At 70.8% G+C, this 109,811-nt stretch carries 99 protein-coding genes, 1 tRNA gene and 5 pseudogenes (1 of these 105 only partly in view); 38 read left to right on the top strand and 67 right to left on the bottom strand.

All coding sequences use genetic code 11. The features are described 5' to 3' along the window. Positions 1-101: 101 nt before the first annotated feature. From aroA to ggt, 14 genes are all read right to left on the bottom strand, one after another. Positions 102-1,394, bottom strand: a complete 1,293-nt coding sequence (gene aroA / locus AC07DI_RS17245) for a 3-phosphoshikimate 1-carboxyvinyltransferase (RefSeq protein WP_478905088.1) — start codon at positions 1,392-1,394, stop codon at positions 102-104. Between the two features lie 106 nt (positions 1,395-1,500). Beyond that, positions 1,501-2,487 carry a 3-oxoacyl-ACP synthase III family protein gene (locus tag AC07DI_RS17240; protein ID WP_478905087.1) on the bottom strand — a complete coding sequence of 329 codons (987 nt, stop codon included), beginning with the start codon at positions 2,485-2,487 and terminating at the stop codon, positions 1,501-1,503. Between the two features lie 137 nt (positions 2,488-2,624). Then, on the bottom strand, positions 2,625-3,800 hold the full coding sequence (locus AC07DI_RS17235) for a hydroxymethylglutaryl-CoA synthase (protein WP_384248052.1): 1,176 nt from the start codon (positions 3,798-3,800) through the stop codon (positions 2,625-2,627). A 3-nt stretch (positions 3,801-3,803) separates the two neighbouring features. Then, the gene (locus AC07DI_RS17230) at positions 3,804-4,865 is read right to left on the bottom strand and encodes a hydroxymethylglutaryl-CoA reductase (RefSeq protein WP_384248053.1); all 1,062 of its coding nucleotides are present in this window, start codon (positions 4,863-4,865) and stop codon (positions 3,804-3,806) included. Then, a complete protein-coding gene (fni, locus tag AC07DI_RS17225; RefSeq protein ID WP_384248055.1) occupies positions 4,862-5,953 on the bottom strand; it encodes a type 2 isopentenyl-diphosphate Delta-isomerase in 1,092 nt (363 codons plus the stop codon). The genes AC07DI_RS17230 and fni overlap by 4 nt, the downstream gene beginning before the upstream one ends. Then, entirely contained in the window at positions 5,950-7,065 is a 1,116-nt protein-coding gene (locus AC07DI_RS17220) for a phosphomevalonate kinase (RefSeq protein WP_478905086.1), read from the bottom strand. Before AC07DI_RS17220 ends, fni begins: the two co-directional genes overlap by 4 nt. Beyond that, a complete protein-coding gene (gene mvaD, locus AC07DI_RS17215) occupies positions 7,062-8,117 on the bottom strand; it encodes a diphosphomevalonate decarboxylase (RefSeq protein ID WP_384248058.1) in 1,056 nt (351 codons plus the stop codon). Before mvaD ends, AC07DI_RS17220 begins: the two co-directional genes overlap by 4 nt. After that, entirely contained in the window at positions 8,107-9,087 is a 981-nt protein-coding gene (gene mvk, locus AC07DI_RS17210) for a mevalonate kinase (RefSeq protein ID WP_478905085.1), read from the bottom strand. The genes mvaD and mvk overlap by 11 nt, the downstream gene beginning before the upstream one ends. A 193-nt stretch (positions 9,088-9,280) precedes the next feature. Beyond that, on the bottom strand, positions 9,281-10,189 hold the full coding sequence (locus AC07DI_RS17205) for an aromatic prenyltransferase (RefSeq protein WP_478905084.1): 909 nt from the start codon (positions 10,187-10,189) through the stop codon (positions 9,281-9,283). 518 nt (positions 10,190-10,707) lie between these two features. Next, positions 10,708-12,099 (bottom strand): dihydropyrimidinase, encoded by a 1,392-nt coding sequence (gene hydA, locus AC07DI_RS17200; RefSeq protein ID WP_478905083.1) that lies wholly within the window; start codon positions 12,097-12,099, stop codon positions 10,708-10,710. 64 nt (positions 12,100-12,163) lie between these two features. Further along, positions 12,164-13,447: an aspartate aminotransferase family protein gene (locus AC07DI_RS17195; RefSeq protein WP_478905082.1), complete on the bottom strand. Its 1,284-nt coding sequence runs from the start codon at positions 13,445-13,447 to the stop codon at positions 12,164-12,166. Beyond that, positions 13,444-14,286, bottom strand: coding sequence for a nitrilase-related carbon-nitrogen hydrolase (locus AC07DI_RS17190; protein WP_384248065.1), 843 nt, complete (start codon positions 14,284-14,286; stop codon positions 13,444-13,446). Before AC07DI_RS17190 ends, AC07DI_RS17195 begins: the two co-directional genes overlap by 4 nt. 183 nt (positions 14,287-14,469) lie before the next feature. Beyond that, positions 14,470-15,972 (bottom strand): hypothetical protein, encoded by a 1,503-nt coding sequence (locus tag AC07DI_RS17185; protein ID WP_478905081.1) that lies wholly within the window; start codon positions 15,970-15,972, stop codon positions 14,470-14,472. 160 nt (positions 15,973-16,132) lie between these two features. Further along, positions 16,133-17,977, bottom strand: a complete 1,845-nt coding sequence (gene ggt, locus AC07DI_RS17180) for a gamma-glutamyltransferase (RefSeq protein ID WP_478905080.1) — start codon at positions 17,975-17,977, stop codon at positions 16,133-16,135. Positions 17,978-18,081: 104 nt separating this feature from the next. On the opposite strand from ggt, the gene AC07DI_RS17175 reads away from it, so the two are divergent. The 3 genes from AC07DI_RS17175 (at position 18,082) to AC07DI_RS17165 (ending at position 21,879) form a co-directional block, all read left to right on the top strand. After that, positions 18,082-18,834 (top strand): hypothetical protein, encoded by a 753-nt coding sequence (locus tag AC07DI_RS17175; RefSeq protein WP_478905079.1) that lies wholly within the window; start codon positions 18,082-18,084, stop codon positions 18,832-18,834. 134 nt (positions 18,835-18,968) lie between these two features. Then, positions 18,969-20,162: a L,D-transpeptidase gene (locus AC07DI_RS17170; protein ID WP_478905078.1), complete on the top strand. Its 1,194-nt coding sequence runs from the start codon at positions 18,969-18,971 to the stop codon at positions 20,160-20,162. 115 nt (positions 20,163-20,277) lie between these two features. Continuing rightward, complete coding sequence (locus AC07DI_RS17165) at positions 20,278-21,879, top strand: CocE/NonD family hydrolase (RefSeq protein WP_478905077.1); 1,602 nt, start codon at positions 20,278-20,280, stop codon at positions 21,877-21,879. A 51-nt stretch (positions 21,880-21,930) separates the two neighbouring features. On the opposite strand, the gene AC07DI_RS17160 is transcribed toward AC07DI_RS17165, so the two are convergent. The 5 genes from AC07DI_RS17160 to AC07DI_RS17140 all read right to left on the bottom strand — a co-directional run bounded on the left by AC07DI_RS17160 (position 21,931) and on the right by AC07DI_RS17140 (position 25,730). Next, entirely contained in the window at positions 21,931-22,818 is an 888-nt protein-coding gene (locus AC07DI_RS17160) for an amino acid ABC transporter permease (protein ID WP_384248073.1), read from the bottom strand. Further along, positions 22,815-23,459 (bottom strand): amino acid ABC transporter permease, encoded by a 645-nt coding sequence (locus tag AC07DI_RS17155; protein ID WP_478905076.1) that lies wholly within the window; start codon positions 23,457-23,459, stop codon positions 22,815-22,817. Before AC07DI_RS17155 ends, AC07DI_RS17160 begins: the two co-directional genes overlap by 4 nt. A 9-nt stretch (positions 23,460-23,468) precedes the next feature. Next, complete coding sequence (locus tag AC07DI_RS17150) at positions 23,469-24,413, bottom strand: glutamate ABC transporter substrate-binding protein (protein ID WP_478905075.1); 945 nt, start codon at positions 24,411-24,413, stop codon at positions 23,469-23,471. Between the two features lie 15 nt (positions 24,414-24,428). Then, positions 24,429-25,172 (bottom strand): amino acid ABC transporter ATP-binding protein, encoded by a 744-nt coding sequence (locus AC07DI_RS17145; protein ID WP_384248077.1) that lies wholly within the window; start codon positions 25,170-25,172, stop codon positions 24,429-24,431. A 114-nt stretch (positions 25,173-25,286) separates the two neighbouring features. Next, complete coding sequence (locus AC07DI_RS17140) at positions 25,287-25,730, bottom strand: DUF6278 family protein (RefSeq protein WP_384248079.1); 444 nt, start codon at positions 25,728-25,730, stop codon at positions 25,287-25,289. Positions 25,731-26,259: 529 nt separating this feature from the next. Between AC07DI_RS17140 and AC07DI_RS17135 the strand changes: the two genes are divergently transcribed. Genes AC07DI_RS17135 through AC07DI_RS17125 form a run of 3 tightly spaced genes read left to right on the top strand, consistent with a single transcriptional unit; the run spans position 26,260 to position 27,508 of the window. Beyond that, positions 26,260-26,406, top strand: a complete 147-nt coding sequence (locus AC07DI_RS17135; RefSeq protein WP_384248080.1) for a hypothetical protein — start codon at positions 26,260-26,262, stop codon at positions 26,404-26,406. Next, positions 26,403-27,059 carry a PRC-barrel domain-containing protein gene (locus tag AC07DI_RS17130; protein ID WP_478905074.1) on the top strand — a complete coding sequence of 219 codons (657 nt, stop codon included), beginning with the start codon at positions 26,403-26,405 and terminating at the stop codon, positions 27,057-27,059. The genes AC07DI_RS17135 and AC07DI_RS17130 overlap by 4 nt, the downstream gene beginning before the upstream one ends. Then, positions 27,056-27,508: a hypothetical protein gene (locus AC07DI_RS17125; protein WP_384248084.1), complete on the top strand. Its 453-nt coding sequence runs from the start codon at positions 27,056-27,058 to the stop codon at positions 27,506-27,508. The genes AC07DI_RS17130 and AC07DI_RS17125 overlap by 4 nt, the downstream gene beginning before the upstream one ends. A 92-nt stretch (positions 27,509-27,600) precedes the next feature. Here the strand turns inward: AC07DI_RS17125 and AC07DI_RS17120 are convergent, their stop codons facing one another. Together AC07DI_RS17120 and AC07DI_RS17115 are read right to left on the bottom strand one after the other, a co-directional pair. Then, complete coding sequence (locus tag AC07DI_RS17120; protein WP_478905073.1) at positions 27,601-28,428, bottom strand: ABC transporter permease; 828 nt, start codon at positions 28,426-28,428, stop codon at positions 27,601-27,603. Next, positions 28,425-29,336, bottom strand: coding sequence for an ABC transporter ATP-binding protein (locus tag AC07DI_RS17115; protein WP_478905072.1), 912 nt, complete (start codon positions 29,334-29,336; stop codon positions 28,425-28,427). Before AC07DI_RS17115 ends, AC07DI_RS17120 begins: the two co-directional genes overlap by 4 nt. A gap of 133 nt (positions 29,337-29,469) precedes the next feature. Between AC07DI_RS17115 and AC07DI_RS17110 the strand changes: the two genes are divergently transcribed. The 3 genes from AC07DI_RS17110 (at position 29,470) to AC07DI_RS17100 (ending at position 33,417) form a co-directional block, all read left to right on the top strand. Continuing rightward, the gene (locus AC07DI_RS17110) at positions 29,470-30,786 is read left to right on the top strand and encodes a sensor histidine kinase (protein WP_478905071.1); all 1,317 of its coding nucleotides are present in this window, start codon (positions 29,470-29,472) and stop codon (positions 30,784-30,786) included. Then, positions 30,783-31,445 (top strand): response regulator, encoded by a 663-nt coding sequence (locus AC07DI_RS17105; RefSeq protein ID WP_384248092.1) that lies wholly within the window; start codon positions 30,783-30,785, stop codon positions 31,443-31,445. The genes AC07DI_RS17110 and AC07DI_RS17105 overlap by 4 nt, the downstream gene beginning before the upstream one ends. 259 nt (positions 31,446-31,704) lie before the next feature. Next, positions 31,705-33,417 (top strand): SGNH/GDSL hydrolase family protein, encoded by a 1,713-nt coding sequence (locus AC07DI_RS17100; protein WP_478905105.1) that lies wholly within the window; start codon positions 31,705-31,707, stop codon positions 33,415-33,417. Between the two features lie 41 nt (positions 33,418-33,458). Here the strand turns inward: AC07DI_RS17100 and AC07DI_RS17095 are convergent, their stop codons facing one another. Genes AC07DI_RS17095 through AC07DI_RS17080 form a run of 4 tightly spaced genes read right to left on the bottom strand, consistent with a single transcriptional unit; the run spans position 33,459 to position 37,325 of the window. Further along, on the bottom strand, positions 33,459-34,238 hold the full coding sequence (locus tag AC07DI_RS17095; RefSeq protein WP_478905070.1) for an exodeoxyribonuclease III: 780 nt from the start codon (positions 34,236-34,238) through the stop codon (positions 33,459-33,461). Between the two features lie 30 nt (positions 34,239-34,268). Continuing rightward, a complete protein-coding gene (locus AC07DI_RS17090) occupies positions 34,269-34,901 on the bottom strand; it encodes an MBL fold metallo-hydrolase (protein ID WP_384248659.1) in 633 nt (210 codons plus the stop codon). A gap of 55 nt (positions 34,902-34,956) precedes the next feature. Further along, positions 34,957-36,258 carry a bifunctional 3-oxoadipate enol-lactonase/4-carboxymuconolactone decarboxylase PcaDC gene (gene pcaDC, locus AC07DI_RS17085; RefSeq protein ID WP_384248661.1) on the bottom strand — a complete coding sequence of 434 codons (1,302 nt, stop codon included), beginning with the start codon at positions 36,256-36,258 and terminating at the stop codon, positions 34,957-34,959. Positions 36,259-36,290: 32 nt separating this feature from the next. Next, on the bottom strand, positions 36,291-37,325 hold the full coding sequence (locus AC07DI_RS17080; protein WP_478905069.1) for an IS110 family RNA-guided transposase: 1,035 nt from the start codon (positions 37,323-37,325) through the stop codon (positions 36,291-36,293). A 586-nt stretch (positions 37,326-37,911) separates the two neighbouring features. Between AC07DI_RS17080 and AC07DI_RS17075 the strand changes: the two are divergent. Next, positions 37,912-38,028, top strand: a pseudogene (locus AC07DI_RS17075) (IS5/IS1182 family transposase); the annotation flags it as partial. A gap of 149 nt (positions 38,029-38,177) precedes the next feature. On the opposite strand, the gene AC07DI_RS17070 reads toward AC07DI_RS17075, so the two are convergent. Beyond that, positions 38,178-39,077 carry a lipase family protein gene (locus tag AC07DI_RS17070; protein ID WP_478905068.1) on the bottom strand — a complete coding sequence of 300 codons (900 nt, stop codon included), beginning with the start codon at positions 39,075-39,077 and terminating at the stop codon, positions 38,178-38,180. A gap of 83 nt (positions 39,078-39,160) precedes the next feature. Between AC07DI_RS17070 and AC07DI_RS17065 the strand changes: the two genes are divergently transcribed. Next, positions 39,161-43,561 (top strand): AAA family ATPase, encoded by a 4,401-nt coding sequence (locus AC07DI_RS17065; RefSeq protein ID WP_478905067.1) that lies wholly within the window; start codon positions 39,161-39,163, stop codon positions 43,559-43,561. Positions 43,562-43,975: 414 nt separating this feature from the next. Here AC07DI_RS17065 and AC07DI_RS17060 read toward each other — a convergent pair whose 3' ends face one another. The 6 genes from AC07DI_RS17060 to AC07DI_RS17035 all read right to left on the bottom strand — a co-directional run bounded on the left by AC07DI_RS17060 (position 43,976) and on the right by AC07DI_RS17035 (position 51,941). Beyond that, entirely contained in the window at positions 43,976-44,605 is a 630-nt protein-coding gene (locus AC07DI_RS17060; protein WP_478905066.1) for a hypothetical protein, read from the bottom strand. Positions 44,606-44,618: 13 nt separating this feature from the next. Further along, a complete protein-coding gene (locus AC07DI_RS17055) occupies positions 44,619-49,085 on the bottom strand; it encodes a DUF6531 domain-containing protein (protein ID WP_478905065.1) in 4,467 nt (1,488 codons plus the stop codon). Positions 49,086-49,092: 7 nt separating this feature from the next. After that, positions 49,093-49,404 carry a hypothetical protein gene (locus AC07DI_RS17050; RefSeq protein ID WP_478905064.1) on the bottom strand — a complete coding sequence of 104 codons (312 nt, stop codon included), beginning with the start codon at positions 49,402-49,404 and terminating at the stop codon, positions 49,093-49,095. Positions 49,405-49,483: 79 nt separating this feature from the next. Then, entirely contained in the window at positions 49,484-50,584 is a 1,101-nt protein-coding gene (locus tag AC07DI_RS17045) for a hypothetical protein (RefSeq protein WP_478905063.1), read from the bottom strand. Continuing rightward, positions 50,581-51,222, bottom strand: coding sequence for a hypothetical protein (locus tag AC07DI_RS17040; RefSeq protein ID WP_478905062.1), 642 nt, complete (start codon positions 51,220-51,222; stop codon positions 50,581-50,583). The genes AC07DI_RS17045 and AC07DI_RS17040 overlap by 4 nt, the downstream gene beginning before the upstream one ends. 143 nt (positions 51,223-51,365) lie before the next feature. Beyond that, complete coding sequence (locus AC07DI_RS17035) at positions 51,366-51,941, bottom strand: DUF3558 domain-containing protein (RefSeq protein WP_478905061.1); 576 nt, start codon at positions 51,939-51,941, stop codon at positions 51,366-51,368. Here AC07DI_RS17035 and AC07DI_RS17030 point away from each other — a divergent pair. After that, positions 51,935-52,075, top strand: coding sequence for a hypothetical protein (locus AC07DI_RS17030; RefSeq protein ID WP_384248730.1), 141 nt, complete (start codon positions 51,935-51,937; stop codon positions 52,073-52,075). The genes AC07DI_RS17035 and AC07DI_RS17030 overlap by 7 nt on opposite strands. Here AC07DI_RS17030 and AC07DI_RS17025 read toward each other — a convergent pair. Next, a pseudogene (locus AC07DI_RS17025) lies at positions 52,033-52,194 on the bottom strand (IS5/IS1182 family transposase); the annotation flags it as partial. The gene AC07DI_RS17030 and the pseudogene AC07DI_RS17025 overlap by 43 nt on opposite strands. A 655-nt stretch (positions 52,195-52,849) precedes the next feature. Between AC07DI_RS17025 and AC07DI_RS17020 the strand changes: the two are divergent. Beyond that, positions 52,850-53,266: a low molecular weight protein-tyrosine-phosphatase gene (locus AC07DI_RS17020; RefSeq protein WP_478905060.1), complete on the top strand. Its 417-nt coding sequence runs from the start codon at positions 52,850-52,852 to the stop codon at positions 53,264-53,266. 136 nt (positions 53,267-53,402) lie between these two features. Next, the gene (locus tag AC07DI_RS17015) at positions 53,403-54,428 is read left to right on the top strand and encodes an HAD-IIA family hydrolase (RefSeq protein ID WP_478905104.1); all 1,026 of its coding nucleotides are present in this window, start codon (positions 53,403-53,405) and stop codon (positions 54,426-54,428) included. A gap of 52 nt (positions 54,429-54,480) precedes the next feature. Here AC07DI_RS17015 and AC07DI_RS17010 read toward each other — a convergent pair whose 3' ends face one another. Then, positions 54,481-55,422, bottom strand: coding sequence for a polysaccharide deacetylase family protein (locus AC07DI_RS17010; protein ID WP_478905059.1), 942 nt, complete (start codon positions 55,420-55,422; stop codon positions 54,481-54,483). 216 nt (positions 55,423-55,638) lie between these two features. Between AC07DI_RS17010 and AC07DI_RS17005 the strand changes: the two genes are divergently transcribed. Both AC07DI_RS17005 and AC07DI_RS17000 read left to right on the top strand, forming a co-directional pair. Continuing rightward, complete coding sequence (locus AC07DI_RS17005) at positions 55,639-56,865, top strand: M20 metallopeptidase family protein (RefSeq protein ID WP_478905058.1); 1,227 nt, start codon at positions 55,639-55,641, stop codon at positions 56,863-56,865. Beyond that, the gene (locus AC07DI_RS17000; protein WP_478905057.1) at positions 56,862-57,386 is read left to right on the top strand and encodes a GNAT family N-acetyltransferase; all 525 of its coding nucleotides are present in this window, start codon (positions 56,862-56,864) and stop codon (positions 57,384-57,386) included. Before AC07DI_RS17005 ends, AC07DI_RS17000 begins: the two co-directional genes overlap by 4 nt. 226 nt (positions 57,387-57,612) lie before the next feature. Here the strand turns inward: AC07DI_RS17000 and AC07DI_RS16995 are convergent, their stop codons facing one another. Next, positions 57,613-58,674 carry an NHL repeat-containing protein gene (locus AC07DI_RS16995; protein WP_478905056.1) on the bottom strand — a complete coding sequence of 354 codons (1,062 nt, stop codon included), beginning with the start codon at positions 58,672-58,674 and terminating at the stop codon, positions 57,613-57,615. A gap of 389 nt (positions 58,675-59,063) precedes the next feature. Between AC07DI_RS16995 and AC07DI_RS16990 the strand changes: the two are divergent. The 7 genes and pseudogenes from AC07DI_RS16990 to AC07DI_RS16960 all read left to right on the top strand — a co-directional run. After that, a pseudogene (locus tag AC07DI_RS16990) lies at positions 59,064-60,305 on the top strand (MFS transporter); the annotation flags it as partial. Positions 60,306-60,959: 654 nt separating this feature from the next. Next, on the top strand, positions 60,960-61,937 hold the full coding sequence (locus AC07DI_RS16985) for a pyridoxal-phosphate dependent enzyme (protein WP_478905055.1): 978 nt from the start codon (positions 60,960-60,962) through the stop codon (positions 61,935-61,937). Next, on the top strand, positions 61,934-62,863 hold the full coding sequence (locus tag AC07DI_RS16980) for a diiron oxygenase (protein ID WP_478905054.1): 930 nt from the start codon (positions 61,934-61,936) through the stop codon (positions 62,861-62,863). The genes AC07DI_RS16985 and AC07DI_RS16980 overlap by 4 nt, the downstream gene beginning before the upstream one ends. Before the next feature lie 26 nt (positions 62,864-62,889). Next, positions 62,890-63,939: an ornithine cyclodeaminase family protein gene (locus tag AC07DI_RS16975; RefSeq protein ID WP_478905053.1), complete on the top strand. Its 1,050-nt coding sequence runs from the start codon at positions 62,890-62,892 to the stop codon at positions 63,937-63,939. A 20-nt stretch (positions 63,940-63,959) separates the two neighbouring features. After that, the gene (locus AC07DI_RS16970; protein ID WP_478905052.1) at positions 63,960-64,931 is read left to right on the top strand and encodes an ornithine carbamoyltransferase; all 972 of its coding nucleotides are present in this window, start codon (positions 63,960-63,962) and stop codon (positions 64,929-64,931) included. Between the two features lie 89 nt (positions 64,932-65,020). Beyond that, positions 65,021-65,983, top strand: coding sequence for a methyltransferase domain-containing protein (locus AC07DI_RS16965; RefSeq protein ID WP_478905051.1), 963 nt, complete (start codon positions 65,021-65,023; stop codon positions 65,981-65,983). A 60-nt stretch (positions 65,984-66,043) separates the two neighbouring features. After that, positions 66,044-67,225, top strand: a complete 1,182-nt coding sequence (locus tag AC07DI_RS16960; protein ID WP_478905050.1) for a hypothetical protein — start codon at positions 66,044-66,046, stop codon at positions 67,223-67,225. Here AC07DI_RS16960 and thpD read toward each other — a convergent pair. From thpD to AC07DI_RS16920, 8 genes and pseudogenes are all read right to left on the bottom strand, one after another. Beyond that, positions 67,185-68,114, bottom strand: a complete 930-nt coding sequence (thpD, locus tag AC07DI_RS16955) for an ectoine hydroxylase (RefSeq protein WP_478905049.1) — start codon at positions 68,112-68,114, stop codon at positions 67,185-67,187. The two genes, AC07DI_RS16960 and thpD, sit on opposite strands and share 41 nt — an antisense overlap. A 68-nt stretch (positions 68,115-68,182) precedes the next feature. Next, positions 68,183-69,166 (bottom strand): amino acid ABC transporter permease, encoded by a 984-nt coding sequence (locus AC07DI_RS16950; RefSeq protein ID WP_478905048.1) that lies wholly within the window; start codon positions 69,164-69,166, stop codon positions 68,183-68,185. Continuing rightward, positions 69,163-69,810, bottom strand: a complete 648-nt coding sequence (locus tag AC07DI_RS16945) for an amino acid ABC transporter permease (RefSeq protein ID WP_478905047.1) — start codon at positions 69,808-69,810, stop codon at positions 69,163-69,165. The genes AC07DI_RS16950 and AC07DI_RS16945 overlap by 4 nt, the downstream gene beginning before the upstream one ends. A gap of 55 nt (positions 69,811-69,865) precedes the next feature. Beyond that, positions 69,866-70,777: a glutamate ABC transporter substrate-binding protein gene (locus AC07DI_RS16940; RefSeq protein WP_384248133.1), complete on the bottom strand. Its 912-nt coding sequence runs from the start codon at positions 70,775-70,777 to the stop codon at positions 69,866-69,868. Positions 70,778-70,969: 192 nt separating this feature from the next. Continuing rightward, a complete protein-coding gene (locus AC07DI_RS16935; RefSeq protein ID WP_478905046.1) occupies positions 70,970-72,091 on the bottom strand; it encodes a hypothetical protein in 1,122 nt (373 codons plus the stop codon). A 56-nt stretch (positions 72,092-72,147) separates the two neighbouring features. Beyond that, positions 72,148-72,987: a hypothetical protein gene (locus AC07DI_RS16930; protein WP_478905045.1), complete on the bottom strand. Its 840-nt coding sequence runs from the start codon at positions 72,985-72,987 to the stop codon at positions 72,148-72,150. A 63-nt stretch (positions 72,988-73,050) separates the two neighbouring features. Further along, a pseudogene (locus tag AC07DI_RS16925) lies at positions 73,051-74,130 on the bottom strand (ketoreductase domain-containing protein); the annotation flags it as partial. Positions 74,131-74,148: 18 nt separating this feature from the next. Then, entirely contained in the window at positions 74,149-74,874 is a 726-nt protein-coding gene (locus AC07DI_RS16920) for a zinc-binding dehydrogenase (protein WP_478905044.1), read from the bottom strand. A gap of 121 nt (positions 74,875-74,995) precedes the next feature. Here AC07DI_RS16920 and AC07DI_RS16915 point away from each other — a divergent pair, with 121 nt between their 5' ends. Beyond that, positions 74,996-75,310, top strand: a complete 315-nt coding sequence (locus AC07DI_RS16915) for a nitroreductase/quinone reductase family protein (protein ID WP_478905043.1) — start codon at positions 74,996-74,998, stop codon at positions 75,308-75,310. 120 nt (positions 75,311-75,430) lie between these two features. On the opposite strand, the gene AC07DI_RS16910 is transcribed toward AC07DI_RS16915, so the two are convergent. Both AC07DI_RS16910 and AC07DI_RS16905 read right to left on the bottom strand, forming a co-directional pair. Next, the gene (locus AC07DI_RS16910; RefSeq protein WP_384248143.1) at positions 75,431-76,294 is read right to left on the bottom strand and encodes a calcium-binding protein; all 864 of its coding nucleotides are present in this window, start codon (positions 76,292-76,294) and stop codon (positions 75,431-75,433) included. A gap of 304 nt (positions 76,295-76,598) precedes the next feature. Beyond that, a complete protein-coding gene (locus AC07DI_RS16905) occupies positions 76,599-77,282 on the bottom strand; it encodes a GntR family transcriptional regulator (RefSeq protein ID WP_384248145.1) in 684 nt (227 codons plus the stop codon). Between the two features lie 116 nt (positions 77,283-77,398). Here AC07DI_RS16905 and AC07DI_RS16900 point away from each other — a divergent pair, with 116 nt between their 5' ends. From AC07DI_RS16900 to AC07DI_RS16870, 7 genes are all read left to right on the top strand, one after another. Further along, positions 77,399-78,403 (top strand): phosphoglycerate dehydrogenase, encoded by a 1,005-nt coding sequence (locus tag AC07DI_RS16900; RefSeq protein ID WP_478905042.1) that lies wholly within the window; start codon positions 77,399-77,401, stop codon positions 78,401-78,403. Between the two features lie 17 nt (positions 78,404-78,420). Next, positions 78,421-79,272: a hydroxypyruvate isomerase family protein gene (locus AC07DI_RS16895; RefSeq protein WP_478905041.1), complete on the top strand. Its 852-nt coding sequence runs from the start codon at positions 78,421-78,423 to the stop codon at positions 79,270-79,272. Further along, positions 79,269-79,946, top strand: coding sequence for a hypothetical protein (locus tag AC07DI_RS16890; protein ID WP_478905040.1), 678 nt, complete (start codon positions 79,269-79,271; stop codon positions 79,944-79,946). Before AC07DI_RS16895 ends, AC07DI_RS16890 begins: the two co-directional genes overlap by 4 nt. Continuing rightward, positions 79,934-81,244 (top strand): 3-oxo-tetronate kinase, encoded by a 1,311-nt coding sequence (gene otnK / locus AC07DI_RS16885; RefSeq protein WP_478905039.1) that lies wholly within the window; start codon positions 79,934-79,936, stop codon positions 81,242-81,244. The genes AC07DI_RS16890 and otnK overlap by 13 nt, the downstream gene beginning before the upstream one ends. After that, positions 81,241-82,602, top strand: coding sequence for a class II aldolase/adducin family protein (locus AC07DI_RS16880; protein WP_478905038.1), 1,362 nt, complete (start codon positions 81,241-81,243; stop codon positions 82,600-82,602). Before otnK ends, AC07DI_RS16880 begins: the two co-directional genes overlap by 4 nt. After that, a complete protein-coding gene (locus AC07DI_RS16875; RefSeq protein WP_478905037.1) occupies positions 82,599-83,948 on the top strand; it encodes a TRAP transporter large permease subunit in 1,350 nt (449 codons plus the stop codon). Before AC07DI_RS16880 ends, AC07DI_RS16875 begins: the two co-directional genes overlap by 4 nt. Positions 83,949-84,043: 95 nt before the next feature. Then, positions 84,044-84,289, top strand: a complete 246-nt coding sequence (locus AC07DI_RS16870) for a hypothetical protein (protein WP_478905036.1) — start codon at positions 84,044-84,046, stop codon at positions 84,287-84,289. A 9-nt stretch (positions 84,290-84,298) separates the two neighbouring features. On the opposite strand, the gene AC07DI_RS16865 is transcribed toward AC07DI_RS16870, so the two are convergent. After that, positions 84,299-84,766, bottom strand: a complete 468-nt coding sequence (locus AC07DI_RS16865) for a MarR family winged helix-turn-helix transcriptional regulator (protein ID WP_384248158.1) — start codon at positions 84,764-84,766, stop codon at positions 84,299-84,301. A gap of 97 nt (positions 84,767-84,863) precedes the next feature. Here AC07DI_RS16865 and AC07DI_RS16860 point away from each other — a divergent pair, with 97 nt between their 5' ends. Next, positions 84,864-86,078, top strand: coding sequence for a metal-dependent hydrolase family protein (locus AC07DI_RS16860; protein WP_478905035.1), 1,215 nt, complete (start codon positions 84,864-84,866; stop codon positions 86,076-86,078). 34 nt (positions 86,079-86,112) lie between these two features. Further along, entirely contained in the window at positions 86,113-86,313 is a 201-nt protein-coding gene (locus AC07DI_RS16855) for a GNAT family N-acetyltransferase (RefSeq protein ID WP_478905103.1), read from the top strand. Positions 86,314-86,338: 25 nt separating this feature from the next. On the opposite strand, the gene AC07DI_RS16850 is transcribed toward AC07DI_RS16855, so the two are convergent. Together AC07DI_RS16850 and AC07DI_RS16845 are read right to left on the bottom strand one after the other, a co-directional pair. Further along, on the bottom strand, positions 86,339-86,548 hold the full coding sequence (locus AC07DI_RS16850; protein ID WP_478905034.1) for a DUF6243 family protein: 210 nt from the start codon (positions 86,546-86,548) through the stop codon (positions 86,339-86,341). Positions 86,549-86,812: 264 nt separating this feature from the next. Next, the gene (locus AC07DI_RS16845; protein WP_478905102.1) at positions 86,813-87,151 is read right to left on the bottom strand and encodes a 3-oxoacyl-[acyl-carrier-protein] synthase III C-terminal domain-containing protein; all 339 of its coding nucleotides are present in this window, start codon (positions 87,149-87,151) and stop codon (positions 86,813-86,815) included. Here AC07DI_RS16845 and AC07DI_RS16840 point away from each other — a divergent pair. From AC07DI_RS16840 to AC07DI_RS16825, 4 genes and pseudogenes are all read left to right on the top strand, one after another. Continuing rightward, positions 87,035-88,396: pseudogene (locus tag AC07DI_RS16840) on the top strand (SDR family NAD(P)-dependent oxidoreductase); the annotation flags it as partial. The gene AC07DI_RS16845 and the pseudogene AC07DI_RS16840 overlap by 117 nt on opposite strands. Before the next feature lie 304 nt (positions 88,397-88,700). After that, positions 88,701-88,791, top strand: a tRNA-Thr gene (locus tag AC07DI_RS16835). A gap of 52 nt (positions 88,792-88,843) precedes the next feature. Next, complete coding sequence (locus AC07DI_RS16830) at positions 88,844-89,776, top strand: diacylglycerol/lipid kinase family protein (RefSeq protein WP_478905033.1); 933 nt, start codon at positions 88,844-88,846, stop codon at positions 89,774-89,776. 65 nt (positions 89,777-89,841) lie between these two features. Continuing rightward, entirely contained in the window at positions 89,842-90,966 is a 1,125-nt protein-coding gene (locus tag AC07DI_RS16825) for a ferritin-like domain-containing protein (protein ID WP_478905032.1), read from the top strand. Between the two features lie 88 nt (positions 90,967-91,054). Here AC07DI_RS16825 and AC07DI_RS16820 read toward each other — a convergent pair whose 3' ends face one another. From AC07DI_RS16820 to AC07DI_RS16770, 11 genes are read right to left on the bottom strand one after another with little or no spacing between them, the layout of a single operon-like run. Next, positions 91,055-92,296, bottom strand: coding sequence for a beta-ketoacyl-[acyl-carrier-protein] synthase family protein (locus AC07DI_RS16820; protein WP_478905031.1), 1,242 nt, complete (start codon positions 92,294-92,296; stop codon positions 91,055-91,057). After that, positions 92,296-92,535 carry an acyl carrier protein gene (locus tag AC07DI_RS16815; RefSeq protein WP_384248165.1) on the bottom strand — a complete coding sequence of 80 codons (240 nt, stop codon included), beginning with the start codon at positions 92,533-92,535 and terminating at the stop codon, positions 92,296-92,298. Before AC07DI_RS16815 ends, AC07DI_RS16820 begins: the two co-directional genes overlap by 1 nt. Positions 92,536-92,564: 29 nt before the next feature. Continuing rightward, the gene (locus tag AC07DI_RS16810; protein WP_478905030.1) at positions 92,565-93,569 is read right to left on the bottom strand and encodes a beta-ketoacyl-ACP synthase III; all 1,005 of its coding nucleotides are present in this window, start codon (positions 93,567-93,569) and stop codon (positions 92,565-92,567) included. Then, the gene (locus AC07DI_RS16805; protein ID WP_478905029.1) at positions 93,566-94,648 is read right to left on the bottom strand and encodes a fatty acid desaturase family protein; all 1,083 of its coding nucleotides are present in this window, start codon (positions 94,646-94,648) and stop codon (positions 93,566-93,568) included. Before AC07DI_RS16805 ends, AC07DI_RS16810 begins: the two co-directional genes overlap by 4 nt. Continuing rightward, positions 94,645-95,619, bottom strand: coding sequence for a VlmB-like protein (locus AC07DI_RS16800; protein ID WP_478905028.1), 975 nt, complete (start codon positions 95,617-95,619; stop codon positions 94,645-94,647). Before AC07DI_RS16800 ends, AC07DI_RS16805 begins: the two co-directional genes overlap by 4 nt. Continuing rightward, positions 95,616-96,185 (bottom strand): flavin reductase family protein, encoded by a 570-nt coding sequence (locus AC07DI_RS16795; protein ID WP_478905027.1) that lies wholly within the window; start codon positions 96,183-96,185, stop codon positions 95,616-95,618. Before AC07DI_RS16795 ends, AC07DI_RS16800 begins: the two co-directional genes overlap by 4 nt. Then, complete coding sequence (locus AC07DI_RS16790) at positions 96,176-96,667, bottom strand: hypothetical protein (protein ID WP_478905026.1); 492 nt, start codon at positions 96,665-96,667, stop codon at positions 96,176-96,178. The genes AC07DI_RS16795 and AC07DI_RS16790 overlap by 10 nt, the downstream gene beginning before the upstream one ends. After that, the gene (locus AC07DI_RS16785) at positions 96,667-97,176 is read right to left on the bottom strand and encodes a type II toxin-antitoxin system RatA family toxin (RefSeq protein ID WP_478905025.1); all 510 of its coding nucleotides are present in this window, start codon (positions 97,174-97,176) and stop codon (positions 96,667-96,669) included. Before AC07DI_RS16785 ends, AC07DI_RS16790 begins: the two co-directional genes overlap by 1 nt. Continuing rightward, positions 97,163-98,461 carry an aspartate aminotransferase family protein gene (locus tag AC07DI_RS16780; protein ID WP_384248172.1) on the bottom strand — a complete coding sequence of 433 codons (1,299 nt, stop codon included), beginning with the start codon at positions 98,459-98,461 and terminating at the stop codon, positions 97,163-97,165. Before AC07DI_RS16780 ends, AC07DI_RS16785 begins: the two co-directional genes overlap by 14 nt. An 8-nt stretch (positions 98,462-98,469) precedes the next feature. After that, positions 98,470-99,606, bottom strand: a complete 1,137-nt coding sequence (locus AC07DI_RS16775; RefSeq protein ID WP_478905024.1) for an acyl-CoA dehydrogenase — start codon at positions 99,604-99,606, stop codon at positions 98,470-98,472. Between the two features lie 48 nt (positions 99,607-99,654). Next, on the bottom strand, positions 99,655-101,268 hold the full coding sequence (locus AC07DI_RS16770; RefSeq protein WP_384248175.1) for an aldehyde dehydrogenase family protein: 1,614 nt from the start codon (positions 101,266-101,268) through the stop codon (positions 99,655-99,657). A gap of 260 nt (positions 101,269-101,528) precedes the next feature. Between AC07DI_RS16770 and AC07DI_RS16765 the strand changes: the two genes are divergently transcribed. Continuing rightward, positions 101,529-102,521 (top strand): bifunctional lysylphosphatidylglycerol flippase/synthetase MprF, encoded by a 993-nt coding sequence (locus AC07DI_RS16765; protein WP_478905023.1) that lies wholly within the window; start codon positions 101,529-101,531, stop codon positions 102,519-102,521. Between the two features lie 46 nt (positions 102,522-102,567). Here the strand turns inward: AC07DI_RS16765 and AC07DI_RS16760 are convergent, their stop codons facing one another. The 8 genes from AC07DI_RS16760 to AC07DI_RS16725 all read right to left on the bottom strand — a co-directional run. Continuing rightward, complete coding sequence (locus AC07DI_RS16760) at positions 102,568-103,308, bottom strand: AfsR/SARP family transcriptional regulator (RefSeq protein WP_478905022.1); 741 nt, start codon at positions 103,306-103,308, stop codon at positions 102,568-102,570. A 497-nt stretch (positions 103,309-103,805) separates the two neighbouring features. Continuing rightward, positions 103,806-104,555 carry a thiolase family protein gene (locus tag AC07DI_RS16755; protein ID WP_478905021.1) on the bottom strand — a complete coding sequence of 250 codons (750 nt, stop codon included), beginning with the start codon at positions 104,553-104,555 and terminating at the stop codon, positions 103,806-103,808. Between the two features lie 69 nt (positions 104,556-104,624). Further along, the gene (locus tag AC07DI_RS16750; protein ID WP_478905020.1) at positions 104,625-105,287 is read right to left on the bottom strand and encodes a GDSL-type esterase/lipase family protein; all 663 of its coding nucleotides are present in this window, start codon (positions 105,285-105,287) and stop codon (positions 104,625-104,627) included. A gap of 50 nt (positions 105,288-105,337) precedes the next feature. Continuing rightward, the gene (locus tag AC07DI_RS16745; RefSeq protein ID WP_478905019.1) at positions 105,338-105,853 is read right to left on the bottom strand and encodes an SRPBCC family protein; all 516 of its coding nucleotides are present in this window, start codon (positions 105,851-105,853) and stop codon (positions 105,338-105,340) included. Further along, the gene (locus tag AC07DI_RS16740) at positions 105,850-107,256 is read right to left on the bottom strand and encodes an MFS transporter (protein WP_478905018.1); all 1,407 of its coding nucleotides are present in this window, start codon (positions 107,254-107,256) and stop codon (positions 105,850-105,852) included. Before AC07DI_RS16740 ends, AC07DI_RS16745 begins: the two co-directional genes overlap by 4 nt. Before the next feature lie 184 nt (positions 107,257-107,440). After that, entirely contained in the window at positions 107,441-108,112 is a 672-nt protein-coding gene (locus tag AC07DI_RS16735; protein ID WP_478905017.1) for an HAD family hydrolase, read from the bottom strand. Between the two features lie 7 nt (positions 108,113-108,119). After that, positions 108,120-109,319 (bottom strand): cytochrome P450, encoded by a 1,200-nt coding sequence (locus AC07DI_RS16730; protein WP_478905016.1) that lies wholly within the window; start codon positions 109,317-109,319, stop codon positions 108,120-108,122. A 63-nt stretch (positions 109,320-109,382) separates the two neighbouring features. Beyond that, a protein-coding gene (locus tag AC07DI_RS16725) for an MmgE/PrpD family protein (protein ID WP_478905015.1) crosses the window boundary here: on the bottom strand, positions 109,383-109,811 show its 3' portion. The gene runs 1,155 nt beyond the window's last position; only the last 429 of its 1,584 coding nucleotides appear in the window; its start codon lies off the right edge, out of view — the gene reads right to left on this strand; its stop codon occupies positions 109,383-109,385.

Here is a 109,811-nt window from a genome sequence, read left to right as displayed (position 1 = left end):
CACGCCGGCGGGAAGCCCCTCCAACGTCGCGACAAGCGCGGGTCCGTGCGACTCCCCCGCGGTCAGCCAACGCAACCTGCTCAACGGATGCTCCTTCTGCCTCAGCTGTTCGTGCCCACCGGGAGCGCGTAGCCGGTGAACAGGCGTCGCATCTCGTCGTGGAACTCCGGGAAGGTCTTCGCCACGCAGGCCGGGTCGTCCAGTGTGATCGTGTCCGGCACGGCGAGTCCGAGTACGGAGAACGCCATCGCGATCCGGTGGTCGCGTCGGCACTCGACGCGGGTGGGACGCGGCACTCCGGGCCGGACGGTGATCCAGTCCTCGCCTTCGGCGGTCTCGATGCCGCAGGCCCGCAGGTTGGCCGCCACGGCGGCGACGCGGTCGGACTCCTTCAGCCGCGCGTGCGCGACGCCGCGAATGGTGATGGGCGCGTCGGCCAGCGGCGCGATGGCCGCGAGGGTCATGAACGTGTCCGAGATCTCGCCCATGTCGACGGTGAAGCCGCCGCGCAGCGGGCCGGTGCCCGTCACCGTGGTGGCCGCCCGGCCCACGTGCACGTCGGCGCCCGCCTGCCGGAGGACCTCGACGAAGCGGAGGTCGCCCTGGAGGCTGTCGGTGCCGAGGCCGGGCACGGTGACGGTGCGTCCGGTGACGGCCGCGGCGGCGAAGACGTACGAGGCGGACGACGCGTCGGGCTCGACCACGACGTCGGTGGCGCCGTACGGGCGGGGCGCCACGCGCAGGGTACCGTCCCCGTCCTCGTCGACCTGGGCCCCGAAGCGCCGCATCAGGGCCACCGTCATGTCGACGTACGGCCTGCTGACCAGGTTTCCTCCGGTGCGCACGCACAGGCCGCGGCGCATCAGTGGCGCGGCCATCAGCAGGCCGCTCAGGTACTGGCTGCTCAGGGACGAGTCGACCGTGAGCTCGCCGCCTTCCAGGCCGCCCGCCCGGATCAGCAGCGGAAGTCCGTTGCCCGGCCCCGGCTCCAGGTCGGCGCCCAGCGCCCGGAGCGCTTCGAGCAGGGGGCGCTGGGGGCGGGCGCGCAGCTGGGAGGAGCCGTCGAAGAGGAAGGTGCCGTGTCCGGTGGCGGCGAACGGCGGCAGGAAGCGGGCCGCCGTGCCGGCGTCGGCGCACCAGGGGCGTGCGGGTCCCTGCGGCCCGCGGCCCGCACCCGTCACCTCCCAGAACTCGTTCTCCGGGCTGCTTCGGACCGGGTGGCCGCAGACGCTCAGCGCCTCGCGGAACGCGACGGTGTCCTCGCTCACCAGTGGGGCGTGCACTCTGCTCGTGCCGTCGGCGGCGGCGGCCAGCAGGAGCAGTCGGTTGGTCAGGCTCTTGGATCCCGGTATACGGGCGGCCAGGCCGGTGCCCGGCGCGTTCTCCGTGATCACGCGGGTGTCTCCCTGCGACGAGGCGGGCGGATGAGGATACGAAGCGGTGCGCCGGGCCGGGGCCGTCAGGTTCCCGGCCCGGCGCACCGTGTGCGCGGTGGTGACGTCACCATTCGAGCAGGGCGAGCCCCGCGGCCATGCCGCCGCCGAAGCCGGCCAGCAGGACCAGGTCGCCCGGGGCGAAGGCCCCCTTGCGAGCGGCGGCGTCCAGTGTGATCGGGATGGAGGCGGCGCCCGTGTTCCCGTACTCCTCAAGCGTGAGGTGCGTGGTGGCGCGGGACAGCGACAGGTCCTCGATCACGGTGTCGAGCATGACGCCGTTGGCCTGGTGCGGCACGAAGTGGGCGATGTCGTCCGGCACCACACCGGCCTCGTGCAGGAACTGCTTGGTGAGCTGCGGCAGTTGCTCCACCACGAAGCGGCGCACCTCGCGCCCGTCCATCGCGAAGTACTGCAGCTCGGCGTCGATCGCGGCCCGGTCCGGGGGGATCCTGCTGCCGCCCGCCGGTACCTGGATCAGGTCCGACAGCTCGCCGTAGGTGTGCAGGGCGACTTGGCGCACCTTCGGGCCCCTGCCGGGTCCGAGGACCATCGCGCCCGCTCCATCGCCGAAGAGCACGACCGTCTTGCGGTCGGCCGGGTTGAGGATGCGCGAGTACACGTCCGCGCCGATGACCAGCGCGTGGCCGCCCGTCTTCGACAGCATGCCCTCGACCACCGACAGCGCGAACACGCTGCCCGAGCAGACGGCGTTGACGTCGAAGGCAGCCGCGCCCAGGGCGCCGAGGCGCTGCTGCACGTAGACGGCGGTGGGCGGCTGCGGCCGGTCCGGCGTGGAGGTGGCCACCACGATCAGGGACAGCTGTCCCGCGGTGATGCCCGCCGATTCCAGCGCGGCGCGTCCCGCCGCCGCCGCCAGGTCCGACGTGGCCTCTTCGGGCGCGGCCCAGCGCCGTTCCCTGATCGCGGTCTTACGGACGATCCACTCGCCGTCGACCCCGGCCGGGGCCCCGACCTCGTCATTGGAGACGATACGGTCCGGCACATGGGCGCCCGTACCGAGAACTGCGATATCGGTTGCGATACCGGTCATTCGCCTGCCCCACCCTCAACGCGACGTGAATGGATTCTGCACATGGCCGGTGCCTGTACGGCCCCGCCGTTCCCGTGCGCGGCACGCGTGGGCGGCCGCCATGGACCGCCCACGCACTCACGGACCCGCACGATGCCCTACCGCCGCTCGTAGATCCGCTTGTGGCCGCGGAGAGCCGCGAGGCGGAACTGGCCGCCGCTCTGCACCGGCGTCGGGTAGTCCCCGCCGTCCGTGGGGAAGGACCGCTCGTGCAGCTCGCGGTAGCCCGCGTAGTCCAGCGGCTTGCGCCGCTCGATGGCGGCGCGGTGCTCCGCCGTGCGCAGCTGGTCGCGGTAGCCGGGCACCACCTGTCCCGCGAAGAACTCCGCGACGCTGCCTGAGCCGTAGCTCAGGAAGCCGATCGACCGGCCGGTCAGGTCGTCCGCCTGGTCGAGCAGCGCGGCGAGGCCCAGGTAGACGGAGGCCGTGTAGCTGTTGCCGATCACCCTGTTGTACGCGGTGGTCAGCCCGAGCGCCTGGTCGATGGCGTCCTTGTCGGTGTCGTAGCCGCAGTAGTTCAGCAGGTGGCGGTGGGCCTTGTAGGCCATCTTCGTGAACGGCTGGTGGTAGCAGAACGCGGCGAAGTCCTCCAGGGCGTGTCCGCCCTGCTCCGTGTAGTCCTTCCAGCAGCCCTCGACGGCCTGGAGGTAGGCGGAGATCGACTCCTGCCCGTCCACCAGCGCCGCGTCGCGGTAGTTGGGCCGCCAGAAGTCCATCACGTCCGCGGTGAACAGCCCCGAGGGGCCGTCGAGGCGGATCAGCGACGGGTCGGCGCTCACGAGCATCGCCACGGCGGCGGCGCCCTGGGTCGCCTCGCCGGGGCTGTCTAGCTCGTACTTGGACACATCGCTGGCGATCACGAGGACCTGCTGCGAAGGGTCGCGGGCGACCAGGCCGAGCGCGAACTGGAGCCCCGCGGTCGCCCCGTAGCAGGCCTGCTTCAGCTCCACCACACGCGCCGCCGAGGGCAGCCCGAGCAGCGAATGGACGTACACACCACCGGACTTGGCCTGGTCGATCGAGGACTCCGTCGCGAAGACAACGGTGCGGATCCGCTCGCTGCCGTGCCGCTCGACGATCGGGGCGGCCGCCGCGGCGGCGAGCGTCACGATGTCCTCGTCGGCCGCGGGGACGCTCATCGACTCCTGGCCGATGCCGATGTGGTACTTGCCGATCTCCGTGCCGTTGTACTCGGCGAGCGCCGTGTGCGGCAGCACGAACTCGGTCGTCGCGAACGACAGATCATGAATACCTATGCCTGAACCACTGGCCATGCCTTACACACCGACCTTTTCCGTCTTGGTGTCGCGCTCCAACTGGACATGTGCACGCATCAGTTCGCCGGGATTCGTCTGCGCGGCGAGGAGCGAGAGCTCCCCGCACAGCACGGTCGCCGCCGCGATGACGGCGAGCCTGCGCGCGTTCTCCCCGGGCTCGCGCTCGGCCCGGCAGCCGAGCCGGGCGAGGTTGGTCTCGACGAACTCGATGCCCTTGCCGTTGCCGACCGTGCCGACGATCAGGTTCGGCAGCGTGCAGGCGAAGTAGAGGTCGCCGTCGCGGTCCTCGGCCATCGTGACGCCCTGGGAGCCCTCGACGATGTTGGCCGCGTCCTGGCCGGTCGCCAGGTAGAAGCCGAGCAGCATGTTGGCGTAGTGGGCGTTCGCCGAGCGGATGCCGCCGGCGAGCAGGGTGCCGAGCATGTTCTTGCGGATGTTCAGCTGGACCACCTTGGCGGCGGTCGTGTGCAGCACGTCGGTGACGACGTCGCGCGGGATGAGCAGCTCCGTGACCACGTTCTTGCCGCGGCCGAGGATGCCGTTGATCGCGGTGGCCTTCTTGTCCGTGCAGTAGTTGCCCGAGATCGACCCGTAGGCGATGCCGGGGATCGTGTCGAGGAGGTGCTTGAGGAGTGCGTCGGACGCGAGGGTCGCCATGTTGTGGCCCGACGCGTCACCGGTGGTGAACTCGAACCGGATGAACAGCAGGTTGGCGTTGATCTCGTGCCGGATGTTGATGAGCTCGGCGAACCTGCTGCAGCCGCGGACCACTTCGCGCAGCTCGTCGATGCGGGCGTCGATGGCCCGCGCCGCCACGTACGCGGTCTGCGCGTCCGTCGCCTCCACGAGCACCGAGCGGGTCATCCGCTCGTCGACGAGGGTGGCGACGATGCCGTGCTCGGCCAGCATGGAGACCTTCGCGCCACGACCCACGGAGGGCCACAGCGGTGTCTCGTAGGTGGCGAGCGGGACCTGGGTCTCGGTGGTGGCGACGTTGCCCGAAATGCGCAGGGGACCGACCCAGCGCATCGGGACGCCTGCTATCGCGTGTGTCTCGGTCATCGGGTGCTTCCCGTCAGCTCGGTGGCGGCCTCGACGGAGCGCGAGCGCTGGGCGAAGGGCCCGGTCTCGATACCGCGGTCGGCGCAGAAGTTTCGGAGTTCGCCATGGATCAGCAGGTCACAGCGCTGGAGTTCGGCGGGGGTGCGGGCGCCGAGCATGGTCTGCAGGGCCGCCAGCTGGTCGAGCCAGGTGGAGATCTGCGCGATCAGCGCGGAGACGCCCTCGTCCTTCAGGGTGCGCAGGAATCCGCCGGAGACGCCGACGCCGGACGCGCCGAGCGCCAGGGCGCGGGCCACGTCGAGCGCGTTGCGGACGCCGCCGGAGGCGAGGACGGGGATGCCGACGTCCTGGTTGTCCAGGAGGCAGGCGGCGGTGGACTGGCCCCAGCCGTGCAAGAACGCGTACTCGCGCAGTTCCCTGCGGCCGTTCTCGATGCGGGCGAAGTCGGTGCCGCCCCGGCCGCCGAGGTCGGCCACCTTGACGCCCAGGCTCTCGATGAGGAGGACGGTCTCGCGGCTCAGGCCGTTGCCGACCTCCTTGACGATCACGGGCACGTCGACGGCCGCCGCGATCTTCTCGATCTGCGGGACCCAGGACGAGAACGACCGGTCGCCCTCGGGCATCGGTGTTTCCTGGGCCGTGTTGATGTGGATCTGCAGGGCGTTGGCCTGCACCAGGTCGATGGCGCGCTGCGCCTTGTCGACCGAGGCCGTCGCGTTGACGTTCGCCAGGACGAACCCGTTCGGGTTCTCCTTGCGCAGCACGCTGAACGTGTCGGCGCAGGAGGGGTCCTTGAAGTACGCGCTCATGGAACCGGAGGCGACGGCCACGCCGGTCTCGCGGGCGGCGATGGCCAGGTCCCGGTTGATGACGCCGGTGCTGACGCTGCCGCCGGTCATGGCGTTGATGTAGAGGGGCACCGGCCAGGAGATGCCGGCGAAGGTCGTGGCCAGGGACACGTCGGGCCGGTCGAGGCCGGCCAGCGCGTGGTGGATGAACGACACCTCGTCGAACTGGTTGTGTCCGCTGTGCTGGCGCTGGTGCTCGACAGCGAGCCTGACGTGGTCGTCCTTGCGTTGAGAGATCATTCTGTGTTCCCTTCCATGGCGGGACGGATCGGCAAGGGCCGCACCCCCGCCGTGGTCCACCGGTTCTGTACGTGAGCGATGTCCAGTGACGCCTCGGCGTCGAGGAGCGCGATGCCGCAGTCGCCGCCGCCCGCCCCTGACGGCTTGGCCGCGCCGCCGACGGCTTCGGCGGCGTCACACAGCGCGGTCAGCCGCTCTGTGAAGATTCCGAGCTCCACCTCTTCGTCGAGGCGGGCCAACTCCTGCCGGGCCCGCCGGATCTGCCGCAGCAGACCTTCGCGGTCGCCGCCCTCCAGTGCGTCGGTCGAGGCACGCACGAAGTCGTTGCTGGTCTCCACGAACCTCCGGTGGGAGGCGCCGCCCCGCCAGGTCCGCCGGTCGAGGCCGGAGACCAGGGACGAGGTGGAGGCGGGTGTGCCGGTCCAGCCGACCTCCAGTGAGAGGCCCGCGGGCGGGGGCAGTACGCGTACGTCGTGGCCCGGCCAGGGCACGCGCAGGGCCTCCTCGACGCCCGCTCTTCGGGCGAGGTCGAGGACGGCGGCCCGGTCGGGTGCCCGATAGGCGATCCAGCCGCCCCAGGTGCCGGCGGCGAGATCACCGCCGGATGCCCTGGGTTCGATGCCCGCCGTGGCGAGCATCGCGAGGCGGTAGCGGGCGTCGCGGGTCAGGTCGATGCCGCAGTGGGCCGCCATGGCGGCGACGGTCGCCACGACGACTGCTCCGCTCGACCCGAACCCGAACTTGGTTCCGTTCTCGTGCAGTTCGCTGCTGACCGAGACGTCGAGCGCGGGCGCCGGAAGGCCTCGTTCGGCGAGCAGCCGGCCGACGGTCTCGATGGCCGCCGCCACATGGGCGAAGCTCTCGTGGAGCAGCTGCTCGTCCCGCGGTTCCATCCCGCCGAGCCGGCCCTCCCGCCATCGGCAGTGCGCCTTTCGCGCGGCGAGGTCGGAGGAGAGTACGACGCCGGGTTCGCCGGGGTCGGACACGGTGACGGTGACGTAGCGATCGACGGCGACCAGGATCGCCGGGTTGCCCGGCTCCACCACCGCGTACTCACCGGCGACGAACAGTTTGCCCGGCGCGCGCCGGACGACGGTCGGCCGACCGGTCACCGCCCGTCCCCGGGCAGCAGCCGGGCGCCCGGCCCCGGCCGGGCGATGTGGATCGCGCCGCCCTGCGCGGCGGCGCGCACCGCGTCGGCCACCCGGTCGGCGTCCGCGCTGCGGCAGAGCACCTTCACGTTCGGCCCGGCGTCCATGGTCGCGTAGGCGGCCACGCCGTCGCGCCTGAGCCGCAGCACGCTGTCGAGCACGGTGAGCGTGGCCGGGGAGAGGTAGCGCACCGCCGGGCGGGCCGCCAGCATCGTGGCGTGCATGCCGAGCGCGTTGCGTTCGGCGATCTCACCGACCGCTTCGAGGTCGCCGCGGCCGAGGGCCAGGCGCATGTCGGCCAGGTCTGCCTTGCTGGAGAGGGCCCACGGCTCGTAGAGGGGCGAGGTGTCGACGGTGCGGCGCATGGCCGCGCGGCTGGACACGTCCTTGGGGCCCGCGTTGACCACCGCGACGACGAGTGCGGGGTCGAGGGGGCCCGCGGGAACCGGCTCGGCGTACGAGCTCAGGTCCGCCTCCTCGTCCGTGCCGTCCTGCCGTCCCGCGTGCCAGACGACGAAGTCCCCGAAGAGGGAGCGGGACGCCGATCCGGAGCCGCGCCGGGCGAGGCGCGACAGCGCGGTGGCGTCGAGTTCCAGGCCGTAGGCGGCGGCAGCGGCCATGGCGAGGGCGGCGAAGCCACTGGCGGACGAGGCGAGACCCGCCCCGGTGGGGACGGTGTTCTCGGTGTCCACGACGGCCGGGTGGCTGGTGTCGGACAGCTCGCGCACCAGGTCGAGGAAGGTGATGATGCGCTGTCGCGCGTCGCCCTCCGCGGGTCTGCCGCCGAGCGTCACCTCGTCGTGCGCGGCGCCGGGGGCGAGCCGGACCCGGGTGGTCGTCGGGAAGATGTCCAGGGTCATCGACAGGCTGTCGGTGCGCGGCAGGATGAGCCGCTCGTCGCGCTTGCCCCAGTACTTGATGAGGGCGATGTTCGGGTGCGCCACGGCGGTCGCGGTGCCCGCCGTGTCCCGGTCGGCGGTGCGCACCGCCGTGGTCTGCTGTTCAGCGCCCATGGCCGGCGAACCCCCTCAGCGGTACAACCCAGGTCTGGACGGCGCCGGACTCGTGCAGCTGCCGGGTCACCGCGCTCGCCTGCTCCGACTGGGTCAGCGCGATCACGCAGCCGCCCATGCCACCGCCAGTGATCTTCGCCCCGAGGCTGCCCGCCCCGAGCGCGCCCTCGACCAGTGCGTCGATCCGGTCGGTGCTCAACCCGGCGCCTCTGAGCAGCTCGTGATACTCCGTCATGCGCGAGCCGAGCTCCTGCGGCTTGCCGTCAGCCAGGGCGTGCCGGGACTCGTCAGTGAGCTCCGTGGCGCGGCGTACGAATCGCTCCCGCGCTCCGTCGTGCCGCTCGAAGCCCTCGCGCAGCAGCCCGACCGCGTCCTTGGTGCGGCCCACCTCGCCGCTGTCGGCGACGATGAACAACCCGTCGCAGCCGATGGGCAGTTCCTCGGCCCTGCCCTGCTGAAACAGCAGGGGCCCGGACGCGCCCACGGCGGTGGCGTCGACGCCGCTGGCGCGGCCGTGCGCCACGTTCTCGGCGGTCTGCACCAGGTCGAAGGCGGTCTGCGGGGTGACCTCGCGGTCGAAGAGGTCGGCCAGCGCGAAGACGACGGCGCGCGCGCACGCCGCGCTGGAGCCGAGCCCGCGGCCCGGCGGGATCGCGCAGTCCAGGATCACGTCGAGGTGGACGTCGCCGGTGACGTCCATCGTCGACCGGAACTCGTCGGTGAGCCGCTGGAGCCAGTCGGATGCCTGCGTCGCCACCGGCCGCGTGGCGGAACCGGTCATCGTCAGGGACACGTCGCCGGAGTCGCCCGGGGTCCGTGCCGACCAGCCGGCGCTGGCCGTGACCGTCAGTTGCGGCACCGGAATCGCGAGGGCGGGGGCGCCGTAAACAACCGCGTGCTCCCCCAGCAAAATGGTCTTCGCATGGGCGCGACCGATACCGACCGAGCGAGCACGACGGATTTCTGACACCCCCTCCGCCGAGGCGGGTGATGTCAAAGCACTCAGCTCCCTTTGTCTTTTCTGCATGGAGATCGCATCATCCAGAGTTCTAGGAAGAGATGAAGCAAGAAAAGGGTCTGCGGGGAAGTATGTCGCTACTTCTCCGCAGACCCTCGTTCTTCGGGCCCCGGCGGGCGGATGTCTCTCAGGCGTCGGATCTCTCTCAGGCGTCGGAACGCAGCAGGTTCTCCACGCGCTTCTGCCACTGGTAGTACGAGGCGATCTTGTGGTACTCGCCCTTGGGCGTCGCCGCGATGCCGTAGATGTAGTTGCGGCCCGTGGTGTCGTACGGGGCGTTCTTGATGAGCCGCTCGAAGGTGGGCGCCATCTCGATGGGAAGGCCCAGCGGCTCCGGCGTCATGACGGAGTAGGTGATCCGGTTGATCTTCGGCGAGTCCCAGCTCAGCGTCACGTAGATGACGAACGACCGCTCGCAGAACTTCAGGAACTCCTCGCTCGGCTCCGCCATCCCGAGCTCGGCGAGGATCTCCCTGACGCCCTTCTCCTCGAAGCACTCGGCCGGCACCCGGTCGCCGACGCCGCCGCCGAAGTACAGGTTCATCGTGCGCTTGGTGTAGTCGATGCCGACCGTGCTCACGATGTCGGCGAGGCCCCACTTCTTGAAGAAGTCGAGGTTGGCGGCCACCCCGTCGGGGACGGAAGGCAGCTTGGCGAGGTCCTCGATCCTGATCAGCTTCTCGGCGGTGGGGAAGGACCAGGTCTTCGTGAAGCCGCCGGCGACGCCGAAGTCGACGCCGCAGCTGGTGATCGGGAGGTTCTCGTGAACCTCCTTGAGGAGGCTCGCGACCGGGTGGTCCGTCTTCGGCGTGAGGTTGTTCTCCAGGGCCAGGCCGTACGGGTCCAGGTCGGCCGGGAGCATCGTGAACCGGCAGTCGAGGTCTTCCGCGCTGCCTCCGGTCGAGGCCCGGAAGGAGATCACCGACTGCCCGATGACGTCCTTGTAGGTCTCCAGGATGGGCCAGACCTTCTCGCGGGAGCTGGTGACGTCCACCACCTGAGCCGTCTTCTCGATGATCGAGTACAGCTCATTCAAGTCGGTGGTCTCTGGCATTGTTCCTCCATGAATCGTTCTGGGCGTCCGTGTACTGCCCGCACAATTGCCGGGGCGACATCTCACACTTAAGGTCGTCAATTCCCCTCGGGCCGCAGAGCTCTCCCGAAGGGGGGACAACTCCGGGGCGCGGCGGGCCTTTCGGCCTCGCCCGCAAAGGGGTGGGGGGCACCATCACACGCGCGGCTCAGGAACCGTCCGCACAGGAAGCGGCACGGCATGCGTGGGATGAAATGCGGAGGGAATCGGTAGTGCACCGAGGTAGTGGACCGAGCAGGGGCTCGGGCTCGCCCGGACGAACCGGCGGCTACGCGCTCAACCCCCGGCCTCGCGGCGGGTTTTGGGCAGAGTCGGCGTGCAGAAATAGTGACACGGGGGCCACCTTCGAGCCAAGGCTTCGCAGAAGTGACGCGGGTCACATTGCGTGAAGTGATCGCCTGTGGCAGGCAATTGAGGGGGCGAGGACCCCGGAGCACGGTCCTCGCCCGACAGCACCGGCCGCCCGGCGCGGCCCGCCGCTACGCGTACTGGCAGATCCCCCGCGGCACATACGATCCGTGCCCCGCCCGTCCCGCGTACGTCCGGTCGTCGATCACCGGGACACCGCGGGACAGCACCGTCTCCACCCGCCCGGTCACCCGCTTACCCTCGTACGCCGAGTAGTCGACGTTCATGTGGTGCGTCTGCGCGGAGATGGTCTGCTCGGCGTGCGGGTCGTAGATGACGATGTCCGCGTCGGCGCCCGGCGCGATCGTGCCCTTCTTCGGGTAGAGGCCGAACATCCGGGCCGGCGTCGCGCAGGCGACCTCGATCCAGCGGCGCCGGCTGATGTGCCCGTCGACGACGGCCTGGTGCAGCAGGTCCATGCGGTTCTCGACGCCCGGCAGACCGTTCGGGATCTTCGAGAAGTCGTCCCTGCCCATCTCCTTCTGCCCCTTGAAGCAGAACGGGCAGTGGTCGGTGGAGACCACCTGCAGGTCGTTCGTCCGCAGCCCGCGCCACAGCGCCGCCTGGTGCTCCCGCGGCCGCAGCGGCGTCGAGCAGACGTACTTGGCGCCCTCGAAGCCGGGTTCCGCGAGGTTGTCCGTCGACAGGAAGAGGTATTGCGGGCAGGTCTCCCCGAAGACCGGAAGGCCCTCGTCGCGGGCCCGGGTCAGCTCGGCGACCGCCTCCCGCGCCGACACGTGCACCACGTACAGCGGGGCGCCCGCCACCTGGCTCAGCCTGATGACCCGGTGCGTCGCCTCGGCCTCCAGGAGCGCCTTGCGGACCTCCCCGTGGTAGCGCGGGTCCCGCTCGCCGCGCGCGAGGGCCTGCTCCACGAGGACGTCGATGGCGAGGCCGTTCTCCGCGTGCGCCATCACCAGACCGCCGTTGGACCCCGCGCGCTGCATGGCCCGCAGGATCTGCCCGTCGTCGGAGAAGAAGACGCCCGGGTAGGCGGTGAACAGCTTGAACGAGCTGACCCCCGCCTCGACGAGCCGGTCCATCTCCTTCAGCGACGACTCGTTCACGTCGGACATGATCATGTGGAAGCCGTAGTCGACGGTGCACCGGCCCGCCGCCTTCTCGTGCCACGCGTCCAGGCCCTCCGCGAGGGAGCCACCCTTGGACTGGATCGCGAAGTCGACGATGGTGGTGGTGCCGCCCCAGGCCGCGGCGCGCGTCCCGGTCTCGAAGGTGTCCGCGGCGAGGGTGCCGCCGAACGGCATCTCCATGTGCGTATGGGCGTCGACGCCGCCCGGGATCACGTACTTCCCGGTGGCGTCGAGGACGCGGTCGGCGCTCCACCCGTGGCTGTCACGGGTGGCGAGGGCCACGACCCGGCCGTCCGCCACCAGGACGTCGACGGGCAGTTCGTCGGAGGCCGTGATGACCAGGCCGCCGGTGATCAAGGTGCGGTTGCTCATGTGGTGCGCTCCCTTTCCTGCGGTCCTGCGGAGGCCGTACGCACGTGCGGCCCGAGGGGGTCGACTAGACGCTCCGCAGCGCCCGTTCGAGGATCGCGGCGCCCTCCTCCGCCTCCGCGACCGTCAGCGAGAGCGGCGGGGCGATGCGCAGCACGCTGGTGTCGTGACCGCCGCCCTTGCCGATGAGCAGACCGCCCTCGCGGGCCGCCTCCAGGACGGCGGCCGCCGCCCGGGGGTTCGGCCGGTCCGTGCCGGGCTCGACCAGCTCGACGCCGATCATCAGGCCCCGGCCGCGCACCTCGCGCACGACGGGCAGCTGGGCGCAGATCGCCCGCACCCGCTCGATGAGGAGCCCGCCGACGCGCCGGGCATTGCCCTGGAGGTCGTGCTCCAGGAGGTACGCGAGGTTGGCGAGTCCCGCGGCCATCGTGACCGGGGACCCGCCGAACGTCGAGATCGAGTTGGCGTCGAGACAGTTCATGACCTCGGCGCGGGCCACCACGCCGCCGATCGCCATGCCGTTGCCGATGCCCTTGGCGAAGGTGAGGATGTCCGGCGGACCGCTGCCCGCGTGCGCCTGCCAGCCCCAGAAGTGCTCGCCGGTGCGGCCCCAGCCGGTCTGCACCTCGTCGGCGATCCACAGGACGCCGTGCTCGTCAAGGACCTCGCGGAAGGCCGCGTACAGGCCGTCGGGCGGTGAGGTGAAGCCGCCGACGCCTTGGATCGGCTCGGCGATCAGCGCCGCCACTCCCCCGCGGCTCTGCCCGAGCATGTCCCGCAGGTCGGCGACGCAGGCCGCGATGAAATCGGTGTCGCTCAGAGCGGCGTACGGCCCGCGGCTGCGGACGCCCCCGTGCACGTACAGCGTCTGGAGCGGCGAGAGGCTGGTCGGCGACCACGACTGGTTGCCGGTGATACCGACGGTGGTGAAGGAGCGGCCGTGGTAGCTGTTGCGCATCGCCAGGATCTGGTTCGAGCGGCGGTGGGCGGTGGCGAGCAGCAGCGCCGTGTCGTTGGCCTCGGTGCCCGAGGTGGTGAAGAAGACGCGGGCGTCGGGGATGCCGGACAACGCCGCGACGCGCTCGGCGAGTTCGACCATCGGGCGGTTCAGGTAGAGGGTCGAGGAGTGGATGATCCGGCCCGCCTGCTCGCTCACCGCCTTGGTGACCTCGGGCAGGGCGTGCGCCGTCATGGTGGTGAGGATGCCGCCGAAGAAGTCGAGGTACTTGGAGCCCTCGGCGTCCCAGACGTGGCGGCCCTCGCCGTGGGTCAGCTCGATGGGCCGCCGGTAGTAGTGCGAGAGCCAGTCGGGCAGCACGGCCCGGTGGCGGTCGTACAGATCGGTCACGGCTGCACCAGTCCTTCGTAGGCGTCGGGTCGGCGGTCGCGGTAGAACGCCCACTGATGGCGTACTTCCTCGATGAGGCCGAGGTCGAGGTCCCTGACGAGAAGTTCTTCGGCCTTGTCGCTCGCGGGCTCGCCGACGAACTGCCCGCGCGGGTCGACGAAGTAGCTCGTGCCGTAGAAGTCGTTGTCGCCGTACTCCTCCTGGCCGACGCGGTTGATCGCGGCAACGAAGTACTCGTTGGCGACGGCCGCCGCGGGCTGTTCGAGCTGCCAGAGGTGGGCGGAGAGGCCGCGCGAGGTGGCGGAGGGGTTGTAGACGATCTGGGCGCCGTTCAGGCCCAACTGCCGCCAGCCCTCGGGGAAGTGGCGGTCGTAGCAGATGTAGACGCCGACCTTGCCGACCGCGGTGTCGAAGACGGGCCAGCCGATGTTCCCCGGCTTGAAGTAGTACTTCTCCCAGAAACCCTTGACCTGGGGGATGTGGTGCTTGCGGTACTTGCCGAGGTAGCTGCCGTCGGCGTCGATCACGGCCGCGGTGTTGTAGTAGAAGCCGGAGTGCTCGACCTCGAAGACGGGGACGACGATCACCATGCCGGTCTCGCGGGCGAGCTCCCGCATGCGCGTGACGGTGGGCCCGTCCGGCACGGGCTCGGCCCAGCGGTAGTGCTCCTCCTCCTGGACCTGGCAGAAGTAGGGGGCGTTGAAGACCTCCTGGAACCCGATGACCTTCGCCCCGCGGCGGGCCGCCTCGCGGGCGTGTTCCTCATGCTTGGCGATCATGGATTCGGTGTCGCCTGTCCAGGTCGCCTGGACCAGTGCGGCGCGTACGACGTTGACCATGAGCTGCTCCTTCGCGGGTCCCCCGGAGGACGTCGATGAGCCTCTACGCACGTAGACTTGCTGCGTGGATTAGGAGAACGTAAGCCTGCGCCGACGGGCTGAGCAAGACCATCGCCGTCAACCGGCGGAGTCGATCATGTTTCGCACCCGAGCGGGCGAGAAGCGGGCACGAAGGGGCGGCGGTCAGGCGCTGAATCCCGCCACGCGCAGGGCGTGCACGAGGTCCCAGTGATGCTCGTCCGACACCGCCTTGGCCGTCTCCAGGAGTACGGGGATGAGGCGGTGCGGGTCGGTGTGCGCGCAGCGGGCCACGTCCTCGGGGGTGCGGACGCGGAGGTAGGAGTCGAGGAGCGCCCGGGCCTCGCGCTCGCGGTCCGCGTCCATCAGCGCGAGGATCGCCTCGGCGATCTCGGGCGCGGGGCGCGCGACGCCCTGGCGCAGCAGCTTTCGGCAGTCGTCGCCGCGGCCCGCCCCGGCCAGCGCGTCCGCGAGGGCGACGAGCCGGTCGGGCGGCAGTGACGCGGCCTCCCACAGCAGGGTCGCCCAGTCGGCGCCGAGCCCCGCGCGGTGCAGCTCCCCGGCGAACAGCGGCAGCCGGGACGCGGGCCAGGCGGCGGCCTCGACGAGCACGCCGTGCGCCTCGCCGCTGCGACCCTCGCCGCGGAGCCGGATGAGGTCGCGCACGGCGTCGGAGGTGGCGCGGGCGTCGGCGTCGGCCTCGGTGCCTGGCTCGCTGCGGGCCTCGGTCCCGGCCTCGGCTTCGGTGACGTGCGGCGCGGGCGTCGGCCAGGCGGTCGGCGCGTACCGTGCGCCGCGGGGCGCTTCCGGCGCCCGCGCCGATGCCGGTGCGGACGCGGCGCCCTGCCCACCGGCACCCTCTCCCTGCCCTCCGGTGTCCGCCGGCCCGGCGAAGCGCGCGCCGCGCGGGCGGCGCCGGGAACGCTCGGCGCGCTCCGTGGACACTCCGGGCCCGACGCCTTGCCGGGGCACGCCCGCCCCGCCGCCCGGGTCCCCGTGCGCCGGTACGGGGTCGAAGCCGTGGGCCGGGGCCGGGGTGTGCTCGCCGCCGGGGACGTACTCACCCGCGAGGCCGTGCGCGTCAGCGGGGCTCACGGGACCGCCGCCGAAGACGTCCGCCGACCCCGCTCCCCCGCCGAGGTCGACCCAGGACGGGCGCGCCGCCTCGGTCAGGCGGTCCATGCGCTCCTGGAGTTCGACGCAGCGGGCGGTCGCCCGCTCCTGGTCGTCGCGGACCCACGCCAGGTCGAGGTTGAGGCGGTCGACGTCGTCGGCGTGGGCCGCCGAGGCCAGTTGCTGCGACAGCTCCGCCTGCCGCTCCAGGGCGACCCGCTGCTCCCTGAGCATCATGTCGAGCCGGTCGCTGAGGAGTTCGCGGCCGCCGGGCCTGGCGTCGTACGCGTCGAGCGAGGCCCGGTGCAGGGCGCGGGCGCGGCCCGTCTCGCGCTCGGCCTCCGGGACGCCGCGGTCCGCCGCGAGGTCGTGGAGCAGCGCCTGCACGACGTCCCAGGGCGGGACCTCGGCGCCGTCCAGGCAGGCGCGCATGCCGTCGGGGTCGCGCTGCCAGAACACGCCGCACCAGCCCGCGCCCTGATCGAGCCGTCCGACCAGATCCCTCAGGTATCTCGCGAACTCCCGTACCTGGTCCGGAAGTTGTCCCACTGCCATCTGTTCAGCACCGCCCCGTGGAGACTTGGAGTCTGCCGGTTCGGAAGATAACACCAGATGCGTTACGGGACGACTACATGCAGTTTTCGGACGCCTGCGGGATCCGCGGGGTTCTCCGGTGAACGGGGGCCCCGCCTCCGAGGCCCCCGAACGCGCCGGTTCACTCGCCGGGCCGCACCACCATCGCCGAACCGCCGCCCCTGCGGCTCGTCTCCGCTGCCGCGAGCCACTTGCCGCCGGACAGCCGCTGCACTCCGGTGGCCGCGCCGATCTCGGGGTTCTGCTTGAAGGAGTGCCCGATCGACTCCAGGGACTTCCTCGTCCGGCTGTTCCAGAGACCCGGTTCGAGCTCGGTCTGCGCGGTGTTGCGCTGGCTCGCGCGCGGCGCGGCGATCGCTTCGACCAGGGGAAGGTCCCGGTCGACGAAGTTCGTCAGGGTCTGCAGGACGGTCGTGACGATGGTCGCGCCGCCCGGCGAGCCGAGCGCCACCACCGGCTTGCCGTTCTTGAGCACGATCGTCGGGGAGATCGAGGAGCGCGGGCGCTTGCCGGGGCCCGGCAGGTTCGGGTCGTGGACCGCCGGGGAGGCGGGCGCGAAGGAGAAGTCGGTGAGTTCGTTGTTGAGCAGGAAGCCGCGGCCCGGGACGGTGATGCCGCTGCCGCCCGTGGACTCGATGGTGAGGGTGTACGCGACGATGTTCCCCCACTTGTCGGCCACCGTCAGGTGCGTGGTGTTCTCGCCCTCGTACGTCGTCGGGGCCGCCTTGCCGACCGTGCCGCACGCCGTGGGGTGGCGCGGGTCGCCGGGCGCGAGTGGGCTCTTGAGGACGGCGTCGTCCTTGATGAGGCACTCCCGCGAGTCGGCGAACCGCTGGGTGAGGAGCTGCTTCGTCGGTACGTCCTCGAAGGCGGGGTCGCCCACCCAGCGCCCCCGGTCGGCGAACGCGATGCGGCTTGCCTCGATGTAGCGGTGCAGGTACTCCGTCTTCGACGCCCTGGAGAGGTCGGTGCGCTCCAGGATGTTGAGCGCCTCGCCGACGGTCGTGCCGCCGGAGGAGGACGGCGCCATGGAGTAGACGTCGAGGCCGCGGTAGGAGGTCTTCGTGGGCTTCTGCCGCTTCACCCCGTACGCCGCGAGGTCCCGCAGGGAGAGGTCGCCGGGCCTGACCGCACGGTCCGAGTCCGGGTCCACGGGCGGCTTGTTCACCGTGCGTACGACGTCCTTGGCGAGCTTGCCGCGGTACATCTCGCCCACGCCCTTGCTGCCCAGTTCCGCGTAGGTGCGCGCGAGGTCGGGGTTCTTGAAGGTCGAGCCGACCACGGGCAGCTCGCCGCCCGGCAGGAACAGCTTCGCCGTGGCGGGGAAGTCCGCGAACCGCTCCTGGTTCGACTTGGTCTGCGCGCGGAACGTCGGGTCGACCGTGAAACCGTCGCGTGCCAGGCGCTCGGCGGGCTTCAGGAGCGTCCGCAGGCTTTTGCTGCCCCAGGTGTCGAGCGCGGAGCGCCAGGTGGCGGGGGTGCCGGGGGTGCCGACGCCGAGGCCGCTGGTGACGGCGTCCGCGAACGGGATCGGCTTGCCGTTCTCCAGGAAGAGCCCGGAGTCGGCGGTGCGCGGGGCCGTTTCGCGGCCGTCGATGGTGCTGACCTCGTGGGTCCTGGCGTCGTAGTGGACGAAGTACCCGCCGCCTCCGACGCCCGCCGAGTACGGCTCGGTGACGCCGAGCGCGGCGGCGGTGGCGACGGCCGCGTCCACGGCGTTGCCGCCGTTCTTCAGCACCTCGATGCCGGCCGCCGACGCGTCCGGGTCGACGCTGGCGACGGCGCCCCCCTCACCGACTGCGACCGGCACCTTGTCGGGGGTCCTCGCCCCCTGTTGCGCGGAAGCCGGTTGCGCGGAAGCCGGTTCCGCCGGGCGCGCGGGCGAAGGGGGCGCGGCGGCACCCACCGACGCCAATACCCCTCCGACCGCCAATAGCGTCAGATTTCGTGCGACAGCGCGACGCATTCGTACCTCCAGTCAACATCCGTCTGCGCAGCGTAACTTCGACGCCCCCATCGCGTAAGGACCTCCTCGAACACCGGTCCGACAGCCCGCTAGCATGCGCCCCCATGACTGAAGACGTGCGGAACCTCGTCCTCGGCCTGATCGCGGTCGGCATCAGCGCCGTCCTTGGCTGGCTCCTCCGCGGCCACCTGTGGAAGCGCAGGCTCCGCCGCAAGCAGGCCTTCTTCGGGCTGCCCGACAACTCCGAGTCGCTGCTCGTGGTGAACCGCGACACGGGCGGCCCGGAGCTCATGGTGGTGCGCCAGGACGTGTTCGCGCTCATCGAGCTGGCCGCGGTGATCAAGGAGTGCGGCGCGCACACCCAGGTCGTCGCGCACGACGCGGCCCAGCAGGGTTTCGGCGAGCGCACCGAGTTCTGCGTGGGCACACCGGTGGCGAATCGCCGCATGGCCGCCCATATGCACTCCCTGCTGCCCGGCGTCCGGGTGAGCGCCGAGCCCGAGCCGGTACCCGACCGCGGCGCCTTCCAGATCGGCGGCGAGCGCTACCGCCTCGACGCCGGTCTCACCGAGTACGTCATCCTCGCCCGGCTCACCGCGGACCAGGGCCAGGACGCGCGGCCCGTCTTCCTCTTCTGCGGCCAGCGCGCGGTCGCGAGCCAGGCCGCCACCCGCTATCTGGCCCGCCACCACGAGAAGCTCGCCCGCAAGCACGGCAACAGCCCCTTCGTACTGCTCCTGAAGATCGTGAATTCGCAGGCGTACGGGCCGGACGTCGTCGAGCTCGTCGCGGACGTCACGCGCGAGGCCCGGACCCCGCTGCCCGCGCCGTCCCGCACCTCTCATCGCGCCAAGTGAGGCGACTCTCACGGAGTGGCGACACCATTCAGGGCACTTCTGTGACCTACTAGGCATTTTCCGGACAACAGACAACCCATCCGGGCCATCCGCCCTCTTTCCGTGCAGTCCACATTCGCACGGAGGTACGTTCCTTGACCCCCCAGAGCTCTTCGAGCCGCCGACGCCCCCTTCGCGCCCGCCACACGGCGGTCGCGGGCCTCGCGGTGCTCACCGCCGCCCTGACCGCCTGTTCGGGCGGCAGCGGCTCGTCCGGCGACGCCAAGGCCGCCGAGAAGCCGAAGATCTCGGTGAACCTCTCGGGACAGCAGGCGAAGGCGGGCGGCCCGGTCACGGTGAAGCTGGCCGACGGCCGGCTGAAGGAGGTGTCGGTCGCCGACGACAAGGGCGCGAAGCTGCCCGGCAAGGTGTCCGCGAACGGCACCACCTGGACCTCGCAGCGCGCGGCGGCGCCCGGCACCGCGTACCAGGTCCAGGCGAGCACGGACAAGGGCGGCAGCGCCAAGTCGTCCTTCAGGACGGCCGCGCCCGAGAAGGTCAACAAGGTGACCCTCGCCCCGGGCAAGGGCACCACGGTCGGCATCGCCCAGCCCCTGTCGATCACCTTCGACCACCCGGTGCGCAACAAGGCCGAGGTCGAGAAGGCCCTCAAGGTGACGACGTCGAACGGCACCACGGGATCCTGGGGGTGGATCAAGAACTACGACGGCAAGGACCGTGTGGACTGGCGCCCCAAGGAGTACTGGAAATCCGGCACGAAGGTGAAGCTGGACGCCCGCCTGAACGGCATCGACTCCGGTGGCGACGACTGGTTCGTCCGCGACTACGCGACCGGCTTCACCGTCGGCAGGAGCCAGGTCGTCAAGGTGAACCTGGACAGCAGGACGACGACCCTTGAGCGCGACGGCAAGGCCGTGAAGTCGGTTCCGATGTCGGCCGGCACGCCCGGCGGCGAGAAGGCCTCCTGGGGCGGCACCTCCGTCCTGATGTCGAAGGAGGGCACGATCAACATGCGCTCCGAGACGGTCGGACTCTCCGGCAGCGACAGCTACAACAAGATGGTCGACGACTCGATGCGGCTCACCTGGTCGGGCATGTACGCCCACGCGGCCCCGTGGAACGCCTCGTACTTCGGGAACACCAACCACAGCTCGGGCTGCATCGGCATGAGCACCGCCAACGCGGACTGGCTCTACCACGAGACCCAGATCGGCGACCCCTTCGAGGTCGCCGGGAGCGGCTCGAAGGGCGTCCCCGACCCGGGCAACGGCTACGGCGAGTGGAACATCTCCTGGCCGGACTGGCAGGCCAAGAGCGCGCTCGCGTAGCCGCCAACTCTTCAACATCGTTACCGGGGCGTAACTTACCGACGGGTTACCCCCGGTAAAGCGTCGCGGTTACCGTCGGGTCACTTTGCACTTTCAACGAGTGAGGAAGTGACCTGTGAGAGCTCCGCACCCGCACCGGGCCCTGCGCACCACCACCGTGGGCGCCGTCTCCGCGACCCTCGTCGCGGGCGCCGCCCTCGGTCTCGCCCCGACGGCGCAGGCGGCACCGGCCGCCGCGCCGCCGGCCGCGAGCTCCGCGGACGTACGCTTCGTCGACATACCCGGCGACGGAGGCACCGTCCTCAAGGCGAACGTCTTCACCCCGGGGGACGCGCAGCCGGGCACGACGTACCCCTCGATCGTGCTGCCCACCAGCTGGGCCATGCCGCAGATCGAGTACGTCGCCCAGGCCCAGAAGCTCGCCGACGCCGGCTATGTCGTGGTGAGCTACAACTCGCGCGGCTTCTGGCAGTCCGGCGGCGAGATCGAGACCGCGGGACCCGAGGACATCGCCGACGCCTCCAAGGTCATCGACTGGACCCTCGCCCACACCCCGGCCGACCCGGCCAAGGTCGGCATGGCGGGCGTCTCGTACGGCGCGGGCATCAGCCTGCTCGTCGCCGGGCACGACAAGCGGGTCAAGGCCGTCGCCGCGCTGAGCGGCTGGGGCGACCTCATCGACTCCATCTACAGCGGCCGCACCCAGCACGCCCAGGCGGCGGCCCTGCTCGGCGGCGCGGGCGCGCTCACCGGCCGCCCCAGCGCCGAACTCCAGGAGACGCTGAAGGACTTCCTCGGCTCCAACCTGGACAAGGAGGACGAGATGATCGCGTGGGGCGCCAAGCGCTCCCCCGCGACCTACCTCGACCGGATCAACGAGAACGGCGCGGCCGTCATGCTGGGCAACGCCTGGGGCGACACGCTCTTTCCGCCCAACCAGTACGCCGAGTTCTACGAGCGCCTCACCGGCCCCAAGCGCCTGGAGTTCCGTCCGGGCGACCACGCGACGGCGGAGGCGACGGGCCTGCTCGGCCTGCCCAACGACACCTGGACCTCCACCCGGCGCTGGTTCGACCACTACCTCAAGGGCGCGGACAACGGCATCGACAAGGAGCAGCCGGTCCAGCTCAAGTCCCGTTCCGAAGGCGGCTACGAGGGCTACCCGGACTGGAAGTCGGTGGGGCCCACCCGCAAGAAGATCGACATGGCGGGGACCACCACGATCCACACCAACGTCGACTCGGGCGCCAACGGCGGCATCGCCATCCTCTCCAACGCCCTCGACCAGTTCCTGAAGATCCCGCCGATGGCCTCCGTGCCGCTGCTCCCGCGCCGCTACACCGGCGTCTGGCAGTCGGAGAGGTACGCGGACACCCAGCGCGTGCGCGGGACGGCGAAGCTGCACACCACCCTCTCCAGCACCAAGGAGAGCGGCACCCTCGTCGCGTACCTCTACGACGTGGGCCCGCTCGGCCTCGGCAAGCTGGTCAGCAACGCGCCGTACACCTTCCACGGCAAGACGCCCGGGAAGCCGTTCGGCGTGGACCTGGAGCTGTTCTCCACGGCCTACGACGTACCGGCTGGGCACAGGCTCGCCCTGGTCGTCGACACGGTCGACCCGCTCTACATCGAGCACAACCCGTCCGGCGCGCAGCTGACCTTCTCCTCGCCAGAAGCGGACCCGTCGTACGTGTCCGTTCCCCTGCGCGAGCAGTGATCTCCGGCTGCCGCCGGACCGGGCATGGCCCTACGTGCTACTGCGCTCCCCCTACGGCCCCATGGGCGTGGGGGGACCACCGGGCAGCAGCGTCCCCGGTTCGGCCGGCGCCACATCGGCGGCCTCCGTCTTGGGGTTGCGCCGCTGACGCTTGGACACCCACTGGGCGAACCACGACAGCAACATGCACATCCCGATGTAGACAGGTGAGATCACCATGACCACGGGGATGAAAGGCAAATCGTAGTCGAGGTTCGACGCGATCAGCTTCCCGGCATGGAGGAACTCCTCGTAGGTGATGAGATAACCGAGCGAGGTGTCCTTCAGGGCCACCACCAACTGGCTGATGATGGCGGGCAACATGGCACGAACGGCCTGCGGTACGAGGACGTGTGACATGACCTGTGTCTTGCGCATTCCAAGTGCGTAGGCCGCCTCCCGCTGCCCCCTCTCCACAGAGTTGACGCCGGATCGGAAGACCTCGGCGAGTACGGAGCCGTTGTAGAGCGTGAGCCCGGCGACCAGCGCGGGCAGCGGCTGGACCTTCAGCGCCACGAAGACGAAGAAGATCATCACCAGGACCGGCATGGCGCGGAAGAACTCCACGACGAGTGTGGCGGCCCAGCGCACGGGCCGGTGGTCGGAGAGCCTGCCCATGGCGAGCAGGCCGCCGAGCGCGAGCGCGAGGACCGCGGAGATCGCGAAGGCCTTGAGCGTGTTGCCGAGGCCGCGCAGGAGGAGTTCCTGGATGCCCTTGTACGCGAAGGGCGTCCACTTCACCGACGTGAACTGGTCGGTGTCGAAGAGCAGGTAGAGGATCCACCCGATGAGCGCGAGCACGAGCAGGGTGGAGAGCGCCCCGTACGCCTTGTGGCGGCGGACGGTTCGGGGGCCCGGGATGTCGTAGAGGGCGGTGGAATCGTGGGAGAGGGCTTTCATCGGGCGACTCCCCAGCGCTTTTCGAGGACATTGAAGACCGCGCTGATGGCGAGGGTGATGACGAGGTAGCCGACGGCGATCCAGACGAAGGTCCAAATGATGTTGTAGCCCAGCTCGCTGAGCGTCTTGTACGTGCCGAGCAGCTCGATGACGCTGAACGCTCCCGCGATCGCGGAGTTCTTGGCGAGCGCGATGAGGTTGGAGCCGACCGGCGCGATGACGGAGCGGAAGGCCTGCGGAAGGACCACCATGGAGAGGGTCTGGCCGAAGGACATGCCGAGGCTGCGGGCCGCCTCCCCCTGCCCCTTGGGCACGGTGTTGATGCCCGATCTGAGCGCTTCGCAGATGAAGGCCGAGGTGTAGCAGCCGAGGGCGAGCACCGCGAACACCTTGAAGGGCAGCACCAGGCCGAAGCGCGGAAGACCGAGCAGCACCGCGAAGAAGAGCAGCGTGAGCGGGGTGTTGCGCAGGATCGTGACCCACGCCGTGCCCAGCGCCCGGAAGGAGCCGACGGGCGCCACCCGGAAGGACGCCATGACGAAGCCGAGCACGAGGGCGAGGACCGAGGCGTAGACGGTCAGTTCGACGGTGCCGAGGAATCCCTTGCCGAACGTGGAGAAGTTGTCTGTCAGTACGTCCACGACGCCTCCTCAGCTCGCCGGGTAGCGGTCGATGGCGGGCGGCTTCGGAGCCGGGACCCCGGAGAGGCCGAGGGTGGCGTCGTACGCCTTCTTCCAGTCGCCGTCCTTCTCGCGGGCCGCGAGGGCGTCGTCCACGGCGAGCCTGAGGGCGTTGTCGCTCCTGGGCACGCCGATGCCGTACGGCTCCTTCGAGAACGGCTTGCCGGTCACCTTGAGTTCGTCGGGCACCTTGGCCGCGTAGCCGATCAGGATGGCGTCGTCGGTGGTGACGGCGTCGACCTGGAAGGTCAGCAGGTTGTCGACGCAGACCGAGTACGTGTCGTAGGCCACGAGGGTGGCCTTCGGGTAGTCCTGCTGGATGCGCTGGTAGGGGGTGGATCCGGCGGCCGAGCAGACGCGTTTGCCGGCGAGGTCCCGCGGGCCCTTGATGCCGTCCTCGTCGCTGCGCACGAGCAGGCCCTGGCCCGCCATGTAGTAGGGGCCGCCGAAGCCGACGAGCTTCTTCCGGTTGTCGTTGATGGTGTAGGTGCCGACGTAGTAATCGATCTGCCCGTTCTGCAGGGCGGTTTCGCGGTTCGCCGACGCGATGGTCTTGAACTCGATCCGGCCCGGGTCGAGACCGAGCGAGGCCGAGATCATCTTGGCGATCTCGATGTCGAAGCCGGAGTACCTGCCGTTGGCCGGGTCCTTCTCGCCGAGGTAGGGCTGGTCCTCCTTGGCGCCGACGACGAAGTGGCCGCGGCTCCTGGCCTTCTTCCAGGTCCGCGACGCGGGCAGCTGGAAGCCGGTCGCCACCCGGTACTTGGGCAGCTTCTCGGCGGCGGGCCCCTTGGTCGGCGGGCTGCCCTCCTTGCCGCAGGCACCGGCGGCGCAGGCGGCGAGCAGGAGCGCGGCGAGCAGGCGTGTCGTACGTGTGGTCCGGCGCGTGGTGTGACGCGTGGTGTGGCGCTTCACGAGCACGTCCCCCCGTCAGTGCTTGAGGATCTTGGAGAGGAAGTCCTTGGCGCGCTCGCTCTCCGGGTGGGTGAAGAAGTCCTCGGGGGTGCGGTCCTCGACGACGCGGCCGTCCGCCATGAACACGACCCGGTTGGCGGCGGAGCGGGCGAAGCCCATCTCGTGGGTGACGACGACCATGGTCATGCCCTCGCGGGCGAGCTGCTGCATGACTTCGAGGACCTCATTGATCATCTCGGGGTCGAGGGCCGAGGTCGGCTCGTCGAAGAGGAGCGCCTTGGGGTCCATGGCCAGCGCGCGGGCGATGGCCACGCGCTGCTGCTGGCCGCCGGAGAGCTGCGCCGGGTACTTCTCGGCGTGCGCGGAGAGCCCCACGCGCTCCAGGAGCTCCCGGGAACGCCGGTCCGCCTCGTCCTTCTTGCGGCCCCGCACCTTGATCTGCGCCAGTGAGATGTTCTGGAGAACGGTCTTGTGCGCGAAGAGGTTGAAGGACTGGAAGACCATGCCCACCTCGGTGCGGAGTCTCGCGAGCGCCTTTCCCTCGTCGGGCAGCGGCTGCCCGTCGAGCCGGATCTCGCCCGACTGGACGGTCTCGAGCCGGTTGATCGTCCGGCACAGTGTGGACTTGCCCGACCCCGAAGGGCCGATGACCACGACCACCTCCCCCTTGCCGACGGTGAGGTCGATGTCCTTCAGGACATGCAGTTCCCCGTAGTACTTGTTCACATCACGCAGCTCGATCAACGGATCGACGGCCATGGCAAGACCTGCCCACTCTCAGCTGTGTACGTCCGCGCAAACTATCCACGTAGAAACGGGACTTACTGGACGACACGCACTTATGGGCATTAACCGTATTTGACGCAATTCCGGTTACGCCTCGGAAGCCTCCGCGTAGACCTGCGACAGCTCGGGCGCCCCGTGGACCGCCCAGCCGAGCCCCGCCTCCACGACCTGGATGTCCCGCCCGCTCCTCAGCCGTACGACGGGGCTGCCGCCCGGCCAGACGTCCCAGGTCGCGCCCGGCACGGTCCGCACCACGACGGAGCCGAGGTAGAGCCCCGCGTCGTTGCCGAGCCAGGGCAGCAGCTCGGGGTCGTCGCGCCAGCGCGGCAGGAGCTGGTCGAGGGCGGTCAACGAGGCCGGGGAGTCGTCGAGTTCGAGACCGGCGGCGCCGGCCTGGGAGCGCAGCAGCTCACACTCGAAGAGCAGCTCGGCGACACCGTCCGGGTCCTGCTGGAAGGCGGCCGCGAGACCTTCGGCCGGATCCGCCGAGGAGTGCCGTCTGCGCCACTTGTCGAGGAACGGGATATTCATGATCGGCCTCTCCCATGTCCGGATTCCCACGAATGTACCTTGCGTCAGCTGATCACGGAATCAGGCGGATCACCCTCCTCAGAGGGTCGTCCGGGCACCCGGCGCATCGCATCCGATCCGCCGCTCAGAGCCTGTCTTTGAACCCCCGTCGTCCGCGCGAAGCGCGGGCGCAGCGGTGGATTGGGGCCTCCCCTGCTCGAGCGGAGCCGAGAGCTTGGGGAAGCGTGCGATCGGTGTGCGGAGTCCCAGGTCATGTGGCGGAGCCACCTGTCCTGGGGCTCCGTGCGCCGAGCGTGCGTGCCGGGCGCCGGGGCGCAGACGGGGGTTCAAAGACAGGCTCTCAGCCGGGGATGACCTCGATCCGTTCGCCGTTGAGGAGGCCGGGCGGCGCCCACCCGGCCGGGGATATGACACAGGCTCTCACCCGACGACCCATGAGGTGACTGTTCGGCGCGAGGGGGTACCCGTGGGGATCTGATGGCCGGTCCGGTCGGACGGGGCCGGTCCCGGTCGGTCCGGGAGGTGGACGATGGTGTGGTGGGCGTGGTTGGTCGCCGTGCTCGTCGTGGTGGGGCTGCTGGTCGCCGCGTTGGTCGGTGTGCAGGCCCGGCGGCGCAGCGGCGGTGTGATCGTGGTGCGGCGCGGGCGGCGCCCCGGGCGGGGGAGGGCACGATGACGGCGGCCCTGCCCGCGGTGCTCGCGGCGGGTGACCTCACCAAGCGGCCGGTGGTCACACTGGACGGCGAGGCGGTCGCGCAGGTCAAGGATGTCGTGCTGGACGGAGCGGGCGGCCGGATCGCCGGGTTCACGCTGGCCGGGCGCGGGCTGCTGTCCGGCCCGATGCGCAAGAGCCTGCCGTGGGCGGCGGTCCACGCGCTGGGCGCCGACGCCGTGATGATCGCTTCGGCCGACTCGCTGGAGGACAAGTCGGCCGTCGCGTCCTGGCAGGAGGCCTCGGGCGGTCTGGTGCGGGGCGCCCGCGTGCTCACGGATCAGGGCGTGCAGGTCGGCACCGTCCTCGACGTACTGGTCGAGGCCGGCCGGGAAGGCCGGGTGGTCGGCGTCGAGATGTCCTCCACCGAGGCGCTTGGCCGGCACGAGCGCAAGGTCTTCCTGCCCCTCGGTGGCTGCCCGGCCATGACCGGCGACACGTTGCTTGTCCCCGCGCGGGACACCGAGTACATCGTCGAGGAGCTGGGCGAGCTGGCCGCCGCGATGTGGAGCAAACGGCTCGCCGACACGGGCGGGCTCACGGCGACGGGCGGGCCGCACACCGCGGAGGAGCCCCACGCGGGCCCCGGCACCACCGGTGAGGAGCGGACCTCATGATGCTGCTCAGTCAGACCGTGGGACGCCCTGTCGTCAGCGCATCGGACGCCGCTCAAATCGGCACCGTGGCCGGGCTCGTCGTCGAACCGGAGGGCCCGGACGGCGCCCTCGTCACCGGCGTGCGCCTGGACGGCGTCAAGGACGGCGGTGACGTCGTCGCCTGGGCGGACGTGCACGCGGTCGGTCCCGACGCGGTCGTCGTCGGGGCGGCCACGGCGGCCCGGTTCGTCTCGGCCGACTCGTCCAAGAGTCAGGACCTGCTGGGCAAGCGCCTGTTGACGGAGCTCGGCGACACCGTGGGGACGCTCGCCGACGTCGCGTTCGACCCGGAGTCCGGTCGCATCGACACCCTGCACAGTTCGCGCGGCGACCGGATCCCGGGCGGCCGGCTGCTCGGCATCGGCTCGTACGCCGTGGTCATCGGTGTCGCCGGGGAGGGCGGCGCCTGACGGGTCGTCGCCCCCGGACGAGCTCACATGTCACCCCGGGACGAGTTCACCCCTCACCCCGGGACGAGTTCACACGTCCCGCCGGGACGAGTTCACACGTCGCGCCGGTCCACGGTGAACACGGCGACGGCCGCCGCGGCCACCGGCCAGATGGCCATGACCAGCCACGCGCCCGTGGGCGTCCACGGGTAGAGGGCATCGGCGCCGCCGGCGCCCTGCTCCGAGAGCCGCAGCCACGCCTTGTACGGCATCGTGTGGCCCATGACCGCGGTGACGTACCGGTCGTCGCTGAGCGCGATGGGCAGCAGGAGGAGCAGCACGAACGAGGCGACCATGGTGGCGCCGCTGTGGCGCAGCAGGGCGCCGAGCGCCATGCCGGCCAGGGCGGAGACCGGCGCGAGCAGCGCGGACGCGATGACCAGGCGCCACGCGCCGGGGTGGCCGATCGGGACGCCGGCGCCCTTGCCGGACAGGATCGCCTGGGTCAGCCAGAAGGAGCCGCCCGCGACGGCCGCCCCGAAGGCGGTCATGACCGCGGCGATCACCAGGGCCTTGGCGGCCATCAGCGGGCGCCGGGCCGGGACGGCCGCGAACGTCGTGCGGATCAGCCCGGTCCGGAACTCAGCGACGAGACAGAGGGCGCCGACGGCGCCGGCCGAGAGCACCAGGATCAGGCTGGCGTTGCCGGTGAAGGCCTCCTGCAGCGGGATGCCGTCACGGATGAAGCGGGCCCGGTGGGCCGCGTCGTCCTGCGACCAGTAGCGGTAGGTGTCGTACGCCGTACCGGCGTTGACGGCGACGACGGCGAGCCCGGCGAGCAGCAGGGACCAGCCGGTGGAGCGCAGTGACCACAGCTTCAGCCACTCGGCGGCGACGAGGTCGCGGAAGCGGGGGCGGGGCTCGGCGGCCTGCCGGTTCATCGGGGCTCTCCTGCCGGGTATTCGACGCTGTCGGCGGTCAGTTCCATGAACGCCTCCTCCAGGGAGGCGGTCCGCGTGGTCAGTTCGTGCAGCGGGACCCGGTGCTCCAGGGCGAGTTCGCCGACGCGGGGCGCGCTCACTCCGCTCACCGCGAGCCGCCCGTCGTCCTCGGCGGCCACCGACGCCCCGGCGGCGGTGAGCAGCCGGGCGAGCACCGGGGCGTCGGGGGTGCGTACGGTCACAGCGGCGCGGCCCGAGCGGCCGGCGAACGCGGCGAGGCTCTCCGCGGCGATGAGTTCGCCGCGCCCGATGACGATCAGCTGGTCCGCGGTGTGCTCCATCTCGGACATCAGATGGCTGGAGACGAACACGGTGCGGCCCTCGGCGGCGAGGCGCCGGAAGAGGGCGCGCACCCACCGCACGCCCTCGGGGTCCAGGCCGTTGAGCGGTTCGTCGAAGAGCAGCACCGGCGGGTCGCCGAGGAGCGCGGCGGCGATGCCGAGGCGCTGCCGCATGCCGAGCGAGAAGCCCGCGACGCGGCGCCGTGCGGCGTCCGCAAGGCCGGCCTCCGCGAGGACCTCGTCGACCCGGGAGCGCGGGATGCGGTTGCCGCGGGCGAGGACGCGGAGGTGGGCGCGGGCGGTGCGGCCGCCGTGCACGTCGCCCGCGTCGAGGAGGGCACCGACGTGCCGCAGGCCGCGCGCCCGGTCGCGGAACGGCCGCCCGCCGACGGTGACGGAGCCGCCGGTGGGCCCGTCGAGGCCGAGGATCATGCGCAGGGTGGTGGACTTCCCGGCGCCGTTCGGGCCGAGGAACCCCGTCACCAGGCCCGGGCGCACCTGGAAACTGAGGGCGTTCACCGCGGTCTTGGCGCCGTATCTCTTCGTCAGTTCGTTGGCTTCGATCATGGGGACCACGGTGCCGCGCGCCGCCCCCGCCCGTCGTCGGCCCGGCGCTGACACTTGCCGTCGGCGGGGGTCGACCTGGGTCGTACACCCGCGGTCCGATGTCCGGACGAATCCGCCTGGCTACGATCGGCGCATGTCCGTCACACCGCCGATGTCCCTGTTCAGGCATGCCCCGCCGGGCGTGTGGGCCGCCGCCTCCTGGTGTCTGGGCATGGCTGTCGCCGCCCGGGCGTACTCCGGGCTCCCGCTGATGCCGACGAGTGCGTTCGGGGGCCCGTCCCCGGTCGGGTGGCTGGTCGTCGTGGTGGCCACCGGGACGGCGGTGGTCGCCGCGCGGCTGCTGGGGCGCCGTCCCCTGCCGGCCCTCGGGCTGCTGATCATCGCCTCGTACGCTGCCACCCTCGCGCTCAACGAGACGGGCATCGCCTTCCTGCAGTACGCGGCCATCGACGTCGCCCTGGGCTTCATCGCGGCGACCAGGGCCCCGCGTTCGCGCCGGACGGCCCTCGTCCTCGCACTCTGCGTCCTGCCCGGCTACGCGCTCCTGCGGCAGTTGCTCGGCCTCCCCGTCCAGCTCCCCCACTCCCTGGACACCAGCTGGTCCGAGTGGCGGACCTACTCCCTGATGGCCGTCGTCGGCTGGCTGGTGGGCGACTCTGTGCGGCGGGCCCGCGCGTACGCGGAGCGGCTCAGCTCGCAGGCCACGAGGCAGGCCGTCACCGCCGAACGGCTGCGCATCGCACGGGAGATGCACGACACGGTGGCGCACAGCATCGGCATCATCGCCCTGCAGGCGGGCGCGGCGGCCCGGGTCGTCGAGACCCGGCCGGCGGCGGCGCGGGAGGCGATGACCGCGGTCGAGCTCGCGGGCCGGGAGACCCTCGCCGGGCTGCGCCGGATGCTGGGCGCGCTGCGCGAGAGCGAGTCGGGCGAGGGTCCGGACGGGACGCGCCGGCCGGCGCCGCGCGGTCCCGCCGAAGGCCTCGCGGACGTGGAGCGGCTCGCCGCATCGACGACGGCGGCCGGGGTGCGGGTGGACGTGACATGGCGGGGCGAGCGGCGGCCGCTGCCCACGGACGTCGACCTGTCGGCGTACCGCATCATTCAGGAATCACTCACCAATGTGGTGCGGCACGCGGCCACCACGGCCTGCACGGTGTCCGTGGACCACCGCGACGAGGAGATCATCATCGAGATCGAGGACCGCGGCCGGGGCCGCGCGAAGACGGCCGCCGCGTCAAGCACGGGCACGGGCCCAGGCACGGCCTCAGGCACGGGCCCAGGCACGGCCTCAGGCACGGCCTCAGGCACGGGCGTTGGCTACGGCCTCGTCGGCATGCGCGAGCGAGTCGCCCTGCTGCACGGCGAGTTCAGCGCCGCGCCCCGGCCCGGAGGCGGCTTCCGCGTACGCGCCCGGCTGCCCCTGCCCGCCCCGGCGGTCGCCCGATGACGGCGGTCCGCGTCCTGCTCGTCGACGATCAGCCCCTCGTCCGTACCGCCCTCGGCATGGTCATCGCCGAGGCCCCGGACATCGAGGTCGTGGGCGAGGCAGCGTCCGGTGACGAGGCCGTCCGGCGGTGCGCGGAACTGCGCCCGGACGTCGTGGTGATGGACATCCGGATGCCCGGCATGGACGGCATCGAGGCCACCCGCCTGATCACGTCGGGCCCGACGCCCGCGCACGTCGTCGTCCTGACCACGTTCGACGACGACGATTACGTGTACGGGGCGCTGCGCGCCGGTGCGGCAGGCTTCCTCGTCAAGGACATGGCCCTCGACGACATCCTGGCGGCGGTGCGGACCGTCGCGACCGGCGACGGGCTGCTCGCGCCGAGCGTCACGCGCCGCCTGATCAGGGAGTTCGCGCAGCGGCCCGCGTCCGCGCCGCCGCGCGATGTCACGCTCGCGGGCATCACCGACCGCGAGCACGAGGTCCTGACCCTGGTAGGCCGCGGCCTCTCCAACACCGAGATAGCCGGGGAGCTCTGCCTCAGCGTCGCCACCGCGAAGACGTACCTGACCCGGCTGCTCGCCAAACTCGGCGCGCGGGACCGGGTGCAGCTGGTGATCATCGCATACGAGAACGGGCTGGTGTCGGCGGAGCGTTGAGGCGGCCAGGGAAACAGCCGGTGCTGCGGCAGGCGCCGGTCCCCCGTCTCCCGTCCCCCCGCCCCGTCCCCCGTCTCCCGTCTCCCCGGCGAGTTCGCGTCGCGTTCACGCGTCCCTCATTGACTCGTCTCCGGTGCCTCCTTAGCTTCATGGCGCATCCGTCATCGCCCACCGCGCGGAAGGAGCTACGTTGCGTACGTTGCCTCGACGTATCCGGGGAGCCGCCGTCGCGCTCGCCCTGTTCACGGGCATCCTGCCGATGGCACCGGCACAGGCCGCCGCCCCGCACGGACCCGGGCCGCTCCCCCTTGAGCGGCTCTTCGACAACCGCGCCGTCAGCGACGACGCCCGCCCCGCCGACGCGGACTTCGACGGTACGGGCGGCTCGCTGTCCGCGCGGGACCTGGTCTCCGCGGGCTGGCTCCCCGGCCGGCCCCTGGCCGTCGACAGGGCCCGCCTCACCTGGCCGCGCACCGCGCCGGGCGCGCCGGACAACGTGCGGGCCGACGGGCAGGCGGTACGGGTGCGCGGGCGCGGGGACGCCCTCGCCTTCCTGGTCGCGGGCACGGGCGGCGAGGCGAGCGGCACGGGCACGGTCCACTACCGGGACGGCTCGCGCGGCGGCTACCGGCTCACCGCCCCGGACTGGCGCTCGGGCCCGCTCGCCACCAAGTCCGTCGCCCTGCCGCACATCAACACCCCCGGCGGTCAACTCGCCGAGAAGGCGAAGCTGTACGTGGTGACGGTGCCGCTGGCCCCGGGCCGCGAGGTCGCCTCGGTGCGGCTGCCCCGCGATCCCGGCGCCGCCGACCTGCACGTCTTCGCCCTGTCTGTGCGGGCGGGGACGAAGGGCTGGACCGGCACCTGGTCGGCGTCGACCGCAGGCTACCCGGCGGTGGGCCCCTGGACCGACCGGACCGTGCGGCTCGTCGTGCACACCAGCGCCGGCGGGCCGCGGGTACGCGTCCGGCTCGACAACACCTTCGCCGCGGCGCCCGTGCGGATCGGCGGCGCGACGGTGGCGGTGCGGGGGACGGGGGCGGGCGCGCGGGGCGAGCCGCGGCGGCTGACGTTCCGCGGCGCCACCGGTACGGAGATCCCGGCGGGCGCCCAGGCGTTCAGCGATCCCCTCGGCTTCGACGTGCCCGCCGACACCGACCTCCTGGTCAGCTTCCACCTGCCGGGCCCCGTGACGGCCGCGCCCGTGCACAGCCAGGCGAGCCAGCGTTCGTACGTCAGCACGCCCGGCGACCACGCGGCGGACGCCTCCCCGGCGGCGTACACCTCGACGATCACGACGTGGCCGCTGCTCACCGGCGTCGACGTGAGCGGCGGGCCCGGCTCCGTCGTGGTGCTCGGCGACTCGATCACCGACGGCGCGAAGTCGACACCGGACGCCAACCGGCGCTGGCCCGACGTCCTCGCGGACCGCCTCAGGAACCAGACCCGTGTGCCACGCTACGGCGTGCTCAACCAGGGCGTCTCCGCGAACCGGGTGGTCGCCGACCGCTATCCCGGCGACGGCGTCTCCACCGACACGGGCGGCGTGAGCGCCCTGCACCGGCTCGACCGCGACGTCCTGGCCCAGACGTCCGCACGCACCGTCGTCGTCTTCGAAGGCGTCAACGACGTGCGGTGGGGCGCCTCGGCGGGCGAGGTGATCGCCGGTCTGCGGCAGCTCGCGGACCGCGCCCACGCGCGCGGCCTGCGGGCCGTGGCGGCGACGATCGCGCCCTGCGAGGGCGAGTCGCTCTGCACGGCGGCCGCGAACGGGCAGCGGGAGGCCGTCAACGCGTACCTGCGCGGGAGCGGTGCCTTCGACGCCGTACTCGACTTCGACGCGGTGCTGCGCGATCCCGCGCACCCGGCGCGGATGTCCCCCGCCTACGACAGCGGGGACCACCTGCACCCGGGCGACGCGGGCCTCGCGGCACTGGCCGGGTCGGTGGACCTGCGACTGCTGGCGCCGTAAGCACTAGAGCCATACAAGTACCGATATGCCCCCTGTATGCCCTATACGTCCAGGTCGACCACGACCGGGGCGTGGTCGGACGCGCCCTTGCCCTTGCGCTCCTCGCGGTCCACGTACGAGTCGGAGACGGCCTTCGCGAACGGCTCGTTGCCGTAGACGAGGTCGATGCGCATCCCGCGGTTCTTGGGGAAGCCCAGCTGGCGGTAGTCCCAGTACGTGAACGGGTGCGCGTACTTCAGGGGGCGCGGCACGATGTCCGTGAGGCCCGTCTCGCGCAGGGCCGCGAGGGCGGCGCGCTCGGCCGGGGAGACGTGTGTGGCGCCGACGAAGAGCGACGGGTCCCAGACGTCGTCGTCGGTCGGCGCGACGTTGAAGTCGCCGAGGACCGCGAAGGGGCGCGGACCCGCCGCGTCCTCGGCGACCGCCGCCCTCAGGGCCTCGAACCACTGGAGCTTGTAGGTGTAGTGGGCGTGGTCGACCTCGCGGCCGTTGGGCACGTACACCGACCAGAGGCGGACCGGACCACAGGTCGCGGAGATCGCGCGCGGCTCGTCGAGGCCGTCGTACCCGGGGCCGCCCGGCAGGCCCTTGACGACGTCGTCGAGGCCGGCCCTGGAGACCAGCGCCACGCCGTTCCACCGACCCGTCGCGTTCACCGCGGACTCGTAGCCCAGCTCACGGAGCTCGGCGGCGGGGAACTGCTCGGCCGTCGTCTTGGTCTCCTGGATGCACAGCACGTCCGTGCCGCTGCTCTCCAGCCAGGCCAGGAGCCGCGGCAGACGGGCGGTGATCGAGTTCACGTTCCAGGTGGCGATGCGCATGTTCCCCAACCTACCGAACACCACTGACAGTCAGAGCGCGACCGACTCCCCCGGCGTGAGCCGCAGGTGCCGGGTGCCGCCGAGGGAGCCGATCTGGTTGTCGTAGATCGGCCGGGCCAGGTCGGTGAGGAGGGCGTCGTGCACGTCGTAGGCCCGCTGCGGCTTGACCTCACGCACGTAGTCGATCACCTCGGAGATCTTGCTCCAGGGGGCCATGACGGGCAGCATCAGCGTCTCGACGGCCTGGTCGGGGACGGTCAGCGCGTCGCCGGGATGGAACACGGAGCCGTCCACCAGGTATCCGACGTTGGTGATCCGCGGGATGTCCGGGTGGATGACCGCGTGCAGCTCGCCGTGGACCTGCACGTCGAACCCGGCGGCCGTGAAGGTGTCGCCGTGCCCGACGGTGTGCACGCGCCCGGGGAAGGCCGCCGAGATCTTCTCCGCGACGGACTTCAGGGTCCAGATCTCGGCGCCGGGGCGGGCCTCCATGGCGGCCCGCAGCCGGTCCTCGCTGAAGTGGTCCGGGTGCTCGTGCGTGACGAGGATCGCGTCGGCGCCGAGCGCGGCGTCCTCCTCGCTGAAGCCGCCGGGGTCGACGACGAGCGTGCGTCCGTCCTTCTCGAGACGCACGCACGCGTGGGACTTCTTGGTGAACGTCATGCCCTTGGCGCGGGCGGAGCGGGTGTCGGCGGAAGTCGTCATGCCTCCCATCCTGCTACTCCTGCGGCGTGGTTTCCTCACGGATCACGGCCTGGGCGACCCGGAAGGCCGAGTTCGCCGCGGGAACACCGCAGTAGACGGCGGCCTGCAACAGGACTTCCTTGATCTCGGCGGGGGTGAGGCCGTTGCGCAGCGCGGCCCGGGTGTGAAAGCCGAGCTCCTCGAGGTGGCCGCCCGCGACGAGCGCGGTGAGCGTGACGCAGCTGCGTGAGCGGCGGTCCAGACCCGGGCGGTTCCAGACCTCGCCCCAGGCGTAGCGCGTGACGAGCTCCTGGAACTCCCCCGAGAAGTCGTCGGCGGCGGCGAGGACCCGGTCGACGTGCGCGTCCCCGAGGACTTCGCGGCGGACCTTCATCCCGGCGTCGTAGAGGTCGGGCCGGACCCCGCCCGCCACGGCCTCGGGCTGCTCCACCGAGGCGATCTCGGCGACGGGCGCGACGGGCGACGGCGGGGCGAGGACGGGCTTGACGGGCGGCGCGCTGATGGCCGACTGCCCCGCGCCCGCTTCGGCGGCGCTCTGCCAGGCCGAGGAGAAGTGGCGTACGAGGAGGTCGGTGACGGCGGCGGGCTGCTCGACCGGCGCGAGATGAGAGGCGCCCGGCACGACGGCGAGCCGCGCGTCGGGGACCCCCGCGACGAGCGTGCGGGCCTCGCCCTGTCCGGTGACCTGGTCCTCGGAGCCCACGAGGACCAGCGTCGGCACGCCGATCCTGCCCAGCTCGGCGCGGATGTCGAAGGCGGCGAGGGCCTCGCAGGCGGCGATGTAGCACCCCGGGTCGGTGGTGCGCACCATCTGCACGGCCCAGTCGGTGATCGCGGGCTGGGCGGCGGCGAAGCCGGGCGTGAACCAGCGGTCGGGCGCCGAGCGCGCGATGGGGTCGAGGCCGTTGCTGCGCACGATGACGCCGCGCTGGCGGAACTCGTCGGCCGTGCCGAACCGCGGCGAGGCGGCGATGAGCGCGAGGGAGGCGACGCGCTGCGGATGCCGGAGCGCGAGCTCGGCCCCTATGGCGCCGCCGAAGGCGCACCCCGCGTACCCGAAGCGCTGCACACCGAGCTCGTCGAGCGTGGCGAGCAGCCGGTCGGCGAGCTCCCCGACGGACCCGCACGGGTGGGCGGGCGCGCCACCGTGCCCGGGCATGTCGAAGCGGAACACCCGCCACTGCCGGATCAGCTCGGGTATCTGCCGGTCCCACATGTGCCAGGTGGTACCGAGTGAGGCACCAAGGATCAGGACCGGAGCGTCTTCTGGCCCGTCGAAGCGGTATTGCAAAGTGTTCATCGGTGTCTCGCTCACCCGCCAGACCCTCTCATCCGTCACGACAGCCCCTATGAGCGGGGTGCTGGCTGTAGCTGTTTGACCAGGTGGAAGACCTCCCGGGCCGCGTAGCGTTTGAGGCAACGGATGATTTCGCGACGGGTCTTCCCCTCCTTGATCCGGCGCTCGTAGTAGTCCTTGGTACGTGGGTCGACCCGCAGGCGCGTGAACACAATGCGGTGGAGGGCGGCGTTGGCTTGCCGGTCGCCGCCGCGGTTGAAGCGGCGGACCTGCCGGCGTCCCGAGGAACGCTCGACGGGACTGACCCCGCACAGCGCGGCGAAGGACGCCTCACTGTCCAAGCGTTCCGGGTTGTCTCCCACCGTGATCAGCAACGCGACCGCCGTGTCCGGACCGATGCCCACCACATCAAGCAGTTGCGGGGCATGGCATTTCACGAGGCGGGCCAGGCGAGTGTCCACCTCCCGGATCTGCTCGGAGAGCTGGCCGATCCGGTGGGCGAGCAGACCCAGTGTGATCCGCGTGGCCTGCAGCACCGACTCCCCGCCGGCATTCTCGCGACTGCTCGCATCGGCGAACCGCCCACAGGTACGGAAGAGTTCGGCATTACCCAGGTGGGCCAGTTCTTCCCGCAAGGCGGGGTCAGCAGTGACGAGGACGGCCTTGAGCTGGTTGGTGGCCTGCGTACGGGCTTTGACGGCCGACGCCTTCGTGAGCTTGTACATCCTGGTGATCTGCACCGGCCCGTCGCCAGATTTGGCACGAGCACAGGCCCGTCCGCTCAATACGGCTCGCGCCGCGTTCTGAGCATCGAGCGGATCCGACTTGCCGCGCCGACGACGATCAGCCCGGTCCAGCCAGTTCACGTCAAACACGTCGATACCCTGGGCCAACAGATAGCGGGTCAAGGACGCCCCGTAGGAGCCAGTCCCCTCCACCCCAGCCCGCCTCACGGCTCCCGACTTCCTGACCCACTTCAGCAGATCCCGGTAACCAACCGCACTGGCCGGGAACTCGCCGGTGGCCAACACCGCCCCCGTCAAGGAAAGCACCGAAGCCACATGCGCATCACGATGCGTATCCACCTACAGCACCACCTCCCCCGCCGGACGGCGACGGCGGGACTTCGAAGCAGGCAACGTACTGGACACGGTTGAAGTCGCCATACCCGATCCCTTCCCAGTCCAATGACGCGTCGCGTTGCCGGTACCGGGCCGCGTCAGGCGGTCAGAATCGTGAGGACGCCACAACAATCGGCAGGCCCCTATCGGGACACGCCCCGCCAGCCCGGCACCAACAACGCACCATCCCCAGCCAACGGCCGACACTATGTGACCGGGGCACCTTGGTCAGAAGAGTCATGAGTCAGGCCCCAGACTTGGGACAGCACCCACCCATCCTCCCGCCTCACACGCCACATCGACCCCTGTGTCCGATCTCGATCGGCAGTGAGGGCTGTTCGACAGTCGACGCCCAGCACCGACAGCACGTGCGTGAACAAGAACAGTGTCCGCGGGCCTGCTCGGAGAGCCTTGTGCTTCTCGCCGTCGAACCCGGGCGGGCAGCCGCCCGTCGAGCACACTGCCGCTGACCGAGCTGGACCCCGGATCGGACCTCGATCCCAAGGCCCCCTTCATGGCACGCACGTTCGGCGTGAAGGACGGGGGCGATCGCGTGCCGGTTCCCCGCATCGGCGGTGGTCACCCGCGGACCCGGCCCGCTCACGTACTGGCCGACCGGGCCTACTCCTCCCGCGAGATCCGCCAGTATCTGCGTCGGCGGCAGATCCCCCACACTCAGTTCACGCGGACGCCCTCCGTGAAACCGCATTCAGATCGTCACGAACTCCGCCAACTCGGCACACATCTGCAACTTGCCGCCTGTCCGCATACCCGACATGCAGCCGAACAGCATGAACAGGAACACCTAACAGAGTCCTATGAAGCGGCGGTCCGCGTAGCGACCGTGTAGGCGAGGGGGGCCTGGGACAGGTATCGGACGGCGTCGTGGGGGGTAGCGATGCCGTTGCTGACGCGGGTGTCGAGGAGCGATCCGGACGTCACAACGTGCGCGAGGCCCACCCCTCCGGTTACAAGGTCTCCGTCGGCGTGGAAATTATGCCAATGGAGCGGCTCCGGCACGCTCAGGTGGGCGTCGCCCGGAAGGCCGCTGCGTATGGTGAGCCAGCCCAGCGGGGAGCCGCAGGTGATCAGGGTGTGGGTGTCGGGGGCCTGCAGTTCCCGGCGTTGAAGCATGTCGTACGCGATGACGCTGCCGAGCGAGTGAGCGATGAGGACGCGCGCTCCGGAGCGTTCGATCTCGGCCCGGATCACCTTGCGGATCTGCTGACCGAGTTCTTCGTCGTGCAGGTAGCGGTATGCCTGCCGGACCAGAATCAGAACCTTTGCCCCGGCCCCCCGTCCGTGGCGGGCGTCCGCCGCCGCGAGGCGACGGGATACCGCATTGGGGATGTAAGGCAGAGGAGCGCCGAGAGTGCCCTGGTGGGGGCGTGCCTCGGGAAGCGGACCCGGCGCGTAGGCCGTGAGGGCCTGGATGACGAAGTCCTCCTCGTGCGTGCCCATCGGTTCGTCCGCGTCGAGCAGTTCTACGTCGCCAGGGCCCAGGTGCCTGTCGCCGCCGACGGCGGCGGGCCGGTAAAGACCTGTGTAGTGGGGCACCGTCAGGCTGGGGATGGCGGTGTGGGGGCCGTACTTCCGAGTCAGGCCCCGCTTGAGTGCGTTGCCCCAGTCGTACGCGAGGCGGGTCTCGTTGGTCCTTCCCTGGCCGATGCCGTGAACACCGACGATGTGCGTGTCTGCCTCGGTGGTCTCGTTCATGCTGCTGCCCCCTGTCCGCCCCGTCGGCGCGCAGATCGTATCGTGTGGGCCTGGGGAGGTTTTAGAGATCCAGTGAGGTGCTCGTGCAGGGGGACCAGCAGCCGGTGACGGCTGGGCGGCGGCTTGTGGTCGTAAGCGTCGACGACTACAAGAAGGGCAACGCGGACTTCGCCCGGGCTATCGGGGCTCAGGTATCCGTCGTCACCGATTGGCTCGCCTCACCTGTCCTTGCCGAAGAGCACCGGTTCACGGTCTCTCGTGCCGGCGATCTGCACTCGGTGCAGGACCTGAAGCGGTTTCTGGCCGAGCAGGACCTCGTGGAGACCCCTGCGGATGAGGCTCTCGTCGTCTACGTGACCGGCCACGGCATGAGCACCGGCGCCCGCAACCACTACCTCATGTTTGCGTACACCAAGGAAGACGCCCTGGAAAGGACGGCGTTCCCCACCCGGGAGATCGTGTCCGCTGCTCTGCACAGCCCGGCCGAGCATGTGCTGGTCCTCGTGGATTCCTGCTTCGCTGGGGCCTTGCGCGAGGATGTCGCCTCGATCGTGTCTGAGATGAGCCCCGAACGACGGGCCACGCGCACGGTGGCTGTGGTGGCGAGTGCCGACCTCCACGAGCAGCCAGCCGCAGGGGAGTTCAGCGAGGTGATCTCGCGGGTGCTGGCCCGACTTGGCGACGAGTCGCTCGGCATTGTCGGCTCCCACCTCTCCTTCGAGCAGTGGGGCAAGCTCCTGGATCAGGCCAGTGCGCAGGATCCTCAGCGCATGGAACCGCAGTGGCTGTGGCCCCACCGTCAACGGGACGTGCCGAGTGCCTGCCTGCCCAATCCCCGCTACCGGCCGGTCGAGCCACTGGTATCCGCCCCGCGGGTCCAGGTGTCGCTTTCGCGCCGCACCCTCGCGTATTGGACGTCGCGGGCCTCGGGCAGGACCAGTGACCAGGATCCGGGCTGGTACTTCAGCGGCCGGGCTGCGCTGATGCGCAGTTTGGTCTCCTTTACCCGCTCCGGAACCGGTGTGTTGGTTGTCACGGGATCCGCAGGTTCTGGCAAGTCCGCGCTGCTGGCTCGGCTCGTGACGTTGAGTGATCCAGACTTCCTCGCGGATCCGGACCTTTCCTCCATGGCGCAAGCCCTCCCGCAGGACGTGCGCCCAGCCGAAGGGGCTGTGGACATCGCGCTTCTGGCCCGTGCCAAAACCTCGATGACTCTCCTCCAGGACCTCTTTGCCGCTTGCCGTCTCCCTCTTCCCGAGGGCGACGCCCCATTGCTGCCTGTCCTCCTGCAACACCTCGATGAACGCGCACGCGTCACCGTCGTGCTCGATGGACTGGACGAGGCCGCCGACCCGGCCGCGTGCATCGCCGACGTGGTCCTCCCTCTGGCGCGGAGCCACCGCGTGCGCCTGCTGCTCGGTATACGGAGCTCCATCGGGTTCGACGGCTACGCCACCGACCTCGATGAGGACGCCGACCAGTTGCTCGCGACGCTGCTCGGCGCGCTTGAGGAGGACACTCTTCAGGGAGTCCCCCACGAGGTGCTCCGCACCGATCAGTCAGAGGCACGCACGGACATCACCGCCTACGTGACCTCACTCCTGCTGAGCGGCACGAGCCCCTACCGGGACCGGGTCAACACCGCGGAAGCCACAGCGCGCATCGTGGCCGAGGGAGTGTGGCCGTCCTTCCTCGACGCCCGCCTGGCCGCAGCCCAGCTGCGCGCCGCCCCGACCGTTCAGGACCTCGACGAGGATGCGTGGCTGGAGCGGCTCGAGGACGGTACGACGGGGTTGCTGCGCGAGGACCTGGAACATGTCGCGCGGGATACGGGGACGCCGGCGCGCCTGTTGCTGACGGTGCTGCGGGCCACGGCCTTCGCCCCCGGTGCCGGTCTGCCCTGGGCAGAGGTATGGCCCGCCGTCGTGCGGGCCATACTCGTGGAGGACGGTTGCGGCGAAGACGCCGAGGACCTGGACGAAGCCGTTCGAACGTTCCGTTCAAGCCGCCTCGTCGGGTACCTGACGGAGGGCCAGGAAGATGGCCGAACTGTCTACCGGCCTGTGCACCAGCGGGTTGCGGAGAAACTACTCACCGAGCCGGACCAGCTGCTCGACATCGAGGTCGTGGGCGGCGTACGGCCGCTGCCCACGACGCGCCGGGTACACCGGGCCATCGCCGAGGCTCTGGGGGAACTTGCCGAACGCGACCGGCCACACGCTCCCCACCCGTACGTCCTGCGTCACCTGGCTGCCCATGCTGACGCCGCCGGCGTGCTGGACGACCAGCACCTGTCCGCGGGAATGCTGGCCCGGGAAACCTCCGGGGAACTGCGCAGCCGACTCCAACTCCCACTGCCTGTCTATGACCTGACCCGGCGCAACGTGACCGCAGCCGCGCTGGTCGAGCCGTACGTGGACGAGACCACCGACACCGCCTCACGGCTGGACAGCATCGTCTTCCTGAGGGAGGCGCTGGGCGGGGAACCCCCCGAAGAGGGCACTCTCCCCCTCGGCCATCCAGCCCGAGTACCCGAACCACCAGTGCTTAATCCGGCCTGGTCGGACTGGATACCCGCGGCGAACGTGCTTGCTCAGGCAGTCGGCCGGGTGACGGCTCTGCATGGATTCGGTCTTCCCGATGGGCGTGCGCTTGTGGCGTCGGCGAGCTATGACGGGGTCCGGGTCTGGGACGGCGGGACGGGAAGGTCTGTCTCCAGCATCAGCGGAGTACGCACGAGTGGCCTCGCCCCCCTCGCCGGAAGCAGCGGCCGGGTTTTCCTGGTCTCCACCGACCACCACGGCGCGAGAGTTTGGGACCCGCTGTCAGGCCGCCCCGTGGCCCGCGAAGACGGCCTGCGCGGCGGCGAGGTGAGAGTGCTCCGCCAAGGAGAAGACCGCTGGCTCGTCGCGTTCCTCAGCGAGGAATGCCTGCAGCTGTGGCGGCCGGGCGAGTACGGTCGGCCCGAGCTGGTCCCCTACCCGGTGCCGCTTCACCGCCCCGACAACTCGGTCGTGCTGCATGGCCGGGACGGCATGGTGCGGATCGCCTACGGCGGGCGGCGGGCCGGCATTCACCTGTGGGACCCCGTCAACAGCCCTACCGAACCGGAGTTCCTGGACCTGGGCGGGTCGTTCAAGGGCCATGTGATGGCTGCTGTGCGCGGACCGCAAGGCTACGACCTGCTGGTGACTTCTCACGGCGTCAAGCACGGCCTCTACGTGTGGGATCCCGAAACCGGCAAGAATGTCGACCGGATCCCCTGGGCGGCCAGTCGGCTGGCCTCGGTGACAGGCCCGCAGGGACACCCTGTACTCGCCGTCGTACGCAGACGGACCCTGAGCGTGCTGGACTTCGCGGGAGCGTCCCGGCCACTGCTGGCAGAATTTCCGGTATCGGAGGTGGACGCGATCGCCGGAGTCGGCGGACGTACCCGTCCATGGGCCGTGGCCACCGCTGGCAAGGAGGGGATCCGGCTGACCGTCCCGGGACAAGAAGGCCCCCCGCCGTCTGCCGCCCGATCCAGCGCGCGAGGGCGGACCGCACCCAGGGCGCGCGCGGGACACCCCGTCATAGTTGTCCACCCACCGGCACGCCCGGGGAGCCTCTGTCACGTGGAAGACAGCCGCTTGCGCCAACACGGCCTCCTGGCGGTGGCCGCGAACAGCCGGATCACCTTCTTCGACGCGAAGCGCGGCAGATTCTATGAGGAGCACCCGTTCCCAGGCATTCGCGGCGTACGACAGATTCCCTCACGCACCGAACTGATCCTCGCCGTGGCCAGCTCCGAGGCTATGACCCTGTGGGACATGGAGCGAAAACAGGCCCTGAGGCGCATCCCGACCGGGGAGGCGGTCTGGTGCACGACGGCATTGGTCGACGGCGTGCCATCCGGCGTGATCACGGCCGCGAGGAGCGGCGTCTGGCTGCACGACAGCACCAAATCCCACGCTCTGCCTCTACCCGATGGCAGCTCCCCGGGCGACATCACCTGCATGGCCGCGCTGCCAGACGGCCGACTGGTAGCAGCCGTGCGCGGGAGGCTGCTCCTGTGGAACCTCAAGACCCGGCGCCTCATCGGCGGGGAAGAGATCAACGATCCATCCTGGATCCGCGCCCTGTGCGTCATCCCCACGCCAAGGCAGGGCTTCTACCTGGCCGCAGCCTCCTACGACGGACTCTGGCTCTGGCCAGGGCACAAACAGAGCCGCTGGTTCGGGCTGCCACAGAGGATCGCGATTCCAGGTGATTCCGTGACGGCACTCGCTCCCCTGTACCTCAAGTCCCGCGAGGTCATGCTTGCCTCTGCGGGCGGGACGGGTGTGCGCCTATGGGATCTTCCGTCGGGCAAGGCGGTCCACTCTCTGATCACGGCGGCGCCCGTGAGCAACGTAGTGACCGGCGCCGGCCTACTCCACCTCGGCGGCCCCGCTGGCCTCGCTGCTCTCACACTGCCAGCCGACGGATTCCTCCCAAACCCGTAGCGGCCCTGCCGGTGGGTCGCCGACCGGACCAGCCACGGTGACCACCCAGCACCTCATGGCAGCGTGATCACCGGGGTCCTGGGGCTCGCCGAATACGGAGATGACCCCACCACTACGGCTCCGCAAAGGGCCTGCCCTCCGGGCCGCAGCGCCCACCTGCCAGGACAAGCTGCTCACCCAAATACTGAAGCAGCGGATCGCTGCCGCCGATGACGAGCCCCTGCACGCCTCCGTCCGCTGGGCACTGAGGGCTACCTGACCGGGAGGACCTTGCGCACTCTCCGGGCACACTGCGCCAGTCTCGAACGCGAGCGCCACCACGCCCACCATCGCGCAAAGCACGAACCGAATTTCAACGATCCCAGGTGCGACTCCCTGATGGTCACTGATCATGAAGCCGATCGACAGGAAGCGTCATTCCCCGTCCCATCCGGCGAGTTCAGCGACGGATGCGGTGGCCATTTTGATCTCGTCACGAACGGGTGCGCAAGAGCCGCGAAGATCTTCCAGGAATGCTCCTGTGAGTCCAGCTTCCACCTGGTCGCTGTTCAAGTTCCGGACGGAGGCCACGAAGGCCTTCTGGGCATCCTGTTCCAGTTGCTGGAGCCGTCCGACCTCTTCTTCCTCTCCTGCCTCAATCATGGCGATTCTGCTGCCGCCGAGCTTGTAGTCGAAGCTACCGAGGATTGTTTCTAGGGTCTGGCCGGACATCTCGGCCCGTGAAGGAATCGGATTCATGAAGACGGCGATTGCATTGGCTGCGAGCATCGCAGACTGGAGGATGGAGAACCCCTTGGTTCCCGGATCATCGGCCTCGAGCGATTCTCCCCTAGCCTCGAACTCCTCCAAGATTTCCAGGAGCTCACCCTCTTCCACTTCGCCGAGCGGCGCCTTCCAGGCGCTGTCCAGGACGTAGGAGAACCATTCGGCATCCGATTCATCGGCAAGAGTGGAGAAAACTCCGCTCCCGCGCTCCGCACAGGAAAGACAGAATCCCGCAAGGAAAATATCCGGGATCTCGTGAAGTGCGGAGTAGGTCTCCACGTTGCGAGTCAACTCAGTCTCCCTTGCTCCAGAACAGTGTGTAAGGTGAGTTCTGCGGCATGTGGCCGCGAATCCCCTGACCCCCTACTTCTACGCCTCGTGCGCTGATCTGCGGCAGGCATATGTCGTTGCAGAAGTTGCGCGAAGCCGCCCCGTAAACGGCGTGCTCGTTGGGGCCCAGGGACTTGAGTATACCTTCCTCGGCATGCCCGGGAGCGCGCACGAATGTCTCACCGTCTCGCAATTTCCACGCACTAGGCATGGGGCCTTCGCCATTAATACCGATGCGTTTCGTGTATTGCTTGGTCTCGGAATTGAATACCCCAATCACCGAGGTGGTTCCCTTGACGTCGGCCATCCAGTAGTCATTCCGAATGCCTTGCAGCTCTTCAGCGCGGTCCAGCGCCAGGCGCGCATCCTGCTGGGTTCCCGGGCTGCAGGGTGTGAGACCCAGGGGGTCGATCCATATGAATGGATTTCTGACGTAGGTGCACGCGTTTGGTGCCGGTGTCAGCCCCAGGGGGTCAGGGGTGAGATAGCGGGCGGTCTCGGGGTCGTAATGGCGAAAGTAGTTGTAGTGGAGATGCGTCTCTGGGTCGAAGTACTGGCCGGGGAATCGGAGCGGGGTGTACGCGGTGCTGGTCGACTCCCAACTGGTCGTCCCCCAGAGGGTGGTGCGAGCGCGCCAGGCGATGTCCCCTGCTTCGTCCACGAGTTCGGTGGGGGGGCCGACGAGGTCGGTGACGATCGCGAAGAAGCGCGAGTCGATCTCGTCCTGGGGTGCATCGGCCGCGGTGAGGCGTTCCGTCTGAGCAATCGGGCGCATGCCCTGGTGATCCCAGGTGAGGGTGACCGGGTTCGGTAGCTCTGCCGAGGTGGTGGTCTGCTCGCAGAGGGTGGTGCCGTCCCAAGTGAAGTCGGTGCGCTCGACGACTGATTCCCCGTCGGCCGCTATCCGGAGTTTGGCTGTGCGTCGGCCGTACGGATCGTAGGTGTAGCGCCAGACGGTGCCGTTCGGGGTGACCACCGACACCAAGTGGTCTTCTGCGTCCCAGGAGTAGCGCCATGTATCCGGTTTGCGGGATAGGCGGCGCTTTTGGCGCAGGGTGATACGTCCGGCGGCATCGTGTTCGTAGCGGATCTGACCGGCGCGGGTGATGCGGGTGCCGGTGTAGGTGCGCGGTCCGGTGGCCTCCTGCTCGAAGTGAGTGGAGGGCCAGGTGGCGTGGGTCTGGTTGCCGGCCTCGTCATAGGCGTAGGTTTCGGCCCAGTCGGTGGCGTGGACCGCGGTGACACGACCCGCTGCGTCGAGCTCGAAGCGGCTGGAACCGTTGAGCTGGTCGTTGACGGCGGTCGGAGAACCGTCGGCCCGGTAGGTGTAGGTGCGCTGCTGGATCGTGGCGCCGGTGGCATGGGTGACGGTGTGGTCGGTCAGGCGACCGAGGGGGTCGAAGGTGCTGGCCAGAGTGAGGTGGTTGCCGATGCGGCGGGACAGTTCGCGTCCGGCCGCGTCGTGCTCGGAAGTAAGGGCGTGGCCAGCGGTGGTCAGATGGGTGCGGTTGCCGGCAGCGTCGTAGGCGTAGGTGCTGGTCGCGCCGGTGGGAGTGGTGCGGGATGCAGGACGTCCCAGGAGGTCGTACGCGTAGGTGGTGGTGCGGCCGTTGACGGTTTCGGCCAGCAGTCGGCCGGCTGCATCGTAGCGACGGTTCAGCGCGGCGTCGGGGCCATTGGCCTCCGTCAGCCGGCCTGCGGAGTCGTAGGTGTAGACGGTGGTGCCGTCCGCATCCTTGGTGAGCGTCCGGCCCACCGGGTCGCGTTCGTAGCGGATGGTCTGCCCGGCCGGAGTGGTCCTGGTGGTGAGGCGGCCTGCCACGTCGTGGGTGTAGGCGAGGGTGCGGTCGTCGAAGTCTGTCTCCCCGACCAGGCGGCCTGCAGGGTCGAACGTGTAGTTCCAGGTGGCGCCGTGCGGGTTGGTGACCTGGGTGAGGCGAAGTTCCGTGTCGTGTGTGAAGGTGTAGCGCACGCCGTCGGGGCCGGTACGGGCTGCGAGCAGGTCGAAGTGGGTGTATTCGAAGTGTGAGATGCCGCCCAGCACATCGGTGTGCTTGGTGCAGTTGCCCTCACCGTCGTACTCCCATGACTCACGGGCGCCGTCCGGGGCAATGCGGGAGGTGAGTTTGCCCTCCACCGTCCAGGCCAGGCGGGTTACCGCGCCCAGCGGGTCGGTCAGGGCGACGGGCCGGCCGAACTGGTCACGCTCGTAGGTGATGCGGGCGCCGTGCGGGTCGGTGATCTCGACCGGTAGCCCCGCTGCATCGGCACGTATCTGCAGCGTGTTATCCAAGGCGTCGGTGACGCTGGCGAGATGGCCCGCCGTGGTGAACGAGTAGCGGGTAGTGGCCGCGGCCGGGTCGGTCAGCTGTGTGCGGTTGCCGTTGGCGTCATAGGTGTGATGCCACTGGGCGCCATCAGGATCGATGACCGTCCTCGGCAGCCCGAACTCGTTGTACTCCGTGCGTGTTTCGCCTCCGTCCGGGTGCCGTACGGAGGTGATCCGGCCCTGCCCGTCGTAGGTGTAGCGGGTGGTGTGGCCGAGGGCGTCCGTGATCGCTGTGAGCCGGTGCTCGGTGTCCCATTTCTGGAGCATGGTGTGCCCGAGTGGGTCGGTCTTGCGAATCAGGCGCAGGGCTTCGTTGTGCTCGTAACGAGTGGTGTGACCCAGGGAGTTGGTGACTGCGGTGGTGCGCGTGGCGTCGTCGTAGACAAGAGTTCCGGAGAGGAAGCCGTCGCTCCCCTCGGTGCGGACGACCCGGCCCTGCTGGTCGTAGGTGTACGCGTAGGTGGTGCCGTTGCGGTCGGTCCACGTGGTGATGCGGCCCTCGGTGTCGTAGGTGAACCGAGTAGGTAGGCCGGAAGAGTTGGTGACCTCGGTGAGGTGGCCCTCCTCGCTGTAGCCGTAGGAGACAAGGACGGTGCCCCGGCCGTCAGGCTGGTCCGGCTCGAGCAGGCGCAGGGCGCTGATGCGGGGCAGGTCGCGGTCGCGGTCAAGGGCAATGCGATAGCCACCGCTGTGGGCGACTTCCACAGGAGTGCCGTCGACGGTGTAGAGGACGGTGATGCGCTGGCCGTTGCGGTCCACGATGGCCTGCAGGGGCAGGTCGACCGCCTGCCCGTCATCGGCAGGGCATGGGGAGTGGAAGACGTAGGTGTGTCCGGTGTCGGGATCGTTGAGGCGCAGAGCGCCGTCGACCTCGTCGTCCCAGGTCAGGGGTATTCGGGGGCCCAACTCGGGGTAGACAGGATCAGTTCTGTCGGGAGCGGGGAGCGGGTAGGCCAGGCGGGCGCCGTCGGGCGCAGCGTAGATGATCCCGTCCTCGTCGATCTGGAGACGCTGGTCGAGGGTGGAGGCCCAGCTGGGGCCGAACCAGCCGCCCCACCGGTATGACGAGAGGTGCGTGCGCTCCAGCACGAGGGAGAGCACGCCGGGCAACTGCACGTCGGTCTGCGGCAGCAGCATGTCGCCGGTTGCCACGTCGATCGGGTCCAGGTCGCACTTCTTGAGTGCGGCCCGGATGGATGCGGGCAGCTTCTCCCACTCCGAGGGACGCAGCTTCAGCCGGGACAGGCCCGAGCCGTCGAGCCCCAACGTCTTGCCGAGCTTGGCGAGTTCGCTGGGCTTGAGCTTGCCCAGGCCCTTACCGAGAACCTTGCCCAGACCGCCGAGGCCCACCCCGAAGGCGGCCCCCATGGCCAGGGTCTCCGCCAGCTTGCCCGGATCCTTGAACGTCGCCGGATCCTTCAACAACGCGTCGAAAGCGGCGAACTTCATGCCCTCGCCAGCGAGTTTGCCGGCCTTGGCGATGGTCTTGATCTCCCCGAGGGCCTTCAGCGCCCGCTCCAGGCCGCGGATCGCCTCCATCACGGTGCGGATGACCGAGGCCATGCGGGTCCCGGACTTCTCGATCCGGGCGATCAGCGCCACGACCTTCGCCGCCCGCGCACCGGCCGCCAGGTTCCCGGCGATCACGGACAGGCCACCGGTCAGCACCGACAGGGCCAGACTCGCGATCTCGAACTCGGCGATCTCCGCGAGGATCACACCGATCTCGGTCAGCAGCTCGTGGGCCTCGTCGGCGAAGTCGTCCAGCGCCTTGGCGCCGTCGCGTAGCGAGTCAGCCATGTTGGTGGCCTGCGTGCGGGCGGTCTTGGCCCGCTTGTGGAGGGCCTTGGCGGCCTTGCCCTCCCACTCCAGATCCGTGAGCGCCGTCTCGGCGGCGTGAGCTGCGGCGTCAAGCCCCTTGGCCAGGGCCCTCCACTGCTTGGCTATCTCGCGGATGCCGTCGGGGTCGACGGCGGGGTCGGTGATGCCGAGGAACTCCAGATTGCTGGCGAGGGTGTCGCCGAAGGCGTGGTTGGCCTTGTTGATCCATTTCAGCGGGTTGAGGTCGTCGACGTCGATGCCGGGGATGTCGAAGCCCATGGACGGCTCAGCCCTTCCTGGCGCGGGCCGCTGCGCTCAGCAGGACGTCCAGCAGGTCGAAGGCATCGGAGACGTCGCCCAGGAACTTCGCCTCGTCCTCCCACTCCTTGTGCAGGTTCTTGGTGAGCTTGGCGATGGTGTCCATGCCGTCCTGGATGTCGTCCTTGGCACCCATCAGCGAACCCAGCACACCGAACGCGGACATGTCGTGTGAGGCGGCCTTGAAGTCGTGCAGCGGCTTGGTGGTGTGGTGATCCACTTTGCCCAGGACGGAGGCCGCCTTGTGCAGGGATTCCGCGTCCTTCTTCAGGTCCGACATGCTGCCCGCCCCCGTTGGTTGACATGGTTCTACGTGCGACGCGCTGACGTGTGCAGACCGGACCGGCCTGCCGCCTCGGTCAGCGGTTGATGGACTGGATCTCCTGGACGTTCATGTCCTGGGTGGTCTCGAAGGTGCCATCCGGCAGCTCGCCCTTCGCGCCACCCGTGCCCTCCCAGGAGATCTCCCAGGTGATCGACGCCTTCAACTGATACGGCTCACCGCTCGTGGCGCGGAGGTACTGAACCCCGCACGGCGGCTCCTGCCCGGCGCCGCCCTTCTTGTACGGGGCACCGATGGAGCCGTCCTCATTGACCGGGCAGTCGCCGGAAGCGGGGAAGGTCTTCGCATCCTCGGTGCCCGGCTCCAGGTGGAGGGCGACGGGTTTGGCCGTGGTCACCGCGTACAGGCCGGTGCCGGGCAGGTCGGCGCGGACTGTGACGTCCTTGAAGGTGGTCTTGTCCAGCCACGCCCAAGTGGGCAGGTTCACCGTCGACTTGCCCTCGGGCTTCAGCTCGACCTCAGTGTCCGGGACCTTGATCTTGTCGTACGCGAAGGCGGCGAGCGTCTCGGGAGTGGGGGCGTTCTTGTCCTTGGGGATGGTGCCCTCGTCCTGCCAGAACATGATGCGGCCGCAGTCCCACGCCTTGGAGTCCTGGTACATGCCCTCGCGGACCGTGCTGCGCCAGAACATCCCCTTCTTGCCAAGGTTGTACTTCTTGTAACCGCCAGCCGTGGTGTCTCCGGGGAGATTCAGGTCGAAGTTGGAGTCTGCCTTGCCCTTCTCATAGTGGTCCACCCACAAGCCGTTGCTCCACCACACATGGGCGTTCACCAGCCCGCCCTCACCGGTCGCGACCGCGTCCTTGAGCTGCTTCGGAGAGAAGACCGGCTCGTACCAACAGGCCGGAGGCTCCCAGTTGGGGTCCACGGACTTCAGCTCACCCACCGACGCCTTCGCCGTCCGGCCGCCGGGATACGTGAGCTTGATCTTCGAGTTGGACACCGAAGCCATCAGGTCCTTACCCGAGACATCGCCTTCCACGGAGTCATGTGTCCCCCCGCCTACCGGCGACTCCTTCCCGCCGTCGCCGAGGGCGAGTGCTGGTGAAGGAACCAGGACAGCTGTGGCAGCCAGTAGCACCAAGGTGCCGTCGACGAAACGACGGAGGGATGTCACCGGTCGCAACCTCCCTCGCCCGTCTCCACGGTTGAGGTCTGCCAAACACCCTGGGCATTTCTGTCCAGCCGCGTTCGGTACTGGATCTTGGGATCCTCGCCTTCTGGCGTACCTGCGACCTTGCCCGTCTTGAGATTCCGGGTGTAGCCCTTGGACTCGTCAACGCAGTAGAAGAGGACGCCGAACCCTTCATTGCTCACATGCACTTGGGGATTGAAGACGCGGACGCTCCCCTTGAGGGTGAGATCCTTGTACGTCTTTACCCACTCGGGTCCGGATTTGAGAGCTGTGCCCGTGTTGTAGAACTTCAGCGCGCTGAACTGCGGGTCACCCGCCATGATGGCGGCATACCCGGCCCGCAGTCGGCCCTTCCCATCGTCCAGAATGGCTTGCAGCTTCGGATCGCTGTTCGTCCAGCCTTCGAAATTCGCCTGGAACGTCTTGGGCAATTTGATCTCCGGCCGCTTGGCCCCATCCGCCGACGCGGACGGCGACGACGAAGCCGCCTTCTCGCTGCCCGCGTCAGCGCCGACGACCTTGCCGTGGTCCTTGCTGTCGTCCGATCCTCCGCAGGCGGTCAGCAGAAGGGCCACGGATGCGGTGAGCGCGGCCGCGACGAGCCGGGTCGAGCGAGTCACTGTTGTCTCCGGTGAGGTGAGGGTTAACCCGAGCGAAGCAACGCTATCCGTGACCACCCGGTGACCATGAGAGCGGTCAGGCTTTGGCTGAGACGTAGCTGTGCAGAGGCACCCCGGTGCAAGTGGCGACCGCGGCGATTCCGCTACGCACGTCTCTTCCCCAGATTCTCCAACACCTGTCCAGCCACCTTGTGCGCCTGGCTGTTGAGGTCCTTCTCGGCTACCACGTGGGCGGGCGAGTACCTCTCGACGTACAGGAACTGCCCCGCTCCGATGTCCACCGTGAGCGACGACCGCCAGGTGTCGCCGTACATGACCTGCCGCGCAGCGTTACGCCCCTTGAGGATCACAGGGACGGCCTTCGTCGGGCTCGAGTCCGTCGCATCGGCGACCTGGAGCAGTGCGGCTTCGTCCTTGAACAGGCTGACGACGTAGCCTGCCGGATTGTCCTCGTCGGACGTCATCAAGAAGTAGCAACTGACTTCGCCCTTGTCCGAGTCGGGCTCGGCGTCCTCGATACCGGCAGCCTGCTGCTGGGCATCCGTGAGCGCGGCTTGGCAGATGGAGCTCTTGTCGACTCCATCTGCCTTGATCGGTACGGCCGCCGCCGTACCTCCGGCGGCGGGCTTGGCAGACGCTGTCGCCGGGGGTTCCGAGGAGGAGCATCCCGTCACCAGCAGAGCAGCGAGTGGCACCAGGGGCCACGCGCGCGATGACATACGCACTGCGAATTCTCCTCAATCAGCCTTGGGGCTGCGGCAAACCCTGGTCGCAGAAGGACACCACCCATGAGACGCGTCGCACCCACGAGCGCAGCCACAACCGGATCGCGGCCACGGTCACCGTGCCGTGAAAGACGTATGCCCGCTTGTCGAAGCGCATGGCCACTGCCTGATTGATCTTCAACTTTCGGACCAGCCGCCCGATTTCGTTCCTGCGGGTATACGGTACGGAATCGAAGCAGGTAGGCCGACGCGCCGCGCAAGACAACTCACCGGAGCCCGCCACTCTGTGGCTGTGCCGGAGCATCCACAAATACGCGCGCCTCGGCAATCAGACGACGGGGCTTCCTCGGGTGACGGGGCAGGGATCCGAGGATAGGGCCTGATCCGCAACCCCCTGGCACAACGGGCAGCCGCCGAAACGATCCGATGGGGGCAAAATCTGTCACGTCCGTGTCACCAACACCGTTGACACGCCTGGACGGCAAGATCCCAACTCGGTCAAATGCTCCCGAGCTGGACCACATAGACGCCAACAGACGGCTCCTACCACCTGTGCCAGGTGGTACCGAGTGAGGCACCAAGGATCAGGACCGGAGCGTCTTCTGGCCCGTCGAAGCGGTATTGCAAAGTGTTCATCGGTGTCTCGCTCACCCGCCAGACCCTCTCATCCGTCACGAGCTGTCACATCGCCGGGGTAGGCCAAGGTGCCTGTCTTTCGGATCTGTCCGGGGCCAGGACCGGCCTGATCCGAAAGACAGGCCCAGCAGACCTTGCTACGCTCCCGCACCGCCGGGCCTGCCGGCGAGAACCCAGGCAGGCATAGGTTGTCCGCCACGTTCTCGGGGACGACCGCATTCCGACGGTCCGGCCCCCGCGAGACTCACCGCCGCCCCGGAGGGACCATGCGCATCCTGACCGTGTGCCTCGGTAACATCTGCCGCTCGCCGTATGCCGCCTGCGTGCTCGCGCAGGACGGTGGGGCGGCGGTGCAGGTCCGTTCCGCGGGTCTGATCGACATGTGGGTCGGCATGACCGCGCACTCCGGCATGATCGCTGTCGCGGCCGAGCGCGGGTACGACCTGAGTGCTCACCGCGCCGTTCAGGTGAGCTCCGGCCTGGTGGAGTGGGCGGACGTCGTCCTGGCGATGGACCGCGCGGTCCTGACCGAGCTGCGCCGCCTCGCCGACGGGGCGACCGCCCACAAACTCGCCCTGTTCCTCGGTGACCGCGACGTGCTCGATCCGTACGGGGGCGACGACGAGGCGTTCACCGCCTGCGCGACCACCATCGAGGAAGGTGCACCACAGCACCTCCCCTAGCCATCGCGCAGCTCGGCGGCAACCCGCGCGGCCTCGCGCCCGGGCATTGTGTGTGCTTTGCGCCCTTGTCATGATGGCCCTGCCCCTGCGGGCGCCACGCCTGCCGAGCGGTCTCCGACTGATCCAGGACGGTGCGATGACCGGGCACTTCGCCGTGGCCGACGAACCGGGCCCCCTTCCCCTCGCGCGGGCGTACGACACCGCGCTGCTCGACCTCGACGGTGTCGTCTACGTGGGGCCGCATGCGGTGGCGCACGCCGCCCGGTCCCTGACGCGCGCCGGGGCGCTGGGCATGCGCCTGACCTACATCACGAACAACGCCTACCGCACGCCCCTCGCGGTGGCCGGACACCTCCGGCGGCTCGGCCTGCCCGCGGCGGAGCACGACGTGGTGACCTCGGCCCAGGCCGCCGCCCGCCTGGCCGCCGAGCTGCGCCCACCGGTCACCCGGGTCCTGGCCATCGGGGGCGAAGGACTGCTGGCCGCGTTACGGGCGTACGGCCTGGAGCCCGTGCGCTCGGCCGATGAGGATCCCGGCTGCGTCGTCCAGGGCTTCGCGCCGACGGTGAGCTGGCGCGAACTGGCCGAGGCGGCGTACGCGGTGGGGCGGGGAGTGCCGTGGATCGTCACCAACGCCGACCCGAGCGCGCCCACGCACCGGGGCACCGCGCCGGGCAACGGTGCTCTCGCGGGCGTGGTGCGGGCCGCCACCGGAGCCGTCCCCACCGTGGCGGGCAAGCCGTCCGCCGCCCTGTTGCGGGAGGGCGCGGCCCGGGCCGGTGCCCGGCGGCCTCTCATGATCGGGGACCGGCTGGACACCGACGTGGAGGGTGCGCGCAGTGCCGGGTTCGACAGCCTTGTGGTCCTCACCGGTGCCACCACCGCGCACGACCTGCTCACCGCCCCGGAGCACCGCCGCCCGACACATCTGGCGGCGGACCTGCGCGGTTTGCTGGCTCCCGCGCGCCGCGTCGAGGAGCAGTCCTGCGGTTACCGGTGCGGGGGCTGGGTGAGCGGTGTGCGGGACCGCGAGCTGGTGCTGACCGGGCGGGGAGATCCCGAGGACGCGTTGTGGGCGGCGTGCCGGGCCGCGTGGTCGGCGGCCGAACCGCCCTCGGTGGCAGCGGCGTTGACGGTACTGGACCGGTGCGCGGGTTCGTGACGTCGACCGGCACCCCGCCTCACGGCACCCCGCCTCTCAGCACGCTGTCCGGTCACGTGGCGGGGCGGCCGTCGCCGAGCGCCGTCTCGTGACGTACATGCTGGGCGACCTGCGCATGCGTCGCGTACCAGATGTCGGCGCGCCCGCAGACGTGCTCCAGCAGCTCCTCCAGGGCGACGATCCGCGACCGATGGCCGATGACGTGCGGGTGCAGGGTCATCTCGAACAGGCCGCCTTCGGCGTAGGCGGCGTCGAACTCGTCCCGCCACAGCTCCAGTACGTGCCGCGGCATCGTGTACGGGCGCACGGCGCTGTAGCGGTCCATGTTCAAGTAGACGGCGTCGTCCCGTATCCACTCGGGAGGTATCTCGACCAGTCCCGTCGGCCGCCCGTAGGAGAGGACCTCGTACGGGTCGTCGTCGGCCATCAGGGAGGAGTCGTACGACAGTCCGAGTTCGAGGGTGATGTCCAGCGTGTGTTCGCTGAAGTCCCAGGACGGGGTGCGGATGCCCACGGGCCGCTGTCCGGTGAGCCGTTCGAGGGTCTCCGCGCACCGGAAGGCGAGTTCCCGTTCGTCCTGGCGGCCGAGTTCCGTGTTGCGCTCGTGGATCCAGCCGTGGATGGCGACCTCATGGCCGTGCTCCACGTAGCCCCGGGCCTCCTGCGGGCGCAGGAGCGCGCACACGGCCGGCATGAAGAACGTCGCGGGCAGGGCGTGCCGTTCCAGCAGCCGGAGAATGCGCGGCACCGCCACCCGGGCCCCGTACTCGCCCTGCGAGAGTTTGCCCGGCAGCACCTCCCCGTCCCGAAGCGGGATCGTCTCGTGGTCGGGGTCGAAGGAGAACGCGACGGCGGCCCGGGCGCCGTGCGGCCACCGAGCCGGTTTGAGGCTGCGCCCGGCGCGGACCCGCTCGACGTGCCGACGCCACTCCTCCTCCCGCCACTGCCAGGGCGCCCGTGACGCCCTCCCGGCGTCCGCGTCCGACACGGTCATGGCCGTCCCTCACTTCTTCCGCTGACCGGGGGATGGGAGATGGGGCTGAGAGCCTGTGTCATGACGAGCATGCCAGTGCCGTGGGCCGTCGGCAGGAGGGCGAACAGGACAACACCTCTCGTCACCACACTGACCGAAACGCGGACTTCCGTGGTGCGGCCATCTGCCCGGCACCCATGCGCAATCCCTACTGTGGTCGCGGAGAGGAGAGTGCGGATGCCGAGCGGTGACGTAACCCTGGACGAGGCCCGGCGTTTCCTGCCCGACGCGGTGGCACTGCGCCGCTCCCTGCACGCCGATCCGGAGATCGGCCTGCATCTGCCGACGACCCGACGACGCGTCCTGGAGTCGCTGGACGGCCTGGGCCTGGAGGTTCGCACCGGTCGGCGGCTGTCCTCGGTGACCGCGACGCTCGACGGCCGGCAGGAGGGCCCGGTGGTCCTGCTGCGCGCGGACATGGACGCGCTGCCCCTGTCGGAGGCCACCGGTCTCCCGTTCGCCTCGCGCGTCCCCGACGCCATGCACGCCTGCGGGCACGACGCCCACATGGCCATGCTGGTCGGCGCGGCCCGGCTACTGGCCGAGCGGCGCGACGACCTCGCCGGACGTGTGGTGTTCATGTTCCAGCCCGGCGAGGAGGGCCACCACGGCGCCCGCCACATGATCGAGGAGGGAGTGCTCTGCGGGGACGGCCGCGCGGCGGACGCCGCGTTCGCCCTGCACGTCATGCCGGGGTTGCCGAGCGGCACGCTGTGGCTGCGCCCCGGCCCGCAGATGGCCGCCTCCGACAAGCTGCGCATCGTCGTCCGCGGCCGCGGCGGGCACGCGTCGTCGCCGCACACGGCGTGCGATCCCGTGCCGGTGGCCTGCGAGGTCGTCCTGGCCCTGCAGTCCGCGGTGACCAGGACCGTCGACATCGCCGACCCGGCCGTCGTCACGGTGAGTTCCCTCGCCGCGGGCTCAGCGTCCGGCATCATCCCGGAGACGGTCGACCTCGGGGGAACGCTGCGCACCCTGTCGCAGGAGACGCGCGTACGCGTGCATGAGATGGTCGAGCGGGTCGCCACGGGAGTCGCCGCCGCCCACGGGGCGGCGGCCGAGGTGTCGATCCGGCCCGGGTATCCGGTGACCCGCAACGATCCGGCGTTCACCGAGTACGTGCTGCGTACGACGGCGCGGGTGCTCGGCCCCGACCGGGTCCAGGTGCTGCCCGCACCAGTGATGGGCGCCGAGGACTTCTCGTACGTCCTGCGCGCGGTACCGGGCGCCATGGCCTTTCTGGGCGCGTGTCCGCCCGGACTCGAGCCGGAGCGGGCTCCTGCGCTGCACTCCAACCGGGCGGACATCGACGAGGACGCCCTCGCGGCGGGGATCGCCTGTCACGCGGCGGTGGCCCTGCGCCGTAGCCGTTCGCGCACCGGCGGCGAGGAGCGTGCGTCATGAACGACCTGCGGATCCGGCCCGCGCGGCCCGACGAGCTGGACCGTGTGGAAGAGCTGTGGGTGGAGGCGAGCCGCTGGCTCGCCTCGAAGGGGCTCGACCAGTGGCAGTACCCGCCCAGGCGCCGGCGCATCCAAGGGGCCGTCGAAGCCGGTGACTGCCATCTCGCCTTCCGGGGCGGCCTGCTGGTGGGGACATTGACCGTCGAGGAGCACGGCGATCCCGAGTGGTGGGCGGACGACGATCCCGACGCGGCCCTGTACGTCCACGACCTGGTGGTGAGCCGGACGGCCGCCGGACAGTCGGTGGGCGCGCGGTTGCTGGACTGGTCGGGCCGGGTGGCGGCGCGGCGGGAGAAGCCCTGGCTGCGGCTGGAGGCGTGGAAGACCAACGGCCTGCTGCACCGCTACTACCTGAGCCAGGGCTTCGAGCTGTTGCGCATCGTCGACCTGCCGCACCGTCATTCCGGCGCCCTGTTCCAACGGTCCACAGGGATCACCGTCGCGCCGGGACGCGAGGGATGACAGCACGCTCTTCCTACTGTCCCACTTGTTAACCCGTACTGATTCAACCGCGAGTTGACCGGGCAAAGGGGGACAGACTGGAGGCAACAAGGCTTGTTCGCAGTAGCAATGCGCCGCTGGGCGCGGAGGGTTGCCTCCGGTCGGCGGACGCGGTGCTTCGTACCGGAAGGAGCCGTCTCATGAGGCGTGCGCATCCCACCGGCCGCCCGGCGCCGGGAGCGTGGTGTCAGACGGCCGTGGTGACTTTGCGGACCCGATGGCGATCGGTCTCGGCGATGACGAGGTCCCCGCCCGGCGTGATCCGCACCGCCCGCGGGTAGCGCAGCAGCACTCCGGCGGCCGGGCCGCTCTCCCGCTCCTCACCGGGGGGCCCGCCGGCCACCGTCGTGATACCGCCGTCCGGACGGACGACGCGGACGCACTCGTTGAGGGAATCGGCCACGTAGAGGTTGCCCTCGCGGTCCAGGTCGACGCCGCGCGGCTGGTGGAGCGGGCTGGCGGCAGCGGCGGCGCGGTCGTCGTAGCCGGGTTCGCCGGTGCCCGCCACGGTCGTGACCAGCCCGTCGGGCGACACCACACGCACCCGGTGGGACCAGCAGTCGGCGATGTACAGACGGCCCGCGGCGTCCGTGACGATGTCTATCGGGTGGTGCAGGTCGCTCTCGACGGCCGGGACGCCGTCCGGTCCACCACCGGGTTCGCCGGTGCCCGCGACGGTGGTGATGCGGCCGTCGGTGTCGATGGCACGGACCCGGTGCCCCTTCCACTCGGCGACATAGAGCGTGCCCGCGCCGTCCAGGGCCAGCCCCCTGGGCTCGTTGAGCAGTGCTCGGGCGGCCGGGCCCCCGTCACCGCCGTGGCCGGCCTCGCCGGTGCCCGCGACGGTGGTGATGGTGCCGTCCGGCGCGATCCGCCGCACCCGGTGGTTCCAGTAGTCGGCGATGTACAGATGTCCCGCGGCGTCACAGACCAGGCCGCCCGGTTCGTTGAGCAGCGCTCGGGCGGCCGGGCCCCCGTCACCGCCGTAGCCGGCCTCACCGGTGCCCGCGACGGTGGTGATGGTGCCGTCCGGCGCGATCCGCCGCACCCGGTGGCCCTTCCACTCGGCGATGAAGAGGGCGCCCGACGCGTCGGCCGCCAAGGCCCGCGGCTGGTTGAGCGTCGCCAGGGCGGCCGGCCCGCCGTCTCCTCGTGAGCCGGCCTCACCGGTGCCGGCGATGGTGAGGATGGTGCGGCCCGCGGTGTGCGCGGAGCCGGTTCCCGTACCCCTACCCGTACTGCCCGTCATATCCGCCTCCTGGCGAAAGGGGGAAACACAAATTCCGCCGTGCGTTTCGAGTGGTATCGCCGATCGTCGACTCACCGTAGAGACCCTTCGCGGACATCGGTAGGGAGCCCCCGAGCCGGATCGGGCGTTTTCCGGCCACCGTCCGCGCCATTCCGCCGTCCGGATCCGAATTCAGCCGAGGGGCTGACGTGAGGACTGGTGACACCGTGCAGATTCCGCCCCGGGGACCGCTGCTGTCGCCACAGGAAATATGACCGACCGATTTCCTCGCAGACGAAGGCGTCGGGGCGTGGCAGTGAGGCGGATGTGATCCCGCTGCCTGTCCTGGGCCGCTCACAACCACTCGGCCCGGATTACCACTCGGTGGGGGGCCACTCTCGGGAACTGGCATGAAAACGCTTCGCGCATACCGTAGCTTTCCCCTCGCGGTACGGCTGCTGCTCATCAATCAATTCGGGGTGGATGTCGGCTTCTACCTCCTCATCCCCTTCCTGGTGACCTATCTCGGTCAGGATCTGGGGCTCTCGGCCGCGCTGGTCGGGCTGGTTCTGGGGGTACGGAACCTCAGCCAGCAGGGGTTGTTCGTGCTCGGCGGCTCCGCGGCCGACAGGCTCGGCCCCCGCGGCGTGATCATCTTCGGCTGCCTGCTGCGTACCGTGGGATTCGCGCTGTTCGCGGTGGGGTCGAGCCTGCCGCTCCTGCTCGCCGCCTCGGCGCTGAGCGGGCTGGCCGGGGCCCTGTTCTACCCGGCGGTGCGGACCTATCTCGCCCAGGAGGCCGGGCACCGCAGGGCCGAGGCCTTCGCACTGCTCAACGTCTTCGCAACCGGTGGATCACTGCTGGGGCTGACCCTGGGCGGAGTGCTGCTCCTGGTCGACTTCCGCATCTGCGCCCTCGTCGCCTCCGGCGTCTTCGCGGTCCTGACCCTGGCCCAGATGTACGCGCTGCCCGCCCGCGAGGCCCCGCACTGCGGGACCACGGTCCGCGGGGACTGGAGAGAGGTCCTCGGCAACCGCCCCTTCATCGCCTTCGCCGTGGCCATGGCAGGCATGAGCACCCTGGAGAACCAGGTGTACCTGTTGCTGCCCGAGGGGGCGCGCCAGGTGACCGGGCGCCAGGAGGCGGCGAGCACGGTGCTGGTGATCGGGGCGCTGGCCAACATGGTCTGGCAACTGCGCGTCACCCGGGCGCTGGCCCGGCGCGGTGGCGGCCCGGTGTGGATCGCGCGCGGCATCGTCCTGACAGCGGCCGGTTTCGTACCGCCTCTCCTGGTGTGCGGTTCCGGTGCGCCGGACGACTGGGGCACGGCGGTCCGCAACGCCTGTCCGGTGGTCGCCGGAGCGCTGCTGGTCTATTTCGGCATCATGATCGTGCATCCCCTGGCGATGGAGCTGGTCCCGCTCTTCGGCCCGACGCGGCTGACCGGTACACACTTCGGCATCTTCTACGTCTTCTCCGGTCTCGCCGCCGCCGGAGGCAACGCGCTCGTGGGGTGGACCCTGGACCTCGGCCGGCGCACGGGCCTGACCGCGCTGCCGTGGCTGTGCTGTCTGGTGCTTGGGGCGCTCTCGGCGCTGGCCGTCGTCCGGCTGAACCGCACGGGCGCGCTTCCCGCGGCGGGCGCGGCACCGCGGTCGACCGGGCGCGACGGCTCGGCGGCGACGGCGCTCCCCCGGCCGCGCGGCACACGGCGTCGCACGCCCCCTTGCCCGGCGGCGCAGGGACGGGCGCCGGTGGTGCGCCGGTACCGGGTGGCCGCGCGCCGGCAGGTCCGGACGGTGCCGTATGCGTCGCGCCACTGGGGGGCTCGCCAGGTCGTCCACTGCGGGAGGTGCTGTTGCGGCAGTTGCTGTTGCCGTCAGAGATTCCGGGACGCTTCCTGGTGGCGGTCGATGCCCTGGCGGCTCGGCCTGCGTGCGGGGTGCGGGTGCTGTCGTGCGCACGCGCCGGCTCACCGTGGCGCGTAGTGGCCGCGCGACGCCCTGACGCCCGGACACCACTCCCTCGCAGCGAATACTCCGGAGTGCACCGAAAGAACAGATACCAACAGGTACCCCAAAGGCGCATCATTGGCATATGCCGACAATGGATGGCCGCCGCATCAATATGGCGCATTCCATTCCTTGTGGCACCCCAAACGGGGCCATAGGCTGGGAATAGCGACGGCGCTGTCCCCATATCCGGTTTTGGTGAGACCACGCCACGGAGGTGCCTTGGAGATTTTTCCGGGCCGGTTTCCCGACAACTCGGAACCGGCGAGCGTTTCCTGGTCTCCCAGTCCGGTCGTGCCTCTGGGAATCGAATACGACCATACACTCAGGACTCTCTGGCTGAAACTCGAATCGCATAATCCGTACGGCTCCATCAAAGGGCGCACCGCCTTCGCGCTCTGGCACGACGTCAGGGACCGCATCGATCCCCGTATCGGTCTGATCGAGTCGACGTCGGGAAATCTCGGCCTGGCACTGGCCGCCGTGAGCGCGTCTCTGCAGGTGCCTTTCACCGCCGTCGTGGACCCGCGGGTCAGCCCGTCGGTGCGCAGCGCCCTGAGCACCATGGGGGCGAGGGTCATCGTGGTCGAGGAGCCGGACGGCGCCGGCGGGTTCCTGCTCAACCGCCTCGCCCGCGTCGCGCAGCAGGTGCGCCGCGAGCCGGGGCTCGTGTGGCCGAACCAGTACACGAACCCGGCCAACCCCGCGGTGCACGCCCGGTGGACGGCGCCGGAGCTACGCGCGCAGCTGCCCGCAAGGCGGGTGAGCGTGCTGGTGGCGGTGTCCACCGGGGGCACGCTGGCGGGCTTCCACAGTTATGTCCGCACGCATGAACCGGAGTGGGAACTGATCGGAGTGGATGTCGTCGGCTCGATGGCTCTGGGCGACGCACACGGCGAACGTGTGCTTTCGGGAATCGGCGCGAGCCGGAAGTCGACGTTCCTGCCGCACGGTTACCGGCCGGCCGTCCACGTCGATCCGCCGTCGGCGGTCAGCGCCTGCCTGTGGCTGAAGGAGACGACCGGCATCGCGGTGGGCTCCAGTTCCGGTGCGCTCGTCGCGTCGGCACTGCGGCTGTTCCGGGAGAGCCCCGAACGTACCGACATCGCCTGCCTGTGCCCCGACGGCGGAGACCGCTACCTCGACACCGTCTACTCACCGCGGTGGCGCGCCCAACGGGCTCTGGCCCCGGTCGGCATCGCCGACGGATTCACGGTCACGGCCCCCGTGCCCCCTGAAGACCCCGCCCTGAACGAGGTGAGGCTGCGGTGAGCACGCAGGAGCGCGACTGGTACCAGCGCGCCGGGGTACGCAGCGGTCCCCGGCGCCGCCTGGCGGAGGAACTGGGGACAAGACGGGCCTTCTTCCCCCCGGCCCTGGTGCCCTACCTGAACCACCCGCGGGTGGTGGCGCTCGGCGAGGCGCGCCGGAGGGAGCTCCTCGCCAGGCACCTCTTCCAGTACCTGGACTTCACGGCCCAGTTCGAGACGCGGGTGGTCAACCGCGCCACGGAACGCATCGCCGGGAACCGGTGCGGGGTCGACACGGATGGCGCCGTCCGCCTGGACGCGTACCGCATCTACTGCGACGAGGGGTACCACTCCCTCTACAGCCTCGACGTCATCCAGCAGGTCGCCGCCGCGTCGGGGGTCGCGCCGCTCGCCTACGACTTCGGTCCGTTCCTGCGACGGCTCGACGCGATCGGGACGGAGGCCCTGCCGTACGAGCCGGCCCTGGCCCAGCTGTTGCAGGTCGTGGTCTTCGAAACGCTGATCACCGCGGTGCTCAACGACATACCGAAGGATCCCGATGTGCTGACCGTGGTCCGGGACATCGTCAGGGACCACGCCAAGGACGAGGGCTGGCACCACGTCTTCTTCGCGCGGTTCTTCCGCGAGTTGTGGGCACAGGAGTCCACCGGGTCGCGCGGCCGCATCGCGCGCTGCCTGCCCGAGCTGATCCGCTGCAGCCTGCTGCCCGACCTGCGGCCCGTCCGCGCGTCGCTGGCCGCCGCGGGGCTCGCGCCGTCGACCGTCGAGGAGGTCGTGCACGACTCCTACCCGTCGGCCTCGGTCGACCAGGGCATCCGCAGGGCGTCCCGGCACGCCGTACGGCTCTTCCAGGAGGTCGGGGCCATGGCTGTACCGGGCGGCGCCGAGGCGTTCGATGCCGCCGGCCTGCTGCCGCGAACATCCTGACCGACCGCGCCAACCGAAAGGCGACGATGCCGGAGCAACTGCTCTTTCTCGACAGGGAGGCGGTGCGCGCCTGCCTCGCGCACGTGGATGTCTGCGCGGAGACCGCACGGGTGCTGCGCCGGCACGCCGCGGGCCGGGTGGCGCTGCCTCCCGAGGGCTACCTGCCCTGGACCAACGGCGAAGGCGCGTACTGCCGTTCCCTGGCCATGCTCGGCGCGGTGGAGGACGACGACGGCCCCCCGCTGCGGGGGATCAAGCTCATCAACGCCGCGACCAGCAATCCGTCCCACGGCAGGGAGCGGGCCGCGGGGCTGGCCATGCTCTTCGACCCGGACACCGCCCGACCGCGCGTGCTGGCCGAGGCCGGCTGGCTGAGCGCGACCCGGACGGCCGCGTACACAATGGTCAGCCTGCGGCATCTGGGCCCCGGGCAGTGGGACGCGGCGACGTTCCTCGGCTGCGGCATGCTCGCCCGCGTCCATGCCGGGCTGCTGGTCGCGACGTTCCCGAGTACGACGCGCCTCCATCTCTACGACACCGATCAGCGGCGTGCCGAGGACCTGGCGGGCTGGATCCGCGAGCGGCACCCCCACGTCACCGTCCGGGTGGAGCCGGGTGCCCGGCAGGCGGTGGCCGCCGCGCCGGTGGTGGTGACGACGACCACCGCCGACCGCGGGTACCTGCCGGCCGCCTGGCTCACCCCCTGCACCTTCGTCGCGCATGTGTCCCTGGCCGACCTGCTGCCCGACGCGTTCCTCACCGCGCAGGCCGTGTTCGTGGACGACGTCGCCCTGGTGGCCGACAACCCGCGCAGGGTCCTGGGACGCATGATGCGGGAGGGGCAGATCACGGGCAGTGCGCCGAAGGACCGCGCGCACGGTCAGGACTCCACCGGCAAGGCCCTGGACGGCACCCTCGGCCAGGTCCTCATCGGTGAGCGGCCCGCCGTCCGGCCCACCCGGTCCCACGTCATCAGCAACCCCTTCGGCATGGCCGTCCTCGACGTCGGACTGCTCGGGGCGGTGTACGAGGCCGCCGTCCGCCGGGGCCTCGGCCGGACCCTGACCCTCTACTGACACTCCACCGAAAGGGACCGATGGACAACGACGACTTCTCGCGGCCCGGACCGGCCCCCGCCCGCGGTCTGTTCTCCCTGGCCGAGGTGGAACCGGCCGTGATCAGGGAACTGGCCGCGCGTTCGGTGGAGTTGCACCGCGACCGGTACGCACACGACCGGCCGTTGGAGGGCAGCGTCGCCGGTGTGCTGTTCACCAGGACCTCGACCCGTACGCGTACGGCCTTCACCGTCGGCGCCGTGCGGCTGGGCGCCGTTCCCGTCGCGTACGGCCCGCAGGACCTGCAGTTGAACACCGGTGAGTCGGTGGCCGACACGGGTCGCGTCCTGGGGCGCATGCTCGACCTCCTGGTCGCGCGTACCGCCGGCCCCCTGGCAGAGCTGCGTGAGCTGTCCGTCGAGGGCGGCCTGCCGGTGGTCAACGCGATGGCGTCCGAGGAGCACCCCACCCAGGGGATCACCGATCTCGCCACCCTGCGCCTGGCGGTGGGCGATCCGACCGGTGTGAGCGTGCTGTACATGGGCGAGGGCAACAACACGGCCGTGGCCCTCGCCCACGCGCTGGCGGCCGTGCCGGGGGCCCGGGTCACCTTCAGCACTCCGGACGGGTACGGGCTGCCGGCGGAGGAGTTGACGAAGGCGTCGCGTCGAGCCGCGGTCACGGGCGCCACCCTGGACGAGGTGCACGATCCGGCGCACCTGCCCGATCACGTGGACGTCGTGTACACCACCCGTTGGCAGACGACGGGCACCGCGAAACCCGACCCCGACTGGCGTGAGGCGTTCCGGCCGTTCCATGTGGACGCGACCCTGCTGGCCCGCTGGCCGCAGGCCCTGTTCATGCACGATCTGCCCGCCCACCGCGGGGACGAGGTATCCGGTGAGGTCCTGGACGGGGCCCGGTCCCTGGCCTGGACACAGGCGGCCATGAAACTCACCGGTGCGATGGCCGTCCTGGAGTGGGTGGGCGGGCAGGGCCCCGGACCGAAGTGACGCGCTCCGCACCACATCGTCCGCCTCGCCCCCGCATCGTCCACCGCGCCCTTCCCCGCCGCCCCTCCACCCCGGATCGAGGTCCTGCCATGAAACCGGCCCGCGTCACCACGTACCGGCATCTGACACCGCGTGACCTGGACCCGCCCTCGTCCCCGCAGGTCTTCTTCGAACCGGCCGACACCGAGATCGGGGTCTGGGTGGCGCAGGACCTGATCGACGCGGGCGGCTGTGCGGTCCTGGACCTCGGTTCCGGCAGCGGCGCCGCGGCGGCCGCCATGGCCCGCGCGGGAGCGGACCGGGTCCACGGCATCGATTCGGGAGAGCACACCGTGGCCTGGGCCCGCGAGCACTACGCCTCGTCGGACAACGGCAGCCGCGTCACCTTCTCCCGCGGCGACTTCACCGCGCTGTCCTCCGCCGAACTGCTGGCCACGGCCCCCGCCCCGCTGGGCCGCCCCCTGGTCGTCACCAGCAATCCGCCCTACGTCCCGCTGTCTCCCGAGGCCGACGCCCTGCGCCGCTCCGTCGGCGGGGGGACGGACGGCCTGAAGCTGATACCCGCGGTCATCGCGCACGGCCGTGCGCTGGGGGAAGGCCTGGGGATCACCATCGGCAGCTACTCCAGCCCCCGCAAGGCCGTCGGGATGCTGGCGGCGGCCGGGTTCGCCGTACGCGCCGTCACGCTGTGCCCGCTGCCTTTCGGGGACTTCACCCAGGACCACCCTGATCAGGTGCTCCTCCTTGAGGAGCGGGACGAGGCCGTGATCTGGCGCTCGGGCCCCTGGCCCGCGGCCTACTTCATCGTGGGCCTCGCCTGTCGCAGGGTGGCGGAGGAGGACGGCGTCCGGCCGGGTCGCACGGGTGCGGGGCGAGGCACGGACCCGTACACGAGCCGGTTGACCGGCGACGGACTGATGGAGCTGCTGCGTACGGCCGCCCGCTCGCGCACGACACGGCTTGAGGCCCTGGACGAGTCGGCCGCACCCCACTGGACCGGCCCCCTGCGCGTCGTGGACCTGCCACGGTCCGCCGTCCGCCGGCACTGGTGACCCCTGCGCCCGCCCTCGGTAGCAGAGGGCACCACGCCCCATCCAGCAGAGAGGACGTCCATGGAGCCCGCCGACACCACCGACAGCACCCGCCTCCCCGGCACCCACTCCACCAGCACCTCCTCCGACACCCCTCGGACCGTGCCCGTCTCGCCCGTCAGCGTGACCACCGGCGCCGTCGGACACAGCGTCGACTTCATCCGCCCGCGGCTGCTGACGACCGGGCACCGCCGCGTGTCCTTCTACGCCGGTGTCCAGATCAACGGCGCCCCGCACCTGGGCACCAGCGTCATGCAAGCCGCCACGTTCCTGCTCGCCCGGGCGGCACGGGAGCGGTTCGGTGTCGAGGTGACGCTGCGCTTCGGCGCGCTGGACAACGCCGCCTGCGAGACGCGCCGGTGCCCGCGCACGGGAACGCGGTACGAACGCTCCTTCCGCCACACCTTGGGCGGCACGCGCATAGCGGAGCTGATCCGGACGTACTACGGGGGCTTCTTCGACGCGCTGTCCGTGGCCACCGGCGTCGCCTACGAGATCGAGACGTACACGCGGCAGCAGAGCCGACGCGACTTCCGGCAGGAGTTCCTCGACTCACTGGTCCGCATGGACACCCTGCGGTGGGTGCTCGCGCCCTCGCACGGCGAGGTGTCCCTGAGCCCTCCGTGCCCGCGGTGCGGCTGGGCGCAGAAGCGGGGCGAGCACACCGAACTGCTGACGGCGGGGCCGGAGCGCGCGGAACTGTCGGCGGTCTGCCTCGACCACGGCCGCTATGTGGTGGAGGTCCGGGCGGACGGGTCGGACGACGGGGCGTACATCAGCTCGGGCACGCTCCACCGCAACCTCCTCAAGGAGCGGGTGGCCGCGCGGGAGGACGCGCTCGCCGTGGTGGTCAAGGGGGCCGACTGGGCGGCGGGTTGCCGCCTCCTCGACGAGGCGTTCCTGTGCTGGCCGGGGGCGGTGCTCCCGGCGCGCCTGTTCACGCCGGTGGTGCTTTCGACGTCCGGGGCCAAGCTGTCCAAGTCACTCATCAGGGCGGGGGTGACGGAGGCGACGGCGGACAGCGAGCCCTGGATGCTCGACGCCGGTGCCTGGCCGGGAACGGCCGAGGAGCACGCGCGGCTGGTGCTGGCCCTGGTCTCTCTGATGCTGTCCGAACCGCGGCACTTCGAGCGCGGCTACACCACGCTCGAAGTGTCACGGCTCATCGGCTCGGCCGGTCCGCTGCTCGGGGCACCGGTGTGAGGTCCCGGTCCGCGAGGTAGCGCGGTCGTGTTTCCGCAGCCGCGTAGGGCGTGGTCAGCGGGTTGTCGACGCTGTTGTACACGACGAAGAGGTTCGTCCTGGGGAACGGTGAAACGTTTCCTCCGGAGGCGTGCAGACAGTTGCAGTCGAACATGACGGCGGAACCGGCCGGTCCGGTGAACTGCCGCATGCCGTGCCGCAGGGCCAGTGCCGTCACGGCACTGCGGTCGGCCGGCCCCGCCGGCAGGTTCTTCCCCAGCAGCGACAACTTGTGATAGCCGACAGGGGTGCGCCCGACCGAGGGCACGAAGGTCCGCTGGGAACCGGGAATGATCATGAGTGGGCCGTTGTACGGCAGGTTGTCGGTGAGGGCGACGGAGAAGCTCAGCGCACGGGGTGCGGGCATGCCGTCCTCGGAGTGCCAGGTCTCGAAGTCGGAGTGCCAGCCGAACTTCGAGCCGTCGAAGGCCGCCTTGCAGTTGACCCTGCTCTGGTGGATGTAGACGTCCGATCCGAGGACCTGCCGGGCGCGGTCGGCGAGGCGGCCGGACTGGACCACCCGCCTGAAGACGTCGCTGAACCGGTGGACCTCGAAGACGGAGCGGATCTCCTCGGAGTCCGGTTCCACCACCACCCGCCCGGAAGACCGCAGCGCGCCGTCGGCGGCCATACGCTGGATTTCCTCATGGCACTCGCGCGCTTCGGCGGGTTCGATGAGCGCGCCGAAGGCGAGGAATCCCTCCCGGTCGTAGGCCGCCACCTCGTCGGTGGACAGCGGGCCGGGTGAAGTGTCGTCCCACACCACCGGATGGCGCCGCGCAAAGGGCACCGATTCGGTCTCGACGCGAGTGGGGTAAAGGTCGTCCACACATTCCACAGGTTCGGCCATGCCGATTCTCTCCGTCTACGGGGTGAATGTGCCACGGCCGCCATTAAGCGGCAGCATTGGATACGCCTTTACTTCCCTCGGCCCTCTTCGAGGAAACTGTCACGGGACCGCACCCGCCGATTCCGCACCATTCCGGTCATGGTCACCAGATAGCTCTGCCGATGGCCGGAAGGAATGGTGCACGAATGGCGCGACGCAAGGCGGCGGGCCACCGCGGAAAGCAGAGTGCACGTGACGATGTACAACGAACCGACGACGCACAGGACGGGGAGGTAGGGATAGCCGTAAGGAGTCGCCGTGTTCTGTGCCAGGAGTTTTCCCGCATAGAGAAGCTCCTCGTACATGATGAAGAAGCCGAGCGAAGTGTCCTTCAGTGTCACTACCATTTGGCTGATAATGCTCGGCAACATGGTCCGTACCGCCTGAGGCATGGCCACCACGGTCATCACCTGTGCCTTGCGCATCCCCAACGCATATCCCGCCTCGATCTGCCCCTGCGGTACGGCGCCGACGCCGGCGCGCAGGATCTCCGCCTGGGCCGCGCCGTTGTACAGCGCGATCCCGATGACCAGGGCCCACAGCGTGGGGCTCGCGAAGTTCGCCGCCAGCCATTCACCCGGGCCCGCGAGGTTGTTCCGCAGCAGGTCGGCGACCGCGGTCACGCAGGAGCGCAGCAGGTCGGTGGCGTACAGGGCGAAGACCGTGATGATCACCGGTACCGCGCGGAAGAACTCCACCAGCGCCCCGGCCGGGCCGCGCAGGACGCGGTGCGCCGAGAGCCGGCCCGCCGCGAACAGGAAGCCCAGCAGCAGGGAGAGCAGCACGGCGAGGACGAACGCCTTCACGGTGTCCACCACGCCGGTGAGGATGCGCAGTTGGACCCCGCGGTAGGTGAACGCCTCCCACATCCGCGCGTCGAACTGCCCGGCGTCCGCGAAGCGGAGGAGGACCCAGCAGAGCACGCCACCGGTGACCGCCGCGACCAGCGCCGTGTACCAGCCCTGACGGCGGCGGGCTCGCGGGCCCGGGGCCTCGAACAGTTCGGTCCTCATCGCGGCACCGCCAGTCGGCGTTCGAGGAACCGGAAGCCGGTGCTGATCACCGAGATCAGCAGCAGATAGGCGGCGGTCACCCACAGGAAGACGACCGCTACCGTGTAGCCGCGCTCCACCAGGGTCTTCTCGGTGCTGAACAGCTCGTAGACGCTGAAGCCGCCGGCGAGGGCGGAGTTCTTGACCAGGGTGATCACGACGTTGCTCAGGGGAGGGATCGCCGCCCGGCCGGACTGCGGAAACACGATCAGCACCGCCGTCTGCAGCGTGGACATGCCGAGGCTGCGGGCGGCCTCCACCTGGCCGGTCTCCACCGTGTTGACGCCCGAGCGCAGCGCCTCGCAGACGAACGCCGACGCGTAGCCCCCCATCACCAGGACGGCCAGCGTGAAGTAGCTCGCCCCGGTGAGACCCAGCATGGGCAGGCCGAGCGTCACGCCGAAGAAGAGGACGGTGAGCGGGGTGTTGCAGAGCACCGTCACCACTGACGCGCCGAGCGCGCGGCACAGGGGCACCGGACTGATGCGGAGGGAGACGAGCACGACCCCGAGCACGAATGCGAGAAGCGTGCTGAGGAACATCAGCCTGACCGTGCCCATGAAGCCCTGCCAGAAGAGACCGGCGTTGTCGGTCAGTACCTCCATGGGCGCCTCCAAGCTGCGGTGCAGTACCGCTGGGACGTGGTTCGATACCGCTGGTTCAGTACCTCTGCAACGGCGGCGGTGTCGGCGCGGGAACGCCGGAGCGGCCGAGCGTGGCGCGATAGGCCCGGAGCCAGTCGCCGTTGCGGACGTGGTGTTCCAGCGCGTCGTTGACGGCGTCGCGGAGGACGGCGTCCTGCCGGGCCAGGCCCACGCCGTAGAACTCCTTGGAGAAGGGTTTGCCGACCACTCGCAGGCGTCCCTCGTTCTGAGCCGCGTACCCCTGCAATATGGTGTCGTCGGCGGTCACGGCGTCGACCACGTTCATGATCAGATCCTGTACGCAGTGCGCGTAGCTGTCATGAGACACGACGGTCACCCCGAATTTCGGTTGCCGGATCCGTTCGAAAGGGGTGGATCCGGTCACCGTGCAGACTTTCTTGCCGCGCAGTTCCTTCGGCCCGTGAATGCTCCGGTTCCCCTTCTCGACCAGCAGATCCTGGCCTCCCTGGTAATAGGGTCCGGCAAAGGAGACCTGCTTCTTCCGCTCGTCGTTGATCGTGTAGGCACCCACGTACAGGTCGACGTCCCCCTTGGCGATGGAGAGCTCCCGCACCTGCGGGGCGACCGTCCGCCACGCGATCTCGCGCGGACGGAAGCCGAGATATGCCGCGACCATCTTCGCGATCTCGACGTCGAACCCGGAGCGTTCCCCGGTCACGGGATCCTCGAATCCCATGAATGGGTGGTCGGACTTCACTCCTATGGTTATCGACTTCTTCGCCAGGGCGCGGGAAACAGTCTGCGAACCAATTCCGTGGACGCCGCTTCCGACGGAATATTCGAGGCTCGGCATGCTACGGGTCAGCGCTCCGACGCTTCCCGGTACACTTCCCTCCCTGCCGCACCCTCCCAGAACAAGAGTCAACAGCAGCACCAGGGCCACCGGGCGAGGAATTCGTGCGCGCACCTTTCCTCCTCCGGAGTCATCGGACGCGTCTGCACGAGGGCCCGAAAAGGCGTGCATCGGAAATGGAAGTGGTGTCCCGAGCAGTTTAGCGGCATGCCCGTGCGGCGCTACCGGACGTTTTCGGCAACGGCCGGTTCCCCAGGGGGCGGCCGGAGGCATTCGGCTCCGGCCGCCGCGCGCGGTCTCTCGAGGTCAGGCAATCTTGCGCCAGGTGTCTCCCTTCTCCAGGACATAGGTCCCGGTGTGCCGACGCTGTTCCGCGGCGGGTCGCGGTTTGACGCTTCGGTCCCCGCCGTTGTCGTCGGGCTGCTTCGCGGTGGCACCGGACGGGCGCACACTCTGGCACTTGTCCGGGTTGGTGTAGGTCTGCGCCACGACGGTGGAGGAGTTCGTGGTCGAGGGGCCGTCCACCGTGACGCCCTTGACCAGCTTGCCGGTGCCGTCCACGTGCAGGTCACCGACGACGCGGGACATGGAGTTGAGCGCGCCGAACTGGATCTCGTCGTTGGGCTTCAAGGTGAACGAGACCTCGGTCTCCTCGGAGTTGGTCATGCTCCAGGTGTGCTCCCACGTCCCCTTGAACGCGGCGGTGAACGCGCCGCGCAGGGCGAGGTGGATGAGGCTCTTGAACGCCGCGGTCGTGCTGCCCTTCTCGGTCATCTGGGCCGTGCCGGTCAGCGTGTTCTCCACGGTGGCGCTCGTGGAGGCCGTGCTCTCCGAAGTGGAGTCCTGGTTGGGCCCCTTGTCCTTGGGCGCCGAGTGGTTGGTCTCACTGCTCTTGCTGGTGTTCGACGTGGTGGCGCTGCCCTTGGAGGCGTCCTGAAGGGTCTGCTGCGCCTGGACCTCGCCGGTGTCCGAGCCGCTGACCTCGTTGTCGGTCCAGGCCGTGCCCTCGATGGTGGCGCTGCCGGAGATCTCACCGCCGATGTTGTCGGAACTCGTGCTCTCCAGCTTGACCGTTCGCTTGATGGAAATGTCCGCGCTGGTGCAGTTGATGGCGCCGTCGGACACCGAGTACACGGCGCTGGTGAATTCGCGCTTGCGCTCGGGATCGAGCTTGAACGAGCAGGTGTAGCGCTTGACGTGACCGCACAGGGAGGCCACTTCCTGCACCGACTTCAAGGACTTCTTCCCGTCGAACGCCCGCGCCTCGGGCTTCTCCTCGATGCCGTAGTTGCCGATCCGGTCGGCTCCCGGTGCCGCCGCGGAGGGCAGGGCGGCGGTCAGGGTGAGGGCGGACGGAGCCGGTACCACGACGAGCATGCGGCGGGTCGCCGCTCGTCGGCGCCGGGAGGAACGCGCGGTGCGAACCATGGCTGTTTCCTTTCGTTGTGGGTTCCTGCGAGATCAGGAGGTGACATGCGGCGCTCTCAGTCCCGGGCGCGGGACTCGTCGGCGGCGAGCGGAGCGGTGCGGGTCGTGACGCCCTTCGGCGCCTCACCGATCGGCACCAGGCGGTGAACGTTGCGCAGGGTGGGCGCGCCGATGGAGTTGTCCGGAGTGCGGGCGTTGTCACGGGCGTCGCCACAACGGGACAGCTCGACCTTGCTCATCGGGCCGGTGCGCTGGTAGAAGCGGTCACCGAAGGAGCCGGACGGCAGGTCGGCGAAGACGTCCATCCGCTCGTGCTTGGTGTCGTGGATCAGCGTGCCGGCGAGCCGCTCCCTGGCGCCCTGCACCTCGATCCAGCTCACCTCACCCGGCTGCACGGTCACGGACATCGTCCGCTGCTCCTTGCGCCCGTAGAGCAGCGGGTTGTTCGTCGCCATCTCCAGCGGGTTGCCGTCGGCAGGGGTGAAGCCGGCCGCGATCTGGGCCGCAATGTTCTTGTACCCCTGCCGCACGTCTGTCTGGTGCTCCTTGTTAGGTTCGGCCTGCTGCTGCAACCCCTGCGGACCGGGCACCTGCTGCTGCGGTTTCTGTGTGTCGTTCTCGTGCCGCGAGAAGTACTGCGTGATGTTGTCGTACGGCAACTCCTCCCAGGCGACGGGGCGTTGGTCGGTGACGGCGTTGCGAGTGCAGTTGATGTACGCCTGTCCGACCAGCCGCGGCCGGTCGTAGTACCGGTAGGAATAGCGCTCGTCCTTCTCGAAGTGACACGTCCTGGGCCCCGCCAGGCAGTCCTGCACGACCAGCCGGGCTTCGACCGGCGCCCGTCCCCGGTACGCCTGGGGCATGGGCAGCCGCGCCTTCTTGAGGTCGTACGGCACCGGCGCCGGGTCCTGCGTCGCCCGGAAGTGCGTGACCAGCGGGCCACAGGCGGACGCCTTCCATTACGTCCAGCTGATCCGCGGGTTGTTCTCGCCGGCCGTGAAGGAGTACGAGCGCCCCTCGTGCCAGCTGGGCTTGGAGCGAGTGGTGCCCTCCGTGGTGACGGTCTGCGCGGAATCGGCCGCACCGGCGGCGGATACCCCGTACTCCTGGCCCTTGGTGGGGTCGTCCGTCCCGCAATTGGTGAGAGGGCTGGGGCTGTCATCCCAGGTGACGGTGACGGTGGAGCCCTTCTGGACGCGCCACAGACGGGTGCTGAGCGTGCCGGCGGAACCGTCGCCGAGCGAGGCCGTGTGCAGCACGTTGGCGACGAGCGAGGTGATGTTGTCGGTGAGGGCGGCCAGGGCCTCGTCATGGGAGAGCTGTCCGATCCGGTGCAGCAGTTGTTCGTTGGTGCCGTGTGCTTCGCCGACGTCGAACAGGCCGTGGAAGCGCGGACTGTTCATCCGGTACAGCAGGCCTCGCATGCGGCCCCAGTCCCAGCGGGCCACGTCGGCGACGTCCGCTCCCTGGTGCAGCAGTGCTTCGGCGGCGGCGAAGGCCTCGCCGGTGCGGACGAGGTCCAGGCCGAGGCCTGTCAGGGAGGCGCCCAGCTGGTTGCGGGCGACGTATCCGGTATCCGCGAGTGGTCCCCATGCGATGGCGAGGCCCGGCCTGCCCTGGCGGCGACGGCTGCGTACCAGCGCTTCGAGCCAGAGGTTTCCGGCCACGTACGGAGCTTGTTTGACGTTGCCGACCGTCGCCGCGGCGGAGGAGTACATCAGGAACAGGTCCAACTCCCTGTCGCGGGTGAGCCGGTCGAGGACGACGGCGCCGCCGATCTTCGGACGCAGGACGGCGGCGATCCGCTCCTCGTCCAGGTCGAGCAGTTGCTCGTCGTCCAGATGCATGGCGGCGTGGACGACGCCGCACAGCGGATGCCCGCTGTCGTCCAGCCGCGCCACCACCCGGCTCATGGCATCGAGGTCGGCGGCGTCGGCCGCGTACGCGGTGGCCCGCACGCCCCTCTCGCGCAGGGCATCGAGGGTCACGGCCGCCTCCGGCGCGTCGGGGCCGCGCCGGCTGACCAGGGCGATGTGGCGGGCGCTGAGGCCGGCGAGTCACTGGGCCGTCGCGGCTCCGAACTCGCCGGTGCCCCCGGTGATGAGGTAGGTGCCGGACGGGTTGAGCCGGGGCGCGCGGGTGAGGGGTTCGACCAACGGCTGTTCGTCCAGCGGGTCGAAGGTGACCACGACCTTCCCGATGTGTCGGGAGTGCTGGAGCAGGGTGAAGGCTTCCCGGACGCGTGCCGCGGGGAAGACGCTGTGCGGGATCGGGCTCTGGATGTCGCGTGTCGCCGGGTCATCCAGGTCGGCGAAAAGCTGTGCGGATTGCTGCCGGTCGGCCAGGACCTTGGTGAGGTCGACCCCGAAGAACGCGATGTTGTTGGCGAACGGCTTCAGCAGGAGCGGTTTGTTCTCGTAGAAGTCGCGCTTGCCCAGCTCAAGGAACCGGCCGCCGGACCGCAGCAGTTCGAGGCCGCGGGTGATGCCCTCCGCGGCCAGGGAGTTGAGGACGACGTCGACGCCGCGGCCTCCGGTGATCGAACGTACTTGCCCGGCGAACTCCAGGGAACGCGAGTCCAGCACGTGGGTGACCCCGAGGGTTTTGAGGAAGGTGCGCTTGACGTCGCTGCCCGCTGTGGCGATGACGTGTGCCCCGCGGGCGGTCGCATAGCGCAGCGCGGCCAGACCGACGCCGCCGGCCGCTCCGTGGATGAGCACGGTCTCGCCGGGCTGGAGGCGTGCCAGTGTGCCCAGGCTGTAGAAGACGGTGGCGTAGGCCACCGGCCGGGTGGCCGCTTCGGTGAAGCGACCGCCAGGAGCGCGGCCCGCGCGGCGGCCAGGTCCTCGGGTCCGCTGCGGGACCGCCGCAGGGTCGCGAGGACGGCGCTGACGGTCTGCGGCTGTGCCTGGGCGTTGGGGAGGAGGTACGGGCGCAGGACGGGGTGGGGGCCGACCTCGCGGGGACGCCGGGAGCGTCGTCGTGGCCGCATCGAAAGGCGGCCATCCGGAACACCCCGCCTGGTACCACAACCTGTGCGCCCACCCCGATACGCGGGTGCAGATCGGATCGGAATACCTCAACGTGCGGGCCCGGCGGGCGTGCGCAGCAGAACGGGAAAGACTCTGGCCCCTCCTGCTGCGGGTCTACCGGCCATTCGAAACGTACCGAATGCGGTCAGGGCGCGTCATTCCGTTGCTCGTACTTGAGCCTGTGTGAGCCCTCACAGGGCATGTCCGCTGGGCACAAGGGGTCACCCGCCGGCTCCGTGGCTCAAGCCGGTGGGTGACCCGCGTGCGGTCCGTGCGTGACAGGGAACCTCGGTGTTCAGGGGGCCGTTCAGTCCTGGTGGAGTTCGTTGCGGCCCGGGCCGCCGGAGAGCTTGTCGGTGCCCGCGCCGCCCCACAGGACGTCGTCACCGCTGTTGCCCCACAGCGTGTCGTCACCCGCCTCGCCGTACAGCTTGTCGTTGCCCTTGCCGCCGTAGAGGACGTCGGCGCCGCCCTTGCCGTGCAGGATGTCGTTGCCGTCCTCGCCGTGCAGGTTGTTCGCCTCGCCGGTGCCGGTCAGGGAGTCGTTGCCGGGGCCGCCGAAGCAGTCCTGGCTGCAGTGGGTGAGGGTGTCGTTGCCCGCGTCGCCCCACGGACCGAAGCCGAACGGGCCGCCGCCGCCGTCGAGGTGGTCGTCGCCGTCGCCGCCGTGCAGCAGCGCGGATGCCGACGCCTTGATGGTGTCGTTGCCCTTGCCGCCGTAGACCCCGGCCCAGGCCTGGCTGCCCGGCGCGAGGGTCGCGGTGTCGTTCTTGTCGCCGAGGTCGATGTCGTAGGTGTCGGAGTCGTCCGAGTTCTCCGGGATCTTGAACGCGCACCGCACGGCGGTGCGGTCGCCCGCCGCGGGGTACGCGCACTCGTCGTCCGCCGCCGCGTCGGCGGAGATGGCGATGTCGTACCTGTCGTGGAAGGTGACGATGTAGTACGAGTCGAACTCGCCCCGGTGCTCGATCTTCTCGTCGACCGTCACCTTGTTCTGCTGGCCCGGTGCCGCCTTGTACCAGAGCTCGCCGTCCTCGACGACGACGGAGGCCGTGGCCCGCGCGGCGGACGGGGCGGACGGGGCCGCCTGGGCGATCGACGCCGTTAACCCGGCCGTGCCGAGGGTCAGAGCGAGGGTGGCGGTGGCCGCGATGGTCCGGTGAATGCGCATGCGGAAGTGCCCCTTAAGGGTGTGCGTGTGCAGTGGTGCTTTTGGTCACCCGGTTAGACAAGGGGCCCCGGAACGGAGTTGCCCGAAGGCTCATGAACAGCGGCGGACGGAGTGGTGACCGGTACGTGGACGGATGAGGCGACCGGCACGCGGGCGGCCCCGAGTGACGTACGTCGACGGCCGAGGTGACCGCCGGGGCCGGCGCACAGGCTGCGCGCCGCCCGGCTCTCGGCCCTCCCCGACCGCCCGGCCGTCAGTCCTCCCCGACCGCCCGGCCGTCAGTCCTTCCCGACCACCCGGCCCGTCAGCCCTCCCCGACCGCCTGACGGTCGGTCAGGGCCCGTGCCTTGGCGTTCTCGATGTGCTGCCGCATCTCGTTCGCCGCGCCCTCCGCGTCGCCCGCCGCCATCGCCGCGTGGACGGCCCCGTGTTCGCGGGCCGGGGACTCCGCCTCCGACGACCCCAGCTCGGTGAAGAGCCGGAAGCGCTGGACGTGCCCGCCCAGGGAGCGGTACGCCGTCTCCAGGAAGGGGTTGTCGCACTGGGCGGCGATGCGCAGGTGGAAGCGTTCGTCGGCGGCCCAGTAGGCGCGTACGGACGCCGAGCGGGGCGCGGTCGCGTACCGCTCCAAGTCGTCGATGCTCGCCTTGAGTTCGGCCAGGAACTCCGGCGTGGTGCGGCGCGCGGCCTCGTGGACCATCGCGGGTTCCAGGACGAGGCGCGCGTCCATCAGCTTGATCAGTTCGCGCTCGGTGAAGAGCGGGGCGACGCGGTACCCCTTGAGAGCCTCGCGCCGCACCAGGCCCGTGTGTTCGAGGCGGGCGAGAGCTTCACGGAGCGGGGTCTGGCTGACGTTGAGCTCGCGGGTGAGAGCCCCGATGTTGAGGGACTGGCCCGGCGACCAGAGTCCGTCCATGAACTGCCCGAGCAGCACCTCGTACATCTTGTCGGCAAGGGGTTGCCGGGCGGGCGGGCGGGTCGTAGCCATCGTGCCTCCTTCGACGCCCGACCTTAGCGCAGCGCCGCGCCCCTCTTGATCGCCGCATGATTCTATACTATTTTGCCACTCGCTATAGTATAGCGATGGATCAAGGAGGATCCCCGATGCGCGATGACGACGCGTGTGTGCTGGTGACCACGGCGTATCTCGAACCCGGCGGCGAGGTCGACCGGCTGCTGCGGGACGCCGGATTCCGTACCGCCTTCGCCCGCCCCGCCGACCGGTGCGAGCCCGCACGGACCTTGCGTGCCGCCGTCGCCCACTCGGCGGCCGTCGGCATCGTCGCCGGGACCGATCCGTTCACGGCCGAAGTCCTGGCGGCCTCCCCCGGGTTGCGGGTCGTCGGCCGCTGCGGGGCCGGATACGACAACGTGGACGTGGCCGCCGCCACCCGGCGTGGCATCGCCGTCACCCACACCCCCGGCGCCAACCGGCAGTCGGTCGCCGAGCACGTCCTCGGCCTGATGATCGGCTGCGCGCGGGGCATTCCGCAGAGCGTCGCCGATGTGCGCGCGGGAGGCTGGTCGCAGCCCAGCGGGCGGGAGTTGGCGGGCGCGACGCTCGGCGTCGTCGGGCTCGGCTCGATCGGGCGGACCGTCGCCGGGCTCGCCCTGGCCATCGGCATGCGCGTCGTCGGCCACGATCCGCACGTGGACCCCGCCGTCCTGGAAGAGAGCGGGGTGGCCGTGCTGCCGCTGGCGGAGGTGCTGCGCGAGGCCGACTTCGTGACGCTGCACCTGGCGCTCGACGAGTCGACCCGGCACCTGATCGACGGCGCGGCGCTGCGCGTCATGCGGCCCGGCTCCTACCTGATCAACACGGCGCGGGGCGGCATCGTCGACGAACAGGCACTGGCCGCGGCCCTTGCCGACGGCCCTCTCGCGGGCGCCGCCCTGGACGTGACGGAACACGAGCCACTGCCGCCGGACTCCCCGCTGCGGGCGTTCGACAACGTCCTGGTCACCGGGCACATCGCGGGCGCGACGACCGAGGCCAGGGCACGCTCCAGCCTCGCGGCGGCCCGGCAGGTACTCGACGTACTCCGCGACCGCACGCCGCAGCACCTGGTCAACCCGGAGTACGTGACGGCCCGGGCGGGGGCGCGGTGATGGGGGACATGGGCCGGGTGCCCGCTCAGCGGGGCGGGGCACCGTCCCGGTCCGCGCACCCCGCACCCGTCCTGCGGATACCCGGCGGCCCCCTCCTCGCCGCCAACCTGAAGTGGCTCTTCACGGAGTTGCCCTTCGAGCGGCGCTTCGACGCCGCTGCCCGCGCGGGCTTCGCCGGTGTCGAGTACGCCGCGCCCTATGCGTATCCCCCGGCACGGCTGCGCGCGCTGCTGGACGGCTCGGGGCTCCGGCAAGTGCTCATCAACTCCCCAGCGGGGCAATCAGGTTCGCCGGAGCGCTCGGGGACCGCCTGCCATCCGGGGCGCACCGCGGACTTCCTCGCCGGGGTCGAACGCGGCCTGGAGTACGCGACCGAACTCGGCGCGGGACTCCTGCACGTCCTCGCCGGTGTCACACCGCCGGAGGTCGGCCCCGAGCGCGCTTTCGCCACCTATGTCACCCATCTGGTCCGGGCCGCCGATCTCGCGCGGGACACCGGCGTCCGGCTCGTCGTCGAGGCGCAGAACGAGCGTGACGCGCCCGGGTACTTCCTGCGCACCCAGGCCGGGGCCAGGGCCGTCGTGGAAGCGGTCGGCACCGAGCGCGCCGGGCTGCTCCTCGACCTCTACCACGCCCAGGTCACGGAGGGGGACTTGGTGCGGACGCTGCGCGCCTGTCTGCCGTACGCCCTGCACCTCCAGATCGCCGACCCGCCCGACCGCACCGAGCCGGGCACCGGCGAGATCCGCTGGCCGCGCGTCTTCGACGAACTGCGCGAGGGCGGATACGAGGGCTGGATCGGCTGCGAGTACCGGCCCGCGCACGGCACGGTCGCCGGACTCGGGTGGCCCGCGGAGGTGACGTCGTGAGCGCCTGCGCCGCCCCGAACCCCCGCCCCGCCGCCGCCCGTCCGCGCATCGCGCTGATCAGTGCCACACCGGCGGCGACCGGCCCCGCCGTCGCCGGGCTCGCCGAAGCCTTTCCGCGGGCCGACCCCTGGAACCTGCTCGACGACACGCTGCTCACCGACGCCGAGGCGCGGGGCGGGCTCACCCCGGACCTCGCGGACCGGATGCGGCGGCTCATCGACTACGCCGTCCGGGGCGGCGCCCGGGGCGTACTCCTCACGTGTTCGCTGTACGGGCCGGTGGCGGAGCGCGCCGCTGCCGGGGTGCCGGTCCTCGCGGCGGATTCCGCGGCGTTCGCGGAGGCGCTCGCGGGCGGCCATCGCCGGGTCCTCGTCCTGGCCACGTTCGACGCGGCCCTTGCGGACTCCCTGAGCCGCTTCCGCGCGGCCGCGGCCACCGCCGGCTCCCGTACCGAGGCCGTCGGGCAGGTGACCGTCCCCGGTGAACCGCCCGATCCGGCGGGAGCGGACGCCGTCCTCCTCGCCCAGTACTCGCTCGCCCCCCGGGCCGACGAACTGTCGGCCGCCCTGCGACTGCCGGTGTACGCCGGACCGCGCGCCGCGGCCCACGCCCTGCGCGCCGAGATCGAGGAGCCCGATGGGTTCGAGGAAGGAGCCACCACATGCTCGGAGTGATCGCCGACGACGTCACCGGCGCCAGTGACGTGGCCCTGGCGCTGCGGGAGAGCGGCCTGCGGACTCTCTTGTACTTCGGGGTGCCGCGCCCGGACGTGGCGGCGCCCGGCGGGCACGACGCGGTGGTCGTCGCGCTCAAGAGCCGGATGGCACCGGCCGCCCTGGCCGTCGAGGAATCGCTCGCGGCGCTGCGCAGGCTGCGCGGGCACGGGGTGCGGCAGGTCTACTTCAAGTTCTGCTCGACCTTCGACTCCACCGCCGACGGGAACATCGGGCCCGTCCTCGACGCGCTCGCCGACGCGCTGGACGCCCCGACGGTGCTCCTGACGCCCAGCTCGCCGCAGCACGGCCGCACCCAGTACGAGGGTCAACTCTTCGTGAACGGCGTGCCGTTGGCCGAGTCCCCGATGCGCCACCATCCGGTGACACCCATGACGGACTCGTCGGTGCCCCGGCTCCTGGGCGCCCAGACCGGCCGGGCGGTCGGACTCCTGCGCTGGGAGACGGTGCGCGCGGGCACCGGGGCCGTCCGCGCGGCCGTCGCCGACGCCGCCCGGCGCGGGGTCCGCTATCTGCCGGCCGACGCGCTCACCGCGGACGATCTGCACGTCCTCGGCCGTGCCGTCGCCGACGCGCCACTGGCCGCGGGGGCGGCCGGGCTCGCCGGGGGGCTCGCCCGCACTCTCGCGGGCGGCGCCCGGGACCCGGACGAGGATGACGATCCGTTGGACGCCTGGCCCGCGGCCGTGCTGTGCGGGAGCTGCTCGGCGCGCACGCTCGAACAGCTCGACGTCCTGCGGTCCCTCGGCCGCCCCGTACACCGGCTCGACCCCGTCGCCGAGCCGGACCCCGCGGCACTCGCCGCCCGCGCCCTCGACTGGTACGACGCACTGCCGCCGGGGCCGTCAGGAGGGGCGCCCGTGTTCCATTCCTCCGTGCCGCCCACGCAACTGCGGGAGATCCAGCGCGCGTTGGGCGCGGACCGGGCGGCGGCCGATCTGGAGGAGGCCACCGGCCGGATCGCCGCGGGGCTCGTGGCGCGCGGGGTGCGGCGGGTGATCGCGGCGGGCGGCGAGACGTCGGGCGCCGTAGTGGCCGCCCTCGACGTCACCGGCGGCTGGATCGGCCGGGCCGCGGCGCCGGGCGTGCCCTGGATCCGCCCCACGCCCGGCCCCCCGATCTCCCTGCTGCTCAAGTCCGGCAACTTCGGCGGCCCCGACTTCCTCGCCACCGCCTCCGCGCCACCCACGGCCCACTCCCCCGCCCCGCACGGACCACACCGAGGAGCCCGCCGATGACCTCCTTCGCCCTCCATCGGGCCGGACGCGCGGCGCTCGTCGCCACCGCCCGACGGCTGGCCGCCCGCGCACTCGTGCACGGCCGCACCGGCAACGTGTCGCTGCGCACCGACGACGGCGCGATCCTCATCACCCCGACCGGCGCCGACCTCGCGACCGTGGCCCCGCACGAGCTGTCCGTCATCGACGCCGACGGAACCCATCTCGACGGGCCCCCGCCGTCGAAGGAGGCGTTCCTGCACGCGGCCGTGTTGCGGGCACGCCCCGGCGCACGCGCCGTCGTCCACACGCACTCCACGCACGCCACCGCCGTGTCCTGCCTGAACGGCCTCGACGCGGACGACGCGCTGCCGCCGCCCACCGCGTACTTCGCGATGCGCGTCGGACGGCTCGCGCTGCTGCCCTACTTCGCGCCCGGCGACGTACGCCTCGCCGATGCCGCCGAGGAGAAGGCCCGTACGCACGCGGCGTTGCTGCTGCGCCACCACGGCCCCGTCGTGGCGGCCGCCGGGCTCGACGGGGCCCTGGAGGCCGTCGAGGAACTGGAACAGACCGCACGGATCCACCTCTTGCTGCACGGCACGGACCACGCACGCCTCACCGAGGAGCAGCGCATGGAACTTTCCGCCCGATCCCCTCGATCCGCCCGATCCTCCCGACTCCCCCGCGCCGTCGCGCTGTTCAGCGCCCTGGCCATCAAGAAGGCGCTGGACGACACCGTCCTCGAGGCGTTCACCAGCACCTCCGGCATCGGGATCGACGGCACGTACGAGCCCACGAACGTCCTCGTCGACCGGATCGGGGCCGGGGCCCGCCCCGACGTCCTGGTGGGCGTGACGGGTGCGCTGGAGAAGCTGGCCGCCTCCGGGGTGCTCGACGCGTCCTCGCTGCGCCCGCTGGCCCGGGTGGGGATCGGGGTGGCCGCGGCGCCCGGCGCCCCCGACGTGGACCTCACGAGCACGGAAGCGCTCGTGCGGACGCTGACCTCCGCGAGCTCGGTGGCGTACTCCCGGACAGGCGCGAGCGGTGTCGCGTTCGCGGATCTCCTGGAGCGGCTCGGCATCGCGGACGCGGTCAACTCGCGTGCCACGGTGGTGGAGAAGGGATTCACCGCGCTAGCGGTGCTCGACGGCCGGGCGGATCTGGCGGTGCAGCAGCTGAGCGAGCTGCGCTTCGTGCCAGGGGCGCGGGTCGTCGGACCGCTGCCCGAGGACGTCCAGCACTACACCGACCTGTCGATCGCGCTCGGCGCGGAAGCCGTCGGCCGCCCGGAGGCCGCCGCGCTGCTGCGCCATCTCACCGGCGACGCCGCACTGGAGGCGTACCGCGCGGCCGGCCTGGAAGACCCACGGCGGTGAGCGCGATCCTCGCCCTGGTGGCGTTCATCGGGGTCATCATCGTGTGGAACGTGGCGTTCAAGCGGAACATCGGCGAGGCCATGATCCTCGGATTCCTCGCGAGCGCCGTGTTCGCGGGCGCGGACGCGGCGCGGGTGGCCCGGGAGTGTCTGGTCGAGGGCCTGAAGTCGGAGATCACGTTCGCGGCCCTCGCGTTCGTCTTCGTCAGCGAGCTGCTCACGCGCACGGGACTCGTGCAGCGGATGATCGACATTCTCAGCTCGCTGCTCGGCCGCCGCAAAGGCGGCTCCGCGTACGCGGCGACGGTCGCCTCCGGCCTGTTCGGCGCCGTCGCGCACAACGGCGCGGCGATCGTCGCCACCGTCGGCTCGCTGGCCATCCCGTGGATGAAGCGGTCCCGGGCCAGCGGCGAGACGGCCGCGCTCGTACTGTCCGGCAACGCGGGCGTCGGCGCGACCTTCCCGTTCAGCGGCGCCTTCTTCGTACTGCTCGCAGCGCCGACCGTGATGCCCGTGCTGACCTCGCACGACGTGGTCGCCACCCTGTTCGTGACCGGGGCGTGGATGGTCGCGATGCGGCTCGTCATCGCGTACGTCATCGTGCGGCGGCGGGGGGTCGGCACGATGGCGCCGCAGGACATCAGGCCGCTGCGCCAGTCGTTCGGCGCGGGCTGGACCTCGTTGCTCGTCCTCGCCGCCGTCGCGGTGCCCGTCCTGCTCACGACGGGGCCGGGCAGCGACTGGGCGACGGACCGGCTCGGCGGCCTCGACGCCTCCGACGCTGTCCCGCTCCTGGTGTGGCTGCCGGTGATGATGCTGATCGCGGGGCTCCTGGTGGAGCGGCGGGCGCTGCCGCGCGGGGCCGGTGCCTGGTGGCGGATGCTGGGCGAGATCGGGCCGAAGCTGGGGCTCGTGGGCGTGACGATGGTGTCCGCGTTCGCGGCCTCGGAAGTCCTTGACCGGCTCGGCCTCGGCGAGCAGCTCGCGCCGTACCTTCAGGACCTGGAAGGCGTGCCGCCGGTGGTGGCGGCGCTCGTGGTGGGCCTGGTCATCGTCATCGTCGCGGGCCCCCTCAACACCACCTCGACGCTCGCGGCCGTCGGCCCGGTCGCCTTCGCCGCGCTGATGGCCGCCGGGATCCCGGCCCATGTGGCGTTCGCCGCCGTCATCGTGTGGGCCTCCTCCGAGGGGTGCTCACCACCGGGCGCCGCCCCGCTGTACGTGGCCGCGGGCATCGCCGACATCAATCCGGCGCGCATCTTCATGCCGGTCGCCCTCTACTACCTGGTGCCGTCCTACCTGTTCGGCGTGCTGATAGCGGTGGGCGCGCTGTGGATCCCGGGCTGAGGGGCGCAGGGGGCGCGAGCGACGCACGGGCCGAGAGTGACGCACGGGGAACACCCAGAGACGCACCGAGAACGCACCGCGAAACGGAGAGTTCCATGTACACCTTGTTCCGTACGTTCCTCTCGGGCGCGACCCGCGTACTCCTGGCCGCCTTCCTCCTGGGCGGCTGCGCCGTGGTGGCCGGGCAGATCGTCGCCCTCGCCGCGGGCGACCGCCACTTGATGGAGCTGTTCGGCACGGACGTCACCGACGCGGTGTGCGTCATCGCGGGCGCGGCGGGCCTCTGCTCGTTCCTGCACCTGTACGTACGGGAGGAGGGCGCGGGCCGGGAGGAGGGGTAGGGCGGCGACTCAGTCGCGGCTCGCGGCCTGTTTCCTCGACCACGCGGTGGCGTCGGCGCCGTAGCGGACCAGGAGGCGCGCGAACTGGATCCGCTCCTCCGGCGACCAGGCGGCGGTGATCTCCTGGAACGCCACCCGCTGCTCGGCGGCGAAGCGGCTGCGTTCGGCCTCGCCCTCTTCGGTGAGTTCGAGCACCGTGCGGCGCCCGTCGAACTGCGACGCCACCCGGCGCAGCAGCCCGTCCTCGATGCAGGCGGCGACGGTCCGGCTGGCCACCGGCTGGACGACGCCCATCTCTGCGGCGAGGCCGCCGACGGTCGTCTCGCCCGGCGCGTCGGCGATCACGTTGAGCACGAGGTTGCGGGAGAGGTCCTTGCCGGAAGCGGGTGTGCGCCGTCGCAGACGTGACAGCGCCGGGCCGATCTGATCCAACGCCAGGTCGCCGGACGGCTGCTCGGAGGAAGACCCGCTGCTCATGCGCTTGAGTCTAGGCCACAGCCGCGCATTTGCATACCGACTGCTATCTACATAGCATCCGGTATGTAATGACGAACGAGGAATGAGGCGGACCGCCATGGCACTCACCGCAATCACCAACGCCCGGGTCTTCGACGGGGAGAAGTCCCTCGGCGTGCAGACCGTGGTCGTCGACGGCGGGAGGATCGCTCGTGTGGGCGGCGCCGCTCCCCGGGACTGCGAGGTCGTCGACGGCGGCGGCGCTACCCTGCTGCCGGGGCTCATCGACGCCCATGTCCACTCCGCCCCGGGTTCCCTGGCGCTGGCCCTGCGGTTCGGGGTGACGACCGAGCTGGAGATGCAGGGGATGAACACCCGGGAGAACCGGGGGGCCATCACCGAGGACGACACGGTGGCCGACGTACGTTCGTCCGGCTTCGCCATCACACCGCCCGGCGGTCACCCGAGTGAGCTGATGCCCGAGGGCTTCCGACCGAAGTGGGATCTTCCCCCGGTGATGCCTCTGATGCCGTTCTCCACCACGCCCGAGGAAGCGGCGGCCTTCGTGCCGCAGCTTCTGGCCCGCGGGTCCGACTTCATCAAGTTCATGATCGACGACGGCAGCGTGGAGGGGCACCCCGGCTTGCCGGTGCTCGACCGGGACACCGTGGCCGCCGGTGTGGCGGAGGCCAAGAAGTACGGCGCGCTCACCGTGGCCCACGCGCTGACCGTGGAGGCCACAAGGACGGCGGCCGAAGCCGGCGTCGACGGCCTCACGCATGTCTTCATGGACCAGCCGCACACCGCAGGGATCATCGACCTCATCAAGGACACGGGCATGTTCGTCGTGCCCTGCATCACCCTGAACGCGTCGATGATGGGCATCACCGGCAGCGAACTCGCCGACGACCCGCGCGTCGCCGCCCGCCTCGACAGCCGGTGGGACCGAACCCTGCGCTCCAGCTACAACCGCTATTCGCAGGGCAAGCTCGACGAGGTGTACGACACGGTGCGCGCGCTGGACGCCGCCGGTGTGGACGTGCTGGCCGGCACCGACGCCTCCATGCCCGAGACGTTCTTCGGCGGCCTGGCACACGGGGCCAGCCTCCACCACGAACTGCAGTACCTCGTAGCAGCCGGCCTCACGCCCGCCCGCGCCCTGCGCGCCGCCACAGCGACCACGGCCCGCCGCTTCCACCTCAGCGACCGCGGCCGCATCGCCGAGGGCCTTCGAGCCGACCTGCTACTGGTCGACGGCGACCCGACCAGCAACATCAGCGACACACTCAACACGCGCGCCGTCTGGCGCCGGGGGGCCCGACTGGCGGGATGACGGCGGGTCGCAGACCTGCCCGGTAGTCCTCGGCATCGGCACCGCCTTGATCGAAGACCTGCATTCCCGGGCCGCCGGCCGACGCTTCGGCACACTGATGCTCTGGGTGCTCCAGGACAACCTGCGCGCCCGCCGCTTCTACGCCGCGCACGGGTACGCAGCCGACGGAGCCACCCAGAGCGATGCCTACGGCGACACGGCGCTCTGCGAAGTGCGTTACCGGCGCGCCCTCTGAGAGCTCGGCCCGCGGCGGCGGTGCGTCAGCTCTGGGCGGCGGCGTCGTCCGGCTGCCCGGCGCCCTCGGCCTTGCCCGTCTTCTCGCGCATCTTGCGCACCAGCTCCGCCTTCTGATCGGCGGCGCCCTGGCGGTCGAGGTTGCGGTGCGGGCCGTTGTTCTGCCGTTCGGCGCGGGACAGCTTCTTGCGCTTGCCGCCGCCCATGCCCACGGGGTTTTTGATGTTCTTGCTCACGGGTTCTCCCGGGAAGGTGTGAAGTGATCTACGGATTCATCGACGGGGACGGGCGCGGCGACGTCGAAGGACGTCAGCAGGGGCCCGTCACGCTCACTCGTAAATCGGCGTCTGGAAGAACATGAGGCAAGACGTTACCCGGTCCCGTCGCCTCCGCACACCAGTTTTGTCCCGTCACGGCGTCGTCCGGGCCTCCGGCGAGGGCGGTGTCGTCGAAGCAGAGGGCAGTTCACCGGCCATGGGAGGCTTCTTCCTCCGCATGGCTCAGAGCCGAATGGTCACCAGCGCGCCACTGAATCCGCTCGCCAGCCCGACGAGGGTGATCTGGGATCCGGGGCCGATACGACCCGTTTCGAGCGCCCGGCCGAGTTGCAGGGGAATGGTGGCCGAGGCCACATTGCCGTGATCGGCGACGGTCGGAATGCAGCTTTGCGCGGGAATCGTGAGGGTTTCACAGAGCTTCACGAAGGAGGGAAAGCTGACCTGGTGCACGGCAAAGAAGTCGCTCGGCGCACCTTGGGCGTTCAATTCCGCGAAGCCGGCGATCCATTCCTCCTGACGGGCACTCACGTCCACGAAACTTCCGCTGAGTTCGATGCCCATACCCGGGGCACCGAGACCGTCATAAGGGCTCATGGTCCCGCCCCACTTGACCACGCACGTCTGCCAAGCGGACGAATCGGCGCGGAAGTGCATGTCCAGTACGCCCGCGCCCGTCGCATCGTCCGGCGGCCCCGCCGCAAGGAGGAGGGCCGCGCCGGCGTCGCTGACCGTGTAGCCGGGCAGCGCCTTCCCGAATGCCTGGACGTCGGGAACGCTCCAGCGAGCGCCAAGGGTGGGCGCCTCACCACACAGGACGCCCTGGCCGCTCTCGACCAGTGCCTCGGCCGGCCGGACCGGCCGGTCGTCGCTGTCGGGCACGCCGACTGGGAGCGGCTCGGCCGGCTTCTGCCCGGCCTTCGTGCCCCGCGCACAGCCGGCCTGCTCCCGGCCCACGGCGTCGGCGCCGCCTGCGAAGGGCCACGGGCGGCGCTCAGGACGGCCACACCCGACGAGGCACGCACGCTGATCACACAGCTGATCCGTGAACTCTTCGCCGAGGTCGCGCAGCTCGACGTCGAACGTGTCGATGTGCGACGGCGGCTGGACGAGATGGGCTACGACTCCCTCATGGTCCTGGAGATGGGCGTCCTGATCGGGCAGCGACTGGACTACGACATCCCGCTGGTCGAGCTCGCCGGAGCGACCAGCGGGATCCGGCGCGCCGTCGCACTGGCCCTCGCGGCACACGGCTTCGAGGTCATCGCCACGGCCCGTACCGCGCAGAAGGCGCAGAAGCTCACCGTCGTCGCGCAGGAGCACGGCACCGCGCTGCGGACCGTGCTGCTCGACGTGACGGACCCGCGGTCCTGCCAGGACGCCGTCATGGAGATCGACGAGCTCGCGGGGGGGGGCGGTCCCTGGGCGCTCGTCAACAACGCCGGGGTCGCGGTCGCCGGCGCGTTCGAGGAGGTATCGGAGTCGGACGCGCGGACCGTCCTTGAGACCAATCTGCTCGGCATGGCCCGCATGACCCGGCTCGTACTGCCGGGCATACGCCGCCGCAGCGGCGGCCGCATCGTGCAGATGAGTTCGTGCGGCGGGCTCATCTCGCTGCCCCTCAACGGCTGGTACTTCGCGAGCAAGCACGCGCTTGAGGCGCTCACCGACGCCGTACGCAGGGAGACCGCCGGCGGCGGGATCCACATCTCCCTGATCGAGCCGGGGTGCACCGACACGCCCATGGTCTCCGGAGCGCTCGCCGAGGACCTGACCCGCTGCTCGCGCTTCGAGGCCTCGCACAAGGCGGCCCACCGCCTCATCGCCGCCCGCCGGCCACTGAGCGCAGAGGCCGTCGCCCGCACCGTACGCCGGGCCCTCACCGCCCGAAGGCCCCGGCGCCGCTACCGGGTCGGGTTCGAGGCCTCCCTGATCCGTGTCGCCTCGGCTTCTCCGACCGCCGCCGTGGACTTCGCGCTGCGCAAGGCACTGCGCCTGCACCAGCCGGTGCGCACGGGCACCGAAGGCCGGGCGTACGCAGCTGAAACGGGTGTTTCAGCGGTCTGCAAGCGGCGAGTGCGAAGGTCTTCACGTCGGCCGCCGAGGCCGGCCGGGAGAGGTACCCATAGCGGCCTATTGGGGGCCGGAGCTCGTCTCCGGCCAGGGGTTCACGCCCCACGCAGGTTCGAATCCTGCTCTCTCCGCTCGTCCCGGCAACGCCCGGCAACGCCCGACGACGCGAACAGGAAGCCACGCATGGGGAGCCACTGGGCACGTACCGCGGTGATAGTGGCGAACGACCGGGCGGGCAGTGCCGCTTCGGTGCCCCTCTCGGCCGTCATCGAGGCGGCCCAGGAGCTCGTCGGAGATGTGGGCGTGGTGCACACCGCGTACCCGGGACACGCACGGACCCTTGCCGGGAAAGCCGCGCGGGACGGCGCCGACGCGGTACTCGCGGTCGGCGGCGACGGCACCGCGAGCGAAGTGGCGGCCGGGCTCGTGGCCGAGGCGGACGCGGGGAGCAGCCGCCCGGCCCTGCTCTGCGTTCCGGCAGGCACCGGCAACTCCTTCTACAAGGAGATCTGGCAGGACCGCCCCTGGCACGCGTCGCTCACCGCCTCCCTCGGCACGGCCCGGCCGCGGATCAGGAACCTGGACATGGCGCGCGTCCTCGAGACGGGTGAGACCGTGCTGCTCGGCGCCTGTTCCGGTCTCGTCGCCGAGGCGCTGGAGACAGCCGCGGAACTCACCCACCTCACCGGGCGCGCCCGCTACCGGGAGGCGGTCGCCGAGACGCTGCGCGGCTTCGCACCGCATCCGGCCAGGGTCCTCGTGGACGGTGCGGTGATCCACGACGGCGGCGTCGTCCTCGCCAACGTCGGCGGCGGCCGGTACCGGGGCGGCGGGTTCCTGCTGCTGCCGCACTCCGTCCTCGACGACGGCCTGCTCGACGTGTGCGTGGTGACCGACGGCCTCGATCCCCGGGAGCTGCCGAAGCTGGCCCGGGAAGGACGCCACCTCGAACGGCCCGGGGTCGTCTACCGGCGCGGTCGCCGCGTCGAGATCGAGCGCACCGACGGCGCCTTCCTCACCTTCGAACGGGACGGTGAGATCCAGCGCGGGCGCACGCGCTACACGCTGGACGTCCTTCCCGCGGTGCTGCCCTTCCTCTCCCCGCCCGCGCCCTGACCACGAGACACCATCCCGTACCGCCATCCCGCACCGCCATCCCGTACCGCGTAAGGGGACTGCCCATGAGCGGAACCGCCGACGCCCGGCATTCGGGCACCGGCTCGGACAACGGCACCGACTGGTCCTTCCCGATGCAGGGGCGCACCACCTTCACCTGGGAGTACGACACCGATCGGGAAGTGCTGCTCAACCTCTACCAAAAGGGCAAGGACAAGCAGTGGGACAGCACGAAACGCATCGACTGGTCCCTGGAGGTGGATCCGTGTGACGTCCTCGGCACCCCGGAGAACACCCTCGCGCTGTACGGGTCCCGGCAGTACTCCCGGCTGAACAAGCGGGAGAAGCGGGAGCTGCGACAGCACATGGCCTCCTGGGAGTTCAGCCAGTTCCTGCACGGCGAGCAGGGTGCGATGATCTGCTCCGCGCGGATCGTCGAGTCGGTGCCGGACATCGACTCGAAGTTCTACGCGGCGACCCAGGTCATGGACGAGGCCCGCCACGCGGAGCTGTTCACGCGCTTCGTGCGCGACAAGATCGGCATGACGTATCCGATCAGTCCGCATCTGAAGGCCCTGCTGGGCGACGCTCTGAGCGACGCGCGCTGGGACATGCCCTACCTCGGTATGCAGGTCCTCATCGAGGGGCTCGCCCTCGCCGCGTTCGGCATCCTGCGCGACCGGACGGACAAGCCGCTGCCGAAGCAGATCCTGTCGTACGTCATGCAGGACGAGGCACGGCACGTCGCCTTCGGGCGCATCGCCCTGCGCGACTACTACAAGGAACTGACCAGCCAGGAGATCGCGGAGCGCGAGGACTTCATCGTCGAGGGCTGCTATCTGATGCGCGACCGGCTGCGCATGCAGGAGGTGTGGGAGACGCTCGGCTACGACATGAAGGAGTGCATGGAGTACATGAACCGGGGCCCCCGGATGCAGGCCTTCCGCTCGCGTCTGTTCACCCGGATCGTGCCCTGCGTCAAGGACATCGGGCTGTGGGGCCCGAAGGTGCGGCAGGCCTACGAGGACATGGGCGTGCTCCAGCTGGCCGACCGGGACCTGCTCGAGCTCATGAAGGCCGACGAGGACCGCGCCGAGGCGCTGGACGCCGAGCGCCGCGAACTGGCCGAGCGGCAGGACGAGGTCCATCAGGCGGTCGCCCACGGCCGGCTCCTCGCGGACGAGGGCTGAGAGCCTGTCGCACACGGCGAGGAGGCCGCCGCGCGTCGAAGACGTGCGGCGGCCTCCTCGGCCATGGAGCCGGTCCTGCGGGCCCTGTCTAGGGGCGGGTCAGCACCACCACGGCGTTCTGCCCGCCGAATCCGAAGGAGTGGCTGACGGCCACCCGGACGTCGGCGGGGCGTGCCTCCTTGGCGACGACGTCCAGTTCGATCTCCGGGTCCTGGCTGTCCAGGTTCGCGGTCGGCGGGATGAGACCGTGCTCCACCGTGAGGGCCGCCACGGCGATCTCGATCGCTCCGGACGCGCCGAGGGAGTGGCCCGTCACGCCCTTCACGGAGGTCACCGCGGGCCCTTCGCCGAGTACGCGACGGATCAGTCCGGCCTCCATGAGGTCGTTGAGCGGGGTGGAGGTGCCGTGCGCGTTGACGTGGTCGACGGCGCGCGGGTCGGCCGCCGCGTCGTCGAGGGCCGCGCGCAGGGCCAGCTCCGCGCCGCCGCCGCTCGGTTCCGGCGCGGTCGCGTTGTAGGCGTCGGCCGAGGCGCCGTAACCGCTGACGTGCGCGTGGATGTGTGCTCCCCGGGCCCGCGCGCCGTCCGGGCGTTCCAGGATCAGGACGGCGGCGCCCTCGGCGGGCACGAAGCCGTCGCGGGCGGCGTCGAACGGCCGGGAGGCCCTCGTGGGGTCGTCCCGGCGCGTGGAGAGCGCGCCCATCTGCTGGAATCCGGCGATGATCGAGGGGATCAGGCAGGCCTCGGTGCCGCCCGTGATCACCACGTCGCACCGTCCTGAGCGCAGCAGATCGCGTGCCGCGCCGACGGCCGTGGCGCCCGACGCGCAGGCCGTGGCCGTCACGAAGTTCGGCCCGCGGGCCCCGAACTCCATGGCGACGTAACCGGCCGCCATGTTGACCGCGAGCATCGGGATCAGCATGGCGGAGACGTTCTCCGAGCCCCGCTCCAGGAGGACGTGGTGCTGCTTCTCCCAGGAGGCGGCGCCGCCGATGCCGCTGCCGAGGACCACGCCCACCCTGTCGCCGTCCCAGCGGGACGGGTCGAGGCCCGCGTCGGCCAGCGCCTCCTTCGCCGCCGCCACCGCGAACTGGCTGCTGCGGTCCAGCCGCCAGGCCTTGCGTCTGCCGACGGCGGCGACCGGGTCGAAGCCGGGGATCCAGCAGCCGAAGTCGGCCGGGATGCCGGCGAGAGCGGGTACGGGCCGCGCGGCGGTCCCGTCCCCCGCCTTGATCCGCTCCCAGGACTCGGCGGTGCCGAGCCCGGCGGGGGTGACCATGCCGATTCCCGTGACCGCCGCGTCGAACCGGGCGTCGCCGCCTGTCCCCATCAGACGGTCACCCGCTTGACGTCGAGTACGCCGGCCGCCTCGGCCAGGGAGCTCTTCGCCTGCAGGTCGTCGTCGGTGAGGCTGATGCCGAACTCCTCCTGCACGGCGAGCGTCAGTTCCACGAGTGCGAGCGAGTCCAGTTCCAGGTCCTCGAAGGTGTTCTCCGGTACGACCTCGTCGGCCTCGATGCCGAAGCCCTTGGCCAGCAGGCCGACAAGACGGTCGTAGGTGCTGCTCATGCGTGCTCCTCAATGGTGGGTGGGTCGAGTCATACGGGGACGAGCGCGGGCCAGCGGACGGTGCAGGCGCCCCAGGTGAGGCCGCCGCCGAAGGCGGTGAGCACGGTGCGGTGGCCGGGGAGCAGTTCGCCGCCCGCCACGGCGTGCGAGAGGGCCAGCGGGATGGAGGCGGCCGCCGTGTTGCCGACCCGGTCGAGGTGGACGGGGCACCGGCGGCGCGGCAGCCGCATCCGGTCCGCGGCGGCGTGCAGGATCCGCAGGTTGGCCTGGTGGGCGATGAGCCGGTCGATGTCGCCGACCTCCCAGCCGGCCCGCCGCGCCGCGGTCAGCGAGGCGTCGGCCATGCGTTCCACGGCGTTGCGGAAGACGGCCTTGCCCGCCATCCGGAAGTACGGGTCCGCCCCTTCCGCGGTGTGCGGGCGCAGCGGTTCGCGCGAGCCGCCCGAGCGGACGCCGATCAGGCCGCTGCCGTTGCCGTCGCTGCCGAGCACCGGGGTGCCGAGCGCGCCGGGCTCGTCGGCGCCGCCGGACCGCAGGACGACGGCGCCCGCCCCGTCGCCGAAGATGGCCCTGGTCGACCGGTCGGCCGGGTCGAGGATGGTGGAGTACGTGTCCGCGCCGATGACCAGCACGCTGCCCGACGTACCGGCGGCGATCAGTCCGGCCGCGGCGGCCAGCGCGTACAGGAAGCCGGTGCAGACCGCCCCGACGTCGAAGGCGGCCACGGTTCCGAGGCCAAGCTGGGCCGCCACCAGCGGCGCGGTGGCGGGGCAGGGGTGGTCGGGGGTGCTGGTGGCGAGGACCACGGCGTCCACCGTGTCGCGCTCGGCGGACTTCAGCGCGCGCCGGCCCGCCTCCACCGCGAGGTCCGAGGTGGCCGTGGACGGGTCGGCGACGTACCGCGTGCCGATGCCCGTACGGCTGCGGATCCATTCGTCGGAGGTGTCGAGCTCCCGCGCGAGGTCGTCGTTGGTGACCGCGTGCGGCGGCAGCCAGGTGCCCAGGCCGCAGAGCACCGCGGCGTCGGCGCTCACCGGGCGCCCCCGTCCTGCGCCTCGCGCTCCAGCACGGCCACCTCTCGGCTGACGTCGCCGAGGTGGTCGGCCACCTTCAGGTAGGACCGCAGCAGCCGTTCCTCCGCGTACGGCAGGCCGTTGCGCACCAGGTACTCCTTGACCAGCGGCTGGGCGCGGCGCAGGTTCCTGCGGGGCATGGCGGGGAACAGGTGGTGCTCGATCTGGTAGTTGAGCCCGCCGTAGAAGAAGTCGGTGATCCGGTTGGGTGCCAGGTTGCGGGAGGTGATCACCTGCCGGGTGAGCCAGTCCAGTTCCTCCTCCGCTCCGTCGCGTACGGGCAGCCCTTTGTGGTTGGGCGCGAACATCAGCCCCATGTAGAAGCCGAACAGGCACTGGTGGACGGCGATGAAGGCGAGGCCGATGCCGACCGGGAGCACCGTGAAGACCACGGTCAGGTAGACCGCAAGGTGCAGGGTCAACAGGCCGAGGTCCAGGGCGGCGTAGCGCTGGAGGGCGCCCTTGCGCGCCGCCACGTAGCCCGAGGCGTGCAGGCGCAGCCCTTCCAGCAGGATCAGTACGTAGAACATCCACGCCTGGTGGCGGACGATGAAGCGTCCCGCGGTTCCGGTGCGCTTCGTCCGGTCCTTGGCGTCGAAGATGACCTGGCGGCGCAGGATGTCGGGGTCCAGGGAGAGGTGGTTGGGGTAGTTGTGGTGCTTGGTGTGGTGGCCGACCCACCAGCCGAAGCTGACGCCCGTGAGCAGATTGCCGTGGAGGTAGCCGATCACGTCGCCGGCCTTGCGGGTGCGGAAGATCTGGCGGTGCCCGGCGTCGTGCCCGATCAGGTCCGTCTGGCCGAAGCAGGCCGCGAGCCAGACTGCGACGGCCAGTTGCCACCAGCTGTCGCCGATCAGCGCGAACAGGGTCCAGCCCGCCGCGAGGAGCAGCAGATTCGCGATGATCTTGTACGTGTAGTAGACGGGCTGCGAGTCCATGAGTCCGGCCTGCCTGACCAGCCGGGTGATCTCCTGAAGGCTCGGGGCGGCCACGTCCTGTCCGGCCGCCGCGGGGGCGGGCGTCCTGTCGAGGGCGCTCATATCGCCTCCTCAAGGCCCATGTAGGTGAGCCGGGAGCGCTGCATGCGCGTGGCCCACTCGTGCCCCTTCTCCAGCCGCTCCCGCGCGGTGGTGTCCGCCAGGCGGCGGCCGGGCCAGATCTCGTAGTCGCGCAGCAGGTCGCGGTGGTCCTCGACGCCCTGCTGGAAGATCTCCTCGCGGCGCATCAGCTGCTCGGTGGTCGGCAGCTGGTCCCAGAGCGCGTATCCCTCGCGGATCAGCCGGAGGAGGCGGGGCCGGTCGTGCGGGGCGGCGCGCAGGTGGTCGCGGACGATGGCGCTGCCGACCGTCAGGTGGCGGATCTCGTCGATGCCCGCGCCGCGTTCGATGTCGGCGGCGGCCGGGTCGAAGATCCGCCACTTGCGTTCGCTGAGTTCGGCGGCCGGTGCAAGGACGCCCTCGACGAGGACCGTCAGGACCAGGACGCCGCCGACGAAGTCCCGCTCGTCGCGCAGCACGCGCAGCCCGAGGTTCTCCAGCGGCTCCAGGATCTCCTTCTCGTCGGTGGCGGCGAGGCGGGCCACCGTGTCGGTCAACTCCGCCTCCTTGACGCCGAGTTCGAGGAGGTGGCTGCGGAATACCATGGCGTGGCGCGCCTCGTCGATCAGCTGCGTCGCGTAGAACTCCAGGGTGTCGTTGTCGGGTGCCAGCGCGGTCAGGTAGCCGATCGCCCGGGTGGCCTTCTCCTCGGCGACCGAGCGGTAGGCGAGTTCCTGGGTGAGCGCGCTGTTGAGCGGGCCGGGCTGGACGACCACGTCGAGCGGCCGGACGTCCGGCGCGTGGCCGAGGAGGTTGCCGCGCAAGGTTCCGTTCGGTACGGCGTTGAGCCAGTAGCGCAGATTGCACAGGGCGGGGGTGAGTTCGAGGTCCTCCGCGCCGGCCAGGAGCGAGGGGGCCCGCTCCCAGTCGGCCTCGGCGGGGATGCCCGCCGTCGCGGGCGTCGATGTCGTCATGGGGTATCCCTTCCGTCCCTTCCCGCGTAGCGGGGGGCGGCCGTGGACGGGCCTGCGTGCAGCTCGTCGGCGAAATTGACCAGCGGGGTGCCGCCGCGGTGCACCGCGGCGACGACTCGTGCGATCACCAGCTCGTGGTCGCCGACCGGGACGGTGAGTTCCGGCCGGCATTCGAGCCAGGCCACGGCGCCGCCGATCCGGGGCACCGCGTCGGCGCGGTCGCCGAGCCAGGCCGCCGGGGGCAGCTGGCCGAGGCCCGTGGGGCGGGTGCGGCGGGCGAAGTGCCGGGCCAGCGGCTCCTGCCCGGCCGCGAGGCCGTTGGCGACGAAGACCCCGCTGCCGGCTACCGCCCGCAGCCCCCGGCTGCCCGCCCGCAGCAGCGCGCAGGCCATCGGGGGGTCGCCCGGGACGGTCCCGAAGGTGCTCACGGTCACGCCCTCGACCTCGTCGCCCACCCCGCAGATGAGCACCGTCACCCCGGTGACGAAGTGGCGCATCGCGGTGATGACGGCGGCTGCGGAGTCCGCCGGGGCGGCCACGGGCGGGCGCCGTGTGGCTAGGGCCATGTCACCTCGTCCAGCTTGTCGGCCCCCCGGTCTCCGGCCGCCCCGGTGGCCACGAACTCGCTGCGGAAGCGGCGGTACGCCTGATGCGTCTGCGGTTCGAAGTGCAGGCCGAACGGTTTGAGGTAGTTCCCGAACAGCGCCCGGTCCCCGAAGAGGTGGAGCGGCAGCGCGAGCAGCGCCCATTCGGCGTCCCACAGCCAGATCCACGCCAGGGCGACCAGGCCCTGGGTCACCAGGGAGTGCATGACGTTGTAGAGCACGTAGTACGTCTTGCCGATCTCGCCCTTGCGTCGCCGGTACTGGATGGCGCCCGGGATGTAGCCGATCAGGTCTATGTAGACGAACAGCGCGATGGCGGGCAGCCAGCGGACCTCTGAGAGGTGGGTCAGGAAGGCGACCGCGGCGACGACGAGGCCGAGCCCGTACTCCGCCCGCACGAGCCGGGCGGTCACCGGCGTCATGAACAGGTTCTTGGTGTCCATCAGCCCGCCCGTGCCACGTGCGGCGCCGGAACGGCCGGTGCGGCGACGGCGCGGGCCAGCGCCTCGTCGCCCACCACCGAGCCCGCGGGGAAGAGCCCGAGCACCACCCGGGCGATGGTCTCCTTGATGACCCTTTCGGCGACGGGCTCCAGGATGCCCGCGAGGCTGGGGATGCCGAAGTCGAACTCGGCGCGGAAGACGACCCGTACCGCGCCGCCCGTGGTGGAGATCCGCCAGCTGCCCTCGAACGTCTCGAAGTCGCCGTCGAGCTGGGTGAAGACGATGGTGAGGGCCTGCCGGTCGAAACGGTCCGCCTCGGTCCAGCGCAGGACGCCGTTGCGGAAGTACACCTCCCAGTCGCTGGTCTCCGCCACGTCGCTGGTGTCATGGACGGTGACCGAGCGGACCACCGGCGCGAAATCGGGATAGCGGGCGAACTCCTTCACCCGGTCGTACACGGCGTCCGGAGTGTTATCGGGCACGCCGACGGTCACGTCAACGCCGCGCATGGGCGGCACCACCTTCGGGAGTCGGGACGTAGCGGGCCGCCTGCACACGGCAGGCGCGTTCGAACGCGTCGAGGAGGAACCGCACCTCGGAAGGGATCAGGACGGCGGGCGGGGTGAAGCGCAGCACCAGGTGGGAGTTGAGCGAGTGGTTGGCCACCACGCCCTGCTGGATCAGCTCGACGAGGAGGTCCCCGGCCGGCCCCGGCTCGGTGAACTCGACGCCGAGGAGCAGCCCCCGGCCCCGTACCTCCCGTACCAGGCCGCCGAAGGTCTCCCCGGCGATCCGGCGCAGCCCTTGGAGGATCTCGGTGCCGAGCTCGCGGGCCCGGGTGACGAGGTCCTCCTCCTCGATGGCCGCGAGCGCGCCGCGCACGGCGGCCATCGCGAGGGGCATGCCGGAGAAGGTCGAGGTGTGCAGGTAGGGGTCGCGGTCGAAGGCGCCGAACACCTCGGCGCGCGCGACGACCGCGGAGACCGGCATGATGCCGCCGCCCAGGCCCTTGCCGCTGAGCAGCATGTCCGGGGTCAGCCCGTCCGCGTCGGCACCCCACAGGACGCCGAGGCGGCCGAGCCCGGTCTGGATCTCGTCCAGCACGAAGAGCGCGTCGTGGGCGCGGCACAGTTCCTGGACCGTCCGCAGGTAGCCGGGCGGCGGGATGACCACGCCCGCCTCGCCCTGGACCGGCTCGATCACCACGCAGGCGCGGCCGGACGCCGCTTCGAGCTGCCCGGCCAGGGCTTCCGCGTCGCCGTAGGGCACATGGGCGGTACCGGGGAGCAGTGGGCGGAACGGCTCCTGGAACAGGGCCTTCCCGGTGAGGCTGAGCGCGCCCATGGTCTTGCCGTGGTAGCCGCCGTGGGTGGCGATCAGCCGGTCCTTGCCGCGGGTACGGGCGATCTTGATGGCCGTCTCCACGGCCTCCGCGCCCGAGCAGGCGAAGTGCACCCGGTCGAGCCCCGGCGGGGCGGTGGCCACCAGCGCGTCGGCGGCCAGCGCCGCCTGGGGTTCGAGCAGGACGCGGGTCGCCACCGGGTTGCGGTGCAGCTGCTCGACGACATGGCGTACGACGGTGGGGTGGCGTGCGCCCATCAACAGGACGCCGTAGCCGCCGCAGTTGAGGAGCCTGCGGCCGGACGCGGTGGTCACCCAGGCGCCCTGGGACTCCGTCTCCAGTTCGCCGCCGAGCAGCTCGCCGAGGGTGGCGCGCCCCTTGCTCAGGCGTGTCCTGTACAGCCGGCCGATCTCTTCGCGGCCGGGTGTCTGTGCGGGCAGGGCAGTGGTCACGAGGCTCCTCACGCCAGCCGCAGCGGCAGGCCGTCGGTGTGGTCGAGGAAGGGCACGGTGAAGCTGGAACGGGACGGCGGGTGGAAGGCCAGGCCGTGCGAGGCGGCCGCCAGGTAGGCGATGTCGCCGGAGCCGATGAAGGCCATCCCGCCGAGGAGTTCCACGGCGCGGCCGACGGCGGACCGGATCGCGTCCTGCGCCCCGTACCGCGCGACCAGCGCCCGGCCGAGGCCCTCGTTGCCGACCGAACCCTCCATGATCATGCGGGCCGTGCCCTCGGTGAGGAGGGCGGCCGTCTCGTAGCGGGCGAGCAGTTCGGCGCGTTCGGTGTCCGTGCCGCGGCGGCTCTCGACGACTCGTTCGACGAGCGCTCCCGCCATCCCGATGTACGAGGCGGTGATGAGGAGTTCGAACCAGATGAACCCGACCGTCTGCAACTCGTCCAGCTCGCCCGCGTCGCCGAGTTCGGTGCGCATGACCTGCTGCTCGTCGACGAAGACGTCCTTCAGCCGCACCTCGTCGCTCTCGGCCCCGGCCAGGGCCCAGCTCGACCAGAACGGCTCGACCGTCAGGCCCTCCACCTGCCGGGGCACCAGGAGGACCGCCATGTCGGTGGTGCCGTCCGCGTTCGGCAGTGCGGCGCTCGCGGTGAGCAGGTCCATCGAGCGGGAGAGGCTGCAGGGCTTCTTGGACCCGGTGATGAAGTAGCCCTTCTCGGCGGGGCGGGCCTCGACCGTGGGGTTGAGGATGCCCCGCCCCGGCCGGCCCTCGGCGAACCCCGAGGCGACCAGGAGGCGCTGCTCGACGATGCCTTCGAGGAGTGCCCACTCGACTCCGCCGCTCTGCAGGCTGTCGGCGAGCGAGAAGAGCGTGGCCACCGAGAAGTGGTGCATGGTGGTGGCCACCGCGAGGGAGGGGGCGGTGGCGCCCAGCGCGATGGTGACGGCGACCGCCTCAAGGGGCGTGGCACCGCTGCCCGCGTACGTGGTGGGGATGACGAGCCCCGGGCCCCCGTGCGAGCGGAAGAGGTCGATCGCCGGACTGCCCGGCTTCTCCAGGTCGGCCAGCGGCACCTTCGCGAGTGCGTCCAGCAGGCCGGGCAGATGCTTCTCGCAGGTGCGCCGGGCCGTGTTCATCGAGCGCATGACGTCGTCTCCTTGGGAACATCCGCGTCCACCGGGCGGGGCCGCGGTTCAGTGGCGCTCATCGATCAGCGACTGCCAGGCACCGAAGACCGCGTCCCTGGGCCGCGACCCGGGGCTGAGGCTCACGCCCTGAAGGTGTGAGGTGCGCAGGATGGGGTAGTTGGCCTCGCCGAAGACGCCTCCGGTCAGGCCGGTCCCGCCGTGCGTGGGCAGGTAGGGCAGGAATCCGATGTGCGAGTCGTTCACCTTGAACAGGCCGCCGGTGCGGACGCGGGAGACGAAGGTGTCGACGACCCCGGGAGCCTTGGCCCACAGCGAGTTGCGCAGCCCGTAGGGGTTGGAGTTGACGTAGTCGACGAAGGTCTCCAGCATGTCGGCGTCCGGCGCGGGTTCGGCGATCACCAGGGGCAGCAGCGGGAAGAACGTCTCGTGCCGTACGGCCTCGAGATCGCGGGCCCCTTCGACGCCGCGCACGACGATCACCGTGGGTTCGAGGAAGATGCCGTTGGGGTCGCGGGTCTCGTCGAGCTGCATCGCGTGTCCCCCGCAGACCACCTCGGCGCCCTTGTCGCGGGCGTCCTGGAGGCAGCTGAAGAACTTCTCGTTGCGCAGGACGGGCGTCAGGAGTACGTCGGGTTCCCACGGGTGCCCCGGCCGGATGTGGCCGATCTGCCGGATCAGGCTCTCCACCAGGGCGTCCGCGATCTCGGGGTGGACCAGCACCTGGTTGGGGATCATGCACAGCTGCCCGGAGCCGTAGAAGCTCTCGGTCAGGGCCTCGGCGGCCAGTTCGACGTCGGCGTCCTTCCACACGGTGACGACGTCGTTGCCGGCCAGCTCCAGGATCGGCTTCTTCCCTGCGGCGACGCACCGCTCCTGGAACCGCAGGCCGTTCTCGCTGCTGCCGAAGTAGATGATGTCGTCCACCGCCGGATGCTCGAGCCAGCAGCCGAGCATCGGGGCGGGGTCGCCGCAGACGACGTTCAGCGTTCCGGGCGGTGCGCCGACCTCCTGGAGCACGGGTGCCACGAGCTCCTGCATGACGTACATGACACCGAGCGGCGCGCTGCGCGGGGCCCGCACCACCAGGGCGTTGCCGCCCATCACGGCGGTCACCCCGAGCAGCGCGCTGGAGAGCGGCGCGTTCTGCGGCGGGTTGAGGCAGACCACGCCGTCGGGCCGCCTGCGCACCTGGAGGCGGCGCTCGCCGCGGTGGAACTCCTGGAACATCTGGGAGCGGTAGAAGCTGATCGACTCCGGGCCGAAGCACTCCAGCATCCCGGAGACCTGCCACTGGGCGAGGGCCAGCGGGTGCCCTTCCTCGACCAGGACGGCGGCGACGTCATCGGCGTGCGCGGCGAGTCGCGCGTGCAGGAGCCGGCCCACCGTGTCGATACGGACGTCCGCGGGGACGGCGCCCCAGACGGGGGCCGCCGTGGCAGCCGCCGAGACGGCCCGCTCCACGGTGGCGCGGTCGGCCTTGCCCACCCGTCCGACCACGCTCGCCGGGAGATCGTCCGGCGCGGCGCGCCCCTGCTCCAATTTCCTTTTGAGCGTGAGGCTGGCGAAAACGTCGTCGAGGAGGGAATCCGCGTCGAGTACGTAGACGTAGTCCTCGCCCGGCACTTCTCGTGCGTTGACATAGGACTGATAAGTGCGCATCCGCGCGGGAAGGTGACGTGTTCCGTGCTGAAGCCGGTGCCGATACAACTGCGTACTTCCCACGCTCACTCCTTCATGTGCGCAACCGGTCCGGCCGACCGGTGCCGAGCCACGCCGCGATCCTCACAGGGCCTTCTGAGAAGCCGCTGAAAGTCCGCTGACACCGCGGCCTCAGCCGGATGCGGCGGCCCCGCGATATGTTGCGCGAAACTTTCGTCGGCCGATCGGGGAGCGTGCGACGCATGAGCCGGGTGTCAGAAATGCCGCGAGAGAACGCCGAGACCGCTCAGGCCGCACTGACCGCAGTTCAGAAGTACGCGCAGAACCCGAGTTCCTTCCTGGCGCTGAACGCCGGGAACCAATTGTTCCTCGGCAAGGGCGGGGAACTCGTCGCCTACCGGGAGGCCGGTCGCTACGTCATCCAGTTCGGCGGCGTGTACGGGCCGCCGGAACGCCAGGCGGAGGTTCTGCGGGAGTTCCGGGCGTACGCGCGCGAACGCCGCCGGAAAATCGCGGGCATCCAATTGCAGCGGTCGGACGCCGAGTTGTACGCGCGGGAGGGATTCACGCTCAACCAGGTGGGCTCGTCCTACGCGGTGCACCTCCCCGAATTCACGCTGCGCGGCTCGCGGTTCATGAAGCTGCGCAACAAGATCTCCCAGGCGAGGCGGAACGGCCTCGACGTCAAGGAGGTCTCCTTCGCGGAACACGGCGACAGCGTCGCGCGGATCGACTCGGCCTGGCTGCGGGGCAAGGGCAGACACGTCAAGGAGATCGAGTTCCTGGTCGGCGAGACCGGCGGCCCCGTCCAGCGCTACCGGCGGCTGTTCCTGGGAGCGCTCGACGGGCGGCCGGTGGCCTACATCTCGTACTCCCCCGCCTACGGGGCGCGTGCCGGGTGGCTGCACGACCTGAGCCGGCGCCTGCCGGACACGCGGCCCGGCGTGATGGAGGCGATCAACGCCACCGCCATCGAGACCTTCACCCAGGAAGGCGCCGAGTGGCTGCACTTCGGCTTCACGCCGTTCACCGGCCTGGACCGGTCCCTCGAACTGCCCGGGCACAGCGCCCTGACGGGGAAGTTCCTGCGGTTCCTCGCCGACAAGGGAGAGGCCGTCTACCCGGCCGCGGGACAGCTGGCGTACAAGGAGAAGTGGGGCCCGCAGCTGGTGCTGCCGGAGTACCTCGCCTTCGAGGGCAGGGCGAGCCTGCGGGCCGTGTGGCACATCCTGCGGCTGACCAACTCGGTCTGAGCGCCTGCGGTCCGAGACCCTGCGAGAGCCAGGTGGCCGGGCGGTCTCATCGGTGCAGCAGCAGGTCGTCCTCCTGCTGGAGCACCTCCCTCAGTTTCTTCCGCATTCCGGGGCCCGGGTCGATTCCGAGCTCCGCCGAGAGGTTGTGCTGCACCCGCCGGTAGGTGCTGATGGCGTCCGCCTGCCGACCGGACCGGTAGAGCGCGGTCATCAGGTGCTCGCAGAAGCGCTCGCGCAACGGGTGCTGGGTGAGGAGCTGTTCGAGCTCGGGTATCACCTGCTGGTGCCGGCCGAGTTCGAGATGCGCCTCGACGAACAGTTCGCGCCCGATGAGCTTGGTCTCCTCCAGGCGGGCACAGGCGATCCGGCAGATCATTCCGTAACCGGCGTCAAGGAGCGCGGGTCCGCGCCAGACGGCGAACGCGTCGTTGAGCAGCTTGATGACCATCTCGAAGTCCTCGTTCACATACCGGCCAGCCATTTCGACGGCCCGGGTGAACCACAGTGCGTCGACGTCCGCGGCGTCCACGTCAAGAACGTACCCGGAGTGCGAGGTGCGGATGAGGTTTCGGACGCTGGGCTTTCCGGTCTGCCTGGCCAGTATGCGGCGCAGCCTCGCGATATGGGACTGGAGAGAGTTCTCGGCGGTCTTGGGAAGGCGGTCGCCCCAGAGTTCGTCGAGCAGGTCCACCGCGAGCACCGGGGTGCCGGGGGTGAGCGCCAGGGCCGCCATGATGGTTCTGAGTTTTTCTCCCGGTATATCGAGAGGAACGTTTCCCTCGATCACCTGAAGTGGGCCTAGAAGTCTGATCTGCACGCTGATCCCCCGTTTTCCCGGTGTAACGGCAGCCTGGCGTGGCGGAAGGCGCGGGTGGAGATGCCGAGCGATGCGCCCAACGCCATTGGGCGGGCTGCCGGACCGACGATCCGGACCACCACAGTGGTTCGGAGTGTTCATGCGTCCCCAGCGCGGAGTGTACGGACTCGCACTTCGCGGCCCAACCGGATCAAGACGGCGAAATATAGTTGTCTCGTTTCCGGCTCCGTGGATGCCCTGGTTTCGAGGAAGGCCGCCTTCACTCCCGTACCGTGAGCCTTCCTCCGGCTCCCCACGTCCCAGCCGCACACTCGTCGGGCCCGTGCTTCACGGCTGATCTTCTGGACACGTCCCCGTGAATCCGCCAGACCGTCGGCAGTGATACCCGCAATCTCGCAGGGCGCGCTGAAAGGCCGCTGAAACGCGCGCTTCAGCGGGACGGGCGCGAGGTGGCCGTGCGACCGCTCTCAGAGCCTGTCGGCGCAGATCACCACCGCCTCCGCCCCGTGGTCGCCCCACATGGCGACGGCCCCCGTCCCCCGCTCCCGCCGGCGCAGGCTCCGGGACAGCCGCAGGGCCATGCGCAGCCCCGTGGTGTCGAAGACATGCTCGTCGGGAACGGCGTCGTACCCCCGCGCCGCCCGCGGCGACTCGCGCACATCGACGGCGCACAGGTCCCGCGGCACCGCGGAGGTCTCCCGCAGCGCCTGCCGGACGGCGCGTACGGCTTGGGCGTACGACGACCCCGCAGAACCGACGACCGTGCTGTGCGCGCCGAGCCCGGCCAGCCAGGGCAGGCTCAGCCGTTCGGCCCTGGTGCGACGCATCAGGACGACGGCCACCGCGCGCTCGACGCGCCATGGCGGTCCGGTTCCGGTCCGGGCGAGCCCCGGGTCCGTGCCGCTGACGACGACCACGTCCCCTTCCCCGCCGCGGATCAGCCGGTCGGCCAGCGCGAGGGTGCGCAGAGCGCAGAACCGGGTCCCGCCCACGGAGACGGCCGGCACCCGGTCGGGGACGAGGGCGCGTCGCACCACCTGCCGCGCCTGCCGCTGTCCGACGATCACGTGGTCCACGTCGGCGGCCCCGATGCCCGCACGGTCGAGTGCCGCCTCGATGACGAGGGCCCCGAGTGTGACGGAGGGCAGCGCCCCCAGACTCGCGCAGAGGACTCCGCCGGACGTGGCGGCTCCTGCGACGATCACGGACTCGGACATGGGCGCACCAATCAGCGGGGGCGGGTCGGCGGGACGGGTGCCGGGAGGGCCGGTCTCAGACCGGACTCCTCACCATGACGCGGCCCGGGTCACCTCGAGGTGCGCCGCCAGACGGCGGATCACCGCCGCCGCGACGGCTCTCTCCCTGTCACCGGCCGGACCGTCCCCCGCACACACCATGTCGACATGCATCGCGCCGTGCTGCAGGGCGAGCGCGCGGGTGCGCTCCGCGAGGAGCCGCAGCCGCTGCTCCGGTCCGCCGCCGCGCTCCGCCACCGCCGGGGCCTGCCCGCACGAGCCGTACGCGCCCAGGGTGATCACGTCCGCGCCGGAGTCCCTGAGCGCCCCCACGATGCGGTGCAGCTCCGCCTCGGTAGCGTCGACGTCGAAGGAGTCGAGCAGCGCCTCGTGGCCACCGGCGACGACCGCGGCCAGGTCGCCCCGGAACGCCAGGGCCCTGGCCAGCTGTCTGGACCGCACCTGGGCGGCCGACTGGTCCGCCCGGCTCAGGTTGAGGTAGGCCAGCTCGGGCCGGGGCGAGCGCAGCGCCCCGGCCACCCGGTCCGCCCAGGGCTCGCTGCCGGAACCCCGCCGGGAGGACCCGCGGCTCCTGGCCTCGCTGTCACCGAGGACGATGAAGCGCCGCCAGGGCGTGCCGGCACGGAAGTCGGGGTCCTCGCCGCGCGGGTCGCGGGGGGAGTCGTGCCGTTCGTGCGGTGGGGCGCCGTTCACGGAGTTCTCCTCGGAGAGGGGGCGACGGGCGGAAAGCCCGCCCGACGGGTTCACCGGGACCGTCCCGGCTGTTCGACGGCGTCGCGGATCCGGTGCAACGTGGTGCGCATACCGGCCCTGTTGACGCCGGCGCGCTGTGCGGGCGGGGTTCCGGTGAACACCCGGCCGAGGAACTCGGCGGCCTTCGCGCCCCGGCCGCGGCGCAGATCCTCCCAGTACTCGACGAGCTCCACCCCGTCGGGGCAGGGCTCCACACGGTAGCCCCACAGCGCGATGGGCAGGCCGAAGGAGGTGACCCGGAACGCGAACTGCCGGTCGGGGTCCGCCCGTACGACGCGGCAGGAGGTGAACCAGACCGACCGGCCGCGCCGGTTGAGGCCCACGAAGCGGTCGCCGGTGCGGGGCACGGCGCGCCGCGAGACGACGGCCCGGCACTCGGGGCTCCACCGGCCCATCCGCCGGATGCCGGCCACCGCGGCGTAGACCTGCTCCGCCGGTGCGCGGACCACGACGCGTTCCTCGACCGTCCATTCCCGCTCGGTGGACGGCGTCTCGCGCGCGGTCACCGCTCCGCTCCCTTGCCGGTCGCGGGCTCGGCGGCGGGCACGGGGGCCTGCTGCGCGGTGTCAGGACCCGGCCGGTTCCGGCCCGGGGCGAGTCCGAGACCGAGCAGCCCGGCGACGGCGGCCATGGCGCAGGCGAAGAACACCACGTGGCTGTACGGGGTGGGTGAGGACGAGGTCGAGGCGGGCAGGATCGCGGCGAGGACGGCGATGCCGAGGGCGCCGCCGATCTGCCGTACCGCCATGTTGAGTCCGGTCGCGCCCGCGAAGTCCACCGGTTCCACGGACAGCGCGGCGGCGCTGGACACGCCCGTGCTGGCCGCGCCGATCCCGGCACCGGCCAGCAGCCCGACCGGGATCCACATGCTCCACAGGGCGGCGTCCGAGGCCAGCGTGAGCGCCAGCCAGAGGGCCGCGCCGACCAGCGCGCTCGCGCCGAAGAACACCACCAGGTGTGGGCAGCGCTTGCTCAGCGAGCGTCCGACCAGCACCGCGACCACCGCGGAGAGCACCGCCCCGGGGCTCATGGACAGACCCGCCGCGATCCGCGAATACCCCCACACGTCCACCAGGAACAGCGCCCCCACAAGGAGCCACGCGTACAGCGCGGCGCCGAAGAAGAACGAGACGAGGTTGGCGAGGGCGAAGACCCTGCTGCGCCACAGCCGTGTCTGGAGGGCGGGGCGGGGGTGGCTGCGGGCCCGCACCAGTGCGAGCGCCAGCAGGACGAGGCCGCCCACCAGGGCGCCGAGCACCCGGGGATCGTCCCAGTGCCACTCCTGCTCCTGGGTCACGCCGAGCACCACGAGTCCCGCACCCGCCGCGAGGAACAGGGTGCCGAGGATGTCGGGAAGGCCCTGCGTGGTCCGCTCCGGTCGGCGTACGACCCTGATCCCGGCGAGCAGCGCAAGGCCCAGGGGTACGTTGATGAGGAACACCGAGCGCCAGCCGACGGAGTCGATGAGGACGCCGCCGAGGACCGGCCCGGCGGCCGCCGCCGCGGACGCCGCCGCGCTCCACAGTCCGATGGCGGCCCCCCTGCGCCGCGGTGCCACATCGGCGAGGACCACGGCGAGAGAGGCCGGGATCATGGCCGCCGCGCCGAGGCCCTGCAGCGCGCGGGCGACCAGCAGGGTGGGCAGGTCCGGTGCCAGGGCGCAGAGGAGCGAGGTCGCGGTGAACAGGCACATGCCGATGACGTAGAGCCGGCGCCTGCCCAGTACGTCGGCGAGGCGTCCCGCGGGTGCGAGGAAGGCCGCGAACACGATGGCGTAGAGCGAGATGACCCAGGTCAGGTCGGTCACCGCGGCGTCGGGGAAGCTGTCGTGCATGTCCGTCACCGCGAGGTTGGCGACGGTGGCGTCGAGGATGGAGAGGAAGATGGCGCCCGCGGCGAGCGTGACCACGACGGGGTAGCTCGGTTTCCGGGCGGCTGGGTCCGGGCTTCGTACCATGTGTCTTGAGCCCTTCGTCGCACCGATGTCTGCCTGCCACTCTCGCAAGGCCGCCCGCCTGTCACTGGCAGGTTTTCGACGTGGTCGCCCAGGGCCGGTACGAGGGCCGAAAACCGCCCGTGTCCTGGCCGGGCGTTCAGCGGGGCGGGGCGCCGGGAAGCCTGCGCCAGCCGCCCGCCTCGGCGTGCTGGACCAGCACCGGATCGGCACCCACGACCACGGGGTGGCCCACGGCGCGCAACATGTCGAGGTCGGACGCGTGGTCGCCGTACGCGTGGCAGCGGTCCCCCGGGATGCCGTGCTCCTTGAGCAGGCCGCGCACCGCGTGGGCCTTCTCCCGGCCGATCATCGTGGCACCGAGCCTGCCGGTGTGGACACCGCCGATCGTCTCGGGGCGGGCGCAGAACACCGCGTCGGCGCCGAGCTGCTGCGCGATGGGGTCAAGGCAGGGGGCGAAGGAGCCCGAGACCAGGACGACCGTGTCGCCCCGGCGCCGGTGCTCACGCAGCGCCGCCACGCTCTCCGTCAGGAACAGGGCGCCGGAGGCAAGTTCGGCGGCGAACCAGGCACGGCCCTGTGCGGCGAGTTCGCGTGTGTCGCTGCCGCCGTAGTGGCGGTAGTAGGCGCGCGCCACGTCGGCGCGGGACGCGCCGCCCCGTGCCAGGGTACGGAGGCCGCGTACCGCCTCGTCGAAGACGGACCGCGGGTGGCCCGAGGCCCGGACGTGGTGGAGCAGGAATCCGAGCATGCTGTTCACCGAGATCAGTGTCTCGTCGACGTCGAAGAACGCGACCGCGCGCGCGGACATCACGCGATCATCCCCAGGCAACGGGGAGTTCTTCCCATCCCCCGAGCGCGGCGAAGTCCTTCCAGCGCAGTCGCTCCGGGGGCACCGCGAGCCGCAGCTCGGGGAAGCGTTCGAACAGGGCGCGCATGCCGATGGCCAGTTCGACCCTGGCGAGTCCGGCGCCGATGCAGAAGTGGGGGCCCTGTCCGAAGGCCACCTGGGTGCGGTTCTCGCGCTGGATCAGGCAGCGGTCGGGGTCGGGGTAGATCTCGGGGTCCCGGCTGGCGGTGCCGACCGAGGCGAGGACCGCCGAGCCCTCGGGGATGACGGTTCCGCCCAGTTCGACGTCGCCGGTGGTGATGCGGATGGAGGTGCCCCCGCCGGGGCCGTTGAGGCGTACGACCTCTTCCACCGCGTCGGGGTAGAGGGCGGGGTTCTCGCGCAGCAGGGCGAGTTGACCGGGGTTGCCGAGCAGGGTGGCGGCGCCTCCGCACAGCACGGTGACCGTGGTGTCGTGGCCCGCGAGCAGCAGCAGCGCGCCGAGGCCCACGATCTCCGCCTCGGAAGGCTCGCCCTCCTCGTCGTGGATCGCCACGAGGGCGCTGATCAGGTCGTCGCCCGGGTCCTTGCGCCGCAGGACGATCAGCCGTGCGAAGTACTCCCGCATGTCCTGGTTGGCCCGGTTGATCTCTTCGGGCGGGTACTTGGTGAGGGACATGAACCGGTCCGACCAGGCGCCGAACCGGTCGTAGTCCTCGAACGGCACGCCCAGGGTGCGGCAGATGACGCGCAGGGCGAGCGGGCGCGCGTACACCTCGGCGAGGTCGCCCTCGGGCGGGCCGGTCTCCATGGCGTCGAGCAGGTCGGCGGCGACCTGCTCGACGTAGGGCCGCAGCCGCTCCACGCGCTGCGGGCTGAAGGCCCGGTTGGCGAGTCTGCGCAGCCGGGTGTGGCGCGGCGGGTCCATGGTGAGCATGCTGTCGGGATCCGGCTCGATCACCTGCGCGCGGGCGGCGCCGGGTCGGAACAGCGCCTCCCTGCTGAACCGCCGGTCCGAAAGGGCGGTGCGGACGTCGTCGTGCCGGGCCACGAACCAGGCGGGGTCGCCGGTGGCGAGGGTGATGGGGCAGACCGGCTCCTCGCGCAGTGCCCGCGCGTACACGTCGGGCGGCACGAGCGGATCGGTCCGCTTGGTCGGATAGGTGAATCTGGGTGTGGGCTCGGACATGGTGCGGTACCCCTTTCCTTCGGCGCCCGGGTGCCGCGTGCGGGCCGGGCGCCGTCCCGGTTGTCAGGAGCGGTGCGGCGGGCCGGACCCGGTGAACGGGCCTGTGATGTACGGCACTTGGGAGACGAAAGGCGCGTCGCCCGCAGGGAGCGGTTCGGACAGCGCGCGGTTCACCAGGTCGTCCAGCTCCCGCGTGCCGAGTGAGGCGATGTCCTCGAGTCCGTCGATCACGTCGGCCGAGTTGCCGGACCGGGTGAGCTTCTCCCTGGCGAGCGCCCGGTGGGTGTCCCTCGTGGCGGGGCCTGCCGATCCCCGCGGCCGCTCGCGGGACGCGGTGAGCACCCGGCCGTCGCGCAGGGTGACCCGCAGCCGGGCGCCGACGGCCTTGTCGGCCTCCTGGAACGTGTCGCTCGGAGGTCCGCCGACCGCCGCGGCCACCGCGCCGTCCCCCGTGAAGTCGGCGAGCCACCGCGTCCCGCGCTCCCCGGCCTG

This window comes from Streptomyces sp. NPDC044106, assembly GCF_056433985.1.
This window is presented reverse-complemented; position numbering and strand designations above follow the sequence as displayed.

Bases quoted from the DNA above. Each gene is read 5' to 3' on its own strand.
- AC07DI_RS17020 (WP_478905060.1), top strand. From the start codon at position 52,850: ATGCGCATCCTGACCGTGTGCCTCGGTAACATCTGCCGCTCGCCGTAT.
- AC07DI_RS17015 (WP_478905104.1), top strand. From the start codon at position 53,403: ATGACCGGGCACTTCGCCGTGGCCGACGAACCGGGCCCCCTTCCCCTC.
- AC07DI_RS17240 (WP_478905087.1), bottom strand. From the start codon at position 2,487: ATGACCGGTATCGCAACCGATATCGCAGTTCTCGGTACGGGCGCCCAT.
- AC07DI_RS16785 (WP_478905025.1), bottom strand. From the start codon at position 97,176: ATGCGCGGCGTTGACGTGACCGTCGGCGTGCCCGATAACACTCCGGAC.
- AC07DI_RS17115 (WP_478905072.1), bottom strand. From the start codon at position 29,336: ATGATCGAAGCCAACGAACTGACGAAGAGATACGGCGCCAAGACCGCG.
- AC07DI_RS16755 (WP_478905021.1), bottom strand. From the start codon at position 104,555: ATGTCCGAGTCCGTGATCGTCGCAGGAGCCGCCACGTCCGGCGGAGTC.
- AC07DI_RS17125 (WP_384248084.1), top strand. From the start codon at position 27,056: ATGATGCTGCTCAGTCAGACCGTGGGACGCCCTGTCGTCAGCGCATCG.
- AC07DI_RS16815 (WP_384248165.1), bottom strand. From the start codon at position 92,535: ATGAGCAGCACCTACGACCGTCTTGTCGGCCTGCTGGCCAAGGGCTTC.
- AC07DI_RS16795 (WP_478905027.1), bottom strand. From the start codon at position 96,185: ATGGCCCTAGCCACACGGCGCCCGCCCGTGGCCGCCCCGGCGGACTCC.
- AC07DI_RS17010 (WP_478905059.1), bottom strand. From the start codon at position 55,422: ATGACCGTGTCGGACGCGGACGCCGGGAGGGCGTCACGGGCGCCCTGG.
- AC07DI_RS17145 (WP_384248077.1), bottom strand. From the start codon at position 25,172: ATGGCCGTCGATCCGTTGATCGAGCTGCGTGATGTGAACAAGTACTAC.
- AC07DI_RS16950 (WP_478905048.1), bottom strand. From the start codon at position 69,166: ATGAGGACCGAACTGTTCGAGGCCCCGGGCCCGCGAGCCCGCCGCCGT.
- ggt (WP_478905080.1), bottom strand. From the start codon at position 17,977: ATGCGTCGCGCTGTCGCACGAAATCTGACGCTATTGGCGGTCGGAGGG.
- AC07DI_RS17130 (WP_478905074.1), top strand. From the start codon at position 26,403: ATGACGGCGGCCCTGCCCGCGGTGCTCGCGGCGGGTGACCTCACCAAG.
- AC07DI_RS16935 (WP_478905046.1), bottom strand. From the start codon at position 72,091: ATGGTTCGCACCGCGCGTTCCTCCCGGCGCCGACGAGCGGCGACCCGC.
- AC07DI_RS16900 (WP_478905042.1), top strand. From the start codon at position 77,399: ATGCGCGATGACGACGCGTGTGTGCTGGTGACCACGGCGTATCTCGAA.
- AC07DI_RS17190 (WP_384248065.1), bottom strand. From the start codon at position 14,286: ATGGTCAACGTCGTACGCGCCGCACTGGTCCAGGCGACCTGGACAGGC.
- AC07DI_RS16730 (WP_478905016.1), bottom strand. From the start codon at position 109,319: ATGTCCGAGCCCACACCCAGATTCACCTATCCGACCAAGCGGACCGAT.
- AC07DI_RS17205 (WP_478905084.1), bottom strand. From the start codon at position 10,189: ATGCCAGAGACCACCGACTTGAATGAGCTGTACTCGATCATCGAGAAG.
- AC07DI_RS16975 (WP_478905053.1), top strand. From the start codon at position 62,890: ATGCCGGAGCAACTGCTCTTTCTCGACAGGGAGGCGGTGCGCGCCTGC.
- AC07DI_RS16960 (WP_478905050.1), top strand. From the start codon at position 66,044: ATGGAGCCCGCCGACACCACCGACAGCACCCGCCTCCCCGGCACCCAC.
- AC07DI_RS17090 (WP_384248659.1), bottom strand. From the start codon at position 34,901: ATGACGTTCACCAAGAAGTCCCACGCGTGCGTGCGTCTCGAGAAGGAC.
- AC07DI_RS16865 (WP_384248158.1), bottom strand. From the start codon at position 84,766: ATGAGCAGCGGGTCTTCCTCCGAGCAGCCGTCCGGCGACCTGGCGTTG.
- AC07DI_RS16820 (WP_478905031.1), bottom strand. From the start codon at position 92,296: ATGGGGACAGGCGGCGACGCCCGGTTCGACGCGGCGGTCACGGGAATC.
- AC07DI_RS16945 (WP_478905047.1), bottom strand. From the start codon at position 69,810: ATGGAGGTACTGACCGACAACGCCGGTCTCTTCTGGCAGGGCTTCATG.
- AC07DI_RS17135 (WP_384248080.1), top strand. From the start codon at position 26,260: ATGGTGTGGTGGGCGTGGTTGGTCGCCGTGCTCGTCGTGGTGGGGCTG.
- AC07DI_RS17070 (WP_478905068.1), bottom strand. From the start codon at position 39,077: ATGAACGAGACCACCGAGGCAGACACGCACATCGTCGGTGTTCACGGC.
- fni (WP_384248055.1), bottom strand. From the start codon at position 5,953: ATGATCTCTCAACGCAAGGACGACCACGTCAGGCTCGCTGTCGAGCAC.
- AC07DI_RS17000 (WP_478905057.1), top strand. From the start codon at position 56,862: ATGAACGACCTGCGGATCCGGCCCGCGCGGCCCGACGAGCTGGACCGT.
- AC07DI_RS17030 (WP_384248730.1), top strand. From the start codon at position 51,935: ATGACATACGCACTGCGAATTCTCCTCAATCAGCCTTGGGGCTGCGGC.
- thpD (WP_478905049.1), bottom strand. From the start codon at position 68,114: ATGGCCGAACCTGTGGAATGTGTGGACGACCTTTACCCCACTCGCGTC.
- AC07DI_RS17230 (WP_384248053.1), bottom strand. From the start codon at position 4,865: ATGACCGAGACACACGCGATAGCAGGCGTCCCGATGCGCTGGGTCGGT.
- AC07DI_RS17050 (WP_478905064.1), bottom strand. From the start codon at position 49,404: ATGTCGGACCTGAAGAAGGACGCGGAATCCCTGCACAAGGCGGCCTCC.
- AC07DI_RS17235 (WP_384248052.1), bottom strand. From the start codon at position 3,800: ATGGCCAGTGGTTCAGGCATAGGTATTCATGATCTGTCGTTCGCGACG.
- AC07DI_RS17140 (WP_384248079.1), bottom strand. From the start codon at position 25,730: ATGAATATCCCGTTCCTCGACAAGTGGCGCAGACGGCACTCCTCGGCG.
- AC07DI_RS17035 (WP_478905061.1), bottom strand. From the start codon at position 51,941: ATGTCATCGCGCGCGTGGCCCCTGGTGCCACTCGCTGCTCTGCTGGTG.
- AC07DI_RS16805 (WP_478905029.1), bottom strand. From the start codon at position 94,648: ATGAGCGCCCTCGACAGGACGCCCGCCCCCGCGGCGGCCGGACAGGAC.
- AC07DI_RS17185 (WP_478905081.1), bottom strand. From the start codon at position 15,972: ATGGCAGTGGGACAACTTCCGGACCAGGTACGGGAGTTCGCGAGATAC.
- AC07DI_RS16735 (WP_478905017.1), bottom strand. From the start codon at position 108,112: ATGTCCGCGCGCGCGGTCGCGTTCTTCGACGTCGACGAGACACTGATC.
- AC07DI_RS16775 (WP_478905024.1), bottom strand. From the start codon at position 99,606: ATGCGCTCGATGAACACGGCCCGGCGCACCTGCGAGAAGCATCTGCCC.
- AC07DI_RS16970 (WP_478905052.1), top strand. From the start codon at position 63,960: ATGGACAACGACGACTTCTCGCGGCCCGGACCGGCCCCCGCCCGCGGT.
- AC07DI_RS17120 (WP_478905073.1), bottom strand. From the start codon at position 28,428: ATGAACCGGCAGGCCGCCGAGCCCCGCCCCCGCTTCCGCGACCTCGTC.
- AC07DI_RS17095 (WP_478905070.1), bottom strand. From the start codon at position 34,238: ATGCGCATCGCCACCTGGAACGTGAACTCGATCACCGCCCGTCTGCCG.
- AC07DI_RS16880 (WP_478905038.1), top strand. From the start codon at position 81,241: ATGACCTCCTTCGCCCTCCATCGGGCCGGACGCGCGGCGCTCGTCGCC.
- AC07DI_RS16905 (WP_384248145.1), bottom strand. From the start codon at position 77,282: ATGGCTACGACCCGCCCGCCCGCCCGGCAACCCCTTGCCGACAAGATG.
- AC07DI_RS16995 (WP_478905056.1), bottom strand. From the start codon at position 58,674: ATGACGGGCAGTACGGGTAGGGGTACGGGAACCGGCTCCGCGCACACC.
- AC07DI_RS16765 (WP_478905023.1), top strand. From the start codon at position 101,529: ATGCCGCGAGAGAACGCCGAGACCGCTCAGGCCGCACTGACCGCAGTT.
- AC07DI_RS17105 (WP_384248092.1), top strand. From the start codon at position 30,783: ATGACGGCGGTCCGCGTCCTGCTCGTCGACGATCAGCCCCTCGTCCGT.
- AC07DI_RS16870 (WP_478905036.1), top strand. From the start codon at position 84,044: ATGTACACCTTGTTCCGTACGTTCCTCTCGGGCGCGACCCGCGTACTC.
- AC07DI_RS16825 (WP_478905032.1), top strand. From the start codon at position 89,842: ATGAGCGGAACCGCCGACGCCCGGCATTCGGGCACCGGCTCGGACAAC.
- AC07DI_RS16770 (WP_384248175.1), bottom strand. From the start codon at position 101,268: ATGCGCACTTATCAGTCCTATGTCAACGCACGAGAAGTGCCGGGCGAG.
- AC07DI_RS17005 (WP_478905058.1), top strand. From the start codon at position 55,639: ATGCCGAGCGGTGACGTAACCCTGGACGAGGCCCGGCGTTTCCTGCCC.
- AC07DI_RS16790 (WP_478905026.1), bottom strand. From the start codon at position 96,667: ATGGACACCAAGAACCTGTTCATGACGCCGGTGACCGCCCGGCTCGTG.
- hydA (WP_478905083.1), bottom strand. From the start codon at position 12,099: ATGAGCAACCGCACCTTGATCACCGGCGGCCTGGTCATCACGGCCTCC.
- AC07DI_RS17175 (WP_478905079.1), top strand. From the start codon at position 18,082: ATGACTGAAGACGTGCGGAACCTCGTCCTCGGCCTGATCGCGGTCGGC.
- mvaD (WP_384248058.1), bottom strand. From the start codon at position 8,117: ATGGGCGCTGAACAGCAGACCACGGCGGTGCGCACCGCCGACCGGGAC.
- AC07DI_RS17110 (WP_478905071.1), top strand. From the start codon at position 29,470: ATGTCCGTCACACCGCCGATGTCCCTGTTCAGGCATGCCCCGCCGGGC.
- AC07DI_RS16910 (WP_384248143.1), bottom strand. From the start codon at position 76,294: ATGCGCATTCACCGGACCATCGCGGCCACCGCCACCCTCGCTCTGACC.
- otnK (WP_478905039.1), top strand. From the start codon at position 79,934: ATGCTCGGAGTGATCGCCGACGACGTCACCGGCGCCAGTGACGTGGCC.
- AC07DI_RS16830 (WP_478905033.1), top strand. From the start codon at position 88,844: ATGGGGAGCCACTGGGCACGTACCGCGGTGATAGTGGCGAACGACCGG.
- AC07DI_RS17160 (WP_384248073.1), bottom strand. From the start codon at position 22,818: ATGAAAGCCCTCTCCCACGATTCCACCGCCCTCTACGACATCCCGGGC.
- AC07DI_RS17055 (WP_478905065.1), bottom strand. From the start codon at position 49,085: ATGGGCTTCGACATCCCCGGCATCGACGTCGACGACCTCAACCCGCTG.
- AC07DI_RS16800 (WP_478905028.1), bottom strand. From the start codon at position 95,619: ATGACGACATCGACGCCCGCGACGGCGGGCATCCCCGCCGAGGCCGAC.
- AC07DI_RS16845 (WP_478905102.1), bottom strand. From the start codon at position 87,151: ATGGGCATCGAACTCAGCGGAAGTTTCGTGGACGTGAGTGCCCGTCAG.
- AC07DI_RS17100 (WP_478905105.1), top strand. From the start codon at position 31,705: ATGGCACCGGCACAGGCCGCCGCCCCGCACGGACCCGGGCCGCTCCCC.
- AC07DI_RS16860 (WP_478905035.1), top strand. From the start codon at position 84,864: ATGGCACTCACCGCAATCACCAACGCCCGGGTCTTCGACGGGGAGAAG.
- AC07DI_RS16965 (WP_478905051.1), top strand. From the start codon at position 65,021: ATGAAACCGGCCCGCGTCACCACGTACCGGCATCTGACACCGCGTGAC.